The 111,659-nt window shown below is 72.9% G+C and carries 104 protein-coding genes, 4 tRNA genes and 1 riboswitch (2 of these 109 cut by a window edge); of the genes, 52 read left to right on the top strand and 56 right to left on the bottom strand.

The window, feature by feature from the left end:
• Positions 1–1,448, top strand: partial view of a CocE/NonD family hydrolase gene (locus tag AC27IY_RS39145; protein ID WP_487181087.1) — the 3' portion only. It extends 151 nt beyond the left edge of the window; only the last 1,448 of its 1,599 coding nucleotides appear in the window; its start codon lies off the left edge, out of view; its stop codon occupies positions 1,446–1,448.
• Here AC27IY_RS39145 and AC27IY_RS39140 read toward each other — a convergent pair.
• From AC27IY_RS39140 to AC27IY_RS39130, 3 genes are all read right to left on the bottom strand, one after another.
• A complete protein-coding gene (locus AC27IY_RS39140) occupies positions 1,423–2,235 on the bottom strand; it encodes a phosphotransferase (protein WP_449945683.1) in 813 nt (270 codons plus the stop codon). The two genes, AC27IY_RS39145 and AC27IY_RS39140, sit on opposite strands and share 26 nt — an antisense overlap.
• Positions 2,236–2,322: 87 nt before the next feature.
• Positions 2,323–2,517: a CsbD family protein gene (locus AC27IY_RS39135; protein ID WP_344218328.1), complete on the bottom strand. Its 195-nt coding sequence runs from the start codon at positions 2,515–2,517 to the stop codon at positions 2,323–2,325.
• An 84-nt stretch (positions 2,518–2,601) separates the two neighbouring features.
• The gene (locus tag AC27IY_RS39130; protein WP_423450572.1) at positions 2,602–3,063 is read right to left on the bottom strand and encodes a MarR family winged helix-turn-helix transcriptional regulator; all 462 of its coding nucleotides are present in this window, start codon (positions 3,061–3,063) and stop codon (positions 2,602–2,604) included.
• Between the two features lie 57 nt (positions 3,064–3,120).
• Between AC27IY_RS39130 and AC27IY_RS39125 the strand changes: the two genes are divergently transcribed.
• The gene (locus tag AC27IY_RS39125; protein ID WP_487181086.1) at positions 3,121–3,906 is read left to right on the top strand and encodes an alpha/beta fold hydrolase; all 786 of its coding nucleotides are present in this window, start codon (positions 3,121–3,123) and stop codon (positions 3,904–3,906) included.
• Here AC27IY_RS39125 and AC27IY_RS39120 read toward each other — a convergent pair.
• The 5 genes from AC27IY_RS39120 to AC27IY_RS39100 form a co-directional block, all read right to left on the bottom strand.
• Positions 3,861–6,170, bottom strand: coding sequence for a glycoside hydrolase family 95 protein (locus tag AC27IY_RS39120; protein ID WP_487181085.1), 2,310 nt, complete (start codon positions 6,168–6,170; stop codon positions 3,861–3,863). The two genes, AC27IY_RS39125 and AC27IY_RS39120, sit on opposite strands and share 46 nt — an antisense overlap.
• Before the next feature lie 90 nt (positions 6,171–6,260).
• Entirely contained in the window at positions 6,261–7,439 is a 1,179-nt protein-coding gene (locus AC27IY_RS39115; RefSeq protein WP_487181084.1) for a Cmx/CmrA family chloramphenicol efflux MFS transporter, read from the bottom strand.
• Positions 7,440–7,683: 244 nt separating this feature from the next.
• Positions 7,684–8,574, bottom strand: a complete 891-nt coding sequence (locus AC27IY_RS39110) for a hypothetical protein (protein ID WP_487181083.1) — start codon at positions 8,572–8,574, stop codon at positions 7,684–7,686.
• Between the two features lie 10 nt (positions 8,575–8,584).
• Positions 8,585–12,346: a protein kinase domain-containing protein gene (locus AC27IY_RS39105; protein ID WP_487181082.1), complete on the bottom strand. Its 3,762-nt coding sequence runs from the start codon at positions 12,344–12,346 to the stop codon at positions 8,585–8,587.
• Positions 12,347–12,394: 48 nt separating this feature from the next.
• Complete coding sequence (locus AC27IY_RS39100; protein ID WP_344218338.1) at positions 12,395–12,574, bottom strand: hypothetical protein; 180 nt, start codon at positions 12,572–12,574, stop codon at positions 12,395–12,397.
• 123 nt (positions 12,575–12,697) lie between these two features.
• Between AC27IY_RS39100 and AC27IY_RS39095 the strand changes: the two genes are divergently transcribed.
• The 5 genes from AC27IY_RS39095 to AC27IY_RS39075 all read left to right on the top strand — a co-directional run bounded on the left by AC27IY_RS39095 (position 12,698) and on the right by AC27IY_RS39075 (position 16,141).
• Positions 12,698–13,147, top strand: coding sequence for a MarR family winged helix-turn-helix transcriptional regulator (locus AC27IY_RS39095; RefSeq protein WP_344218340.1), 450 nt, complete (start codon positions 12,698–12,700; stop codon positions 13,145–13,147).
• On the top strand, positions 13,144–13,869 hold the full coding sequence (locus AC27IY_RS39090; protein ID WP_423450578.1) for a helix-turn-helix transcriptional regulator: 726 nt from the start codon (positions 13,144–13,146) through the stop codon (positions 13,867–13,869). The genes AC27IY_RS39095 and AC27IY_RS39090 overlap by 4 nt, the downstream gene beginning before the upstream one ends.
• 79 nt (positions 13,870–13,948) lie before the next feature.
• Positions 13,949–14,506 carry a hypothetical protein gene (locus AC27IY_RS39085; RefSeq protein WP_423450579.1) on the top strand — a complete coding sequence of 186 codons (558 nt, stop codon included), beginning with the start codon at positions 13,949–13,951 and terminating at the stop codon, positions 14,504–14,506.
• A gap of 81 nt (positions 14,507–14,587) precedes the next feature.
• Positions 14,588–15,067: a DUF4396 domain-containing protein gene (locus AC27IY_RS39080; protein WP_487181081.1), complete on the top strand. Its 480-nt coding sequence runs from the start codon at positions 14,588–14,590 to the stop codon at positions 15,065–15,067.
• A 90-nt stretch (positions 15,068–15,157) separates the two neighbouring features.
• Positions 15,158–16,141, top strand: a complete 984-nt coding sequence (locus tag AC27IY_RS39075; protein WP_487181080.1) for a C40 family peptidase — start codon at positions 15,158–15,160, stop codon at positions 16,139–16,141.
• A 40-nt stretch (positions 16,142–16,181) separates the two neighbouring features.
• Here the strand turns inward: AC27IY_RS39075 and AC27IY_RS39070 are convergent, their stop codons facing one another.
• The 3 genes from AC27IY_RS39070 to AC27IY_RS39060 all read right to left on the bottom strand — a co-directional run bounded on the left by AC27IY_RS39070 (position 16,182) and on the right by AC27IY_RS39060 (position 18,290).
• Complete coding sequence (locus tag AC27IY_RS39070; RefSeq protein ID WP_487181079.1) at positions 16,182–16,715, bottom strand: hypothetical protein; 534 nt, start codon at positions 16,713–16,715, stop codon at positions 16,182–16,184.
• 208 nt (positions 16,716–16,923) lie between these two features.
• Positions 16,924–17,502, bottom strand: a complete 579-nt coding sequence (locus AC27IY_RS39065; RefSeq protein WP_487181078.1) for a TetR/AcrR family transcriptional regulator — start codon at positions 17,500–17,502, stop codon at positions 16,924–16,926.
• Positions 17,499–18,290: an SDR family NAD(P)-dependent oxidoreductase gene (locus AC27IY_RS39060; RefSeq protein ID WP_487181077.1), complete on the bottom strand. Its 792-nt coding sequence runs from the start codon at positions 18,288–18,290 to the stop codon at positions 17,499–17,501. The genes AC27IY_RS39065 and AC27IY_RS39060 overlap by 4 nt, the downstream gene beginning before the upstream one ends.
• A 144-nt stretch (positions 18,291–18,434) precedes the next feature.
• On the opposite strand from AC27IY_RS39060, the gene AC27IY_RS39055 reads away from it, so the two are divergent.
• Positions 18,435–19,406 carry a glycosyltransferase family 2 protein gene (locus AC27IY_RS39055; protein WP_487181076.1) on the top strand — a complete coding sequence of 324 codons (972 nt, stop codon included), beginning with the start codon at positions 18,435–18,437 and terminating at the stop codon, positions 19,404–19,406.
• 10 nt (positions 19,407–19,416) lie between these two features.
• On the opposite strand, the gene AC27IY_RS39050 is transcribed toward AC27IY_RS39055, so the two are convergent.
• The 11 genes from AC27IY_RS39050 to AC27IY_RS39000 all read right to left on the bottom strand — a co-directional run bounded on the left by AC27IY_RS39050 (position 19,417) and on the right by AC27IY_RS39000 (position 30,365).
• A complete protein-coding gene (locus tag AC27IY_RS39050; protein ID WP_344218356.1) occupies positions 19,417–20,643 on the bottom strand; it encodes a glycosyltransferase family 4 protein in 1,227 nt (408 codons plus the stop codon).
• Between the two features lie 8 nt (positions 20,644–20,651).
• The gene (locus AC27IY_RS39045) at positions 20,652–21,908 is read right to left on the bottom strand and encodes a hypothetical protein (protein WP_423450587.1); all 1,257 of its coding nucleotides are present in this window, start codon (positions 21,906–21,908) and stop codon (positions 20,652–20,654) included.
• The gene (locus AC27IY_RS39040; RefSeq protein ID WP_487181075.1) at positions 21,896–22,654 is read right to left on the bottom strand and encodes an NTP transferase domain-containing protein; all 759 of its coding nucleotides are present in this window, start codon (positions 22,652–22,654) and stop codon (positions 21,896–21,898) included. Before AC27IY_RS39040 ends, AC27IY_RS39045 begins: the two co-directional genes overlap by 13 nt.
• Positions 22,647–23,303 (bottom strand): HAD family hydrolase, encoded by a 657-nt coding sequence (locus AC27IY_RS39035; RefSeq protein WP_487181074.1) that lies wholly within the window; start codon positions 23,301–23,303, stop codon positions 22,647–22,649. Before AC27IY_RS39035 ends, AC27IY_RS39040 begins: the two co-directional genes overlap by 8 nt.
• On the bottom strand, positions 23,300–24,445 hold the full coding sequence (locus AC27IY_RS39030; protein WP_487181073.1) for a 2-phospho-L-lactate transferase CofD family protein: 1,146 nt from the start codon (positions 24,443–24,445) through the stop codon (positions 23,300–23,302). Before AC27IY_RS39030 ends, AC27IY_RS39035 begins: the two co-directional genes overlap by 4 nt.
• Entirely contained in the window at positions 24,442–25,305 is an 864-nt protein-coding gene (locus AC27IY_RS39025; protein ID WP_487181072.1) for a glycosyltransferase family 2 protein, read from the bottom strand. The genes AC27IY_RS39030 and AC27IY_RS39025 overlap by 4 nt, the downstream gene beginning before the upstream one ends.
• A 3-nt stretch (positions 25,306–25,308) precedes the next feature.
• A complete protein-coding gene (locus tag AC27IY_RS39020; RefSeq protein WP_344218368.1) occupies positions 25,309–25,974 on the bottom strand; it encodes a hypothetical protein in 666 nt (221 codons plus the stop codon).
• A gap of 392 nt (positions 25,975–26,366) precedes the next feature.
• On the bottom strand, positions 26,367–27,635 hold the full coding sequence (locus AC27IY_RS39015) for an FAD-dependent monooxygenase (protein ID WP_487181071.1): 1,269 nt from the start codon (positions 27,633–27,635) through the stop codon (positions 26,367–26,369).
• A 29-nt stretch (positions 27,636–27,664) separates the two neighbouring features.
• Positions 27,665–28,381 (bottom strand): maleylpyruvate isomerase family mycothiol-dependent enzyme, encoded by a 717-nt coding sequence (locus AC27IY_RS39010; protein ID WP_487181070.1) that lies wholly within the window; start codon positions 28,379–28,381, stop codon positions 27,665–27,667.
• A complete protein-coding gene (locus AC27IY_RS39005; RefSeq protein WP_487181069.1) occupies positions 28,378–29,214 on the bottom strand; it encodes a fumarylacetoacetate hydrolase family protein in 837 nt (278 codons plus the stop codon). Before AC27IY_RS39005 ends, AC27IY_RS39010 begins: the two co-directional genes overlap by 4 nt.
• Positions 29,211–30,365, bottom strand: coding sequence for a cupin domain-containing protein (locus AC27IY_RS39000; protein ID WP_364444854.1), 1,155 nt, complete (start codon positions 30,363–30,365; stop codon positions 29,211–29,213). The genes AC27IY_RS39005 and AC27IY_RS39000 overlap by 4 nt, the downstream gene beginning before the upstream one ends.
• Before the next feature lie 101 nt (positions 30,366–30,466).
• On the opposite strand from AC27IY_RS39000, the gene AC27IY_RS38995 reads away from it, so the two are divergent.
• The gene (locus AC27IY_RS38995) at positions 30,467–31,240 is read left to right on the top strand and encodes an IclR family transcriptional regulator (RefSeq protein WP_487181068.1); all 774 of its coding nucleotides are present in this window, start codon (positions 30,467–30,469) and stop codon (positions 31,238–31,240) included.
• Positions 31,241–31,338: 98 nt separating this feature from the next.
• Complete coding sequence (locus AC27IY_RS38990) at positions 31,339–31,644, top strand: helix-turn-helix transcriptional regulator (RefSeq protein ID WP_487181067.1); 306 nt, start codon at positions 31,339–31,341, stop codon at positions 31,642–31,644.
• A gap of 18 nt (positions 31,645–31,662) precedes the next feature.
• Here AC27IY_RS38990 and AC27IY_RS38985 read toward each other — a convergent pair whose 3' ends face one another.
• Positions 31,663–32,307 (bottom strand): TetR/AcrR family transcriptional regulator, encoded by a 645-nt coding sequence (locus tag AC27IY_RS38985; RefSeq protein ID WP_423450596.1) that lies wholly within the window; start codon positions 32,305–32,307, stop codon positions 31,663–31,665.
• A 49-nt stretch (positions 32,308–32,356) separates the two neighbouring features.
• Here AC27IY_RS38985 and AC27IY_RS38980 point away from each other — a divergent pair, with 49 nt between their 5' ends.
• Positions 32,357–33,742, top strand: coding sequence for an SRPBCC family protein (locus tag AC27IY_RS38980; RefSeq protein WP_487181065.1), 1,386 nt, complete (start codon positions 32,357–32,359; stop codon positions 33,740–33,742).
• A gap of 441 nt (positions 33,743–34,183) precedes the next feature.
• Here the strand turns inward: AC27IY_RS38980 and AC27IY_RS38975 are convergent, their stop codons facing one another.
• The 5 genes from AC27IY_RS38975 to AC27IY_RS38955 all read right to left on the bottom strand — a co-directional run bounded on the left by AC27IY_RS38975 (position 34,184) and on the right by AC27IY_RS38955 (position 39,337).
• On the bottom strand, positions 34,184–35,140 hold the full coding sequence (locus tag AC27IY_RS38975) for a cyclase family protein (RefSeq protein ID WP_487181064.1): 957 nt from the start codon (positions 35,138–35,140) through the stop codon (positions 34,184–34,186).
• Between the two features lie 345 nt (positions 35,141–35,485).
• Positions 35,486–36,943, bottom strand: a complete 1,458-nt coding sequence (locus AC27IY_RS38970; protein ID WP_344211686.1) for an MDR family MFS transporter — start codon at positions 36,941–36,943, stop codon at positions 35,486–35,488.
• A 147-nt stretch (positions 36,944–37,090) separates the two neighbouring features.
• Positions 37,091–37,393 (bottom strand): hypothetical protein, encoded by a 303-nt coding sequence (locus AC27IY_RS38965; RefSeq protein WP_487181062.1) that lies wholly within the window; start codon positions 37,391–37,393, stop codon positions 37,091–37,093.
• Positions 37,394–37,442: 49 nt separating this feature from the next.
• Positions 37,443–38,618: a macrolide family glycosyltransferase gene (locus AC27IY_RS38960; protein ID WP_487181226.1), complete on the bottom strand. Its 1,176-nt coding sequence runs from the start codon at positions 38,616–38,618 to the stop codon at positions 37,443–37,445.
• A 62-nt stretch (positions 38,619–38,680) separates the two neighbouring features.
• Positions 38,681–39,337 carry a CatB-related O-acetyltransferase gene (locus AC27IY_RS38955; RefSeq protein ID WP_423450601.1) on the bottom strand — a complete coding sequence of 219 codons (657 nt, stop codon included), beginning with the start codon at positions 39,335–39,337 and terminating at the stop codon, positions 38,681–38,683.
• A 50-nt stretch (positions 39,338–39,387) separates the two neighbouring features.
• On the opposite strand from AC27IY_RS38955, the gene AC27IY_RS38950 reads away from it, so the two are divergent.
• Positions 39,388–40,044, top strand: coding sequence for a TetR/AcrR family transcriptional regulator (locus AC27IY_RS38950; protein WP_487181060.1), 657 nt, complete (start codon positions 39,388–39,390; stop codon positions 40,042–40,044).
• Here AC27IY_RS38950 and AC27IY_RS38945 read toward each other — a convergent pair.
• The gene (locus tag AC27IY_RS38945; protein ID WP_364444834.1) at positions 40,037–40,411 is read right to left on the bottom strand and encodes a DUF4267 domain-containing protein; all 375 of its coding nucleotides are present in this window, start codon (positions 40,409–40,411) and stop codon (positions 40,037–40,039) included. The two genes, AC27IY_RS38950 and AC27IY_RS38945, sit on opposite strands and share 8 nt — an antisense overlap.
• A gap of 91 nt (positions 40,412–40,502) precedes the next feature.
• Between AC27IY_RS38945 and AC27IY_RS38940 the strand changes: the two genes are divergently transcribed.
• Positions 40,503–41,084: a TetR/AcrR family transcriptional regulator gene (locus AC27IY_RS38940; RefSeq protein WP_423450603.1), complete on the top strand. Its 582-nt coding sequence runs from the start codon at positions 40,503–40,505 to the stop codon at positions 41,082–41,084.
• Here AC27IY_RS38940 and AC27IY_RS38935 read toward each other — a convergent pair.
• Entirely contained in the window at positions 41,065–41,427 is a 363-nt protein-coding gene (locus AC27IY_RS38935; RefSeq protein ID WP_487181059.1) for a helix-turn-helix domain-containing protein, read from the bottom strand. The genes AC27IY_RS38940 and AC27IY_RS38935 overlap by 20 nt on opposite strands.
• Before the next feature lie 453 nt (positions 41,428–41,880).
• Between AC27IY_RS38935 and AC27IY_RS38930 the strand changes: the two genes are divergently transcribed.
• From AC27IY_RS38930 to AC27IY_RS38920, 3 genes are all read left to right on the top strand, one after another.
• Complete coding sequence (locus AC27IY_RS38930) at positions 41,881–42,117, top strand: DUF3072 domain-containing protein (RefSeq protein WP_423450605.1); 237 nt, start codon at positions 41,881–41,883, stop codon at positions 42,115–42,117.
• Positions 42,118–42,242: 125 nt separating this feature from the next.
• Positions 42,243–43,634: an MFS transporter gene (locus AC27IY_RS38925; protein WP_423450606.1), complete on the top strand. Its 1,392-nt coding sequence runs from the start codon at positions 42,243–42,245 to the stop codon at positions 43,632–43,634.
• A complete protein-coding gene (locus tag AC27IY_RS38920; RefSeq protein ID WP_423450607.1) occupies positions 43,631–44,470 on the top strand; it encodes a carbohydrate deacetylase in 840 nt (279 codons plus the stop codon). The genes AC27IY_RS38925 and AC27IY_RS38920 overlap by 4 nt, the downstream gene beginning before the upstream one ends.
• A 13-nt stretch (positions 44,471–44,483) precedes the next feature.
• Here the strand turns inward: AC27IY_RS38920 and AC27IY_RS38915 are convergent, their stop codons facing one another.
• Positions 44,484–46,220, bottom strand: a complete 1,737-nt coding sequence (locus tag AC27IY_RS38915) for an NAD(P)H-binding protein (protein WP_487181057.1) — start codon at positions 46,218–46,220, stop codon at positions 44,484–44,486.
• Positions 46,221–46,303: 83 nt separating this feature from the next.
• Here AC27IY_RS38915 and AC27IY_RS38910 point away from each other — a divergent pair, with 83 nt between their 5' ends.
• Positions 46,304–47,260 carry an AraC family transcriptional regulator gene (locus AC27IY_RS38910; protein ID WP_487181055.1) on the top strand — a complete coding sequence of 319 codons (957 nt, stop codon included), beginning with the start codon at positions 46,304–46,306 and terminating at the stop codon, positions 47,258–47,260.
• A 10-nt stretch (positions 47,261–47,270) separates the two neighbouring features.
• Here AC27IY_RS38910 and AC27IY_RS38905 read toward each other — a convergent pair whose 3' ends face one another.
• Positions 47,271–48,296, bottom strand: a complete 1,026-nt coding sequence (locus AC27IY_RS38905; RefSeq protein WP_487181054.1) for an ornithine cyclodeaminase family protein — start codon at positions 48,294–48,296, stop codon at positions 47,271–47,273.
• Positions 48,297–48,317: 21 nt separating this feature from the next.
• Entirely contained in the window at positions 48,318–48,800 is a 483-nt protein-coding gene (locus AC27IY_RS38900) for a MarR family winged helix-turn-helix transcriptional regulator (RefSeq protein WP_423450611.1), read from the bottom strand.
• Positions 48,801–48,970: 170 nt separating this feature from the next.
• Between AC27IY_RS38900 and AC27IY_RS38895 the strand changes: the two genes are divergently transcribed.
• Positions 48,971–50,446, top strand: a complete 1,476-nt coding sequence (locus tag AC27IY_RS38895) for an FAD-dependent oxidoreductase (protein ID WP_487181053.1) — start codon at positions 48,971–48,973, stop codon at positions 50,444–50,446.
• A 1-nt stretch (position 50,447) separates the two neighbouring features.
• On the opposite strand, the gene AC27IY_RS38890 is transcribed toward AC27IY_RS38895, so the two are convergent.
• The 5 genes from AC27IY_RS38890 to AC27IY_RS38870 form a co-directional block, all read right to left on the bottom strand.
• Positions 50,448–51,644, bottom strand: a complete 1,197-nt coding sequence (locus tag AC27IY_RS38890) for a cytochrome P450 (protein WP_423450613.1) — start codon at positions 51,642–51,644, stop codon at positions 50,448–50,450.
• Between the two features lie 78 nt (positions 51,645–51,722).
• Positions 51,723–52,925: a cytochrome P450 gene (locus tag AC27IY_RS38885; RefSeq protein WP_487181052.1), complete on the bottom strand. Its 1,203-nt coding sequence runs from the start codon at positions 52,923–52,925 to the stop codon at positions 51,723–51,725.
• Complete coding sequence (locus AC27IY_RS38880; protein ID WP_487181051.1) at positions 52,922–53,602, bottom strand: TetR/AcrR family transcriptional regulator; 681 nt, start codon at positions 53,600–53,602, stop codon at positions 52,922–52,924. The genes AC27IY_RS38885 and AC27IY_RS38880 overlap by 4 nt, the downstream gene beginning before the upstream one ends.
• Before the next feature lie 95 nt (positions 53,603–53,697).
• The gene (locus AC27IY_RS38875) at positions 53,698–55,203 is read right to left on the bottom strand and encodes an FAD-dependent oxidoreductase (protein ID WP_487181225.1); all 1,506 of its coding nucleotides are present in this window, start codon (positions 55,201–55,203) and stop codon (positions 53,698–53,700) included.
• Positions 55,204–55,205: 2 nt separating this feature from the next.
• Positions 55,206–55,616 (bottom strand): hypothetical protein, encoded by a 411-nt coding sequence (locus AC27IY_RS38870; protein WP_344211724.1) that lies wholly within the window; start codon positions 55,614–55,616, stop codon positions 55,206–55,208.
• 117 nt (positions 55,617–55,733) lie between these two features.
• Here AC27IY_RS38870 and AC27IY_RS38865 point away from each other — a divergent pair, with 117 nt between their 5' ends.
• Complete coding sequence (locus AC27IY_RS38865) at positions 55,734–56,234, top strand: GNAT family N-acetyltransferase (protein WP_487181050.1); 501 nt, start codon at positions 55,734–55,736, stop codon at positions 56,232–56,234.
• A 9-nt stretch (positions 56,235–56,243) separates the two neighbouring features.
• On the opposite strand, the gene AC27IY_RS38860 is transcribed toward AC27IY_RS38865, so the two are convergent.
• A complete protein-coding gene (locus tag AC27IY_RS38860) occupies positions 56,244–57,251 on the bottom strand; it encodes a helix-turn-helix domain-containing protein (protein WP_487181049.1) in 1,008 nt (335 codons plus the stop codon).
• 46 nt (positions 57,252–57,297) lie between these two features.
• On the bottom strand, positions 57,298–58,272 hold the full coding sequence (locus AC27IY_RS38855; protein WP_487181048.1) for an alpha/beta hydrolase: 975 nt from the start codon (positions 58,270–58,272) through the stop codon (positions 57,298–57,300).
• Between the two features lie 197 nt (positions 58,273–58,469).
• Between AC27IY_RS38855 and AC27IY_RS38850 the strand changes: the two genes are divergently transcribed.
• From AC27IY_RS38850 to AC27IY_RS38815, 8 genes are all read left to right on the top strand, one after another.
• Complete coding sequence (locus AC27IY_RS38850; RefSeq protein ID WP_487181047.1) at positions 58,470–59,030, top strand: dihydrofolate reductase family protein; 561 nt, start codon at positions 58,470–58,472, stop codon at positions 59,028–59,030.
• Positions 59,031–59,353: 323 nt separating this feature from the next.
• Positions 59,354–61,030: an ABC transporter substrate-binding protein gene (locus AC27IY_RS38845; protein WP_487181046.1), complete on the top strand. Its 1,677-nt coding sequence runs from the start codon at positions 59,354–59,356 to the stop codon at positions 61,028–61,030.
• Positions 61,031–62,035: an ABC transporter permease gene (locus AC27IY_RS38840; protein WP_487181045.1), complete on the top strand. Its 1,005-nt coding sequence runs from the start codon at positions 61,031–61,033 to the stop codon at positions 62,033–62,035.
• Positions 62,032–62,877, top strand: coding sequence for an ABC transporter permease (locus tag AC27IY_RS38835; protein WP_423450622.1), 846 nt, complete (start codon positions 62,032–62,034; stop codon positions 62,875–62,877). Before AC27IY_RS38840 ends, AC27IY_RS38835 begins: the two co-directional genes overlap by 4 nt.
• Positions 62,874–63,845, top strand: coding sequence for an ABC transporter ATP-binding protein (locus tag AC27IY_RS38830; protein WP_423476530.1), 972 nt, complete (start codon positions 62,874–62,876; stop codon positions 63,843–63,845). Before AC27IY_RS38835 ends, AC27IY_RS38830 begins: the two co-directional genes overlap by 4 nt.
• Complete coding sequence (locus AC27IY_RS38825; RefSeq protein ID WP_364444801.1) at positions 63,838–64,824, top strand: ABC transporter ATP-binding protein; 987 nt, start codon at positions 63,838–63,840, stop codon at positions 64,822–64,824. The genes AC27IY_RS38830 and AC27IY_RS38825 overlap by 8 nt, the downstream gene beginning before the upstream one ends.
• Positions 64,821–66,701, top strand: coding sequence for a hypothetical protein (locus AC27IY_RS38820; RefSeq protein WP_487181044.1), 1,881 nt, complete (start codon positions 64,821–64,823; stop codon positions 66,699–66,701). The genes AC27IY_RS38825 and AC27IY_RS38820 overlap by 4 nt, the downstream gene beginning before the upstream one ends.
• The gene (locus tag AC27IY_RS38815) at positions 66,698–68,077 is read left to right on the top strand and encodes a family 20 glycosylhydrolase (protein ID WP_487181043.1); all 1,380 of its coding nucleotides are present in this window, start codon (positions 66,698–66,700) and stop codon (positions 68,075–68,077) included. The genes AC27IY_RS38820 and AC27IY_RS38815 overlap by 4 nt, the downstream gene beginning before the upstream one ends.
• 69 nt (positions 68,078–68,146) lie before the next feature.
• Here AC27IY_RS38815 and AC27IY_RS38810 read toward each other — a convergent pair whose 3' ends face one another.
• Together AC27IY_RS38810 and AC27IY_RS38805 are read right to left on the bottom strand one after the other, a co-directional pair.
• A complete protein-coding gene (locus AC27IY_RS38810) occupies positions 68,147–69,421 on the bottom strand; it encodes a phytase (protein ID WP_423450626.1) in 1,275 nt (424 codons plus the stop codon).
• A gap of 167 nt (positions 69,422–69,588) precedes the next feature.
• Positions 69,589–70,755, bottom strand: coding sequence for an ABC transporter substrate-binding protein (locus AC27IY_RS38805; RefSeq protein WP_423450627.1), 1,167 nt, complete (start codon positions 70,753–70,755; stop codon positions 69,589–69,591).
• A 196-nt stretch (positions 70,756–70,951) separates the two neighbouring features.
• Here AC27IY_RS38805 and AC27IY_RS38800 point away from each other — a divergent pair, with 196 nt between their 5' ends.
• The 14 genes from AC27IY_RS38800 to AC27IY_RS38735 all read left to right on the top strand — a co-directional run bounded on the left by AC27IY_RS38800 (position 70,952) and on the right by AC27IY_RS38735 (position 85,817).
• Positions 70,952–71,704 (top strand): GntR family transcriptional regulator, encoded by a 753-nt coding sequence (locus AC27IY_RS38800; RefSeq protein WP_423476532.1) that lies wholly within the window; start codon positions 70,952–70,954, stop codon positions 71,702–71,704.
• An 86-nt stretch (positions 71,705–71,790) separates the two neighbouring features.
• On the top strand, positions 71,791–72,762 hold the full coding sequence (locus tag AC27IY_RS38795) for a Gfo/Idh/MocA family protein (RefSeq protein WP_487181042.1): 972 nt from the start codon (positions 71,791–71,793) through the stop codon (positions 72,760–72,762).
• Complete coding sequence (locus AC27IY_RS38790; protein WP_423450630.1) at positions 72,759–73,601, top strand: TIM barrel protein; 843 nt, start codon at positions 72,759–72,761, stop codon at positions 73,599–73,601. The genes AC27IY_RS38795 and AC27IY_RS38790 overlap by 4 nt, the downstream gene beginning before the upstream one ends.
• 20 nt (positions 73,602–73,621) lie before the next feature.
• Positions 73,622–74,560: a 5-dehydro-2-deoxygluconokinase gene (gene iolC / locus AC27IY_RS38785; protein ID WP_487181224.1), complete on the top strand. Its 939-nt coding sequence runs from the start codon at positions 73,622–73,624 to the stop codon at positions 74,558–74,560.
• Positions 74,553–75,467 (top strand): Cgl0159 family (beta/alpha)8-fold protein, encoded by a 915-nt coding sequence (locus AC27IY_RS38780; protein WP_423476535.1) that lies wholly within the window; start codon positions 74,553–74,555, stop codon positions 75,465–75,467. Before iolC ends, AC27IY_RS38780 begins: the two co-directional genes overlap by 8 nt.
• Positions 75,464–77,302: a 3D-(3,5/4)-trihydroxycyclohexane-1,2-dione acylhydrolase (decyclizing) gene (gene iolD / locus AC27IY_RS38775; protein WP_487181041.1), complete on the top strand. Its 1,839-nt coding sequence runs from the start codon at positions 75,464–75,466 to the stop codon at positions 77,300–77,302. The genes AC27IY_RS38780 and iolD overlap by 4 nt, the downstream gene beginning before the upstream one ends.
• Positions 77,302–78,282, top strand: coding sequence for an inorganic phosphate transporter (locus AC27IY_RS38770; RefSeq protein WP_344211748.1), 981 nt, complete (start codon positions 77,302–77,304; stop codon positions 78,280–78,282). Before iolD ends, AC27IY_RS38770 begins: the two co-directional genes overlap by 1 nt.
• Positions 78,279–78,938 (top strand): DUF47 domain-containing protein, encoded by a 660-nt coding sequence (locus AC27IY_RS38765; RefSeq protein WP_364444785.1) that lies wholly within the window; start codon positions 78,279–78,281, stop codon positions 78,936–78,938. The genes AC27IY_RS38770 and AC27IY_RS38765 overlap by 4 nt, the downstream gene beginning before the upstream one ends.
• 25 nt (positions 78,939–78,963) lie before the next feature.
• Entirely contained in the window at positions 78,964–80,790 is a 1,827-nt protein-coding gene (locus tag AC27IY_RS38760; protein WP_344211752.1) for an ABC transporter permease, read from the top strand.
• A complete protein-coding gene (locus tag AC27IY_RS38755; protein ID WP_344211754.1) occupies positions 80,791–81,888 on the top strand; it encodes an ABC transporter ATP-binding protein in 1,098 nt (365 codons plus the stop codon).
• Positions 81,885–82,649 (top strand): HAD family hydrolase, encoded by a 765-nt coding sequence (locus tag AC27IY_RS38750; protein WP_487181040.1) that lies wholly within the window; start codon positions 81,885–81,887, stop codon positions 82,647–82,649. The genes AC27IY_RS38755 and AC27IY_RS38750 overlap by 4 nt, the downstream gene beginning before the upstream one ends.
• Positions 82,640–83,515 carry an inositol monophosphatase family protein gene (locus AC27IY_RS38745; protein ID WP_487181039.1) on the top strand — a complete coding sequence of 292 codons (876 nt, stop codon included), beginning with the start codon at positions 82,640–82,642 and terminating at the stop codon, positions 83,513–83,515. Before AC27IY_RS38750 ends, AC27IY_RS38745 begins: the two co-directional genes overlap by 10 nt.
• Positions 83,512–84,315 (top strand): HAD-IIB family hydrolase, encoded by an 804-nt coding sequence (locus tag AC27IY_RS38740; protein WP_487181038.1) that lies wholly within the window; start codon positions 83,512–83,514, stop codon positions 84,313–84,315. The genes AC27IY_RS38745 and AC27IY_RS38740 overlap by 4 nt, the downstream gene beginning before the upstream one ends.
• The gene (locus tag AC27IY_RS38735; protein ID WP_487181037.1) at positions 84,312–85,817 is read left to right on the top strand and encodes a CoA-acylating methylmalonate-semialdehyde dehydrogenase; all 1,506 of its coding nucleotides are present in this window, start codon (positions 84,312–84,314) and stop codon (positions 85,815–85,817) included. The genes AC27IY_RS38740 and AC27IY_RS38735 overlap by 4 nt, the downstream gene beginning before the upstream one ends.
• 206 nt (positions 85,818–86,023) lie before the next feature.
• Here the strand turns inward: AC27IY_RS38735 and AC27IY_RS38730 are convergent, their stop codons facing one another.
• The 7 genes from AC27IY_RS38730 to AC27IY_RS38700 form a co-directional block, all read right to left on the bottom strand.
• Complete coding sequence (locus AC27IY_RS38730; protein ID WP_487181036.1) at positions 86,024–87,073, bottom strand: mechanosensitive ion channel family protein; 1,050 nt, start codon at positions 87,071–87,073, stop codon at positions 86,024–86,026.
• 20 nt (positions 87,074–87,093) lie between these two features.
• On the bottom strand, positions 87,094–88,089 hold the full coding sequence (locus tag AC27IY_RS38725) for a ribonucleotide-diphosphate reductase subunit beta (RefSeq protein WP_364444774.1): 996 nt from the start codon (positions 88,087–88,089) through the stop codon (positions 87,094–87,096).
• A 34-nt stretch (positions 88,090–88,123) separates the two neighbouring features.
• A complete protein-coding gene (locus AC27IY_RS38720; RefSeq protein ID WP_487181035.1) occupies positions 88,124–90,316 on the bottom strand; it encodes a ribonucleoside-diphosphate reductase subunit alpha in 2,193 nt (730 codons plus the stop codon).
• A 90-nt stretch (positions 90,317–90,406) separates the two neighbouring features.
• Positions 90,407–90,601: riboswitch (cobalamin riboswitch) on the bottom strand.
• A gap of 4 nt (positions 90,602–90,605) precedes the next feature.
• Positions 90,606–91,577, bottom strand: a complete 972-nt coding sequence (locus tag AC27IY_RS38715) for a Bug family tripartite tricarboxylate transporter substrate binding protein (protein WP_487181034.1) — start codon at positions 91,575–91,577, stop codon at positions 90,606–90,608.
• Positions 91,578–91,694: 117 nt separating this feature from the next.
• On the bottom strand, positions 91,695–92,480 hold the full coding sequence (locus AC27IY_RS38710; protein WP_371249555.1) for an SAM-dependent methyltransferase: 786 nt from the start codon (positions 92,478–92,480) through the stop codon (positions 91,695–91,697).
• A 69-nt stretch (positions 92,481–92,549) separates the two neighbouring features.
• Complete coding sequence (gene glmS, locus AC27IY_RS38705) at positions 92,550–94,370, bottom strand: glutamine--fructose-6-phosphate transaminase (isomerizing) (protein ID WP_423450642.1); 1,821 nt, start codon at positions 94,368–94,370, stop codon at positions 92,550–92,552.
• Between the two features lie 23 nt (positions 94,371–94,393).
• Positions 94,394–94,669 (bottom strand): hypothetical protein, encoded by a 276-nt coding sequence (locus AC27IY_RS38700; protein ID WP_091082922.1) that lies wholly within the window; start codon positions 94,667–94,669, stop codon positions 94,394–94,396.
• Between the two features lie 172 nt (positions 94,670–94,841).
• On the opposite strand from AC27IY_RS38700, the gene AC27IY_RS38695 reads away from it, so the two are divergent.
• The 6 genes from AC27IY_RS38695 to AC27IY_RS38670 all read left to right on the top strand — a co-directional run bounded on the left by AC27IY_RS38695 (position 94,842) and on the right by AC27IY_RS38670 (position 98,404).
• Positions 94,842–96,842, top strand: coding sequence for an N-acetylmuramoyl-L-alanine amidase (locus tag AC27IY_RS38695; RefSeq protein ID WP_487181033.1), 2,001 nt, complete (start codon positions 94,842–94,844; stop codon positions 96,840–96,842).
• A gap of 92 nt (positions 96,843–96,934) precedes the next feature.
• Positions 96,935–97,006, top strand: a tRNA-Gly gene (locus AC27IY_RS38690).
• A 15-nt stretch (positions 97,007–97,021) separates the two neighbouring features.
• Positions 97,022–97,092, top strand: a tRNA-Cys gene (locus tag AC27IY_RS38685).
• Between the two features lie 49 nt (positions 97,093–97,141).
• Positions 97,142–97,213: transfer RNA gene (locus AC27IY_RS38680), tRNA-Gly, on the top strand.
• Between the two features lie 19 nt (positions 97,214–97,232).
• Positions 97,233–97,304 (top strand) — tRNA-Val (locus AC27IY_RS38675).
• 179 nt (positions 97,305–97,483) lie between these two features.
• The gene (locus tag AC27IY_RS38670; protein WP_423476810.1) at positions 97,484–98,404 is read left to right on the top strand and encodes a mechanosensitive ion channel family protein; all 921 of its coding nucleotides are present in this window, start codon (positions 97,484–97,486) and stop codon (positions 98,402–98,404) included.
• A gap of 124 nt (positions 98,405–98,528) precedes the next feature.
• On the opposite strand, the gene AC27IY_RS38665 is transcribed toward AC27IY_RS38670, so the two are convergent.
• Positions 98,529–98,795, bottom strand: coding sequence for a DUF6401 family natural product biosynthesis protein (locus tag AC27IY_RS38665; RefSeq protein WP_423450645.1), 267 nt, complete (start codon positions 98,793–98,795; stop codon positions 98,529–98,531).
• A 54-nt stretch (positions 98,796–98,849) separates the two neighbouring features.
• On the bottom strand, positions 98,850–100,037 hold the full coding sequence (gene pobA, locus AC27IY_RS38660; protein ID WP_423450646.1) for a 4-hydroxybenzoate 3-monooxygenase: 1,188 nt from the start codon (positions 100,035–100,037) through the stop codon (positions 98,850–98,852).
• 80 nt (positions 100,038–100,117) lie between these two features.
• Here pobA and AC27IY_RS38655 point away from each other — a divergent pair, with 80 nt between their 5' ends.
• The 3 genes from AC27IY_RS38655 to AC27IY_RS38645 all read left to right on the top strand — a co-directional run bounded on the left by AC27IY_RS38655 (position 100,118) and on the right by AC27IY_RS38645 (position 103,456).
• Positions 100,118–100,897, top strand: a complete 780-nt coding sequence (locus tag AC27IY_RS38655) for an IclR family transcriptional regulator (RefSeq protein WP_487181032.1) — start codon at positions 100,118–100,120, stop codon at positions 100,895–100,897.
• Positions 100,898–100,973: 76 nt separating this feature from the next.
• The gene (locus tag AC27IY_RS38650; RefSeq protein ID WP_487181031.1) at positions 100,974–101,903 is read left to right on the top strand and encodes an SDR family oxidoreductase; all 930 of its coding nucleotides are present in this window, start codon (positions 100,974–100,976) and stop codon (positions 101,901–101,903) included.
• 104 nt (positions 101,904–102,007) lie between these two features.
• The gene (locus AC27IY_RS38645) at positions 102,008–103,456 is read left to right on the top strand and encodes a cellulase family glycosylhydrolase (protein ID WP_487181030.1); all 1,449 of its coding nucleotides are present in this window, start codon (positions 102,008–102,010) and stop codon (positions 103,454–103,456) included.
• A 221-nt stretch (positions 103,457–103,677) separates the two neighbouring features.
• Here AC27IY_RS38645 and ligD read toward each other — a convergent pair whose 3' ends face one another.
• The gene (gene ligD, locus AC27IY_RS38640) at positions 103,678–104,877 is read right to left on the bottom strand and encodes a non-homologous end-joining DNA ligase (RefSeq protein WP_344211789.1); all 1,200 of its coding nucleotides are present in this window, start codon (positions 104,875–104,877) and stop codon (positions 103,678–103,680) included.
• An 80-nt stretch (positions 104,878–104,957) separates the two neighbouring features.
• The gene (locus tag AC27IY_RS38635; RefSeq protein ID WP_487181029.1) at positions 104,958–105,698 is read right to left on the bottom strand and encodes a crotonase/enoyl-CoA hydratase family protein; all 741 of its coding nucleotides are present in this window, start codon (positions 105,696–105,698) and stop codon (positions 104,958–104,960) included.
• Between the two features lie 92 nt (positions 105,699–105,790).
• Here AC27IY_RS38635 and AC27IY_RS38630 point away from each other — a divergent pair, with 92 nt between their 5' ends.
• Positions 105,791–106,675 (top strand): RpnC/YadD family protein, encoded by an 885-nt coding sequence (locus tag AC27IY_RS38630; RefSeq protein WP_487181028.1) that lies wholly within the window; start codon positions 105,791–105,793, stop codon positions 106,673–106,675.
• 92 nt (positions 106,676–106,767) lie between these two features.
• Here the strand turns inward: AC27IY_RS38630 and AC27IY_RS38625 are convergent, their stop codons facing one another.
• Positions 106,768–108,465 carry an acyl-CoA dehydrogenase family protein gene (locus AC27IY_RS38625; protein ID WP_487181027.1) on the bottom strand — a complete coding sequence of 566 codons (1,698 nt, stop codon included), beginning with the start codon at positions 108,463–108,465 and terminating at the stop codon, positions 106,768–106,770.
• 31 nt (positions 108,466–108,496) lie between these two features.
• Here AC27IY_RS38625 and AC27IY_RS38620 point away from each other — a divergent pair, with 31 nt between their 5' ends.
• Positions 108,497–109,216 carry a PaaX family transcriptional regulator C-terminal domain-containing protein gene (locus AC27IY_RS38620; RefSeq protein WP_423450654.1) on the top strand — a complete coding sequence of 240 codons (720 nt, stop codon included), beginning with the start codon at positions 108,497–108,499 and terminating at the stop codon, positions 109,214–109,216.
• Between the two features lie 18 nt (positions 109,217–109,234).
• On the opposite strand, the gene AC27IY_RS38615 is transcribed toward AC27IY_RS38620, so the two are convergent.
• Both AC27IY_RS38615 and AC27IY_RS38610 read right to left on the bottom strand, forming a co-directional pair.
• Entirely contained in the window at positions 109,235–110,248 is a 1,014-nt protein-coding gene (locus tag AC27IY_RS38615; RefSeq protein ID WP_487181026.1) for a hypothetical protein, read from the bottom strand.
• 78 nt (positions 110,249–110,326) lie between these two features.
• Positions 110,327–111,659, bottom strand: the 3' portion of a protein-coding gene (locus AC27IY_RS38610) for a glutamate-cysteine ligase family protein (protein ID WP_487181025.1). 65 nt of this gene lie beyond the right edge of the window; only the last 1,333 of its 1,398 coding nucleotides appear in the window; the start codon falls outside the window, past its right edge — the gene reads right to left on this strand; the stop codon is at positions 110,327–110,329.

Below are 111,659 nucleotides of genomic sequence, written 5' to 3'. Positions count from 1 at the left end.
AGCAGACGTTCCGGTCGGCGCCGGTGATCCCGGCGCTCCAGGCGGGCTTCGCGGTGGTGCTGCAGCACTGCCGGGGGCGGGGCAGCAGCGACGGCGAGTTCCGGCCGTGGCGGGACGAGGGCGCCGACGGCCACGACACGATCGCCTGGATCACCGGGCAGCCGTGGTCGAACGGCGAGGTGGTGATGAGCGGGATGTCCTACCTGGCGGGCTGCGCGCTCCAGGCCGCCGCCACCCGGCCGCCGGGGCTGAAGGCGGTCGTCGCGCAGATGACGCCGCACGACTTCCACGACGGGCTGAAGTACCACGGCGGCGCGTTCGCGCTCGGCTCGGCGCTGAACTGGGGGGCGCTGCAGGCGATGCTCGGGCTGCTCCATGCGATGGAGGCGGGCGAGGACGCGGGCCCCGCGTTCGGCGCGCTGCTCCCGGTGCTGGGTGACCTGGGGGCGGCGGCGCGCACGCTGCCGGTGCGCGACATCCCGGGCATCCCGTGGTGGCGGGACTGGACGGGGCATCCGGAGCGGGACGCGTACTGGGAGGAGCTGGCCGAGACCCTGCGGCACGACCGGATCGAGGTGCCGGTCATGCACGTGGCGGGCTGGTTCGACCTGTTCCTGGCCGGGACGCTGGAGAACCACCGCCGCCTCGGCGGGCCGCTGGTCATCGGGCCGTGGACGCACCTCGCGCCGGGCGCGTCGGGCGCCGGGCGGCTGGACTTCGGGTTCGGGGCGCAGGCCGGGACCATCCGGCTCGAACAGCGCCAGCTCGCCTTCCTCAAGGGCGAGGACACCGGGCCGGCCGTGCAGATCTTCGTCATGGGCGACGACGTGTGGCGGGAGGAGGAGTCCTGGCCGCTGGCCCGCGCCGTCGAGACCCGCTACCACCTGCACCCCGACGGCCTGCTGTCGCCCGCTCCCCCCGCGTCGGGCGAGCCGCGCACGTTCGTCTTCGACCCGCGCGACCCGGTGCCGACGACCGGCGGGCCGCTGCTGCTGGCCGACCCCACCAACGTCGGCCCGCAGGACCAGCGGGACGTGGAGCGCCGGCCCGACGTGCTCTGCTACACGAGCGAGGAGCTGGCGGCCGACGTCGAGGTGACCGGGCCGGTGACGGTGACCCTGCGCGCCGCGACCTCGGCGGCGTCCACCGACTGGACGGCGAAGCTGGTGGACGTGTATCCGGACGGGCGGGCGATGAGCGTCATCGACGGCATCACGCGCACCTCGACCTCGTCGGGGACGTACCTGATCGATCTGGTGGCGACCAGCCAGGTCTTCAAAACCGGGCACCGGATCCGGGTGGAGATCTCCAGCTCGAACTTCCCGCGCTTCGACCGCAACCCGGGCACCGGGCGGCCCGCGGCCGAGGCCGGGGACGGCGACCTGGTGGTGCAGCGCCAGCGGGTGTTCCCCGACTCCTACCTCACCCTTCCTGTCGTCCCCCGCTGAGCGGGAACCCCTCCAGCTCGGCGACGGCCTGGTCGAGGTCGTCGGCGACGCCCTGGCACAGCAGCCGGGCGTGCAGCGGCTCGCCGGCCGCGCCGAGGCGGCGGATGCGCGCCGCCCGCTCGGCCAGGCGGCCGCGGATGTCGGCGATGACCGCCGCCAGGTCGCCCGCCCATCCGTACGCGTCCAGGAACAGCCGCAGCCGGGCGGGCCGCGCGGCGAAGTCGGCGAAGCCCTCGGTGGCGGCGACGCGCCGGGCGTGCAGCGGCACCCAGGCCAGCGCGACCCAGGCCACGTCGGAGTCGCGGGTGACGGGACCGGCGAAGTCCCAGTCGAAGAAGCCGGCCAGCCGGCCGTCGTGCCAGGCGGCGTTGAACGGGCTCGCGTCGTTGTGCGCGATGATCAGGCCGGGCGCCCAGCGTCCGCCGGTGCGCCAGCGCGCGTCCGGCGACGGCGCGAAGTCGGCCACGGCCTCGTGGTAGGCGCGCAGCCAGCGGGCCACCTGGCGCAGGGTGTCCTCGGCCCGGGTCCACTCCGGCCAGACGCGGCGCCCGCCGATCGTGTCGCCCTCCAGGTAGGTGAGGATCTCCCTGCCGTCGGCGTCGACGCCGAGCACGCGCGGCGCGCCCTCGAACTCCTTGGTCTCCAGGTGCCGCAGCAGCTCGTGGACGGAGGCCGTCCACGCCCGTACGGGCCGCCTGACCGTACGGCCGATGCGGATTGCACCCGAGTCGTTGCCGCCTTCCATCGCCCACCGCCAGCACGCGTCGCCGTACCCCGCTACGGGCACTATCGCCCATCCGGGCGCGCTCGCCTATGCCCCCCGGGCAGCGGACGGGGCGGGCCCGTCACAGCGGGCCCGCCCCGACGGGCGTCACTACTTCTTGAACGCGTCCTTGACCTTCTTGCCGGCGTCCTTGACCTTCTCGCCCGCCTGCTTGAGGCCGCCCTCGGTCTGGTCGGCACGGCCCTCGGCGCGCAGCTCCTCGTCGCCGGTGGCGTCCCCCAGGTTCTCCTTGGCCCGGCCCTTGAGCTCCTGGGCCTTGTTCGAGATCTTGTCCTCGGTGCTCATATGTGCCTCCCTGGTCGTGCTGGGCTGTCGTTCTCAGCGAGCACTTCCTCTTTCCCGGCAGCGCGACGGGAAACCCCGCGCCGCTCAGTCCACGTCCACGTCGTCGAGGAGGCGGAGCAGGCGGGAGAGCACGCGGAGGCAGGCCGCGATGTCGGCGTCGGACAGGTCGCCGCCGATCCGGCCGAGCACCGCCCGTTCCCGGGCGAGGACGGCGTCGATGGCGGCCCGCCCCTCCTCGGTGAGCCGGACGAGGGACGACTTCCGGTGCGCCGGGTTGGGGACGAACGCCACCAGGCCGCGCGCCGCCGCGTCGTTGGCCGTGCGCTGCACGAACTGCCGGCTCAGCGCCTGCTCCCGCCCCATCTGCGGCACGGTCATGGGGCCGTGCTCGCGCAGCAGGTGGAGCACGGCGCGGACACCGACCGACAGGCCCTCGATGGGCGCGTCCTGCTCGACCTTGCGCTGGGCCCGCCGGTACAGCGGCCCGACCAGGTCGAAGACCTCGGTCAGCCGGTCGGTGGGCCGTACGGGATCTGTTCCGGTCACCACTCCATCATGACACCTAGGTTGTCATCCTGGCGAGAAAATGACACCTTGGTTGTCATGAACGACCTCTTCTGGCTCGACACCGGAGGCTCGGTCCCGCCGCTCGTCCTGCTGCACGGCGGCTTCCTCGACCACGGCATGTGGGCCGGCCAGATCCCGTACTTCGCCGGGCGGCACCGGGTGATCGCGGCCGACGCCCGCGGTCACGGCCGCTCGGCCGGCGCCACGGGCCCGTACCGGCTCGCCGACGACCTCGCCGGGCTGCTGCGCCACTTGGACACCGGTCCCGCGGTCCTGGCCGGCGTCTCGATGGGGGCGAGCGTCGCCGTGGACGCCGCCCTGGAGCACCCGGACCTGGTCCGGGCCGTGGTGGTCAGCGGCGCCGGCACCTCCGAGCCGTACTTCACCGACCCCTGGACCGTCCGGGCCATGTCCTCCTGGCACGCGGCGATGGCGGCCGGCGACCTGGAGGGCTCGATCGACGGGTTCATGGCCTTCGCGGCGGGCCCGCACCGCGCGGAGGCGGACCTCGATCCGCGGGTCACGGCCCGGCTGCGCGCCATGGCCAGGACCACCATGAGCAAGCACGCCCCGGGCGAGCCGGTGCACCTCGTCCCGGTCCGGGACACCTGGGAGCGCCTTCCCGAGATCGGCGTCCCGGTCCTCGCCGTGCACGGCGCGCTCGACTCCCCCGACCACCTCGCGATGGCCGCGCGCCTGGCCGCCGAGGTCCCCGACGGCCGGGAGGCCACGGTCGAGGGCGCCGCGCACTATCCCAACCTGGAACGCCCCGGCGTCTACAACGAGATCGTCGGCGCGTTCCTGGACGACGTGATCGTGTAGGCCGTGCCGGCGCGGGCGGTCCAGGTCAGCGTGTCGCCGTCGCGGCGCGCGCCGGCCTCGTGGCCCCGCTCGTCGTGGACGCGGCAGCCGCCGGCGACGAAGGAGGAGCGGACCGTGATCGGGCCGGTCCTCCCCTTGCGTACGGTCACGGAGCCGGCGGCGCCGTTCCGCCAGACGACGTCCACGGTGACGTCGCCCCGGGCGCGCAGGCCGCGTACCGAGCCGTCCTTCCAGGCCGAGGGCAGGGCGGGCAGCACGTGGACCACGTCGTGATGGCTCTGCACCAGCATCTCGGCGATGCCGGAGGCGGCGCCGAAGTTGCCGTCGATCTGGAACGGCGGGTGGGTGTCCCACAGGTTGTCCAGGGTGCTGCCCTTGAGCTGCTCGGCGAGCATCCTGTGGGCGTGGTCGCCGTCCAGCAGCCGCGCCCAGAAGTTGATCTTCCAGGCCTTGGACCAGCCGGTGCCGCCGTCGCCGCGCGCGGCCAGCGACACCTTGGCCGCCTCCGCCTCCGGCGTGCCGGGCCGGATCCGGTCGCCGGGGTGGAGGGCGTACAGGTGGGAGACGTGCCGGTGGGTGTCGTCCCGCGCGTCCCGGTCGCTCTTCCACTCCTGGAGCTGGCCCCACGAGCCGACGCGCAGGCCGTGGTCCAGCCGGGCCAGCGCCGCGCCCGCCTCGGCCTGGAGGTCGGCGTCCACGCCGAGCGTCCGCGCCGCGGCCACGGCGTTGGCCAGCACCTCCCTGACGATCTGCTGCGACATCGCCGCGCCCGCCGAGAAGTCGCCGTGCTCGGGCGAGTAGCTGGGGCTGACGACAAGCGTGCCGTCGCGCGGGTCGGTGTGCAGGAAGTCCAGCCAGAACTCCGCCGCGCCCTTGAGCACCGGGTACGCGGTCTCGCGCAGGTACGTCTCGTCGCCGGTGAAGCGGTAGGTGTCGTACAGGTGCTGGGTGAGCCAGGCGGCGGCCTCGGGGAACCAGAAGGCGGTGGGCCAGTCGTGCACGCCGGTGAAGCCGAACGGGGTGGTCTCGTCGCCCACGACCCAGCCGCGGGCGCCGTACATGTCCCTCGCGGTCCTGCGGCCCGGCTCGACCAGGGCCGCGACGTAGCGGATGTACGGCTTCGCGGTCTCGTGCAGGTTGGTCTGCTCGGCGAGCCAGTAGTTCATCTGCAGGTTGATGTTGACGTGGTAGTCGGCCGACCAGGGCGGTGCCGTGGAGGTGTTCCAGACGCCCTGGAGGTTGGCCGGGAGCAGGTCGTTCTCCCGGGAGGAGGCGATGAGCAGGTAGCGGCCGTAGGCGAAGAACAGCGACTCCAGCGCGCGGTCGGCGGCCGAGGCGCCGCCGGTGTAGCTCGCGCGCAGCCGGTCCGTGGGGACCCCGGCCGGGGCGGCGCCGCCGAGGTCGAGCGCCACCCGGTCGAAAAGCTCGCGGTGGTCGGCGACGTGCGCCCGCCTGAGCTCGTCGTAGGGCGTGGCCGCGGCGGCGTCCACGGCGGCGGTGACCCTCGCATGCGGATCCTCGCCCCGGTAGGCCGGGTAGGTGTCGGCGTAGTCGGTGCCGGCCGACAGCACGAGCACGGCGCTGTCGGCGCCGGTGACGGTGATCCGGTCCCCCGCGTCCGTACGGGTGCCGCCCTGCGCGATCACCTGCACCTGCGCCTCGAAGACCATCCCGTTGTCGCTCAGCCGGCCCCGGACGGTGAGCCGGCCGCCGGCGGCGGTGACCGTCTTGTCCTCGTGCGGCGAGGTGTGGCGCAGCGTGAAGGAGACCGTGCCGGGCCGGTCGGCGGACAGGCGGCCGACGATGACGCCGCCGGGGTTGCTGGCGAAGTACTCGCGCGAGTGGCGGACGCCGCCCGCGCTGTAGGCGACGCGGGCGACGGCCTCGCGCAGGCTCAGCTCGCGCCGGTAGCCCTCCGGCGTCGCGGGCGCGCCGGGGAGATCGAGGAACAGGTCCCCGAACGTCTGGTACGCGCCGTAGCCGGACCTGGCCTGGCCCAGCACGGCGGCCACCGCCTCGGGCGCCATGCTGCCGTCGCGGTCGATCTGCCGCCTGACCTCGGCGATCGCGCCGGGGCGCGGGCTGGTCCAGTTGCCGAAGTCGTAGCCGGGAGAGCCGGGGCCGCCGGTCCAGAGGGTCTTCTCGTTGAACTGGAGCCGCTCGCCGGCCACGCCGCCGAACACCGTCGCGCCCAGGGGGCCGTTGCCGATGGGCAGGGCCTGGGTCTCCCAGTCGGTGGCGGGCTCGTCGTACCACAGGGTCAAGTCATCGGGTGTATCGGCGGGCGGTAAACCGGCGGGAAGCATGAGAGCGATGATAAGCGGCCCCCCGCCGTGCGGGCGAGGGGCCTTCCGCTAGGCCCGGAGGTCGGATGACTGGTCGTGTGCGCTCGCGAAGAGGGTCCGGCGGGCCAGGATTCCGATGAGCAGGGCCGCCGCCACCAGGACGACGGCGGCCCACGCGGGCGAACGGTGGCCGAGGCCGGCGGCGAGGGCCAGGCCGCCCAGGGCGGGCCCCACGGCGGCGCCCACGTTGAGCGCGGCCGTGGCGAACGAGCCGCCGAGCGACGGCGCGCCGGACGCCGCGTACAACGCCCGCGCGATGAGGGCCGAGCCGACGGCGAACGCGAGCGCCCCCTGGACGAAGGCGAGCAGGACGGCGGCGACCGGGCTGCCGGCCGTGGCGGCGAGCAGCGCCCACCCGGCGAGCAGCGCGATCCCGCCCCCGGCGAGCAGCGGCGCCGGCCGCGTGTCCGACAGCCGGCCCGCGACGCTCACCCCCGCGAACGAGCCGAGCCCGAACAGCGCCAGGACCGCCGGCACCCATCCCGCCGCCAGCCCGGCGACCTCCGTCACCAGCGGGGCGAGGTAGGTGAAGACGCAGAAGGTGGCGGCGTTCACGAGCGCGGCCAGGACGAGCACCACGACCACGCGCGCCTCCCTCAACACCCGCACCTCCCCCCTGGCACTCCGCGGCGCGCCCTCTTCCGAGGTCGCGGGGATCCTGCGGAGGACGGCGTACAGGGCCGGGAGGCAGGCGAGGGCCACCGCCCAGAAGGCCGCGCGCCAGCCGAACGCCTGCCCGAGCACCGCCCCTCCCGGCACCCCCGCAACGCAGGCCAGCGTGACGCCGCCGAGCAGGACCGACGTGGCCCGTCCCTTGGCGTTCTGCGGCACCATGGCGACGGCCGCCGCCAGCCCCACCGCGAGGAACCCGGCGTTGGCGACCGCGGCCAGGACCCGCGTCACCAGCAGCACGCCGAAGTCGTCGGTGACCGCGCCGACGACGTGCACGAGCACGAACACCATCAGGAACGCGGTCAGCGCCCGCCGGCGCGGCCAGCGCAGGCCGGCGACCGCCATCAGCGGCGCCCCGACGATCATCCCGGCGGCGAAGGCCGACGTCAGCGCCCCAGCGGCGGAGACGGAGACGCCGAGGTCGCGGGCGAGGTCCGGGACGAGGCCGGACAACATGAATTCCGAGGTCCCCTGCGCGAACACGGCCAGCGCGAGGACATAAAGGGCCAAAGGCATGAGTTGCGACTCCACAGCCACGTCGAAGAACGACCCCGGCAGATGGGCACGGGGTTCCGGTCCGTACGACGGCGATCCGGTGGCTGGGGGAAGGCGCAGCCTGCTGACGGCCCGGGCGGCGAAGAGCGGACGCGGGCACGACGGCATGCTGCGGGGCGCCACCGGATGACCGGTGGCTAGAGTCTTGACGCCTCAGGGCCGGACGACATGATCCACACCCTACCGGCTTCGCCCGGCCCGGGACTCAGGGGTAGTCCTGGGTCGCGTGCGAGGAGCCGTAACCGCCGGAGGCGGCGAAGGACGCCCGCCACTGCCCGTTGCTGCGCGGCGTGATGACCGTGAACCTGCCGGAGGGGTTGCCGGTGCTGTGGTCGGTGACCGAGACGCCGCCCTTGGACACGGTCACGGCGAGGTCGTCGAGCCGGGTGCGGCCGTTCTTGGTGCGCAGGACGCCGGAGTGCTTGAGCCGGTCGTTCGGATAGGGGCGGATCGTGTACTTGACGATCTCGGTCGCGGGGAGCGAGCGCGTGAGGAACGTAGGGCTGCGCGACCCCATGAACGCCGGGCCGCCGTCCAGCTCGGCCCGCCAGTCGCCGTCCTCCTCCGGGGCCGTGGCGAGCGCGCCGAACGTGCCGTCGTCGCCCGTCAGGGTCTGGGTGACGAGGTGCCGGCCGCAGGTGTCCGCGCCGTGGAAGCCGATGGTGACGATCTGCCCGGCGAGCGGCGCCCAGTCGCCGCCGCTCTCGATCTCCACCCTCCCCCGGAGGACCAGCGGCTCCCCGGCCTCCGCCTCATGCGGCCGCAGCTCGAACGAGGCGAAGCGGGTGCGTGCCTTCGTACCCTCACGCTCGACCCGGAACTCCCTCACCACCGACGCGGTGTCGTCCGTGACCTGCACCCGCCAGAGGCCGGCCGGCGCGTCCGGTGGGAAGGCGTACGTGGCCCGCCAGTCGCACGGCGGCGGCGCGGCGGTCAGGTCGAGCTTCACCGGCGGCCCGTCCGGCGGGACGAGCAGCCCCCACGCCTCGGGCGCGGCGAAGGCGACGACGAACGTCACCTCCACGGGCTCGGCGCCCACCACGACGGGGTGGCGGGTGATCTCGATGGACCCACTGCGGACACACGGCATCGTCATGCTCCTCGGCTCAGCACACCTTCCGGTACGGCGTCCACGGGATCAGCCGCCGCCACGCGGCCGACGGGAGCGTGCCGCCGGCGCGGGCGCACACCTCCCGTACGAGGGCGCCGGGGTCGAGCGGGTGGACCGCCAGCCGGCCGTCGGCGCCCACGCTGTGCAGGGCCCGGCCGTCCCGGCTGACGGCCAGCGCCAGCACCGCGCCCTCGTGCCGGGGCACCGGCAGGCCCAGCGGGACGCCGTGCGCCAGGTCCCACAGCCACACCTTGCCGTACGCGCCGGCGGCGGCCAGCGTGCGGCCGTCCGGGGAGAAGGCGAGGGCGTCGATCTGCTCGCCCTCCTCCGCGCCGACCGGCAGCCGCCGTGGCTGGCCGGCTCCGTCCCACAAGATCACGCCCTCGGTGGTGGTGCCGGTCGCGAGGACCTTGCCGTCCGGGCTGTAGGCGATGGCCCGTACGCCGTCGGCGGCGGCGAACGGCGTTTCGGCGGTCCGGCCGGTGCGCAGGTCGAGCAGGGCGTTGTCCCGCCCGTTGACGGCCAGCGCGCCGCCGTCGGGGCGGAAGGCCATCCGGGAACCGCCGGTGTGCGGGAGTACGCCGGTCCTGCGGCCGGTCGCCACGTCCCGTTTCTCGGCGCGGGCGCGTCCGCGGGCGGCCGACTGCGGCGAGACCACCAGCGTGCGGCCGTCGGGGGCGAAGACCAGCCCCTCGACCTCGTCGGCGCCCGCGATCGGGACGGCGCGCGGCCTCGCCGGGCCGCCGGTGTCCCAGAGGGTGACCGTGGCGGGGTAGGACGTGCCCACCGCCAGCGTGCGGCCGTCCGGCGCGAAGGCGAGGGCGACCGGGGAGCCGCCGGCCGCCGGGACGAGGCGCGCGACGCGGCGGCGGGCGGCGACGTCCCAGAGCTCGGCCGCGCCCGCGCGCCAGACGGCCACGGTGGCGGCGCCGGGCGCGAACGTGGCCGCCCCGGCCGACGGCACCAGCGGCGGGGGCGCGGCGACGTCCAGCACGACGGCCCTTCCACCGGGGCCGAGGGCGACGAGCGTCCGGTCGCCGGGGCCGAAGACGAGCTCGGCGGGCGGCTGCGCGAGCGGCCACACGAGCAGCGGGTCGTCCCTGCCCGCCGCCCAGAGCGCGAGCGCGGCCCCGTCGTAGGTCGCCAGCCGCCGCCCGTCCCCACTGAAGACCAGAACCCGCGCCCGCACAGGCAACCCCCCGCGCCAAACGGGCCCGTCAGGGGCGGTTGTGGCGGTTGGGGCGGCGGGCACGGCGGAGATGGTGAGGGCGGAGGCGGTGGAGACGCCGGGGGCGCTGGGGGCGGTGGAGGCGGTGGGGGGCAGGGTGGTCAGGTGGATGGTGGTGTTGCCGGCCGCGGCCAGGGTGTTCTGGCTGAGGGCGACCGCGCGGCCCGGGGCAATGGCGAGGCGGCGTTCCCGGTCCCACAGCTCGTAGCGGCCTCGGGAGACGGGCACGGCCAGGTGCCGGCCGTCCGGGGCGAAGGCGACGCCCAGGGCCTCGGGGACGTCCAGTGGGAGCGGCCGGCCGCCGCCAGCCGCAAGCTCCCACACCCGTGCCCGTCCCTCGGGGGTGACGGCGGCGAGCAGGCGGCCGCCGGGGCCGAAGCCGAGCCATTCCGCGCCGCCCGCGATCTCACCCAGCAGCCGGGCGGTCGCGACGTCCCAGGTCCTGATGGAACGGGCGTCCGCGGCGGCCAGCAGGGCCCCGTCGCCGCTCAGGGCGAGGGCGTGCGCCGGCCCGCCGATCCCGCGTACGGTGACCGCCGCGACGCCGGACGAGGCCGGTGTCGTGACGGGCAGACGCCAGAGGGTGGCGGTGTCCCCGTCGGCCAGGGCCAGGGTGCGGCCGTCGGCGCTGAGGGCGTAGCGAGCCGCGCCGCTCACCCGCACCGGCGGCGTGAACGTCCGCAGCTCGCGCTGGGCGAGCGAGCTGTGCAGCGCCGCCACCGCCTGCGGGACCGCCGCCACCCGCCAGGCCGCCACGCTGAGCAGCATCGCCGTGGCCGGGTCGTCGCTTCGGCTCGACGCGGCGAGCTGGGCGATCCGGAGGGCGGCGGCCTCGTCCCGCTGCCTGGAGCCGGCCCGGTCCTGGGCGACGGCGACGGCGGTGACGGCGAGGACCAGCGCCACGAGCGCGGCCATGACGCCCGCCGTCCGCCTGCGCCGCCGCGCCCGGCTGCGGGTGCGGGCGGCCGACTCCTCCAGGAACGCGTGCTCCAGCGAGTTCGGCCGGAGCAGCCCGCCGCCGCTCTCGGCCCAGGCCAGGGCGTCGCGCAGGGCCGTACCCCGGTACAGGTCGTCGGACTCGCGGCCGTGGTCGTCCCACAGGCGGGCCGCCGCGCCGAGCGGGCCGTGCACCGCCAGGCCCGGCCGGTCGGCCTCGATCCAGCCGCGCAGCCGGGGCCAGGCGCGCAGCAGGCCGGCGGCGGCCAGGGTCACGGCGTCGTCGCGGCGTACCAGCAGGCCCTCGCCGGCGAAGCCGTCCAGCACGCGGGCCACCGCCTGCGGGTCGGTGGCGGGGTCGGACAGCTCGTGCACGTACGCGGTCCGCAGCGCGCCGTCGGCCCCGTCGGCCCCGTCGCCCGGGAGGACGAGGCGGAGCAGGACGCGCGGCACGACCTCCCTGTCCTCGGGGCCCAGCTCGTTGTAGACCCGCTCGGCCAGCTCGGCGGGCGAGGGCTCGACGGCCGCCGCCGGGCGGAGCAGCCCGGCGGCGGCCCTGCTCCCCTGCCGGAGCAGCCGGTCCGTGTCGTCCCGCCGATCACGCGGATCGGGCGGGGGTGGTCCGGAGGGCTGGGGCGTGAACTCCTGCGGGAGGCTCGCGTCGCCGTCCTGACTTCCGGGCGGTCCGGGGCGGGCGAGGAGTTCGGGGTGGGTGAGGACCTCCGGCTTGGCGAGGCCGTCCGGGGTCAGCAGGGTCTCCGGGAGCAGCCGTTTCGGGGCCCAGCCGCCCACCAGGCGGAGCAGCAGCGTCGCGGCGTCCGGCCGGGCGTCGGCGTACAGCGACATCGCCGCCTCCACCAGCTCCCGCAGTCCCGGCGGCGGCACGACGGAGAAGTCCGGCCGATGGTTCAGCACCCGGTAGCGCACCAGGGTCACGTCGCCGCCGCTGTCGCCGGCGAACGGTGAGCGCCCGCTGGCCGCGTACAGCAGCACCGCTCCCCATGCCCACACGTCCACGCCGGTCCCGCCGCGCTGGCCGGCCAGGCGTTCCGGGGCCATGTACGCGGGAGTCCCGGCGGCGGCGCGGCCCTCGTTCGTGAGTGTCATGCCTTCGGCGTGGGCGATGCCGAAGTCGATCAGTCGTGGGCCGTCGGGCCCGAGCAGCACGTTGTCCGGTTTGAGGTCGCGGTGCACGATGCCCGCCCGGTGGATGCCGGTGAGCGCGGTGGCCATGCCGACCGCCAGCCGGTGCAGCGAGTCGTCGTCGAGCGGCCCGCCGGTCTCGACCGCCCGCCGCAGGTCGGGGCCGTCGACGTACTCGCTGACGATGTACGGCGGCCGCGCGTCGAGGTCGGCCTCCAGGACGCGCGCCGTGCAGAACGACGCCGCCCGCCGCGCCGCCACGACCTCCTTGGCGAAGCGGGAGCGCATGTCCCCCTGGTCGAGGTACTCCTCACGGAGCGCCTTGATCGCGACCCGGCGCCCGGCGCGGTCGTACCCCTCGTAGACAACCCCCTGCCCGCCCGCTCCGAGACGTCTGACCAGCCAGTAGTCCCCGAGCTGTCGCGGGTCTCCCGGGAGAAGGAGCCCCATGTCCCCTGCAGAGACCGCGAGGGGCCCCGGTGATACCGGAGGGTGTCGTCACGAGTAGAAGTGCATGACGACCGCCAGGCCGACGAAGTGCATGAGCACCACGGACACGATGAGGGCGATGAAGACGAACTTGGCCGGGCCGTGCTCGAAGTGCTTGCCCTCCTTCAGCGGCGGCAGCTTGGCCTGGCGCTCGGCGATGCGCTCCTCAAGCGGCTTGCGGTGAAACACGGCGGTCCTTCCCGGCGGTTGGTTTGCGTACTCACGTTTGGCAGGCTAATAGTTGGTACACAAAGAAAGCTACCAGAGGCCGGCGGAGGTCCCCATATGGAGGACGCGACAGATGTGAAGGACGTGACAGAGATCACGGACCCGCTGGCGCTGGAACGGCAGGTGTGCTTCGCCCTCAGCATCGCCTCGCGCAGTGTGATCGGCCTCTACCGGCCGCTGCTGCAGCCCATGGGCCTCACCCACCCGCAGTATCTCGCGATGCTCGCCCTCTGGCAGCACGAGCCGCTGTCGGTGAAGGAGCTCGGCGAGCTGCTCCAGCTCGACCCGGGAACGATGTCGCCGCTGCTGAAGCGCCTGGAGGCCCTGGGCTACGTGCGCCGCGAGCGCAACAGCAGGGACGAGCGCGCCCTGTCGGTCACCCTCACGCCCGAGGGCAGGGCGCTTCGGGCGGAGGCGGAGAAGATCCCGCCCGCCATCGTCTCCCGCCTCGGCATGGGCCTCGACGAGCTGCAGGACCTGCACCAGGCGCTGACCCGCCTCACGGCCGCCGCCCGGCGCCACCCGCCGGCATGAACGACGGCGTCTCGCTGGAGCGGCTGACCCGCCGCCTGGAGGAGGTCGTGGGCGAGCTGCGCGGCCTCCCCGTGGACGTCGAGCGGGTGGACGACGACGCCGTCGTACGGGCCCGGATCCTCCAGGCCGCCCGCGCCGCCCGCGCGCTGCGCGCCATGCACCCGGTGGGCTCGAAGGACACGGGCCGGCAGGAGCAGCGCAGCCGGCGCGACGTGCTCGACGTCCTGGAGGGCGGCGTGTCGATGCGGACGATCGTGCACGCGAGCGTGCTCGACGACCCGCTCAAGGCGGCCCGGATCCGGCAGCTCCACGCGGCAGGCGACCTGCACCGGGTGGTGGACGAGCCGATCCAGCAGGTGCTGATCTTCGACCGGGCGGTGGCGTTCGTCCGGCTCACCCCCGTCGCGGAGGCCCCCGGCGCGCTGGTGATCCGGCAGCAGAGCCTCATCGCCGCGCTCGTCGACCTGTTCGAGCTGACCTGGGCCAAGGGGCGGGAGGTCACCGAGCCGGCGCACCGGCTGACCGCGCGCGAACGCGAGGTGCTGGCGCTGATCGCCGAAGGACGCTCCAACGGCGCGGTCGCGCGGGCGCTGTCGATCACCGAGGCGGCCGTCGGCAAGCACGTGGCCAGCCTGTTCGCCAAGCTGGAGATCCCGGCGGGCGCCGACGACAACCGGCGGGTGCTGGCGGTGCTCGCCTATCTCCGGGGCGCCGTTCAATAGGGGTGGCCCTACCTCGACCTCGCCCTGTCCCCCGTGTGGGCGGGGCGTGCGGGGCCGTTCAATGGGCGGCATGCAAAGGATGACTGGATTGCTCATCGGCGCCGTCTTCGGCGCCGTTTTCGTCGTCGTGAACGCGCACGAGCCGCTGAACGGCGTGGTGGCGACGTTCCTCAGAGTGGCGGCCTGCCTGGCCGCCGTCGCGGTCGCCGCGATGTGGTTCAGCGCCGCGCGTGGGCAGCGGACCGGCGAGGGTGGCAGCGGGGGGCCGATGTTCGGCCGCGGCTATCTGGCGGTGGTGGCGGCCGAGGCGCTGCTGCTGTTCGGCGGGCTGCGGGTGCTCGCCGCGTGGGAACGTCCCGTACAGGCCAACGTGGCGTGGATCGCCGTGGTGGTGGGCGTGCACTTCGTGGCGCTGGCGCCGATCTGGCGGACCTGGGACATCGCCGTTCCGGGGGCGCTGCTGACCGTGCTCGGGGTCGCGGGCCTGGTCATGACCGGGACGGCGGCGATCGCGTGGGTGCCGTTCGTCAGCGGCGTGCTGTCGGGGGTGACGCTGCTCGCGGGGGCGGTCACCGCCGGGTGGCGCACGCTGGCCTCGGCGGCCTCGGCGGCCTCGGCGGCCAGGACGGCCGCCTGACCGCCGCCCGCGACCTCCGCCGGAGACACCCGTATACCCCCTCCCCCTATAATTCCTGACGCCACCCCCTCAAGGAGCGTCATGGAACACGGCGATCATCATCACCCGGCCCCCGGGCCTCCCGCTGCCACCTGGGCCGCGGCGGCGCAGGCGACCCTGCACTGCCTGACCGGCTGCGCCATCGGCGAGGTGCTCGGCATGGTCATCGGCACCTGGCGCGGTCTGTCCGGCCTGGCCACGGTCGTGCTGTCCGTGGCGCTCGCCTTCCTCTTCGGCTACGCGCTCACCATGCGCGGCGTGCTGCGGGCCGGCGTCGACCTTCGCACCGCGCTGAAGGTCGCGCTGGCCGCCGACACCGTCTCCATCGCGGTGATGGAGGTCCTCGACAACGCGGTCATGCTGCTCGTGCCGGGCGCGATGAACGCGGGCCTGGACAGCGGCCTGTTCTGGGCGGCGCTGGCGGGCTCGCTGGTGACCGCCTTCGTGCTGACCACGCCCGTGAACAAGTGGCTGATCGGGCGCGGCAAGGGGCACGCGGTCGTCCACCAATACCACCACTGACTCCTCCGGCTCCTCGTTGAACGCGCCCGCCGCCGCGGGCGTACCTCCCTATGGGCCGCCCACCGGACAGGGAGACCACGAGGAGGCTGAGTGGCCGTGCCAACAAGGCTCGCGCGCGCGGCGGCGGTCGCGGCGGCGCTGGCCGTCGCCGGGGCGGCCGTCCACCCCGGCGCCGCGCTCGCCGAGCCGACCCCCGCCCAGGCCAGGGCGAAGCTGGTGAAGCTCAACGAGCAGGCGGACCAGCTCGTCGAGCAGTACAACCAGGCGAACGAGACCTACCGCAAGGCCCGCGCGAAGTACGCGGCGCTCGACGCCGAGATCGGCCGCAAGGACGCCGCTGCCGCCGCCCTGCGCCGCGACCTCATGGCGGCCGTGGTCAGCGACTACCAGATCGGCTCCGTGGACGGCTGGGCCAGGCTGGTGGGGCAGGGCAGCCCGGAGGCGCTGCTCGGCGGCGTGGCCTCGCTCGACGAGATCGCGCGGGCGCGGGCGGCGAAGCTGCGCGCGTACGAGGCCGCCGACGCGGACCTGCGCAGGCGGCACGCCCAGGCCAAGATTGTCCTGGCGGAGGCGGAGGAGGCCCGCGACCAGGTACGCGGCCGGCGCGACAAGGTGGACGAGATGGTCGATGAGCAGACCAAGCTGCTGCGCCGGCTGGGCACCTTCCGCACCGGCGACCCGGCGAGCCGCGGCATCCCGTACACGGGCCCGGCCTCCGGCAGCGCCCGCGCGGCGCTCCGCTTCGCCTTCGCCCAGGTCGGCAAGCCCTACCGGTACGGCGGCACGGGGCCGGGCTCCTACGACTGCTCCGGCCTCGTCCAGGCCGCGTGGCGGGCGGCCGGGGTCACGCTGCCGCGTACGACGTACACGCAGTGGAGCTGGGGCGCCTCCCGCCGTGTCCCCCTGACCGCCCTCCAGCCCGGCGACCTGCTGTTCAGCAAGGGCCTCGGCCACATGGGGATGTACGCGGGCAACGGCAAGATGGTGCACGCCCCGCAGACCGGCGACGTCGTCAAGGTGGTCGACCTCGACGCCTACTGGCGAGGCCGCCTCGCCGGCGCCGTCCGCCCCTGACCGGCGCCCGCCCTTCGCTGGAGCGCCGCCCGGCGGCCTCTCATTCCGGGAAGGTAACGCCAATGTGGGTCGATCGCATCCATTCATCGTCCACCGCAGCTTGCAGCAGCGCTTCGGCGGTCAAAAGTATGGCGCGGTCCCAGCGGGTGTCCCACATTTCCCTACCGCCTGGCGTAGCGGCGATCCATTCTTCGACGCCGGCGAGATCCGGATCCGGGTACCAGTCCCGAAAGCTCGCGTCGAACGCGACCACGCGGCCGCCTTGAGCGTAATAGGACACGATCGCCGGGGCGTCGTCGCACCATGCAGCGCTCAGACAGGGTCCATACTGCGCCAGGGCGGGAAGACATCCGCGCGACCAATAATCGACGTCGTAGTCCATGATGATCGTGCCGTTACCGAGACGCCCAATGAGCATATCGATATCGTCACTTTGAAAGCGCATCGGCTTCGTGTTCTCGGGAGAGATGCCGTAGGCCGCCAAGACGTCGGTCGTGGTGGCGGAGCACCAAACAAGGTGGAGGACGTCATTGGTGTGCAGACCGAACCACTTGGCATAACTCTCATCGATCATCGGTCTTCCTCCCTGATCGGCAGACAGGCGTGCCGTCCGGCCGCCAGAACGAACAGGTTAGCGGCGGAGCGAGGTCTTCCCCCTCCCCCCTGGCGGCTCGGTGCGGTCGCCTGGTTCGTGGCCGCGGTGACCCTGATCGTCGCGCTCTTCCGCGTGGCCCGTCTGCCCTGCCCGTCGCCGGCGTCCGCGGGGCCGCTGAGCCGGGCGGTCAGGGGCTCAGGGAGCGCCAGATGCGGTCGGGCAGGATGCGCGCCGCCTCGGCCAGGTCGATGTCCGGCGCCCCGGCCAGCCACCGCCTGGTCACCTCGGCGACCGGCCCGATGAGCAGCATCTCCACCTGCGCCGGCGGCAGCGGCGCGACCGTTCCCGCCGCCATGTGGCGGCCGATCCAGTCGTTCAGCCGCGCCAGCCGCTCCGCCTTGCCGGCCGCGATGCGCTCGGCGTGCGGCCCGAGGTCGATCGCGTACGGCCCCGCGTGGATGAAGCGCGCCTTGTCCGGATGGCTACCGGTGAAGTCCAGGTACGCCCGCACCGCCCGGCACACGCCGTCACGGGCGTCCGCGGCGCTCTCCACGGCGGCGATCAGCGCGTCGAGCAGCTCGGCCATGCACCGGCTGTACAGTGCGGCCGCCAGCGCCTCCAGGCTGCCGAAGTGGTGGTACAGGCTGCCCATGCTGACGCCGCTGCGCTCGGTCACGGCCCTCAGGGTGAAGTCGCCGGGGTGCACCTCCAGGGCCGTGTCGAGGAGCTTCGTGATCGTCTCGGCGCTGCGCCTGTGCGGGGTCACCGGGCCGCCGTCAGCTCCTCGGCCTCGTCCCAGATACGCCGGGCCAGGTCGCGGTCGGCGGCCGGTCCCTCCAGCGGGACCTCCCTGGCCTGGTCGAAGTAGCGGCCGGTGCCGGTGTCGCGGGCGAGGGCGGCGACGGGGGCGGCGCCCTCCTCGGGCGTGGCCCACTTGCGTTTGGCGGCCTTGAGCAGCCAGCCGAGCGGGCCGCCGCGGTCGCCCAGCCCGGTGCGGATCACGCCGGGGTGCACGGCGTCGATGGTGATCCCCCGGTCGCGCCAGCGTTCGGCGAACAGCGGCACGGTCAGCAGGTTGCACAGCTTGGTGTCGGCGTAGGTGCGGAGGGAGGAGAAGTCCGCGCCGACGGCGGTGCGTCCGGGCTCGGCCCGGCCTTTGACGTAGATTCCCGCGCTGACCTGCACCACCCGTTCGAGCCGGTCCTCCAGCAGGTGGTTGAGCAGGAACGGCGCCAGGTGGTTGACCGCGAACGACTCCTCCAGCTCGTCGCCGGTCAGGACGCGGCGGCTCGGCCAGAGCCCGGCGTTGTGCACGAGCACCTCGACGCTCGGGCACCGCGTACGCAGGTCCTCGGCCAGCCTGCGGACGGACGCCACGGTGGTGAGGTCTCCGGGCACGCACTCGACGTCGCCCGCGAGCGCCGCGGCGGCCCGCCGGCCCCGTACGGGATCGCGGGCGACCAGCAGCACCTTGTAGCCGTCGGCCGCCAGGCGGGCGCACACCGCGTACCCGATGCCGCGATTGCCGCCGGTCACCACCGCGAGAGAGGTCATGCCAGAGCATTTTTCTGGAGAAATGCTCTAATTTCAAGAGAGACGACCTCTACGGCTCCCGGACGGGCGCGATGCGGGATCATGGAGGGGTGGCCGGGGCGTCGCAGCCGGCCGTCAGGACGAGCCGTTGCCGAGGGGTCCCCCGTGACGAGAGTTTCCCTGATCGTGCCCTGCTACAACGCCGCACGGACCCTGCGCCTGTGCCTGGAGTCGGTGCTGGCGCAGACCCGCGTGCCCGACGAGATCGTGGTGGTGGACGACGCCAGCTCCGACGGCTCCCCCGCCTTGGCGGAGGAGCTGGGCTGCCGGGTCGTACGCCTGCCGGACAACCGCGGCGTCTCCGCGGCCAGGAACGCCGGCGTCGCGAGCACCACCGGCGAGGTGATCTTCTTCCTGGACAGCGATGTGGCGCTGCGCCCCGACGCCGTGGCGGGCGCCCTGGCGATCCTGGAGTCGGATCCGGGCGTGGGCTGCGTGCACGGCGTGTACGACACCGAGCCGCTCATCGACGACGGCCCGGTCGAGTGGTACCGCCTGCTGCACCAGGTGCACTGGCGCAGCCGGCACGTGGGCGAGGTCAACAGCGTGGTGTTCGCGCTGGCCGCGGTGCGGCGCGAGGTCCTGGCGGCGGCCGGCGCGCTGGACGAGAGCCTGCGCGACTGCGAGGACGTCGAGTACAGCAGCCGCCTCGCGGTCCGCACCAGGATCGTGCTGTCCGACGCCGTGGTGGGCCGGCACGACGAGGGGCACCGGCTGCTGCCGGTCCTCGGCGAGCAGTGGCGGCGGGCGCTGCCGCTGATCCCGCTGGCGCTGGCCACCGCCCGGCGCGGCGCGGCCAAGCCGGAGAACGCCAACAGCCGGGCCGGGATCCTCGCCTGCGCGCTCGCCCTGGCCTGCCTGCCGCTGGGGCTGCTGTCACCGGCGCTGCTGGCCGTGCCGGTGGCGCTGGTGGGATGGTTCGTGGTGGCGGATCCGGGGTTGCTGCGGTTCGTGCACCGGGAGCGGGGGGCGGGGTTCACCGCCTACTTCATGGCCGTGCACCTGGCCGTGCACGTGGTGCTCGTGGCCGGGCTGGCGGTGGGCTCCCTGCGCGTGCTCCGCCCGGCCAGAGCCTGAAAGCGGGTCTTCAGGGCTTGAGCGCCGCGTCGTACACGGCGAGCGTCTCGGCGGCGGCGCGTTCCCAGCTCAGCCCCTCCCTGACCAGCCGCTCCCCGCGCCCGGCCAGCGCCCGCCGCAGCGCCGCGTCCGACATGACCTCGACGACGCCGCGCGCGATGTCGGCGGGCTCGCTCGCCCGTACGAACCGGACCGCGGGCCGCGCCGGGTCCGGCCCGATGAAGATCCGCGAGAAGCCGTCGCCGAGCACCACGGCCCGCCCGAGCGCCATCGCCTCGGTCGCCACCAGCCCGAACGGCTCGAACAGCGACGGGAACACGCACACCTCGGCCAGCTCGTAGTACGCCATCAGCTCCCGAGCCGGTACGAACCGCCCGGAGCACACCACCTTCCCGCGCAGCCCGGTCGCCGCCACGATGCGCCGCACGCCCGTCTCGTCGCCCTCGCCGGCGATCACCAGCCGCACCCCCGGCACCGCCTTCACCACCTCCCGCATCGCCTCCAGGAGCTGGTAGACGCCCTTCTGCCGTTCGATCCTGCCGACGAACAGCAGCACCCGGTCCCGCTCGGCGAGCCCCAGCGACCGGCGCAGCTCGGCCGCCTCCTCCCGCAGCGCCTCCCGGTCGAAGGCGGGGCCGGCCAGCGCCGCCTCGTACGTGCCGCCGAGCGGCACCACGTCGATGGGCGTGCGCCGCCACCCGGCGGCGAGCAGCTGCTCGCGCACCTCGGGCGTGGCGACCACCACCCGCCGCGAGACGCGCGCCAGCCACCGCTCCAGCGCGGCGAACAGGTTGAGCGGGTCGGCGATGCTGCGCTGCGGCGCGACGCCGTACTCGGTGGTGTGGACGTGGAAGACGACCGGCAGCCGCAGCAGGTAGTGGCAGAGCAGGCCGGCCAGGAAGTTCGTGGAGTCGTGCACGGCGACCAGGTCCGGCCGGGGGCCGCGGCGCAGCCGCCGCACGTAGCGCCAGTTGCTGGCCACCACGCGCGCCGCGAGCAGCAGGAACTCCGCCCGCCTGGTGCGGTTCAGCCGCCTGCCGCCGCCGGGGAGGCGGACGCGCGGGCGGTGCACGGCGACCCCGTCCACCCGCTCGTCCACGGGCAGGGCGCCGTCGTTCGGCGTGTGGACGGTCAGGTCGTGGTCGCGGGCCAGGTGGGGGGTGATCAGCTCGACGTACCGGCCGAGTCCCGCGGTCACGTTGGGCGGGAACTGGTTGACGATGCAGGCGATTCTCATGACGTCCTTCACGAGCGGTATCTCCGGGCGGCCGTCGTCCCCACGACGGCCAGCAGGACCAGGTTGACCAGCGCGAAGCCCACCAGCCCGCCGGTGAGCCCGTCCCTGCGCACGCAGACGGCGAGCACGGCGAGCGCGGGCGGCGCGCTCACCAGCAGGCAGCCGGCCAGCACCTTCGCGCCGCGCACCCCGTCCATGGACAGCGCCACCGAGTACAGGTTGAAGGCGGTGTGCAGGCCGATGCCGAGCGCGGACAGCGCCATCAGCTCCGGCGCGTACGGGTAGGCGCCGCGCATCAGCAGGAAGAACACCAGGCTCGCGGCGAAGGAGAGCACCGCCGTCGCGACGGCCACGGCGGGCGCCAGCCGGGCGATCCGCCGCATCAGCAGGGGTTTGTCGGTGGTGGCCATGAGCGGCAGCAGCGCCAGCCCGATCCCGTCGGTGAACACCACGCCCATCAGCCGCTTGGGGAAGCCGTTGTAGACGGAGTAGACGCCCACGTCGGCCGCCGGCGCCCAGTGGTTGAGGAAGATCACGTCCACCCCGAACAGCACGCCGCTCAGCGCGGCGATCGCGGTCACCCAGCCGCCGTGCCGGTACAGCGTCCCGGCCAGCCGCGCCGACCAGGCCCCGAGCCGCGGCCGGGCCGCCGCCACCGCGACCACGGCGAACCCGGCGTTCGTGACGATCAGCGCCGCCAGGTACGGCTCCGCCTCCCGCACGCCCAGCACCAGCAGGCAGAAGCAGGCGGCCCCCAGGTAGCAGAGCGCGACGGCCAGCTTCAGCCACGCCACGAACGCGAAGCGCTTCAGCCCCCGCAGGAAGCTCTCCGCGAGCTGGTTGACCGTCATGGACGCGGCCAGCGCCAGCCCGGCGGCCAGCGTCCCGGTGTCCACGTTGAGCGCTGCGGTGAGCAGCGGAGCGGCCAGCAGGGCGAGCCCGGCGAGGGCCGCGCTCACGGCCAGGGTGGCGAGCAGCGCCGTCGTCAGCAGCGCCGGCCGCTCCTCCGGGGCGGCGCGCGGCAGCTCCTGCAGCATGACGTAGTGGAGGCTGGTCAGCATGCCGACGGTGACGATCAGCGCGATCGACAGCACCACCGTGAAGTCGCCGAACGCCGCCGCCCCCGCTCCGCGCGCGATCACCAGCGTGGTGGCCGCGGCGATCCCGCTGGCCAGCGTGCTGACCAGGGTCGGCCCGGCCGCCCACCGGTGCGCGGCCAGCCAGCCGCGCGTGCTGCGGCGCTCCGGGGCGCTCAGTCCGGGCACCGCAGGTACGTCCGGCGGGCGAACTCCAGGTCCTCGGGCGTGTTCACGCCGCGCGCCTCGGCCGGGTCGGCCACCGGCACGACGGTCACCGGCCGGCGCTCCACCCGGGACAGATGCGTCAGGAACGGCAGAAAGTTCACCTCTCCGGTGGCCGCGCCCCGCCCGGCCCCGGCCACGTAGCGCGCCCAGGCGGCCTCCAGCCCGTCCGTGGCCAGGCAGAACACGCCCACGTCGCTGAGCCCGCCGGGCCGGCACTCCTCGCCCTCCCTGGACTGCCGGACGCGGACCAGCTCGCCGCCGGCCAGCTCGTACTCCACGTACGGGTCGGCCATCGCGACCAGCGGCAGCGTGACGCCCTCGCCGGGGTGCGCGGCGAGCACCGCGCGCACGGTCTGCGCCGACAGGTTCGCCTGGTCGCCCCAGACCACCAGGATCGTCTCGTACGCCGCCCAGTGCCGGGCCGCCGCGCCGAAGATCGCGTCCCCCATGCCCGTGGGCCGCTCCTGGACGCTCACCGACACCCCGCCGCCGGCCAGGTCCCCGGCGGCCAGCGCGCGGAACGGGCCCTCCCCGTCGGGCGAGACGACGACGTGGACGTGCCCGGCGGCCGGCCGCAGCCGCCGGCGCAGCAGGTGCCAGAGCGTCACGCCGTCCGCGACCTCGATCATGATCTTGGGTACGCCGGAGCCCAGCCGGGTCCCCCGTCCCGCCGCCGGGACGACGGCGCACACCCCCCGCTCACTCACTGCCGTTCATCTCTTCTCCTACCAGGGACACCACGTCGTGCAGGTCGCCCGCCCCGATCGCGCCGGGCATCGGCTCGGCGGTGTGGACGTGCAGCGTCGCGAGGCCCGCGCCGAGCGCCGCCGCCACCCCGTGCGCGGAGTCCTCCAGCACGACCGCCTCCGCCGGGTCCACGTCCCAGCGGCGGCAGGCCAGGCGGTAGACCTCCGGGTCGGGCTTGCTGACCGGGACGTCGTCGGCGGTCAGCACGTCGCGGAAGGCGTCCGCCAGCCCGGCGCCGGCGAGCGCCCGCGCGACGGACGCGCGGCTGCCGCCGGTCACCGCGTACGCCGTCCGCCCGCCGGCGGCGAGCCGGTCGAGCAGGACGCGCGCGCCGGGGAAGGGCCGGACCCGCCCGGCGCGTACGTGCTCGCGGTAGAGCTCCTGCTTGCGCCGGGCCAGCCGATCGGCCACACCGGGGTCCCCGGTCAGGCGGGCGGCGACGGCGGCGGTGCTCGCCCCGGCGTGCTCGGCGTACCTGAATCCGGCCAGCCGGGACGGGACCAGCTCGCCGATCGCCTGGCGGAAGGCGGCCTCGTGCGCGGGGAAGGAGTCCAGAAGCGTCCCGTCGAGGTCGCACAGCCACACGCGCCAGGACCGCTCCCCGCTCATCCGGCCCGCGCCAGGGGCGTCTCGCCGAGCAGCGCGCGCAGCGCCGCCACGGTGCGGGGGCCGTGGTGCTTGCCGGGACGGCACGGGTCCTCCAGGTCGGCGGCGATCCAGCGGGCGCCGGCCCACGTCCCCCGCTCGGCGACGGCGCGCGGCACCGCCGGCCCGCCCGCCGGGCCGTCGTGGCTGAGGATGTGGGTGATCAGGCGGCGTTCGTTGCCCGGGTCGCCCAGGTACGCCAGCGCCCGGTCCACCAGGTCGGTCGCGCTCAGCCCCTGGACGTCGTGGTCGCTGCCCACGTTGACCACGAACACCCGCGCCGCCGACCGTCCTCCGGCGACGGCCTCGGCCACGCCCTGGGTGAGGTAGCTGGGCAGGAGGGAGGAGTGCGGGGTCCCGGGGCCGTACACGACGAGGTCGCTGTCGGCGAGCGCCCGCAGCGCCTCGGGGTCGGGCGCTGCGGGGACGGCGCGGCGGGCCAGCAGCTCGCGCACCCGCTCGGCGGGCAGCCCCGCGAGCCCGGCCAGCTCGGGCCCGGTGAGCGGCGCGGGCAGCAGGAACAGGTCGGTGATGGCGGCGGCGTCCTGCGGGCCGACGATGTCGGCCTCGTCAGCCAGCACCCGGCCGTCCTGCTTGAGCGCGACGAGGTAGGCGTTCGTGCCGTCGGTGACGTTCAGCAGCCGCGCCGGGGTGGCGAACGTGCGGGCGCAGGCCCGTACGGCGGCGTTGAAGTCCTCCCCGAGCCGCAGGTACGCCCCCGCGAACACCAGGTTGCCGAGCGCGCAGTCCGCCAGGTCGAACCCGCCGGGGCCGGCGGCCAGCCGCGCCGCGAAGATCCGCAGGTCGCGCGCCACCGGCTCGGGGGCGGCCCCGGCGATCCTGTGCAGGTCGGCGAGGGTGCTGCCGGGCGGCAGGCGGTGTTCGAGCAGCGCCCGGCGCGGGTCGTCGCGGCCCAGGTGGAGCAGGAGGTTCTTGCGGAAGTCGGACGGGCCGAGCATGCCGGGCAGGTAGCGGCGCAGCGCGCCGGTGGACAGGCCGTTGTCGTAGCCGTTGACGAGCAGGGCGAGGTCGAGGCCCGGCGTGCGCAGCAGGGCCCGCGCGATGCCGGCCGCGCCCCGGCCGCCGCTGAACATGGCCACCCTCATCGGGCCTCCCGTACGGGCACGCCGACGTGCTCGCCCGGCTGTGGCGGGCCAGGCTCGGGCGGGCCAGGCTCGGGCGGGCCCGGCTCGGGCAGGCGCGGCTCAGGCAGGCGCGGCTCAGGCAGACCCCGCTCAGGCACGCGCAGCACGCCGCGGCGCAGCAGCCAGTGCCGCAGCCCGAGGTAGCCCACGAACAGCGCCCGGTCGCGCGCGCCGCGCCAGAACCGCCAGCCGCGGCTGCCGCCGCCCCGCTCGCGGTGCTCGATGGGCAGCTCCGTCCAGGTGTGGCCGAGCTCGGTGACGCGGGCGGTGATCTCGGTGGAGCAGTTCATGCCCGCCGACTCCAGCGGCAGCGCCCGGAACAGCGGCCCGTGCACGACCTTGAAGATGGAGTTGAAGTCGCGGTAGCGGGTGCGGTGCAGCAGGTTGCTGACCGCGCCGCTGGCGGCCGACCCCCACCGGTACGGCAGGCTGTCGGCCTTCCTGATCCGCGCCCCTGACAGCGCGAGCACGCCGCCGGCCTGGATGCGCCCGATGAAGGCGTCCAAGTTGGCGATCGGGAACTGGCCGTCGGAGTCGAGCAGGACCACCCATTCCAGACGGGTGGCCGCGACGGCGGCGGCGATGGCCGCGCCCGCGCCCCGGTTGCGGGCGAAGGTGACGACCGTGAGCCGCGGGCAGCCGGCCTGGAGCTCGCGCAGGATCCGGCCGGTGCCGTCCGAGCTGCCGTCGTCGCAGACGACGATCTCCCACGCGGCGACCTCGGGGTGGCGCTCCAGGTAGTCGCGCCACTCGGTGACGGCCGCCGCGATGTTGGCCGCCTCGTTGTAGGCGGGGGCCGCGACCGAGATCTCGATGGGCATCGGTCACCTCCTCGGGGCGGCGCCGGTCAGGCGCTCGATCCAGCGGTCGAGGGGCAGCAGGTTGATCCCGGCGATGATCGGGACGTGCGCGAGCGTGAACCAGATCGCCGCGCCGAACGAGATCGGCCCGCCGGTGAACAGGTTGATGTGCGGGGCGTCGATGGTCTCGGGGATCGTGACCGGGTTGACCACCTGCCACATGACGTCGAGGAAGCCGGAGAAGACGATCAGCACGCCGGTGGCCATGATCTTCAGGCAGCGGCCCGGCGAGCCGCCGCCGATCCGGTAGGCGGCGGCGACGGAGAGCACGATGCCCGGATAGAGCAGCAGATAGAGGTGGGTGTAGAAGGAGTCGCCGTGGGCGCGGGCGCCGTCGCCGTAGTAGAACCAGCTGATGCGCGGGACGAGATAGCCGGTCAGGACGACGAACGGGACGTACAGCAGCCAGTGCAGCCGCGGCGACACCCACGGGAAGAACGCGATCGCGCAGCACAGGCAGGCGAAGGCGAGCAGTTTGGCGGCCAGTTGCCAGGCGGCCTCGATGTCGCGGGTGTGCGGGGTGGCCAGCCAGACGAAGGCGAAGCCGGCGGCGCCGGCGGCCAGGGCGATCCACCAGATGTGCGCGGCCCATGGGCGGCGGGTGTCGAGCGGGGGGTCGGGATGATTCACGTACCGGGCCCTCGGAGGTCGGGGACGGGTCGGCGGGAGCGCTCCCAGCGCAGTATGACATCCCTCCCCACGGAGCCGGTCTCAATATGAAATTAGGGACTCGCCGGAATTTGCATCGATACTGACTGCTTGTGAGACGACAGCAAAAGACCAGCTCAAAGCCTGCTGAGCGGTACGCCCAAAAGGGTGGTCAAAGTTTTGAGTAAATCGTCTGCCTGCGATGTCAAGACCCCGCGCGAAAAGGCCGTCGATGGGCGGCCGTCGCCTTCCAGACAGGCGTCCGGAGGACGAAGACTACATAAACGCAGGTGAAGCGGAGCCCAGAGGCTTTGGGAGCGCTCCCGAAATCTTCGGCCGATCGGACCCGAAACCACCGTTACGGCGGACCGCAATCACGCCAGGGCCGGCTCGCCGTCGTACCCGGGAAACATCGGCGGCAGCTCGCCGGGCGTGAGCGCCGTCGGCCCGAAGAGCCAGTCCACGTACGCGTAGTCGTGGACGTCGCGCTCGCGGAGCACCGCGTTGCGCCACTCCCGCCGCTCCCCGTCGTGGTGCCAGAGCCTGCCCCAGGCGCGGGCCGTGGTCAGCACCCGGCGGCAGTGCAGGGGACGGACGGCGTTGTAGGCCGCCAGCGCGCCGTCCCAGTCCACGCCCGCCGTGCCACCGGCCGTGCCACCGGCAGGGCCGGTCAGGCGGGCCACGTGCTCGGACAGCACCCACGCGTCCTCGATGGCCATGACCGCGCCCTGCGCGAGGTACTGCAGCGGCGGGTGCGCGGCGTCGCCGGTGAGGGCGACGCGGCCCCGTACCCAGTCGTCGATCGGTTCGCGGTCGAACATCCGCCACCAGCGGTCACGCCACATCAGCGGCAGCCCGGCCCGCACCTGCTCGCTGGTGGCCGTGAACGCCGCGTCCAGCTCGTCGGGCGTGCCCCAGTCCTCCTCGCCGGCCAGCGCCTTCGGCGACTCGAAGACCGCGACCTGGTTGAACATCTCGCCGTGGCGCAGCGCGTACTGGACGAAGTGGCAGCGCGGGCCGACGTGCACGACCACGTCCTTCGGCTGCACGTCGAGCCGGGCGACCTGCTCGAACGGCACCGCGCCCCGGTAGGCGACGTAGGCGGAGCTGACCGGCTCGTCGTCGCTCAGCAGGCGGCGGGCCACGGAGCGGAGCCCGTCGGCGGCGAGGACGACCGCGCCCCGCTCGCGCCCTCCCGCGTGCACGGCGACCGCTCCGTCCGCGGCCTGCTCGTACCCGGTGACCGTGACGTCGTTGACGAGGTCCACCCCGGCCCGGCGGCAGGCCCGCAGCAGCGTGCCGTGCAGGTCGCTGCGGTGGATCACCAGGTAGGGGAAGCCGTAGCGCCGCTCCACATCCCGCAGGTCGAGCCGGGTCAGGACCTCGCCGTCGATGGCGTCGCGCATGACGATGCTCTCGGGGAGCACGCCGAGCGACGTGACCTCGTCGAGCAGCCCCCACCGGTCGAGGATGCGCGTGCAGTTGGGCGCGATCTGCAGGCCCGCGCCGACCTCGCCGAACTCGTGGGCCTGTTCGAGCACCCGGACCCGCAGGCCCTTCCGCGTCAGCGCCAGGGCGTTGGCCAGGCCGCCGATGCCCCCGCCCACCACGACGACGTCGACCTCGCGGCCGTGTCCGACCATGTCCGTTCCTTTCCTCTTCAGGTTCGCGGCTAGAGCCAGCGCGGCAGTTCGGGTGGCGGGCCGCCCGCCTCACCGGTCACGCCGCCCGAGCCCCGGCCGGAGAGATAGGCGGCCAGGCCCGCGAGGGTCCCGGTGAGCGGAACGGCCGGCCCGAAGCCGGGGATCGACCACGTTCCGCCGCCGGTGGCCGTGAGCGTGAGCGCCGGGCCGGGGGCGGCGGCGCGCTTGGCGGCGATGTCGCCGACCAGCGCCGCGAGGAAGTCCGCGGGCAGGTCGTCGAACGTCACCCCCGCGCCGAGGTCCACGGCGTGCACCATGACCTCGCGGGCGCGCATCCAGGGGATCTCCTCGGCGGTGACCGTACGGCCCTGCGCGGTGCGGACGTGCTCCTTCCACTGCCGCTCGTCCAGCTCGGCGAGGCGCGCGCCGAGGTCGTCGGCGGCCCGTGCCGCCCACTCGCGCAGCTCGGCGACGGGCCTGGCCGCACCCGCCGCGATGTCGGCGTCACGCTGCTCCGGCGAGGAGTACATGGGGCGCTCCTCGCCGGTGCGCGCCCAGTGCACCAGGTTGGCCAGGGCGTCGGCGTTCGCGGCCACGTGCGCGAGCAGGTGCCTGCCGCTCCAGCCCGGCAGCGCGGTCGGCTCGTCCAGGTGCTCGTCCGGCAGCCCGGCCAGGGCGTCGAAGAAGATCGTGCTGCCCTCGGCCGTCCAGCGCAGGCTGTCGGCGCGGCCGCGGTCGCCGGTCATCGCGCGACCGCCTCGGCGACGGCCTTGACCTCGGAGCGGCCGAGGCCGGTGATCTCGGTGGCGAGGACGCTGCCGTCGGCGAGGTAGCGGGCGGGCTTGCGGGCGTGGCCGACGCCGCCCGGCGTGCCGGAGGCGATGACGTCGCCGGGGTTGAGCGTGAGGATCGTGGAGACGTAGCGGACCAGGTCCACCGGGTCGAACACGAGGTCGGCGGTGTCGGCCTGCTGCACCTGCTCGCCGTCCACCCAGCCGGTCAGCGTGAGCGAGGGCCGTACGCCGCCCTCCAGCTCGTCCGGCGTGACCAGATAAGGACCGAACGGCGTGCTGGCCTCCCAGGTCTTGCCCTGCAGCCACATCGGCGAGCGGTACTGCCAGTCGCGCATCGTGACGTCGTTGAGCACGGCGAACCCGGCGATGGCCGCGGCGGCCCCGGCCTCGTCCGCGCGCCGCACCCGCGCCCCGATGACGACCGCCAGCTCGGCCTCCCAGTCCACCTGGTCCGACTCCGGCGGGAGCCGGATCTCGTCGTACGCGCCGACCAGCGCCTCGGGATACTTGGCGAACAACGTCGGGTGCCGCGGCAGCTCCCGGCCCATCTCCAGGATGTGGTTGCGGTAGTTGAGCCCCACGCAGACGATCTTGCCGGGGTTCGGCACGACGGGCGCGAACCCGGACGCGGCCACCGGCTCGCCCGCGCGGGCGGCGCGCTCGGCCCAGTCGGACTGGGCCAGCAGCTCGCCGACGTCGGCGAGGCCCAGGTCGACCAGGGTCTCCCCCTCGACCCGCACGGCGCGGGTGTCCCCCTGGGAGGTACGGATGGTGGCGAGCCTCATGCCTGCGGCCTTTCCACGTCGGAGCGGTCGAGGCGCAGCGCCTCGAAGATCGGGCTGTCGCTGAACCGGAAGAGGTCGAGCGAGCCGGAGTCGGAGTCGGACGCCGACGCCTCGGAGCGCGCCGAGAACGGCGTCCAGGACGGCACGACGAACAGGTCGCCACGGGTCACCGACCACGACCGGTCGCCGACGGTGATCCGGCCGCTGCCGTCGAAGACCTGGTAGACCGAGGATCCGGTCTCCCGGCGGGGCGCGGTCTCTGCGCCGGCGCGCACGCGGTGCATCTCGACCCGGATGGTGGGCAGCACGTCGCCGCCGGTGGTGGGGTTGGTGTAACGGACGGCGGCGTGGCCGGGCTCGACCGTGCCGGCGTGCCCCTCGGCCTCCAGCGCGAGCTGGTCGGCGAGGGCGCGGTCGGTGTCGGCCCACCGGTAGGCCAGCAGCGGGGAGGAGGTCCGCGCGCCGGGCGCGGACACCGGCCGCAGGCCCGGGTGCCCCCACAGCCGCTCGGAACGGGACCGCTCGGGCGTGGTGCGCTCGGCGTCGCTGATCCGATCCCGGCCGAACTCGAAGAACTGGGACTCGGTGACGTACTGGAACGGGATGTCCAGGCCGTCGATCCAGGCCATGGGCCGGTCGGCGGCGTTGTGGTGGGCGTGCCAGTTCCAGCCGCCCTGGGGCAGGAAGTCGCCGCGGCGCATCGGCACCGGGTCGCCGCCGACGACCGTCCAGACGCCCTCGCCCTCGACCACGAAACGGAAGGCGTGCTGGGTGTGGCGGTGCTCGGGGGCGTCCTCGCCCGGCATCAGATACTGGATCGCCGCCCACAGCGTCGGCGTCGCGAACGGCCGGCCGCCGAGCGCCGGGTTGGCGAGCGCGATCGCCCGCCGCTCCCCTCCCCTGCCGACCGGCACCAGGTGCCCGGCCTCGCCGGCCAGCGCCACCAGGTTCTCCCACCGCCACAGGTGCGGGACCGCCTTGCTCCTCGGGTGCACCGGCATCAGGTCGCCGATCTCGGTCCACAGCGGGACCAGCAGCTCCTTCTCGAAGCCGCGGTACAGCTCCTCCAGGGCCGCCGACGGCGTCGGCTGATCCGGAGAGTCGACCGCGGTGAGGCGAACCGGGGAGTTCGCGATCTCGGTCATGTCCACTCCTAGCGTCCTCGGGCGCGGGACGACGCGACGGCACGCCGCCGCTCCCGCGGGTCTCCAGCTTGTATCGTAGGGAGCGGTAAAGAATAGGAGATTCTGCTGTGAAGAATCCTCCCAACTATCTGGTCCGCAGCGTCGATCACGCGCTGCAGCTCGCGGTCATGCTCCAGGTCGAGGGCCCGTTCGGGGTGGGCGAGGCGGCGCGGCGGCTCGGGGTGGCGCCCTCCACCGCGCACCGGCTGCTCGCCATGCTCGTCTACCGCGACTTCGCGGTCCGCCGCGAGGACCACCAGTACGCCGCCGGGCCGGTGCTCTCGCTGGGCGGCCGCTCCCAGTCGCACACCGCGCTGCTCCGCGCGGTCGCCATGCCGCACCTCGCCGCCCTGGTCGAAAGGGTCCAGGAGAGCGCGAACCTGCAGATACTCTCCGGCGACCACGTACGCTTCATCGGCTCCGTCGAGTGCACGCAGGCGCTGCGGGTCGGCAACCGCGAGGGCATGGTCTTCCCCGCCCACCTGGCCTCGGGCGGCAAGGTCCTGCTCGCCGACCTGCCGCAGGAGCGGCTCGACGGGCTCTACGACGAGGACAAGTGGGCCGACCGGCTCGACCAGCGGCCCAACCTGACGGCGCTCCGCCGCGAGCTGCGCAACGTCCGCGAGCGGGGCTTCGCCATCAACGCCGGCAAGACCGAGTCGGGCGTCACCGCCGTCGGCCGGGCCGTACGCGGCCCCGACGGCCACGCCCAGGCGGCCCTGTCGGTGTCGATGCCCACCAGCCGCTTCTCCCGCAACCGGCTGCCGGAGCTGGTGGGCGCCCTGTCGGTGACCGCCCGAGACATCGAACACGAGATGCGCACAAGCCACCCCACATCCTGACGCCCTTCGCGGCTCACGCCGGGGCAGCTCGCGCGGGGCGGGGGCGGCCCGGCGCAGGGGCAGACCGGCACGAGGGCAGCTCAAGCCGGGCGGCGCGCGTGCTCAGCGCGCTCGCCGCGGGCGCCCGCATCATGGCCGGGCTCGCCGAGTGGGCCGAACGGCTGCACATCAGCGTCAAGACGTTGCAGCGCGACTTCGAGCGGGAGTTCGGGATGCCGTACTCGAAGGTGCGGACCAAGCTGCGGCTCAGCACCTCTCGGGTGCTGCTGGAGACCCGGCCGGTCGCCGAGGTGGCGCACCGCGTGGACTACTCCAGCCCGTCGGCGTTCATCTCGGCCTTCACCAAGAAGTACGGCTGCACGCCGGGCCGCTACGCCGACCGCCGCCCGGCCATGGACGCCTGACCGCTTCAGTCCAGCAGTTCAGTCCAGCAAGGTGCGCTCCAGCACGTCGGTCACCCAGGAGGCCCACCGCTCCACGCCCCAGTCGCGGTCCACGACGAGCGCCCGGATCGCGGTGGTGGTGAACAGCGCCCAGACGACGTCCGCCGCCTCCGCCACGGTGACGCCGGGCCGCAGGCCGGGGGCCAGGGCCTCGGCGATGGCGGTCATGTCGGTCAGGCGGCGCTCCTCGTAGGTCGCGAACACCTCCGCGATCTCGGGGTCGGCGGCGGCCGCGGTCTGGAAGGCGTGCATGACCGGCAGCGCGTACGGGATGCCCGCGACGAGGATCTCCCGCAGCCGCCGCAGGACCTCGCGGGGGTCGGACGCCTCCAGGACGCCGCGCATGCCCGGCCGCTCCAGCACCGTCTCCGGTCCCTCGTCGCCCGCCAGCGCTCGGTCCACCACCTTGAGCAGCAGCGACGCCTTGTTGCCCTGGGCGTAGACCGTCTCCACCGAGACGCCGGCCCGCGCCGCGATGTCCTTCATCGTGGTCGCGACGTAGCCCGTCTCGACGAAGCACCCGGTGGCCGCGTCGATCACCGCCGTACGCGTCCGCCGGGCCTGCTCCTCCCTGAGCGGCGATCGGTACCTTCTTGACGGCTCACGGTTTTTGGCTACAGTCATCTTGTATCCAATCCAGCTCGGCTGGGATAAACACTACCAAGGAGCCGCGATGACCGCGACCTCGGCCGAACGCCGCCGCCCCTCCGACGCCGGCACCTCCCCCATGAGGGGGGAGGGAAGCGTGTCGCGGGTCATCGCCGCCGATCCCCTGCGGCTCTACCACTGGGTCTCCGACATCACGCGCACCCCCGAGTGGAGCCCCGAGACCCGGCGCTGCACGTGGGCCGGCGACGTACGCACGGCCCGCGCCGGCGCCCGCTTCGCCGGGGTCAACCGCTTCGCGCTGCTGCGCTGGACCCGGCAGTGCGAGGTCGTCGTGGCCGAACCCGGGCGCGAGTTCTCCTTCCGTACGCTGCCGGACGCCAAGGTGGCCGACTCGACGGTGTGGACCTTCCGCCTCGAACCGGCGCCGGGCGGGACGCGGGTGACGCACGCGTACGAGATGGTGGCCCACCTGACGCCCGGCCAGGAGCGGCTCGCGACGCTCCTCATCCCCCCGCACCGGGACCGGCGGCCGGACATGGCGCGCTCACTGGACCGCCTCGCCGACGCCGTCGAGGGACGCACCCACGCCCGGCAGGCCCGGCTCGGCCAGACGCACACGGCCGAGGGTCCCATCGACCTCACCGGCGTGTACGCCCTCCACTGCGCCCTCCGCCGGGACCTCGACCTGCTGGCGCGCGCCGTGCCCGCCACGCCGCCCGGGGACGCCGAGGCTTGGGCGGCGCTGGCCCGGCGCTGGCACGTCTGCGCGGCCGTCCTGAGCCACCGTACGGCCGGGGCCGACGCCGTCCTGCCGCTCCTGCTGGAACGTGCCGACGCCGCCGGCGACCCGGCGGCCCGCGAAGCGGCGGAACGCGCGCGGACCGAACGCGACCACCTGACCCCGATGATCGACGCCTGCACCGCGGCCTTCCGCGCCCTCACCTCCGAGCCGATCCCCGGGGCCGGGATCCGGGAGCGACTCGCCGCCGAGGTCGCCGGCCTTCGTGACGCGCTGGTGGAATTGCTGGCGTACGAGGAGAGCACCGTCCTGCCACTCGTCCAGCGACACCTGTCGGTGGCCTCGTGGCAGGAGGCCGAGCAGGCGGCATGGCAGGCACTCGGCCGACTCGGCCCCACCGTCACCCTCCCCCGACCCGCCCTGCCCTCGCTCGTCCTGCCCTGGCTCGCCCACGACACACCGCGCGACGAACTCGGCCACGTCCTCGCCCACACCGGCCCCATCGCCCGCGCCGCGCTCAACCGCAACGGCTCCGGTAGGGCAGTCCCCGCTCCTGGCGGCGGCCCCGGCCGGACGGCCCCCGCTCCTGGCGGCGGCTCGATGACGGGCGCGGCCCTTACCTGGGGCGGCGGCCCCATCGCCCGCGTTCTCCTCGCCCTCGCCCGGCGCCGCTTCGAGCGGGAGCACCAGGTCGCCTTCCGGTGGCTGTGACGGAGCGCCCCTCTCCAAATCCCTGTCAAACGACCGCGAAATCGCCCTATATGCGATATTTCGTCCCTATTTGCAAGCTAGCGTCGTGTTGAAGGGATCAGACCGTCAGAGGGAGGAACCATGGCCGGATATGGGTTCCGCGAAGGCGGAGGCTGCTGCCGCCGCCGCCGTTGGTGCGGTCGTCGCTGCCGCTACCGCAGACGGTGGTGGGGCGGCCCCTGGGGAGGGGACGACTGGGGTGGCTGGTGGTGGTGATCCATCCCCAGTGAGAGCAGCCGGCGAGAGCAGCCGGTGAAGACAGCGGGTCACGACGGCACGCGACAACCGCGCCCGTACCGGCATCGGTAGCGGCTGCGGTTCTCGCCCGACCTCCCGGCCGATTCCCGTCCACACTCGGCCGTGGTCCGGCCAAGCCGCCGTGATCCGCCCTGTTGAACCCGGTCAGAAGGTGGCGATCGGGTTGACCGGGCTGCCGGACGTGCCGGCGAAGCGGACCGGCGCGACCGCGAGCTGGAAGTCCCACTGGCCGAGCTCGGCGGCCGCGCTCGCACACGCCTCCAGGTCGCAGTTGTCGAGCATCCACAGCCCCATCGCGACGAGGCTCACGGCGTGAACCGGCATGAGCACGCCTTCGTACCCCGACGGCTGAACGTCCTGGGGCGTGTCGGCGCCGATCAGCGCGACCTCCCGTTCATGCAGCCACGGCAGGCAGGACGCGTGCCACCCGGCCTGCGTGAAACCGCCGGCCGGACCGCTCTCGTGCCGGTGGCGGCCGTAGCCGGTCCGCAGGAGCACCGCGTCGCCGGATCGCACCCGCACACCCTGACGACGCTCGGCCTCCTCGAGATCGTCGGGGAACACGCCCTCCCCCGGCTCCAGCCACGGCACGTCCCGCACGCTCGCGACGTCCAGCAGGACCCCGCGCGTGACGATCCCGTTCGCCGTCGCCGTGACGGACGCCCACGCCGATCCCGTCGCGGCGTCGACCAGCTCGTGCGACCGCCCGTTGTACATCGCGCCATCCCAGAAGATGTGGCACGGCGAGTCGAGGTGGGTGACGGTGTTGCCGTGGAAGGTGAGGCCGAGCCGCTCCGACGAGAAGCCCCAGTGCCGGTCGTTGCGGAACGTGGGCGATGGCATGTTCTCGGCGCCCGGCATGTCGGCGGCGCACGGGCACGCCGTCGTCGACCGCTCCATCTCTTCCGGTACGGCGACCTCCCAGGCACACGACACGCTCCTGCCGTGACGAACGGCCCGCGCCGCCGCCAGCCGGACGTCGTCGGTGATGTGGTTCAGAGTGCCGCGCTCGTCGTCGTCGCCCCACCGGCCCCAGTTCGACAGGGTGTCGAAGTATCCGAGCACGTCGTCCTGCGTAGGCATCGTTCGCTCTGCCGTCATCCCAGCATCGACTCCTTCAGTCACGCGGTTCGAAGCACGGCGGGCAGGTCATCCCGCCTCACCAACTGCGAGGGATCGGTCTGACCCGCGCGAGATGTGACCGTACGGCTGCGCCCGATCTCCGTGGCCCGCCATCGTGGAGGTCATGCACGACGACCCACTGCCCACCACCGACGCCCCACCCCCCGCACCCAAGCCACAGGATCCGCCCGAGCCAGCAGACCCACCCGACCCCGGACCCGAGCCCCACCCCGAGCCGCTGCACGTCCGTGACCTGTTCACCTGGTGCGAGTCGAACCCCCCAGGCCGCTGACCGGGCCTCCCGGCCTCCTCCTGGGTCACCCCTCACACCGCGTGCACCGGCCGGGCTTCCTCGGAGCCCTCCGCGTCGCCCGTCCGAGCGGGAAGCAGCAGGGCGGTGCCCACGACGGCCACCGACAGCACCGCGCCGATGACGAACGCCAGCCGCATGCCGTCGAGTTGGGCCAGCGCCTCGGGGACCCCCGCCTCCCGAAGCGAGCCGGCCCGCGCGCTCATGACGGTGATCACCAGCGCGGTGCCGAACGCCGCCGCGACCTGCTGCAGCGTGCTGAGGATCGAGCTGCCGTGGGAGTAGAGCCGCGGCGGCACCGCCCCGAGCGCGAGGGTGAACACGGGGGTGAAGGTGGCGGCCAGGCTGACCATGAGCAGCGCGTGCAGGCCGAGGATCTGCCAGTAGGGCGTGGTCATCGACACCTGGGTGAGCCCGGCGAGCGTGAGCATGATCCCGACCGCGCCCGGGACGACCAGCACCCGGCCGCCGAACCGGTCGAACAGCCGCCCGACGGTCGGCCCGAGCAGCCCCATCGCGAGCCCGCCCGGCATCACCAGCAGCCCGGTCTCCAGGGCGTTGAGCCCGCGCAGGCTCTGCAGATAGAGGGGCAGCAGGATCATGGAGCCGAGCATCGCCATGAAGGCGATCGACATCAGGATCAGCGCGACGGTGTAGGTGCGCTGGCGCAGGGTGCGCAGGTCCAGCAGCGGCACGCCGTGCTTCTGCAGCCACAGCTGGCGGAAGACGAAGACGGCGATGGTGACCAGGCCGGCCGCCACGATCGCTGCGGCGAAGGCGGGGTCGCCGCCCTCGAACCGGCTGAGGCCGTAGACCAGGCCGCCGAACCCGGCCGCCGCGGTGACGACGCTGAACCAGTCGATGCTGCTCACCTCGGTCTCCCCGACGTCCTGGAGCCGCTTCAGCCCGCCCCAGGTGATGACGGCGGCGATGGGGAGCACCACGGCGAACAGCAGCCGCCAGGAACCGAACTGCAGGATCACCCCGGAGACCGCCGGCCCCATGGCGGGCGCGACCGACATGGCGAGGCTGACGTTGCCCATCACCCGGCCCCGGTCCTCCTCGGGGACCACCCGCATCAGCGTGGTCATCAGCAGCGGCATCATCACGGCCGTCCCCGCCGCCTGGACGATGCGGGCGCCCAGCAGCACCTCGAACGTCGGCGCGACGGCGGCCAGCGCCGTGCCGGTCAGGAACAGGCCCATCGCGGTGGCGTAGGCGTGGCGGGTGGTGACCCGCTGCAGGAACCAGCCGGTGGCGGGGATGACCGCGGCCATGGTGAGCATGAAGGCGGTCGAGAGCCACTGCGCGGTCTGCTCGGTGATGGCGAGGGCGCTCATCAGCCGGGGGATCGCGTTGATCATGATGGTCTCGTTGAGCACGACCACGAACGTGGCGAGCACCAGGAGCCGGATCACGGCCGGCGTGCCGCCAGTGGACTTGGCTCGGGAGTGGGGCTGTCGGCCGGACACGGCACCTCGTTCAGGGTCGTCGGACGGAACGTGCTCACGGCCGGCGTCGCGGCCCTCGATCGCGCAAGCGGAATTCGTTGTCATGCACAGAATGACAGCCGCCACCGACAGAACTCATCGGTGACGGCCGGCCAAAACCGTGGGGTGTCAGTGGCGGCCGGTCAGCTCCCCGGACAGGGCTCCGTGCATGCGGGCGCTGGGCTGGTTGAGCCCGACGATCCGCACGCTCTTGCCGCGGGCGGCGTACTTGGCCTCGACGGCGTGGACGACGTGGACGACGTGCCCGCCGTCGGGGCCGACGACGGCGGTGACCTCGGCCAGGTGCGCCACCCTGCGGGCGAAGACGACCAGGGCGGCCGGCGAGCCGACGACGACGCCGACGGCCAGGTTGTGGGTGACGACCACGACGGCGACGGTGATGACCATGACGCCGATCCCGCCCGCGGGCATGCGCCTGAGCGGAACGTGGCCGCCCGCCGGCGCTGTTCCGGCGCGCCGGTCAAAAGGTCTCCGGGGACCCGCCGCGCGGGCTCAGCATGCCTTCGATGAGGTCGGCGGCCCGCGTGGTGCCGCCCTCGGCCCGCGCCTCGGCCTGGAGCCGCGCCGAGCGGCGGCCGACCTCGGGGTCGGAGACGAGCTCGCGCAGGGCGGCGCGAAGGGCCTCCGCCGTGGCGTCCTCGGTGTCGATCCGGCGGGCGACGCCGAGCTCCACGAGCCGGTCGGCGTTCTGGAACTGCTCGGCGGCCTGCGGCACGGCGATCATGGGCACGCCCGCCAGCAGCCCTTCGCCGCAGCCGCCCATCCCCGCGTGGGTGACGAACGCGTCCGCCTGCTCCAGGATGGCCCGCTGGGGGACCCACGGGTGGACCTCGACGTTGGCGGGGATGTCGCCCAGCTCGCCGGGGTCGGTGTGGCGGCCGATCTGCAGGACGACGTGCCAGCCCGGCAGGTCGCCGAAGGCGGCCAGGCACTGGCGGTAGAACTCCGGCCGGCGGGTGTAGGCAGAGCCGAGGGAGATCAGCAGGACGTTCGCGACGCCCGCGGGGCGGCTCCACGCGTCCTTGTCCGCGCTCAGGTCGAAGCAGGGGCCGACGAAGGTCACCCGGCGGCGATCGACCCGGTCGGCGTGCGGCTGCATGGCGTACGGGATGAGGGCGAGGGCCCGTTCGGGACGGCTGGAGAAGGCGTCCACGTCGGTGGTGGTCGCGCCGCAGCCGGCCAGCCAGCCTGCGAACCTCTCCCGGTAGGCGGCGGCGCCCGGCAGCTCCCAGAGGTGCGCGGCCACCTCCTGGTCGTAGCCGTCCCAGCCCACGATCGTCGGCGAGAGCTGCAGGAGAGGGCGGCCCTGCGCCTCGGCGAGCGCGCGGGCGGCATAGGCGCCGATGTCGTACAGGTAGAGGTCGGCGGGGTCGTCGTCGTAGACGGCCCGGAGCTGCGGCAGGGCCTGGACGGCGTCGTCCAGGAAGAGGCTCATCGCGGCGATGGGGTCGTCGGGCCAGAGGTTGTCGGCGACCGGCAGCGTGGACGAGCATGGCACCAGCTCCGCGCCGGCCCCGGTGACCAGGTCGCGGACCGCGGGGTCGTTGGCGTAGGTCACCCGGTGACCGCGGGCGGCCAGCTCGCGGATGATGTCCAGGCTCGGCAGGACGTGGCTGACGGCGGGAATGCCGATCATGGCGATGTGGGCGCGGGACACGTGGGAGTCCTTCGGTTCGGTTCTGGGTACGCGACGGGTGGTCAGGGGTGGCCGACGGCCGGCGCGACCGCTTCGAGCTCGGCGACGGTGCCCGACATGATCGTGCGCACGTGCCGGGTGATGTGCTCGACCGGCCAGTCCCACCAGGCGACGGCGAGCAGCCGGGCCACGTCCTCGTCGCTGTGGCGGACCCGGATGAGCCGGGCCGGGTTGCCGCCGACGATGCCGTAGTCGGGGACGTCCGAGGTGACCACGGAGCCCGCGCCGATGATCGCGCCGTGGCCGATGCGCACGCCGGGCAGCACCGTCGCGCCCCGGCCGAACCAGACGTCGTTGCCGACGACCGTGTCACCGCGGCCGGGCAGGCCGGTGAGCAGGTCGAAGTGCTCGGCCCACGAGCCGCCCATGGTGGGGAACGGGAACGTGGAGGGGCCGTCCATGCGGTGGTTGGCGCCGTTCATGATGAACCGCACCCCGGTGCCCAGCGCGCAGAACCTGCCGATGACCAGCTTCTCCGGCCCGTAGTGGTAGAGCACGTTGCGGGTCTCGAACGCGGTCGGGTCGTCCGGGTCGTCATAGTACGAGAACTCCCCCACCTCGATCAGCGGGGACGTCACCAGCGGCCGGAGCAGCACCACCCGCGGCTGCCCCGGCATGGGGTGCAGGACGTCGGGGTCGGCGGGGACGAGCGGTTGCATCGGCCATTCCTTCATCGTTAATGCGACAACTTATACATTAGGATCGTGTCATGACCTCGTCCGCAGGGCAAACGGATTCCGGGGAGACGCCCGCTCCCGCCCCTGAGGTGCGCCGCCGCCCGGGCGGCCGGACCAGCCGCACCCGCGCCCGGGTGCTCGACGCGGTGCGGGCCGAGCTGGGCGAACGCGGTTACGACGCACTCACCCTGGACGCCGTCGCGGCCCGCGCGGGCGTGCACCGCGCCACGGTGTACCGGCGCTGGCGGGACGTCGGCGGCCTGCTCGCCGATCTGCTCGCGGCCACCGGCGACGACGACTGGCAGCCCCGGGACACCGGCTCCCTGCTGGGCGACCTGACGGCGCTCAACGAGGAGAACCAGGAGGCGCTGACCGCACGGCCGTCGATCGCGGCCGCCCTGCTCGCCGCCTCGTTCCGCTCCGAGGAGGCCGAACGCGGCCTGCTGCGGCTCTGGGCGGACCGCTACACACGCTGCGAGGTCATCGTGGCCCGCGCCGTGGCGCGGGGCGAACTGCCACCGGACACCGACGCGCGGCGGCTGCTCGTCGCCGCCACCGCGCCGCTCTACCACCAGCTCATGCTGCTCCGCACGCCACCCGACCCCGAGCTGCCCGGCCAGGCGGCCAGGACCGCCGTCCTCGCCGCGTCCGCCGGCGCCTTCACCCGGGCCGGCGAGGCGGTCAGCTGACCGCGAAGAGCAGGGCCGCGCAGATCAGGACGACCACGGCGGTCGCGAAGTGGATGCCGAACGCCGCGGCCTTCGTCCCGCCGTTGCGCAGCACGATCAGGGTGTCGCCGAACGGCACCAGCGCCACGACCAGCATGAACCACGCCTCGGCGGTGGGCCCCGCGAAGGCCAGCAGCGCCAGGCCGATCAGGCCGCAGACCCCGTCTCGCACCCCCTTGACGGCCAGGTACGCCCGGTCGCCGTCGGTTTTGGCCGGCACGCCGTAGGCGGCCGCCGCGGCCTGCGGGACGAGCAGGAAACGGGCGCCGATGAACAGGATCATCAGGTTGAGCACGACGGCCAGGCCGTAAGCGAGGTAGGTGAGCATCTTCGTCTCCAGAGGGATCTAGCAGCGCTAGGAACAAGAATCACGCTAGCAGAGCATCGACAATTCGGCTAGCGATGCTAGATTCTGAAGCATGACAATCCAGTCGCGCCGGGAGCGTGAACGCGCGGAACGCGAGAAGCTGATCATCACGGCCGCCCGTGAGCTCGCCGAGACCGAGGGATGGGAAGCGGTGACCACCCGGCGGCTCGCCGACCGGGTGGAGTACAGCCAGCCGGTGCTCTACAGCCACTTCAAGGGCAAGGACGCCATCATGGCGGCCGTCGCGGTGGAGGGCTTCGCCGAGCTGGCCGGCGAGCTGCGTGCCGCGCGTACGGCGGCAAGCGACGAGACCGGCGCCCTGGAGGGGGTCGGGCAGGCGTACGTCGCCTTCGCCGAGCGGCGGCCCGCGCTCTACGACGCGATGTTCCGGCGCGGCGTGGACCTGCCGTTCGCCACCCCGCAGGTCCCGCCCGCGCTCGCGGCGAGCTTCCAGGAGCTCGTCGAGGCCGTCCGGCCGCACGCCGCCGACGACGACCTCGCCCTGCTGGCCGAGACGTACTGGGCCGCCCTGCACGGCCTGGTGACGCTCACGCTCGGCGGCCGGCTGCCCCGCGAGCCGCACGAGCGCAGGCTGGCGCTGCTGCTGGCCCGGTTCACCGCCGGGAGAGGCTGAGGCCGGGCCAGGCGAGGTGGTCCACGGCCAGGAACGGCTCCTCGGCCAGGGCCGACGGCGTCGGGCCGGTGAACGCCATGACCTCGCGGTGCAGGTGCGACTGGTCGGCGTAGCCGCCCTCCGCCGCCACCCGGGCCGCGCCCTCCCCCGCCACCAGGCGGTGGGCGGCGCGGTCGAAGCGGACCAGCTTCGCGGCGCGCTTGGGCGGCAGGCCGAGCTGCGCGCGGAACCGGGACCACAGGCGTTTGCGGCTCCACCCGACCTCGCCGGCCAGCCCCTCGACCCGGACCAGGCCGCCGCCTGCGACGATCCGCCGCCAGGCCCAGGCCACCTCCGGATCCACCGGCGACCCCGCCCGGTGCCGCCGGAGCCGAACCCCGGCCCGGCGCGACGTTCCCGACCGGCCGCGGCCCGGCGGCGTGGTCCAGGACGGGCGTCCCGTCGCCGAACCCGACGAGCAGCGTCACGGCGGGATGCGGCACCATCCGGATCGTCCGCAGGTCCGGGATGCGTAACCCGGCCATGGTGACGCCGGCGACCCCGCTGGGCCGGGACGGGCAGGCCACGCCCCACGCGGCGGCGCCGTGCACGAAAGTCCGCACGCTCCGATGCCAGGTCCCGATGCCGGCGCAAGAGGCCGGGAACATTCGCCCCCCGCTGCTGACCGGCCGCGACCACCTGGAGGAGCTCCGCAGCGCCGAGCTGCTGCTCTCCTTCACGTGAGGGTTTGCCCCGCGACGCTGAGGGCATGGTGGTGTGCTCGACCGAGGGAACGTACGTTCGAGGAGATGAGCACATGAGCCACGGACCGGTGGAGAAGGACCCGGAGGAGTGGACGACCGGCGACGAGCCCATGACCGGGCCGCAGGAGTCCTACCTGCGCACCCTCGCCCGTGAGGCGGGCAAGGAGGTGCCGGAAGGGCTCAGCAAGGCCGACGCGTCCCGGATGATCGACGAGCTCCAGCAGGACAGCGAGCGGCTGCGCGCGTCCGACGCGCCTTCCCGGGATCCGGAACCGCGTCGCACGACATGAGCGCCTCGCCGGGTGTCCGGCGAGGTCACGACTCCGCTTCACCCGCTGTTCTTCCGCGGACGCGAGAGTAACCTCGCGTCCAGCGCCGGCATCCGCGCCGGCGTCCGGCGAGGAAGGGTGATCGCGTGTCCCAGCCCGGCGGACCCCCGGCTCCGGGACGGACTCCCGCGTGGCGTTACGCCATCGGGATGTTCGGCACCTCGATCCCGATCAACATGATCAAGGGGTCGATGATCCTCTTCTACGTGGACATCCTCGGGCTGGACGTCCGCGCGTACGGGGTGGTCATGGTGGTCTACGCGGTCATCGACGCGCTCGACAACCCCGTGCTCGGCCACCTCTCCGACCGCACCAGGACCCGGTTCGGCCGGCGCCGGCCGTGGCTGCTCGTCGGCGCGCCGCTGCTGACCGCCTGCATGATCGCGTTCTTCTCCGCGCCGTCCTCGCTGGAGGGCATGGGCCTGCTGATCTGGTTCGCGGTGTTCGCGATCCTGTGCGAGGCGTTCGACTCGATGCTCAACGCCAACTACGGCGCGCTGCTGCCCGAGCTGTATCCGCGCGAGCGCGACCGCGCCGTGGCCAACGGCCTGCGGCAGGGCTTCCAGCTCGTGGCGCTGGTGATCTCGCTCGCGGTCACCCCCGTGCTGACGACCCAGGTGTTCGGCACCGAGGACTCCACCGAGGGCTTCCGGACCACGGCGGTCATCTACGGCGTGGTGGCGCTCGCCGTGATCGTGTTCATGGCGCTCGGCGCCCGCGAGAACCCCCGCTACTCCACCCGCGAGCAGCCGATGCTGCTGCGCAGCGTGTGGTCCATCGTGCGCAACCGGCTGTTCTGGACGGTCGGGCTCACCGGCGCCTGCTACGGCATCGCCATGGCGCTCGTCCTCGCGGGCATCCAGCTGTACGTCCGCTACTCGCTCGGCCTGCCGGTCGGCAACGCGCTCTACCTCCAGGGCGTCGTCATCCTCGTCACGGCGGCCGGCCTGGTCGCCTGGACGCGGGTCGTGGCCCGGCGCGGCGCGCTGTGGGCCTGGCGCGTGGCCTTCGTGGTCCTCGCGGCCGGGTTCGCGGCGCTGTTCTTCGCCGGCGACCTGGTCACCGCCATCGCGGCCGGCGTGGTCGTCGGCGCGGGCTGGTCGGGGATGCTCGCGACGAACGACCTCATCGTCGCGCGGGTCCTGGACGCCGACGCGGCGCGGAACGGCGAGCACCGCGAAGGGCTGTTCCTGTCCGCGTTCGGCTTCTTCGGGCGGCTCAACGGGGTCGTGACCGGGCTCGCGCTCACGTCGCTCGGCGTGTTCTTCGGCTACAACTCCGGCGACGACCCCGGCGGCGATCCCGGGCTGGCGTTCCGGGTCTATCTGTGCGTGTACCCGTTCGCGCTGACGGCGATCGGGGCGGTGGCCGCGCGGTTCGTCTCGGTGCCGGTCGAGACGCCGCCCGAGGCGGCCGTACCGGAGGACCCGCCGCCCGCGGACCCGGCCGGCGAGCCCGCCGTGGAGCGTCCCCGATGAGCCGCCGCCTGGTGATCACCGCCGACGACCTCGGCAGGGAGCCCGGCTCGACCGAGGTCATCCTGGGCCTGCTCGCCGAGGGCCACGTCAGCGCGACGACGCTCATCTGCCTCTCGCCGTCCGCGGCCCACGCCGCCGAACGGGTCCGCGCGCTCGGCGTCGTGCCGCGCGTGCACGTCACGCTGACGAGCGAGCGCGGGGTCCCGCCCTGGCGGCCGCTCACCGGCGGCGCGAGCCTCACCGGCCCGGACGGGACGCTGTTCGACGACCCGTTCGCGCTCGGCGCCCGCGGCGCGGCAGGGGACGTCGAGCGGGAGGCGGAGGCGCAGCTCGGCTGGCTGCGCGAACGCGGCCTCGCGCCGGAGGCGGCCGACTCCCACGCCGGCACCCTGTACGGCCTGCACGGCAGGTCGTGGCTGGCCGAGACCCTGCGCTGGTGCGCCCGGCACGGCCTCGCGTTCCGGCTGCCCCGTGACCCGGAGCCGTACATGGGCGGGCCGCTCCCGCCGGAGCTCGCGGCGGCGCACGGGCAGGCCGTCGCCCTCGCGGACGCGCTGGGCGTGGCCCTTCCCGAGACGATCGCCACGAACCGCAGCACGGCGGCCGAGCTGGGCGGCTACGAGCGGCTGCGCGAGGACTACCTGCGCCGGCTCGCCGCGCTGCCCGAGGGCACGAGCGAGCTGTTCCTGCATCCGTCCAGCGAGGACGCGGTCGCGGGCCCGGACGGCGTCGTACGGTCCTGGGAGGCCCGGCTGCTGCGCGACCCCGTCTGGCACGACGCGCTGAAGAGCGAGGACATCGAGGTCGTCGGCGGCTGGTGGCCGCCCCGCCCCTGACCGGCGCCAGGAATCAGGGCAGCAGGATGACCTTGCCGCCGGTGGCGGTGCCGGCCTCGGCGCGGTGGTGGACGGCGGCCAGTTCCGTCAGCGGGAGCCGTTCGGCGACGTCCACGGCGAGCCGGCCCTCCCCCGCCAGCTCGGCGAGAGCGGCCAGGTGGGCGGCGTCGTTGCGGGCCACGAAGCGGATCGCCGTGACGCCGGGCGGCGCCTCGACCGGCACGGTGGCCGAGACCAGCACGCCCCCGGGCCGCACCAGCCGGGCCAGACCGGCCCCGTCGGCGGGGTCGAGCGGGACCAGGTTGAGCAGCGCGTCGAGACCGCCGGGCAGCGGGTCCGTCCGGTGGTCCACGACCTCGTCCGCGCCGTACGCCCGCGCCCGCGCCGCGCTGCGCGCGCTTCCGGCCGTGGCGATCACGGTGGCCCCGGCCAGCTTGGCGAGCTGCACGGCGAACCCGCCCACCCCGCCGCCGGCCCCGTTGACCAGCACCCGCTGCCCCGGCCCGATCCCGGCGTGCTCGTGGACGGCCTGCCACGCCGTCAGCCCGGCCACCGGGATCGCGGCGGCGTCGGCGAGGGGCACGCCGCGCGGCGCGCGGACGAGCACGCGGGCGGGGGCGAGCGCGTACGAGGCCGCCGCGCCCCCGTCCAGCCGGCCGATCACCTCGTCGCCCGCGCGCGGCCGGCCGACCCCGGGACCGGTCTCGACGACGGTCCCTGCGACGTCCCAGCCGAGCACGTACGGCAGCGGCAGCCCGGCGAACTCCGGCACCGCCGCCGCGAGCAGCCCGGAGCGCAGCCCGACCTCGGACGGGTTGAACGAGGTGCCCGCCACCTTGACCAGCACCTCGCCCGGCCCCGGCGCGGGGATCGGGACCTCGTCGTGGCGGATGACGGAGGGGTCGCCGTAGGCGTGGAGGCGCGCGGCCCGCATGGTGGCACGGAAGCGGTGGGCGTGCTCGTCCGCCCAAACGCGGAAGGAGCGGGCGCCGGGGCGCGGGGTCACCGGCCACGGGGAGTTCACCAGCTCGGCGCGCGCCCGCAGCACGCCGTCCGCCACCTCGGCCGGCCACCCGGCCGCGACCAGACGGCGGCGGCCTTCCTCGGGAGGCCGTTCCTCCCAGCGGGCCGGGCGGCCGGCCGCCTCGCCGACGATGCGCACCTGCTCGGCCTGCGTCAGCGTCTCCGGCCCGGTCAGCTCGTGCACGACCCCTGCGGGGCCGCGCCCAGTGAGCGCGTCGGCGGCCACCTCGGCGAGGTCGCGCTCATGGACGGGGGGCGCGGCCGACTTCCCGTACGGCTCGGCGACCACGCCCTCGGCCAGGAACCGCGGATCGGGGGCCCAGCGCAGGGCGGCGCCGGCGAACTGGTGCGGGCGCAGGATCACCCACTCCAGCCCGGAGCGCCGGACCATCCGCTCGATCTCGCGCTCGGCCGGGCGGCGGGCGGCCGAGGAGAGGTACACGACGCGGCGGGCGTGCCGGGCGAGCACGTCGAGCACCGCGCCGAACCCGTCGGCGGCCCCGAACGGCCACAGCAGGAAGGCCGCGGTGACGCCCTCGACGGCGGCGGCGAACGAGGCGGGGTCGGTGAGGTCGCCGCGTACCGGCTCGACGCGCGGCGGGAGTACGGCGGCGGGGTCGCGGACCAGGGCGAGGACGCGCGGCCCCGCGAGGTCGGCGGCCAGCTCGGTCACGAGGGCGCGGCCGACCGTGCCCGTGGCCCCGGTGACGAGGATCTTGGTTGACATGACTGCCACGCTAGGGCGGCGGCGCGAGACGACCAATGTCCTGGAATCCGGGAAACATACGCGTTCGTCGGTAGGGTGACCGGATGGACGTGCTCAGCGACGTGATCGCCCTCATGCGCACCGGCCGGCCGAACACGGCGCGCATCGCCTGGCACGGCACCTGGGGGCGGCGTTTCCCGTCGGTGCCGGGGGCGGCCGGGTTCCAGGTGATTCTGCAGGGGGCGTGCTGGCTCATCCCGCCGGAGAGCGACCCCGACGCCGCGCCGCTGCCGCTGTCCGCCGGTGACGTCGTGTTCTTCCCGCACGGCGAGCCGTACGGGCTGGCTGACTCCCCCGGCACCCCGCTGGCCGTCACCGGCTGCGATCCCCTGGCCGAGCAGCCGGCCCTGTTCGCCACCGACACCGTCGGCAGCGGCCCCACGGGCGTGGTCACGCTGTGCGGCGGCTACCGGCTCGATCCCCGGCACGCGCACCCGCTCCTGCACGACCTGCCCGGCCTGATCCACATCCCCGGACCGCGGGGCGACGCCGCTCCGGCGGCGGCCGGGCTGCACGCCCTCGTCGAGGTGCTGGGGCGGGAGATGGACCAGCCGCGGCTCGGCACGGACACCGTCATCCCCGCGCTGCTCGACACGCTCCTGCTGTTCATCCTGCGGGCCTGGCTGGAGGAACGGCCCGCCGGGGACGACGCCACCGGCTGGGCGGTGGCGCTGACGGATCCGCCGGTCAGCGCCGCGCTGCGCGCCATGCACCGCGAGCCGGAGCGCCCGTGGACGGTCGAGTCGCTGGGGCGCGCGGCCGGGATGTCGCGGGCGGCGTTCTCGGCCCGGTTCACGGCGCTGGTGGGGCGGCCGCCGCTGACGTACCTGACCTGGTGGCGCATGACGACCGCGGCCCGGCAGCTGCGGGAGAGCGACCTCGGGCTGGCGCAGATCGCCGCCGGCGTCGGCTACAGCTCGGAGTTCGCCTTCGGCACGGCCTTCAAGCGCGCGTACGGCACCGCCCCCGGCCGCTACCGCCGGGCCGCGCAGGGCGACTGATTCTCCGGGCTCAGGCCAGGAAGTCGATCTCGGTGCCGACGCCCCGCCGCCTCGCCTCGCGCCAGGCGAGCAGGCTGAGGGCGAGGTCCTGCCACGGGAGGCCCACCGGCCCGTACACCGTGATCTGCTCGGGGCCGGTGCGGCCCGGGTGGTCGCCGCGCAGGATCTCGCCGAGGGTGGCGTGGGCGGCGCCGGCCGGCAGGCCGGTCGCGGCGAGCACGCCCATGGCGGCGGCGAGCGGGCGGTCGTCGACCGCGAGCACGCCGGCGGCCCGTACGAGGGCGGGCGAGAGCTCCTGCTTGCCCGGCTCGTCCACGCCCAGCGTCGTCAGGTGCTGTCCGGGGCGGACGTCGGCGAGGTCCAGGAGCGGGGTGCGGGACCAGGTGGCGAGCACCACGATCCCGGCGCGGGCGGCGACCTCGGCGGCCGAATCCACGACCGAGCCCGCGACCGAGCCCACGACCGAGCCCACGGCTGAGCCCGCATCCGAGCCCGCGACTGAGCCCACGGCTGAGCCCGCGACGCGGCCGCCGTGCCGGGCGGCGAAGGCGGCGGCCCGCTCCGGCGACAGGTCGTGGACCACCAGGTCGTTCACCGGCCGCAGCAGGCGCAGGCCGGTCACCACCAGGTCGGCCTGAGCGCCCGCGCCGACGACGCCGACGACGTCGCTCTCGCCGGCGAGGGCGTGCGTGCCGAGGGCCGCCGCGAGCCCGGTGCGCCAGGCCGTGATCGTGGCCGAGTCGAGCAGCGCCAGCAGCTCGCCGTCCGCGCCGTCGTGCAGGCAGATGACGCCGCGCAGCGCCGGTGAGGCCGCGGGGAACTTGGCGTTGACCTTCACCGTGTACGCCTCGGCGCCGGGCAGCAGGCCGGGGAGCAGCGCGGTGGCGGTGCCGGGGAACGGCAGGTCCGTACGGATCCGCTGCCCCGCGACCGCCGCCCCGCCGGCGTCCCCGACGAAGCCCTCGCGCAGGGCGTCGAGGCAGGCGCCGGGATCGAGCAGGGTGAGCAGGTCGCCGCGGGTGAGGATCGTGGTCATCCGATCATGATGGCAGGCCGCTCAGGTGTCCTCCTTGGCCACGGCGGAGAGCGAGATCAGGTCGTCCACGAAGCGGCGCATCAGGCGTTCGAGCTCCAGCAGGTCGCGGTCGCTCCAGTGCTCCAGCACCGGCGTGGCGATCCGCTGGCGGGCGGCGTCGAGCGCGTCGGTGACCTGGCGGCCGGCGTCGGTGATCAGCGCCTCCTTCACCCGCTTGTCCACCGCGCCCGGCCGCCGCTCGGCCAGGCCGAGCTCGGCGAGCTTGGCCACCTGCCTGCTCACGGTGGTGTGGTCGCGGCCCGTCCGCTCGGCGAGCTCGCCGACGCTGATGGGGCCGAACCGCTGGATGCCGATGAGCAGGGGGAACAGGGCCCGGTCGAGCTGGAGGCCGGCCTCGGCGAGAAGCGCCTCGTCGCGCTGCGGCAGGCTCATGAGCACGGTGAGGTCGACCATGGACTCGTGCAGGCGCCTGAACGCGGCCTGCCGGCGGTGCTTGGAGGTCATGCTCGTCGTGCTGCCTTACGTAGACGGGCGGGGCGGTGCTGACGTGAGGATACCGCTACGACAAATATGTTCTCCTTACACGGATATTCAAGCTGCCCACAGGCCCTATCTTGACCTAGTCTCCAAATTATGTGCAAAATACACGCACTTATCCAAGGAGGCTCACACTCATGACCGCACTCGGCGTGATCATCTGCGGCGCCGGTCCGACCGGCCTGACCCTGGCCATCGACCTCGCCCGCAGGAACGTCCCCTTCCGCCTGATCGACGCGGCGACGAGCCCGTTCCCCGGCTCGCGCGGCAAGGGCATTCAGCCCCGTACGCAGGAGGTGTTCGAGGACCTCGGCGTGCTGGACCGCGTCGTCGCCTCCGGCGGCGAGTACCCGTACCAGCGCCTCTACACCGACGCCGGGCCCGTCGACCGGCCCGCCGGGCAGCTGCCCGACCCGACGCCGGCCGAGCCGTACCACCTGGCGCTGCTCGTCCCCCAGTTCCGGACCGAGAGCAGACTGCGCGAGCGGCTGGCCGAGCTCGGCCACGCCCCCGAGTACGGCCACCGCCTCACCGGCTTCGAGCAGGACCCGGACGGCGTCACCGCCACGATCGAGACGCCCGGAGGCCGCGAGACCGTACGGGCGGCCTACCTGGTCGGCGCGGACGGCGGCGCCGGCTCCGTGCGCAAGGCCCTCGGCATCGGCTTCCCCGGCAAGACGCTCGGCGTGCGGGCGCTCGTGGCCGACGTGCGGCTGGACGGGCTCTCGTCCGGCTTCTGGCACCGCTGGAACCAGGGGACGCCGGAGGACGTGTCGCTGTGCCCTCTCTACGGCACCGATCTGTTCCAGCTCCAGGCCCCCGTCCCCTTCGGCGTGGACGTCGACCTGTCGGCCGAAGGGCTCACCGCGCTGGTCCGCGCCCGCGCCGCCCGCGACGACCTCACGGTCCGCGCCGTGACGTGGGCGTCGGCCTACGAGATGAACGCCCGCCTCGCCGACGCCTACCTGAACGGGCGGGTGCTGCTGGCCGGGGACGCCGCCCACTGCCATCCGCCGACCGGCGGACAGGGGCTGAACACCAGCGTCCAGGACGCCTACAACCTCGGCTGGAAGCTGGCGGCCGTGCTCGGCGGCGCCCCGGAATCGGTGCTGGCGTCGTACGAGCTGGAGCGCCGGCCGATCGCCGAGGCGGTGCTGGGCCTGTCGGAGCGGCTGCTGCACGCGGCCATGAACCGCGACACCCGGCGCGGCCGGGAGGTGACCCAGCTCGACCTCGGCTACCCGGACTCGCCGCTGACGGTCGCAGGGCCGGACCGCGACAAGGGCGTGCGGCCGGGCGACCGCGCCCCCGACGCCCCCGTGACGGGCGCGGCCGGGGTCGCGACCCGGCTGTTCAGGCTGTTCCAGGGGCCGCACTGGACCCTGCTCGGCCACGGGAGCGACCCGGACGCCTTCACCGGGCCGCGCCGTGGCCTGCGGGTCCACGTCGTCGGCTGGGATGTGCTCGACACCGGCGGCCACGTCCGCGACGCCTACGGGTTGTCGCGGGGCGAGTGGGCGCTGGTCCGCCCGGACGGATACGTGGCGGCGGTGGGCGGCCAGGACGAGCTCGGCGCCCTCGCGGCCTACCTCGACGGCGTCGGCGTCCGGTGAGCTACCAGGCGACCTCGAACGAGGTCAGCCCGTAGACGACGTTGAAGGAGCGGAAGCGCGGCGGGACGCCGCTCTCGCGCAGCCCGGGGAAACGCTCGAACAGCGCGGGGAAGGCGATGCGCATCTCCATCCTGGCGAGCGGCGCGCCGAGGCAGTGGTGCACGCCGTGGCCGAAGGCGACGTGGCCGAGGTCGCCGCGGGCGATGTCGAAGCGGTCGGGATCGGCGATGAACGCCGGATCGCGGTTGGCCGCGGGCAGCGCGACCATCACCAGCGCGCCGGCCGGGATGCGGACGCCGGACAGCTCGGTCTCGACCTTGGTGAGCTTGCCGGTGCCGGAGTGCACGATGCTGAGCCAGCGCAGCAGCTCCTCCACGGTGGCGCCGATCCGCTCGGGCTCCTTCTTCAGCAGGTCGAGCTGGTCGGGGTGGCGCAGCAGCGCCAGGGTGCCGAGCCCGAGCATGTTGGACGTCGTCTCGTGCCCGGCCAGCAGCAGCAGCCCGGCGACGCCCACCAGCTCGTCGGTGGACAGGTCGTCGCCGTGCTCGCGCACCAGCATGCCGAGCATGTCCTCGCCCGGCTCGGCCTGGGCGCGGGCGACGAGCTCGGCCATGTAGGCACGCTGTTCGAGGCTCGCGGCCTGCCGTTCGGCCACCGGGAGCGAGATGTCGAGCAACGCGCCGGTGCGCCGCTGGAAGTCGTCGCGGTCGTCGTACGGGACGCCCAGCAGCTCGCAGATCACGAGGGACGGGATCGGCAGGGCGAAGGCGGTGACCAGGTCGACCGGCGGCCCGGTGCGCTCCATCGCGTCCAGGTGATCCCGGACGATCTCGTGGATGCGCGGCTCCAGGCGGCGCATCCTGCGCATGGTGAACTCCGGCGTCAGGATGCGGCGCAGCCGGGTGTGCTCGGGCGGGTCGAAGGCGAGCAGGTTGCCCGCCCGCGCCTGCCGCAGCTCCTCCTCGCTGAGCCGGGTCCCTCCCGTGGGACGGAAAGCCGTGCCCACGTCGTTGCTGAAGCGCGTGGAGTCGCCGAGCACCTCGCGCACGTCGGCGTAGCGGCTCACCACCCACGCGTCCACGCCGAACGGGGTCGGCACCCGCCGGACGCCTTCCCCGTCGCGCAGAGCCGACAGCTCGGGGACGGGGTCGAAGCCGTCACGCCGCATGTGGAGCGGCACCACCGCAGGATCGCTCATGTCATCTCCACGGAGTTCCTGACAACGTTCACATCCCGACGGTAATGCCTGCGCCCGCCCGCCGCGCGGACCCGCGGGTCACCACGTGACGGGAAGTTCGTAGACCCCGTACACCTGGCCGTCGTGCTTGAACGGGATCCGCTCCAGGTCCGTCGCCAGGGCGAGGGTGGGGACGCGCCGGTAGAGGGTGGCGTAGGCGACCTGCAGCTCCATGCGGGCCAGCGGCTGGCCGAGGCACTGGTGCACGCCGAAGCCGAAGGCCACGTGGCGGCGGGCGTCGCGGCGCAGGTCGAGCGTGTCGGGGTCGGGGAAGACCTCGGGGTCGCGGTTGCCGAGGTCGTTGGCCATGATGAGCCCTTCGCCGGCGCGGATGACCTGGCCGGCGATCTCGATGTCGGCCAGCGCGACCCGGTGGCGTCCCCGGTGGGTGATGTTGAGGTAGCGCAGCAACTCCTCCACCGCGCCCGCGACCAGCGCGGGATCGTCGCTCTCACGCAGCAGGGCGAGCTGGTCGGGGTGCTGCAGCAGGGCGAGGGTGCCGAGGGCGATCATGTTGGCGGTGGTCTCGTGCCCCGCGACGAGCAGGAGCACGCCCATCCTGGCCGCCTCCTGCCTGCTCAGCTCGCCCGCCGTGACCTGGGCGGCCACCTTGGACAGCAGGTCGTCGCAGGGGCGCGCGAGCTTGTCGGCGACGAGCCCGTCCAGGTAGTCGGTGAGCCGGCCGCCGGCGGCGGACCGCTCCTCCGGCGTCACGTTCCGCTTGACGATGACCTGGCTGTTCTCCTGGAAGAAGCCGTGGTCGGCGTACGGGACGCCGAGCAGCTCGCAGATCACCAGCGACGGCACCGGCAGCGCGAACGCCTCCACCAGGTCCACCGGCTTCGGCCCCGCCAGCAGGTCGTCGATGAGGTCGTCCACGATGCGCTGCACGGCCGGGCGCATGCCCTCCACCTTGCGGACCGTGAACGACCCCTGCACCATGCGGCGCAGCCGGTGGTGCTCGGGGTCGTCCATGAGGATGAAGCTCACGGGGCTGTCCGGGCGCCTCAGCGCCTGGCTGGGCAGCGGGTAGCCGGGCCGGGTGATGTCCGAGCTGACCTGCGGGTGACTGAGCAGCGCCTTCTGCTCGGCGTACGCGGTGACCAGCCAGGCCGTGCTGCCGTCCCACAGCCGCACCCGGGTGAGCGGGGCGTCCTTCTGCAGGGCGCGCAGCGCGGGCGGCGGGTCGAACGGGCACGAGGCCGCCCTGACGCCCGGGAACTCGGGAAGTGTCTCGGTCATGCGGTGTTCCTTCCTGCTGCCGTGACGGGGACCGCGACAGGGGCCGTGACGGGGGCCGTCCAGATCCCGACCACCGCGTCGATCAGCCCGGTCGCGGCGCCGTGCCAGCTCGGCCGGAGGGTCGGGCGGCCTTCGGCGAGCGCGCGCTCGCGCTCGGCGCACATGTGGACGACGAGCTGGCCCGCCATGTCGGCGCGCTCGGCGTGCACCTCGGGGGGCAGCTCGGGCAGGCAGCGCCGCAGGCCGTCCACCACGCGGCGCAGGGTCGGCGAGTTCAGCGCCTCCTCGGCCATGATCAGACGGAGCGCGGGGTCGGTCATGACCTGGGCGGCGAAGCGGGCGTACCAGGTGGGCGGGCCGAGGTCGTCCAGGTGCCCGGTGAACGAGCGGACCAGGCAGCCCACCCAGTCGCGTACGTCGTCCGAGCCCTCGACCTCGGCCAGCAGCCGCCGGCGCAGCAGCTCGACCCGCTCGGTGTGGGCGCGCACGATGGCCCGCACGAGGTCGGCCTTGGTGCCGAAGTGGTAGCCGACGGCGGCGTTGTTGCCCTGGCCGGCCACCTGGCTGACCTGCCGGTTGGAGACGGCGTAGACCCCGCGCTCGGCGAACAGCCGCTCGGCGGCGGCGAGGATCTGCGCGCGGGTGGCGTTGACGCGCTCGGCGCGGACGGCGCTCACTGACAGCCGGCTTGACGCATGGTGTGCCCCCTATGTCGGTTTCACTCAACCTCACAGGCCCACGCAAGTCAAGCGGCTGCTTTACGTCCTGCCGGTCACTCCTCCTTCAGCTCCACCGGCTCCAGCGGGCTGACGGCCGGGCCCTGCAGGACGCGCCCGTCCAGGCCGAAGCGCGAGCCGTGACAGGGGCACTCCCAGGTCCGCTCGGCCTCGTTGAACCCGACCACGCACCCCAGATGCGTGCAGACCGCCGAGACGGCGTGCGCGCGGCCCTGCTCGTCGCGGTAGACCGCGCACCGATGGCCGCCCACCTTGACCACCGCGCCCTGGCCGGGCCGCAGCTCCGCGACGTCGGCGGCGTCACCCGCGGCGAGCCGGTCGGCCACGAAGTGGCGGGCGACCGTGGCCTGCATCTTCGCCATCGGGACCGCCTCCTGCCGCGGGTGCAGCCGGCGCGGGTCGTACAGGCCGCCCCACGGCTCGTCCTCGCCGGTGACCAGGGCGGACAGCAGCAGCCCGGCCAGCACGCCGTTGCTCATGCCCCACCCGCCGAACCCGGTCGCGACGTAGGCGTGCCCGGCACCCGGATGCAAGGGGCCGACGAACGGCAGCCGGTCGGTGGTGTGGTTGTCCTGCGCCGCCCAGCGGTGCGTGATCCGCGCCCGCGGGAAGTGCTCGCCCGTCCAGGCGGCCAGCCGCTCGAAGCGGTCGCCCACCCGCCCGGCCCCGGGCCGGTACGACTCGCCGGTCACGATGAGCAGCCGGCGGCCCCCGGGCAGGGGCGCGGTCCTGACCGAGCGGGTGTTCTCCTCCGAGGTGATGTACATCCCCTCCGGGTCGTCCTCCGGCGGCAGCGTGCCCGCGACGACCAGCTCCCGCGTCACCTCCATCCGGGCGAACAGCAGCGCGCGGTCGAAGATCGGGTAGTGGGTGGCCACCACGACGTCGGCGGCGCTCACCACGGCCCCGCTCTCGGTCGTCACCCGGCACGGCCTGCCCTCGCTCAGGCCGGTGACGCGGGTGCGTTCGAAGAGCCGGCAGCCGCGCGCCGTCATGGCGTCGGCCAGGCCGAGCAGGTACTTGCGCGGGTGGAACTGCGCCTGGCCGTCCACCTTGACGGCCCCGGCCACCGGGAACGGCAGCGCCGTGCCGGTGACGAAGGAGGCCGCGAGCCCCGCCTCGGCGGCCGCCCGCGCCTCGGCGCGCAACTGCTCCACCTGGTCGGCCGAGCGGGCGTAGGTGTAGGCGGGACGGCGTTCCAGCTCGCAGTCCACGCCGAGCTCGGCCGCCGTGCGCGCCACGTGCTCGACGGCCTCCTGCTGGGAGCGGGCGTAGCGGCGGGCCGTCTCGGGGTCGCGGCCGGCCAGCTCGGCGTAGATCAGCGTGTGCTGCGCCGACAGCTTGGCCGAGGTGTAACCGGTCACGCCGGCGGCCAGGCGGTCCGCCTCCAGCACGGCGACGGACCGGCCGGCGCGGGTCAGCTCCCAGGCGGCCGACAGCCCCGCGATGCCGCCGCCGATGACGGCCACGTCCACGGTGACGTCCTCGGCGAGCGGCGGGTGCTCGCGCGCGGGCGCGGAGTCCATCCAGTACGACAGCATGCTCACGCCTCCCCCGCCGCCTGCGAACGCTGCTTCATCTCCGCCTCGTACACGTGCCGGCGGCCGGCCATGAGCCGGTCGCGGACCTCGCGTTCCAGCTCGCGGAAGGCCGCGTAGTAGTCGTCGTCGTACTCCTCGACGATCTGGAACGTCCACCGGCCGGGCAGGACGTCGCGGCCGACCAGCTCGGCGGCCAGCCGGCGGGCCAGGTCGTCGTGGGCACCCCCTTTCAGCAGGTCCACGGCCTCGGCCACGGTGGCGTGGGCGGAGCCGGTGAGCTGGTGGAAGGAGTAGAGGTGGCCGCGGGCGCGCTCGACCGTCTCCAGCGCCTCCGACAGCATGCCAGCGGCCTTGACCGCCTGGTCGTCGGCGCCGTCGGGGCGGCGGTGGTCCTGATCGGGTGTGTATGCCATGGACCCGCGTTACCCTGCGGAGCACGAAGGATGCGCCCGGGACGCGCGCGGGTCGGCCTGCGGACTCTGCTAGTTTTACCTTTCCGGCCGGATTCGCTTCCGGCCGAAAGTGTTTTCATGACTCTTTCTCCGGTTCTCGTGCGGCCCGTGACCGCCGCCGACCGTCCCGCCGTCGAACGGCTCTGGCTGATGTTCCGCCACGACATGGCCGACTACCAGGGCGGCCTGCCGAGCCCCGACGGCACCTACCACAGCGACCGGCTGCGTCAGGCGTTCGAGGACGACGACTGGGTCGCCTACCTGTTCACCAGCGGCGACCGGCCGGTCGGGTTCTCGTTCGTGCGCGCCCTGTCCGGCCCCGCGCACGTGCTGAACAGCTTCTTCGTGGTCCGCGGCGCGCGCCGGTCCGGCGTCGGGTCGGCGGTCGTCCGCGACGTGATCGACCGGCACCCCGGCCCGTGGCGGATCGCCTTCCAGGACGCGAACACGGCGGCCGTCGCGTTCTGGCGGCGCGTCGCCACCGAGATCGCCGGCACGGCGTGGGCCGAGGAACGCCTCCCCGTCCCCGGCCGTCCCGACGTCCCCCCGGACGTGTGGATCTCCTTCACCACCGCCTGACGGCGACGCTCAGGTCAACTCGTTCCTGTGCAGCCGCCGGGCGATGAGGGCCAGGTGGAGGCGCAGGCGTCCGGGCGGCTCCGTCACGTCCCAGCCCAGCAGGCCGGACGCCTGGCCGAGGCGGGCCTGCAGCGTGGAGTGGTGGACGTGCAGGACCCCGGCGGCGGCCCGCAGGCTCGGGGCGGTGACGACGGCGTCCAGCGTGGCGAGCATCCAGGGCGCGGCGACGGCGGCGCGGCGCAGCGCGTCCACGTCGGCGGGCGGCGGCGTCCCCGGGTGGATGACGGCGGCCAGCGTCGTCAAGGTGCCGAGGTCGCCGGCGTGGACCAGGCGCGGCCCCGGGTCGTGCTCGCCGCCGGCGGCGGTGAAGCGCAGGGCCGTACGGGCGCTCTCCCAGGAGGCGGGCAGGTCCAGGACGGGCACCGTGACGCCGATCCCCGCCCGCCGCCCTGCCGGCACGCCGGGGTCGGCGGGCCCGCCGCCGGGCGGCATCGGCTGGACGCGGGCCGCCTCGCCGTGGACCGCGATCGCGCGGGCCGGCCCGGTCAGGCCGAGCCGGGCGGCGGCGGCCCGGCGCTCGTGCTCGGCGGCGTGCCCGTCGATCAGGACCTCGACCCAGGCGGGATCGTCCGGCGCGGCCCGGCCGCGGGTGCGCTCCAGCACCGTACGGGCCACGCCCGCCGCCCGTTCGAGTATCACGGCGTCGAGGACGGAGGCGGGCCGCTCGCGTTCGAGCAGCAGGCGGGCCCCGCCGCCGGGGGTGAGGTCCTGCGCCGGCCAGCACGCCAGCACCGGCTCCCGCGCGTCGAGCGGCACCCCGTCGGGGCCGATGCGGATGCGCAGGTGGCGGGCGTCGTCGACCAGACGGACCGGGCAGCCGGCCAGGAACGCCGCGCCGCGGACGACCGAGCCGAGACCGGCGGGGTGCCCGGCCAGCTCGTCGAAGTAGGCGATCACCCGGAGGGCGGCCCCCGCCTCGGGGTCCAGCGCGGCGACCCGCCCTGCCAGCTCTCTCATCGTCACATCATGCACTCGGGCGGCGGGAGCGTCGGCCGGGCCCCGGTCAGGAGGCCAGGATCCGCCGCAACCAGTTCGCGCGCGCCTGCTGGGAGCCGATCGAGATGGCCGCGTGCGGCGCGATCCCCTCGAAGGCGTGGCAGCCGCCGGGCCAGACGTGCAGCTCGGCGTCGCCGCCCGCCTGCCAGATGCGGGAGGCGTAGGCGACGTCCTCGTCGCGGAAGGTCTCGGCGGAGCCGGCGTCGATGTAGGCGGGCGGCAGCCCGGACAGGTCGGCGGCGCGGGCGGGGGCGGCGTAGCAGGACACGCCGGGCCCGCCGCGGTCCTCGCCGAGCAGCGCGGTCCAGCCGGTCTCGTTGGCGGCCCGGTCCCAGACGCCGAGCCCGGCCATCTGGACGGCCGACGGCGTGTCGTTGCGGTCGTCCAGCATCGGGCACAGCAGCATCTGCCCGATGAGCGCGGGGCCGCCGCGGTCGCGGGCGAGCAGCGCGGTGGCCGCGGCGAGGCCGCCGCCCGCGCTGCCGCCGGCGACGACGATCCTGCCGGGGTCGGCGCCGAGCTCGGCGGCGTGCCGGGCGGTCCACACCAAGCCGGCGTAGCAGTCCTCGACCGGCGCGGGATGGGGGTGCTCGGGCGCGAGCCGGTACTCCACGGAGACGACGGCCGCCGGGGTGCCGTCCAGCCAGTCCTGCACGTCGGCCACGCCGAGGCGGCGGTTGCCGGAGATCATGCCCCCGCCGTGGATGTGGTAGATCACCGGCACCGGGGTGGCCGCGCCGCTGGGCCGGCAGATCAGCAGCGTGAGGTCCGGCGCGCCGTCCGGGCCGGGCACCTGGCGCTCCTCGACCTCGTACGCCCCGTCGCGCCGCAGGTCCTCCAGGGTCACGTCCATGCCGGGCAGCGGCGCGCGGACCGCGTCCAGGTTGTCCAGGGTGACGCGGGGCATGAAGTCGCGCACGGTCGCGAGCGCCGCCGCCACGTCGGGGTCGAAGGGCACGGACGGGCCGGGCTTCACGCTCATGCGCACTCCTCGGGAGTCGGGATCCCACCATTCTGGCCGCCGCGCGGTGCGCGGTCCGCGCGCGGATGGCGGATGTCGCCCGCCGATCCGGCGGCGCAGGGAGACCTTAAGAAATGCGTAAGCGGGCTCCGCGAGGCTGTGACCAGACAACGACGGAGGGCCGCACACCCCGGCCCCCTTCCCCCTGGAGGACCATCATGAGGACCATCGCCGCCGGCTTGTTCATCTCCCTCGACGGTGTCGTGCAGGACCCGGCCGACTGGCACTTCCCGTACTTCGACGAGGCGATGGGCGCCGCCGTGGAGGCGCAGATGGCCGACACGATGCTGTTCGGGCGGGTGACGTACGACGGTTTCGCCGAGGCGTGGCCGGAGCGGGAGGCGGAGGGCGGCGAGGACGCCGGCTTCGCCAAGACGCTCGGCGACGCCCGCAAGATCGTCGCCACGCACCGGCCCCTGGAGTCCACCTGGCGCAACTCCGAGGTCATCCAGGGCGACCTGGTGGAGGCCGTGACCGCGCTGAAGCAGGAGGAGGGCGGCCGCATCGCGATCAGCGGCTCGATCTCGGTGATCCGCCAGCTCCTGGAGGCGGGCCTGCTGGACGAGCTGCACCTGCTGGTGCACCCGATCGCGGTCCGCAAGGGCGAGCGGCTGTTCGACGAGGGCAACCCGATCCCACTGGAGCTGGTCCGCTCCGAGACCTTCCCGACGGGCGTGCTGAACCTCGTCTACCGTCCCGCCGCGCGCAACGAGCCATAGAGAACGCCTGGTCAACCCCTCTCCCCCTGTCCCGGAGCGAACTCCGGGGCAGGGGGTTTCCGCGTGTCCGACGGCCCAATTAATCCAAGTTCCTTCCTTATTAGGGCGACCCGGAGTCCATCCGCCCGCCCGCATCTTCGCCGGAAACCGGCCCCACAGCCCCTTTTTCGAAACTGTCCTACATATTTTAGTCACGGCTTGCTCACAATCGCATCGCAGGGGAGCATCGTCTGCCAATACGTGCTCAGATAGCGCTACTTATTTGCATAAATCAGCGCTAGCCTCCTCACCACCTCCCCGACCCTGACGAAGGAGCATCCCCCGTGTCCAAGCTCAGATCCTCCGCAGCCGTGGGAACACTCGCTCTGGCACTGCTGATGACCGCGTGCTCACCCGGCACAGCCGGCGGGACCCGGGAGACCGGCGGCGCGGCGGACTCGATCAGCCTGCGGGTCAACAACGCGACGACGTACTCGCGCAACTTCAACATCTACTCCCCCTCCACCGACATCGCGCCGCAGATCAGCCTCATCTACGAGCCGTTGGTGCGCCGCAACGTCTTCAAGGGCGGCGCGCTGGAGCCGTGGCTGGCCGAGTCGTGGGAGTGGAGCGACGGCGACAAGACCGTCACGCTCAAGCTCCGCACCGACGTGAAGTTCTCTGATGGCACCCCGATGACCAGCAAGGACGTCGCCTTCACGCTGAACATCCCGCTGAAGCACCCCGAGCTGAACACCGGCGGCCAGACCTACGTCTCGGCCGAGGCGACCGACGAGCACACCGTGGTCGTCAAGTGGAAGAAGCCCGCCCAGCTCGACTTCTACCGCTTCGCCCTCGGCGTCACCGGCTTCGCGCCCAGGATCGTGCCCGAGCACATCTGGAAGGACCAGGACCTCAAGACCTGGACGAACCCCGACCCGGTCGGCACGGGCGTGGGCAGGCTCACCCAGTTCACCCCGCAGCAGTTCACCCTGGAGACGCGCCCGGACTACTGGGGCGGCCCGTTCCCCATGAAGACGATCAAGATCGTCGCCACCGGTTCCGACGACCAGACCAAGGCCCGCCTGCTCAAGGGCGACATCGACTTCGCCACCATCTCCTGGCCGAACGCCGAGCAGGAGTACATGGCCCGCAACCCGAAGACCAACGTCTACAAGACGTTCCACACGGGAGGCGAGGAGTCGCTGCTGTTCAACCTGGACAAGGCCCCCTTCGACGACGTCAACGTGCGCAGGGCGCTGGCGATGAGCCTGGATCGTTCCAGCCTGCTCAAACTCGCCCCCACTGGCCAGGAGCCGGCCAACGCGTGCGGCCTGGAGCCCGCCGTGTACGCCGACTTCATGGCCCCCGAGTGCGAGCCGCAGGCGCTCGACGCCGAGGGGGCCAAGAAGGCGCTGGCCGACGGCGGCTGGAGCGTCCAGGACGGGCAGCTCGCCAAGGACGGCAAGACCTACCCGCTGGGCCTCAAGGTCGTGCAGGAGTACGCCAACTGGATGGCGTACGGCAAGGGCATGCAGGACCAGTGGAAGACCAACCTGGGCCTGGACGTGAAGGTCACGGCCGTGCCCGAGGAGAACTACGACCCGCAGCTCAACGACGGCGACTTCGACATGGCCCTCTACTGGACCGGCGGCTCCAACGGCCTGTACTCCGTCTTCACCGACCAGCTCGACCCCGAGACGTACGTGCCGAGCGGCAAGGACGCCCAGTACCAGAACCAGGGCCGCTGGAAGGACGAGTCCACCGCGCCGCTCCTCGACAAGCTGCGCGAGAACGCCGGCGACCCGGAGGCGCAGAAGGAGACCGGCCACCAGCTCCAGAAGATCGTGCTGGACCAGGTGCCGTACTCCCCGATGTTCACCGCCGACTGGTTCGTCGAGATGAACCAGGCCCGCTGGACCGGCTGGCCGGAGGCGGGCAGCACCCAGCACGTCCCGCACAGCGGGATCGGCCCGGACATCGTGCTGACCCTCAAGGGCCTCAAGCCCGCGGGCGCGTAGATGAAGCAGGGCAAGTGGCGGTTCCTGACCAGGCGGGTGGGCTTCTACCTGGCCACCGCCTGGTCGGCGATCACGCTGAACTTCCTCATCCCCCGGCTCATGCCGGGGGACCCCGCGTCGGTGATCGTCAGGCAGTTGCAGCGGCAGTCGGGCGAGTCCGTCTCGCCCGAGACCGTGGCGGCGATCCAGAAGCTGTTCGGCGACCCCCGCGCCGGCCTGCTCCAGCAGTACGGCGACTACCTCGCCAGCATCGCGCGGCTCGACTTCGGCCTGTCCGTCAGCCGCTTCCCGACGCCCGTGGGCGAGCTGCTCGAGGCCGGGCTGCCGTGGACGCTGCTGCTGGTCGGCACCACCACGGTGGTCGCCTTCCTGCTCGGGACCGGCCTCGGGATCGCGGCCGGATGGAAGCCTGGCGGGCGGCTCGACGGGTTCCTGTCGCCCATGTCGACGTTCCTGAGCGCGCTGCCGTACTTCTGGGTGGCGCTCATCGCCCTGTACGTGTTCGGCCTGGTGCTCGGCTGGTTCCCGCTGGGCGGCGGCTTCGACCCCGACCTGTACGGCGGTCCCGGCTTCCTGGGCAGCGTCCTCACGTACCTGGTGATGCCCGCCGCGACGATCGTCTTCTCCGCCTTCGGCGGCTGGCTGCTCGGCATGCGCAACATGATGGTCACGGCCGTGAGCGAGGACTACGTCCTGCTCGGCCGGGCCAAGGGGCTCTCGGCCGGGCGGGTCATGTTCCGGTACGCCGCCCGCAACGCCCTGCTGCCCAGCGTCACCGGCTTCGCCATGGCGATCGGCGGCGTGCTCGGCGGCGCGCTGCTCACCGAGATCGTCTTCTCCTACCCCGGCATCGGCTACCTGCTGTACGACGCGGTCAGCAAGCGCGACTACCCGCTGATGCAGGGCGTCTTCCTGCTGACGACGCTCACCGTGCTGCTGGCCAACTTCGTGGCCGACTCCGTCTACGTGATGATCGACCCGCGCACGAGGGAGGCAGGCCGATGAAGGTCCGCGTCGGCATCGGCATCATCGCCTTCTTCGCGGTGGTCGCGATCGTCGGTCCGTGGCTCAACGACCTGATGGGCATCGGGCCCTGGAAGATCGACTACGACGCGATCGGCCGGCCGCCCGGCGGCGGTCATCTGCTCGGCACCACCAGCCAGGGCACCGACGTGCTCGCCCAGGTGATCGCCGGGACGCGCAACTCGATGGTGGTCGGCGCGGTGGCCGGCGTCATCGGCATCGTGCTCGCGGTCGTGGTCGGCGTCACCGCCGGCTTCTTCGGCGGCAAGGTCGACGCGCTGCTGTCCTTCCTCACCAACATGTTCCTGGTCCTGCCGGTGCTCCCGCTCACCCTCATCGTGGCGGGCTACGTGCAGGACACGGGGCCGATCACGATCGCGCTGATCATCGGGCTGTTCGGGTGGGCGCCCGGGGCCCGCACCCTGCGGGCGCAGACGCTCTCCCTGCGGGGACGGGACTTCGTCATGGCGATGCGCATGCTCGGCGAGACCAAGGCCCGGCTGATCTTCGTCGAGGTGCTGCCGCACCTGGCCGGCTGGATCTCCGCGATGTTCCTGCACCTGGTGCTGGGCGCGGTCCTGGCCGAGGCCGGGCTGGCCTTCCTCGGCATCTCCTCGGCCGACACCGTGAGCTGGGGCACCATCATCGACCAGGCCAGGCAGGTGGCCCTGCTCAACGGCATGTGGTGGTGGTTCGTCCCGCCGGGCCTGTGCATCGCGCTGCTCGGCACCGCGACCGGGCTGGTCAACTTCGGCATCGACGAGGTCATGAACCCTCGCCTGCGCACGGCCGACATCAAGGCGATGAGAAAGGCGCTCGCATGATCCTGGACGTCAAAGGGCTCAACGTCGACTACATCTCCGCCGAAGGAGCCGTACGGGCCGTCAACGACGTGAGCTTCCAGCTCCGGCGCGGCGAGATCCTCGGCGTGGCGGGCGAGTCGGGCTGCGGCAAGTCCACCCTCATCATGGCGATCATGCGGCTGCTGCGCCCGCCGGCGGCGCTCACCGGCGGCGAGGTGTGGCTGCACCCGCGCGACGGCGAGCCCGTGGACCTCGCCGCGAGGACCGACAGGGAGCTGCGCGCGCTCCGCTGGCGCAGGATCGCCGTGGTGCTGCAGAGCGCCATGGACGCGCTCAACCCCGTCGCCCGATTGAGCGCCCAGTTCGCCGACGTGCTGAAGGAGCACGGCTACCGCGACGTCGAGAAGCGCACCGCCGAGCTGCTGGAGATGGTGGGCATCTCCCCCGACCGGGCCCGGTCGTACCCGCACGAGATGTCCGGCGGCATGCGCCAGCGCGCGATGATCGCCCTGGCGCTGGCCTGCGACCCCGAGCTGGTCGTCATGGACGAGCCCACCACCGCCGTGGACGTCGTCATGCAGCGCCAGATCCTCTCCCAGATCCTCCGGCTCCGCGACCGGCTGGGCTTCTCGGTGGTGTTCGTCACGCACGACCTGTCGCTGCTGGTCGAGCTGGCCGACCGGATCGCCGTCATGTACGCGGGGCGGATCGTGGAGATCGGCGAGGCGGCCGGCATCTACGCCGACCCCAAGCACCCGTACACCAAGGGCCTGCGCGACTCCTTCCCGCCGCTGCGCGCGCCGGTCACCCGGCTGAGCGGCATCCCCGGCACGCCGCCCGCGCTGCGCGACCTGCCGCCCGGGTGCGCGTTCGAGCCGCGCTGCGCGCGGCGGTTCGGCGACTGCGCGGAGCGGCGGCCCGAGCTGCTGCCGGTGGGCGGCGGCCTCGCGGCCTGCCACCTGCACGACCGAGAGAGGGCGCATGTCTGACACCCCGATCCTCGCCGCCGAGGACGTGACCAAGCACTTCCAGTCGCGCGACGGCCTCGGCAGGCACGTGACGGTCCGCGCCGTGGAGAACGTCACGCTCCGCCTCCACCGGGGACGGATCGCCGCCCTGGTCGGCGAGAGCGGCAGCGGCAAGACGACGCTGGCCCGGCTGCTGGCCCAGTTCTACCCGGTGACCTCGGGGCGGATCCTGCTGCACGGCGAGCCGGTGACCGGGCCGGACAAGCGCTTCGCCGGCGAGGTGCAGCTCGTCTTCCAGGACCCGTTCGCCTCGCTCAACGCGCTGCGCAGGGTGGAGCACAACCTGCGCAGGGCGCTGAAGCTGCACGCGCACCCGGCCGGCGACGAGCACGTGCGCGAGCTGCTCGGCAAGGTCAACCTGACTCCGGAGGCGGAGTTCGCGCGCAAGCTGCCGCACGAGCTGTCGGGCGGCCAGCGGCAGCGGGTGGCGATCGCGCGGGCGCTCGCCGTGCGGCCGTCGGTGCTGCTCGGGGACGAGCCGATCTCGATGCTGGACGTGTCGATCCGGCTCGACGTGCTCAACCTGCTGGCCAGGCTCCGCGACGAGGAGGGGCTGGCGCTGCTCTACATCACGCACGACATCGCCAGCGCCCGCTACCTGTCGGACGACATCTTCGTCATGTACGCCGGCCAGATGATCGAGGGCGGCCCCGCGGAATCGGTCATCCAGGAGCCGAAGCACCCGTACACGCGGCTGCTCATCGACTCCTCGCCCGACCCGGAACGCGCCGCGGGCAGCTCGGCGTTCACCGCCGCCGAGAAGCTCGGCGAGCCGCCCAGCCTGGTGGACCCGCCGCCCGGCTGCCGCTTCCACCCGCGCTGCCCGTTCGCCAGGGACGAGTGCCGGACGGAGTTCCCGCCGCGCACCGAGTTCCCCGACGGCGGCTGGACCACCTGCTGGCTGCACGTCACCCGACCGGAGGACACCCCGACGCCATGACCTACCACCTTCGTTACCAGGTGCTGCCCGGACGGGACGCCACCGGCCTGGCCCGCTACTGCGTCGACCACGCCATCCCCGAGGTGGTGCTGTTCTACGGCGCGGAGGAGCTGCACTCCGGCCATCCGGCCGGCGTCGGCGAGGACCTGTGGTTCGAGCACATCGCGCAGGCCAAGGAGGTGCTGGACCGCTACGGGATCGGCGCGAGCCTCAACCCGTGGATCACGGCGGGGCACACCGACCGGGGCCGCGTCCAGGACCTCGGCTTCGCGCCCATGGTCTCGCCGCTCGGCGAGGTCGCCACCACCTGCGCGTCCTTCGCCTGCCCGGTCTGGCGGGAGTGGGTGGCCGGCCACTACGGGCGTTTCGCCGGGCTGGGCTTCCGCGTCCTGTGGGTCGAGGACGACTTCCGCTACCACAACCACGAGCCGCTGACCTGGGGCGGCGGGTTCGAGCCCGAGATGATGACCCGGTTCGCGGCGCTCGCCGGCGCGGAGCCGACCCGGGAGGAGCTGGTCGCCGCGATCACCGCGGGCGGGCCGCCGCACCCGTGGCGGGCGCTGCTCCAGCGGACCTGGCGGGAGGCCCAGCTGGAGGTCCTGGACGCGATCAGGGACGCGGTGGCCGGGCGGGCCGCGCTCGGGCTGATGAGCTCTCGGCTGGACGTGGCCTCGATCGAGGGACGCGACTGGGCGTCGGTCTTCGAACGGGCCGGGGTGCACCGGCCGCATTTCGCGCCCTACGCCGACGTGCCGGGGGCGCGGTTGTCGTACTCGCTCGCGATGCTCGAACTCCAGCGGGCGATCCGGCCCGCCGGCGCCGAGGTGGCGCCGGAGATCGAGAACTCGCCGCACACCGAGTGGACCAAGTCCGACACCCAGACGTGGTCGGAGATGGTCGCGGCCCGGCTGTCGGGCGCCGACGGCATGCTGCTCGACCTGCATCCCTTCGTGACCGGCGAACCCCAGCGTTATCCCAGGATCGGCGAGCTGCTCGACCGCTCGCGTCCCGCGCTCGACTTCACGGCGGGCCGCGACCTGGAGACGTACGGCGTCGGCGTCCCCTGGTGGCCGGACACGGCCGCGCGGGTGCAGGGAGACGGCACCATCGAGGGGCTGATCGCCGACCCGCTGCGGCCGGCCGACTACCTGCTGCCGTACGGGGTCCCGATCCGGGCCGGGATCGCGCCGGTCACCGCCCTGTTCGGCAAGGTCGCCTGGGGGCTGCCCGACGAGCGGGTGGAGGAGCTGTTCTCCGGCGGGGTGCTGCTCGACGGGCACGCGGCGCTGATCCTCACCGAACGCGGGTACGGCTCGCTGCTCGGCGTGCGGGTCGAGGAGGTGACCGACCGGTGGACGCCGTCGCGGCGGCCGTACAGCATGGAGCGGATCGCGGACGGCGGCGGGCTGCTGAGCGTGAACCTGCAGCCCGCGCTGGCGCGGCTCGCCGCCGACCCGGCGGCCGAGGTGTGGACGCGGGTGGTCACGCCGCGGGACGAGCCGTGGGGCGACGGGCGGGTCGCCTACGTCAACGCGCTCGGCGGCCGGGTGTTCACGCTGGCCGCCTGCGCACCCGAGCGGCTCGCGCGCTGCGACGACGGGCAGGCCCTGGCGCAGCAGGCGGTCCGGTGGCTGGGCGGCGACTTCCCCATGGTGACCGGCGGGCCGCACCTCATGCCGCACCTCGCCAGGGTCGGTGACCGGTGGCGGCTCGCGGTCGTCAACGGCTCGGCGGACCCGGCCAGGCCGGTGCTGTCCGGCGTGCCGGAGGACGCGGTGACGACGCTGCTCGCGCCGCTCGCCGAGCCCCGGCGCGCCGACGCCACGGACGTGGAGCTGCCGCACCGCGGCTACCTGGTGGCGGAGTGGCCGGCGTGAACGAGCGTCCTGTGGTGATCCCCGCCCTGCAGCAGTGGACGGGCGGGACCGGCGCGTTCCGGCTCGGCAGCGGCTCCCGCGTGGTGTCGCGGGACGCCCCGGAGCCGGCCCGGCGGTTCGCCGCCGAGCTGGGCGTCCCGTACGGGGACACGGGCGGGGACACGGGCGGGGACACGGGCGGGGACGTCGTGCTCGCTCTGGCGGAGACCGGGCGCGGTTCCGAGAGTTACCGGTTGGAGATCGCGCCCGAGCGGGTCCTCGTCGAGGCGCCGGGCCCGGCCGGGCTCTTCTACGGCACCCGCAGCCTGCTGCAGATCCTCGGCGCGGACGGCCGCGCGCCCGTGGGCGTCGCCGTGGACTGGCCGAACTATCCGGTCCGCGGCTACATGCTGGACGTCGGCCGCCGCTTCGTCACGCCGGCCATGATCCATCGGATCATCGGGCTGATGGGCACGTTCAAGCTCAACGAGCTGCAGCTGCATCTCAACGACAACGAGATCGAGCCGCCGGAGGGCGACTGGAGCCGGGCGGTGTCGGCGTTCCGGCTGCGGTCGGACGCCTTTCCCGGGCTGGCCGCCGTGGAGTCGTACACGCGGGCCGACTGGGACGGGTTCGAGGAGGCCGCGGCGGCGCACGCGGTCACCATCGTGCCGGAGATCGACGCGCCCGCGCACGCGCGGGCGTTCATCGCCTACGAGCCCTCCATCGGGCACGACGGGGGCGACTCCGACCATCTCGACCTGGCCAACCCGGCGGCGACGAAGCTGGTCAAGGAGGTGTTCGAGGAGTTCGTGCCGTGGTTCCGCGGGCCCGCGGCGCACTTCGGGGCGGACGAGTACTACCAGAGCAAGGAGCTGTGGAGACGTTTCTTCAACGAGATGGCCGCGCACCTGCGGTCGCTGGGCAAGCAGCCCCGCGCCTGGGGCGGCTTCACCCGCCTGTCCCCCACGGGTGACACCGCCGGGTTCGACCCGGACGTCGTGATCAACAGCTGGAACAACGGCTTCTACGGGCCCGAGGGGGCCGAGGGCGACGCGTATCCGCTGATCAACAGCAACGACGACCTGCTCTACATCGTCCCGGAGGCGGACTACTACCACGGCCAGGGCCTCGACGGCGCGTGGCTGCACGAGCACTGGGAGCCGCACGTGTTCGCCGGCGGGCAGAGCCTCGACCCGGACGACCCCCGCCTGCTCGGCGCCATGCCGGCGCTGTGGAACGACCTGGTGCACGCCACGTACGGCGAGGAGCGGATGTACGAGCTGATCGAGGACACCGTGGGGGTGCTCGCCCAGAAGATGTGGAGCGGGAGCACGTCGGGCCTGCCGTACGCGGAGTTCCGGGCGCGGGCCCGCGCCGTCGTCGCCGGTCCGTGATTCTCGCAGAGGGGGCGCCGCCCGGCCGGGCGGCGCCCCCTCAAGGCGCTTCAGAGCAGGTCAGGCGGCTCAGTCGCGCGGGTCCCAGCCGTCGGTGTCGACGTCCAGGTCGAGCTCGTCGGCGATGTCGTCCCACTTGGTGAACTTGAAGTTGGTGATCTCCCGGTCTCCTTCGGCCGGCGTGTTGACGCCGTCGTGGGCGATGAAGACGCCCTCGTCGAAGTCGCCCAGCGGCACGTTGAGCACGGTCGAGCCGTCGCTGACCTCGACACCGTCGATGCCGTTGCCCGCGCCCACCCTGAACTGGCCGAGGTAGGAGTTGGCGCCCTCCCTGCGGTAGACGGCGAAGGTGTTGTCGCCCTGGCTGGAGGCCAGCAGGTAGCCCTTGCCGTCCTCGCGGTAGTAGATCGTGAGGCCCTCGGCGTCCGCGGTCAGGTGGTGGCCGCCGAAGCCCGGGTCGGCGCCGGGCGTGCACTCCTCGGTCGCGGGGTCGTAGGTGCCGGGGACGCCGTACTCCTTGACCTTGTCCACCAGCACCGGCGTGCCGGTGAGGTCGGCCCGCATCCGCCAGATGCCGACGTCCTCCTGCGCGGCGTAGAGGACGTCCCGGTCCTGGTCCACGACCATGCCCTCGACCTGCGCCTGCTCGTCAGGCTCCAGGCACGGGGTCCACGACTGACCGTTGGGGAGGGTGAACGAGGCGGGCAGGTCCAGCGTCCTGACGAGCTGGTAGCCGACCTTGCCGCCGGGCTTGGCCAGCAGCTTGACCAGGCCGATCGAGGTCTTGTGCCGGCGGCTGACCAGCGCGTACGTGCCGGTGGAGTCCTTCCACGCGCCCAGGCCGTACGCCGTCTCGCCGTCGTTGACCTGCCCCTGGCTGGTGTTGAAGACGAACGGCGCGGCCGGGTCGGTCACGTCCGTGAGGCGGCCGTTGGAGATGGAGTAGATGCGCAGGGTGTCCCGGCCGCGGTCGGAGACGATCGCGAGGTCGCGTCCGCCGAAGCCGTAGGTGACGTCGACGTTGTTGAACCGGCCGGGCTCGTCGTCGGGCCCGGGCGCGGCGGGCGCCGCGAAGTGCTGGAGCTGGCGTCCGTCGAGGTCGTAGACGTTGAGCCCGCCCTCCTTGGCCGTGGTGACCACCACGCTCCTGCCGGAGTCGGACGGGTGCACCCAGATCGCCGGGTCGTCGCCGTTGGCGTTGCCGCCCGCTTCGTCGTCGTATAAGGCGGGGGTCTCGACGTCAGGGTGCACCGTCGGGACGGTGGAGCCGGACGCTGGGACCGCCGTGCCCGCCGCGAGGGTGAACATCAAGGCTGCCAGGGTGAGCCTGGGCAGGGGACGCATTGCGCCTCCTCGTTCTGGGGAGTGATGGTGCGAAGGTAACCACTAGGTGCCAGGATTTCAACCGGTCATCCTTATGTCAGGACATAAGGACTTACAGGAGATCCAGGGCATGCGAGGCCGGCCGCCCGGCCGAGGTCTCCGGCCGGGCGGCCGTTCCGGTGCGCCGGCTAGCTCTTGTTGACGCGCCAGAAGTCGGAGATGTTCTGGCGGTTCTGCAGGTCCCCGAGCAGGCCCTTGGGGTCGGTGTGGAAGAGCTGGCCCTGCCAGTCGGACAGCCCGGCCGGGGTGACCAGCGGCTTGACCGTGCTGTTGCCCGAGATGCCGCCCTCGCCGATCTCGTGCTTGACGCCCTCTTCGGTCATGATGAAGTGCACGTACAGCTTCGCCGCGTTGGGGTGCTTGCTCTTGCTGGCGATCGCCACGTACTTCGGGTAGCTGAAGCCGGTGAAGGGCGCCATGCCCTCGCACGTGGACTGGTTGTAGCCCTTGTCCTCGTTGTTGCGGAACTTCGAGATCGACATGAAGCCGATCTTCTTGTCGGTCGCGTTCGGCGCACCGACCGCGCCGGAGATGTCCTCGTCGGAGCCGGTCAGCACCGGCCGGTTGCCGGCCAGCCGCTTGACCCACTCATAGGCGGCGCTCTTCTCCTCCGTCTTCAGCGGCTTGCCGTACTTGGCCTGGAACGCCTGCTCCAGCGCCTGGTTGCCGTGCGCGTCCAGCTGGGTGAAGAACGACAGCACGGTCGGCTTGCCCAGCGGGTCCTGCATCACCAGCTTGCCGGCCCATTCCGGCTCGGTCAGGTCCCAGATGTTCTTGACCGGGCAGCCGCCGGGCGACAGCTTGGTGTTGTAGGCGAAGACGGTGGCCTTGGACAGGGCGAGCAGCGGGTTCTGGTTCTCGGCGGGGATCTGGTCCTTCAGGTCCGAGGGGATCCAGGTCTGCGTCACGCCCTGCGGCGCGAGCTGGCCGACCAGCACGCCGCCGTCCTCGTACATGGCCGCGTCGATGGTGACGTTGTCGGCGGCGTGCTCCCTGAGCATCTTCTCGGCGGTCTGCGGGGTGTCGGACTTCACGCCCTCCATGGCGATGCCGTACTTGGCGGTGAAGGCCTTCGCCACCTCCTCGATGTCGCCGCTGGAGTCGTAGACCAGCAGGCTGCCTTCCTTCTTCGCGGCGGCGACCAGCGCCTCCAGGTCGAAGTTCGCGTCGAGAGAGGGGCCGGGCAGCGCCTTGGCGGTCGCCGTGGACGGGGCGTTGCCGGCCGTGGAAGGCGCGCACGCCGCAGCGGCCGCCGCCAGCACCGCCACGGAGATGATCTTCGCGGTACGCCTCATGATGGCGTCACTCCTCTTACTCAGCAAGGGTGAAGCGTCGCACCAGCCCCGACGACGCCATGGTGAACTCAAGATGAACGTCGCGTGAACAGTTTGTCAAGACATTCTTACGTCATATTGCCACTCTCTTATAGGCAGAAATTAGGCCCTGTCCTCACATAGTCAGGACATACAGACATCACTTACGTTCGGCCTCGTGACTTCGAAACTGGACATCGACCTCGACAGGACGAGTCCCATCCCCCTCTACTTCCAGGTGGCCGAGCGCATCGCCCACGCCATCCGGACCGGCGAGCTGGCTCCCGGCTCCTGGCTGCTCAACGAGGTCGAGCTGGCAGGACAGCTGGGGCTCTCGCGCCCGACCGTGGGCAGGGCCATCCAGTACCTGGTGGACAGGGGCCTGGTCGTCCGCAAACGCGGCGTGGGCACCCAGGTAGCGCACAGCCAGGTCAAGCGGGCGGTCGAGCTCACCAGCCTGTACGACGACCTGCGCAGGTCGGGCCAGGAGCCGAGCACCAGGGTGCTGTCCATCGGGACCGTCGCGGCCGAGGACGACGTGGCGGTCGCGCTGGGGATCGCGCCGGGCGCCGACGTGGTCCGGCTGGAGCGGGTCAGGTACGCCCGCGGCGAGCCGCTGGCCCTGTTACGCAACTGGCTGCCGCTCAGGCCCCAGTCCCCGCCGGCCCGCGTGTCGGCCGAGGCTCTTGAGGAACACGGGCTCTACGAGCTGCTGCGCTCAGGCGGCGTACGACTGCGGGTGGCCAACCAGCGGATCAGCGCCCGCGCCGCCAGCCAGGAGGAGGCCACGCTGCTCGGCGAGCGGCCGTCCTGCCCCCTGCTCACCCTGGTCCGCACCGCCTACGACGACCAGGGCGGCGGCGTGGAGCACGGCTCGCACCTCTACCGCGCCTCCCACTACTCACTGGAGGTCACCCTCGTGGAGCGATGAGCAACTTTCTCCTTATGTCAGGACAAACTGTTGACTGTTCATCTCCCGTTCATCTACAACTGGAGACCCCTGGATGAGGAGCGATCATGCGTGTGGGTCTACTGGGCCTCGGGCGGATCGGCATGTTCCATGCCGCGACCCTGTCCGCTCTCGTCGACGAGCTCGTCGTCACCGACGTGGACGGGAGCAGAGCCGAGGAGGCGGCGCGACGGCTGGGAGCCCGGGTCGGCGACCCCTTCGACGCCGACGCGGTGGTGATCACGACACCGACGTCCGCCCACGCCGAGGCGCTGCTGCGGGCCTGCGAGCTGAAGGTGCCGGCGTTCTGCGAGAAGCCCGCCGCCCCGACCGTGGCCGAGACCCTGCGGGTCGCCGCGGCGGCCGAGCGCAGCGGCACCCCCGTACACATCGGCTTCCAGCGCCGCTTCGACGCCGGCTACGCGGCCGCGCGCGCCGCGCTGCGCGCCGGGGAGCTCGGCGAGCTGCACCGGGTCCACCTGCTGACCGGCGACCCCGCGCCCCCTCCCGCCGCGTACGTCGCCCAGTCGGGCGGCATCTTCCGCGACTGCCACATCCACGACTTCGACATCCTGCGCTGGGTCACCGGCCACGAGGCCGACAGCGTGTACGCGATCGGCGCCAACCGCGGCGCGGAGTTCTTCGCCGACTCCGACGACGTCGACAACAGCGCCGCGCTCATCACCATGGACGACGGCACCCTGGTCACGCTGCAGGGCTCGCGCTACAACGGCGCGGGTTACGACGTGCGCATGGAGCTCGCGGGCACCCGCGGCACCTGGACGGCCGGGCTGGGCGACCGGACCCCGCTGCGTTCCGCCGAAGGTCTCGATCCCGCCGGGCCGCCGTGGCCGGACTTCCAGAGCAGGTTCGAGGCCGCGTACGTCGAGGAGATGAACGCGTTCCTCGCGATGGCGCGGGGCGAGATCGAGAGCCCCTGCACCGTCCGGGACGCCCTGGCCGCGCTCCACCTCGCCGAGGCGGCCGACCTGTCGCGCCGCGAGGGCCGCGGCGTGCGCGTCACGGAGGTGGCCAAGTGAGGATCGCCGCCGCCCCCATCTCCTGGGGGGTCTGCGAGGTCCCCGGCTGGGGCCACCAGCTCTCCGCCGGACGGGTGCTCGCCGAGATGGCCGAGCTCGGCCTGACCGCCACCGAGCTGGGCCCCGAGGGCTTCCTGCCCGCCGACCAGGACCTGCTCGGCCGCCACGGGCTGCGGCCGGTGGGCGGATTCGTCCCCGTGGTCCTGCACGACCCCGGCCACGACCCGCTGCCGGGACTGCGGGCCACGTGGTCCGGGTTCGAGGAGGGCACCGTGGTGGTCCTGGCCGCCGCCACCGGCCAGGACGGCTACGACACCCGCCCCGAGCTGGACGAGACCGGCTGGCGCACCCTTCTCGGCAACCTGGACCGGATCGCCGCGGAGGCGGCGCGGGCGGGCCGCGTCGTCACCCTCCACCCGCACGTCGGCACCATGGTCGAGAGCCGCCGGGAGGTGGACCGGGTGCTCGAAGGCAGCTCCGTCGCGCTCTGCCTGGACACCGGTCACCTGCTCATCGGCGGCACCGACCCGCTGGACGTCGTCGGCCGCGCCCCCGGCCGCATCGCCCACGTCCACCTCAAGGACGTGGACGCGGCGCTCGCGGCGCGCGTGCGCTCCGGCGAGCTGTCCTACACCCAGGCCGTGCGCGCCGGGATCTACCGCCGGCTCGGGCTGGGCGACGTGGACGTCAAGGGCATCGTCGCGGGCCTGACGGCCGCCGGATACACCGGCTGGTACGTCATGGAGCAGGACGTGATCCTCGACGCCGAGCCCCCGGCGGGGGCGGGCCCGGCCGACGACGTCCGCGCGAGCGTGGCGTTCCTGCGGGGCCTCGCGTGAGGCCGCCGGAGGTGCTGACGATGGGCCGGGTCGGCGTGGACGTCTACCCGCTGCAGGTCGGCGTGCCGCTGCGGCAGGTGGAGACGTTCGGCAAGTACCTGGGCGGCAGCGCGACGAACGTGGCCGTGGCCGCCGCCCGCCTGGGCCGGGACAGCGCGGTGATCACCAGGACCGGGGACGACCCGTTCGGCGCGTTCGTCCACGACGCGCTGCGCGCGTACGGCGTGGACGACAGCCTCGTCACCGCGGTGCCGGGGCGGCCGACCCCGGTGACGTTCTGCGAGATCAGGCCCCCCGAGGACTTCCCGCTCTACTTCTACCGCGACCGGGCCCCCGACCTGGAGATCTCGCCCGGCGAGCTGGACCTGACCGCCGTCACACGGGCCGGGCTGTTCTGGGCCACCGTGACCGGGCTGTCGGCCGAGCCGTCGCTCAGCGCCCATCTGGCCGCGTGGCGGGCCCGGGGGCGGCAGCCGCACACGGTGCTCGACCTGGACTACCGGCCCATGTTCTGGCCCGACGCGGCGCTCGCCCGCGAGCGGGTGCGCGCCGCGCTCGGGCACGTCACCGTCGCGGTCGGCAACCTCGACGAGGCCGAGGTCGCCACCGGGACCCGCGACCCGGTCGCGGCCGGCGCGGCCCTGCTCGCGGCCGGCGTCGAGCTGGCGATCGTCAAACAGGGCTCGGCCGGCGTGCTGGGCATGACCGCGACGGAGACGGTACGGGTCCCGCCCGTCCCCGTCGAGGTCGTCAACGGCCTCGGCGCGGGCGACGCCTTCGGCGGCGCGCTCTGCCACGGCCTGCTCGCCGGCTGGCCGCTGGAGCGCACGCTGCGCTTCGCCAACGCGGCGGGCGCCATCGTCGCGGGACGCCTGGCCTGCGCGCCCGCGATGCCCACGGTGGACGAGATCGAGGCCGCCCTGTCCACCCACTCGGAAGGAGGTCTCACCCATGCGTGAGCAGGACTACCGCAGACTGCTCGACGAGCGGGCCTGGCAGCCGGAACTGGTCGCCGAGGCGGCCGCCGCGCGCAGGCGCAGACCGCTCAGGAACGGCAGGGAACACCTGCTCATCATCGCCGCCGACCACCCCGCGCGCGGCTCGCTCGGGGTCGCCGGTCATCCCATGGCCATGCGCAACCGCGTGGACCTGCTGGACCGGTTGATGACCGCCCTGGCCAGGCCGGGCGTGGACGGCCTGCTGGCCACCCCCGACATCGTCGAGGACCTGCTGCTGCTCGGCGCGCTCGACGACAAGCTCGTCATCGGGTCGATGAACCGCGGCGGTGTGCAGGGAGCGGTGTTCGAGTTCGACGACAGGTTCACGGCTTACGACGCCGACTCGATCGCGGCGATGGGGCTCGACGGCGGCAAGATGTTGTGCAGGATCGCCCCCGAGGACGCCGCCACCGCCGCCACCCTGGCCTACTGCGGCGAGGCCGTGACCCGGCTGGCCGGCCACGGCCTGATGGCGATGGTCGAGCCGTTCTGGTCCAGCCGCCACGAGGGCGTGGTCAGGCACGACCTGTCGCCCGAGGCGGTGATCCGCAGCGTCAGCGTCGGCCAGGCGCTCGGCGCGACCTCCGCGCGCACCTGGCTCAAGCTCCCGGTCGTGGCGGACATGGAGCGCGTCATGGAGGCGACGACCCTGCCCGTGCTGCTGCTGGGCGGCGACTCCGGCCAGGACTCCGACGAGATGTTCGGCTCGTGGAGCAGGGCGCTGCGCCTGCCCGGCGTACGCGGCCTGGTCGTCGGCAGGACGCTGCTCTACCCGCCGGGCGGCGACGTCGAGGGCGCGGTCGACACCGCGCTGAGCCTGCTGGAGGCGACCGGACCCCGGCCGGTGCCCGCGGGAGGTGCGTCATGAGGCTGACCACGGCGCAGGCGCTGGTGCGCTTCCTCGCCAACCAGTGGTCGGAGCGCGACGGCGTCGAACACCGGCTGATCGCCGGCGTCCTCGGCATCTTCGGCCACGGCAACGTGGCGGGGATCGGCCAGGCCCTGGCGGAGGAGGGCGCGGGCACGGGCGATCCGCTGCCTTATTACCTGGCGCGCAACGAGCAGGCCATGGTGCACACCGCCGTCGGCTACGCGCGCACCCGGCGCCGGTTGTCGACGTTCGCCTGCACGGCCTCCATCGGCCCCGGCGCCACCAACCTGGTCACCGGGGCGGCGCTGGCCACGATCAACCGCCTTCCCGTGCTGCTGCTGCCCGGCGACATCTTCGCCACGCGGGCCGCGGGGCCGGTCTTGCAGGAGCTGGAGGATCCGCGCTCCTACGACGTGTCGGTCAACGACTCGCTGCGCCCGCTGGCGCGCTTCTTCGACCGGATCAACCGGCCCGAGCAGCTGCCCTCCGCCCTGCTGGCCGCGATGCGGGTGCTGACCGATCCCGCCGAGACGGGCGCCGTCACGCTGGCGCTCCCGCAGGACGTGCAGGCCGAGGCCCACGACTGGCCGGAGGAGCTGTTCGCCAGGCGGGTGTGGCACGTGCCGCGCCCGGTGCCCGAGCCCGCCGCGCTGGCCAGGGCCGTCGAGCTGCTGCGGGAGTCGCGGCGGCCGCTGATCGTCGCCGGGGGCGGGGTCAGGTACAGCGAGGCGTGGACGGAGCTGGCCAGGTTCGCCGAGAACCACGGCGTCCCGGTCGGCGAGACGCAGGCGGGCAAGGGCGCGCTGCCGTACGACCACCCCTGCGCGGTCGGCGCGATCGGCCACACGGGCACGCGGGCCGCCGACACCCTGGCCCGCGAGGCGGACCTGGTCATCGGCGTCGGCACCCGCTACACCGACTTCACCACCGCCTCGCGCACGCTGTTCGGGCAGGCCAGGTTCCTCAACGTGAACGTCACCGCCTTCGACGCGGCCAAGAACTCCGGCCTGATGCTCGTCGCCGACGCCCGCGCGGCCCTGCGCGCGCTCGACGAGGTGGACTGGCGGGCCGACGCGGACTGGACCCGCCGGGCCACGACCCTGGCCACCGCCTGGCAGGCCGAGGTCGGCCGCGCCTACGCGGGGACGCAGCTCACGCAGCCCGTCGCGCTCGGCATCGTCAACGAGATCGCCGCGGGCGGCGTGGTGGTCAACGCCGCCGGTTCGATGCCCGGCGACCTGCACCGGCTCTGGCGGGCGAGCGACCCCGAGCAGTACCACGTGGAGTACGGCTACTCGTGCATGGGCTACGAGATCGCCGGCGGGCTCGGGGTGAAGCTCGGCGCGCCGGAGCGCGAGGTGATCGTGCTGGTCGGCGACGGCTCCTACCTGATGATGGCCCAGGAGATCGCCACGGCCGTGCAGGAAGGCGTCAAGCTCGTCATCGTCCTGGTGGACAACCAGGGCTTCGCCTCGATCGGCAGGCTCAGCGAGTCCGTGGGCGCGCGCAGGCTCGGCACCGCCTACCGGGCGCGCGGCGCGGGCGGCGAGCTCGACGGCGCGCCCCTGCCCCTGGACCTGGCCGTCAACGCCGCCAGCCTGGGCGCCGACGTGCTGCGCGCCGACACCCCCGAGTCCCTGCGGGCGGCCCTGGTCAAGGCCAAGGAGTCCGCCAGGACCACCGTCGTCCACGTGGAGCCCGTCCCCGGCGACGGTCCGGACGCTCATGCCTGGTGGGACGTGCCGGTCGCCGAGGTGTCCGCGCTGCCCGAGGCCCGGGCCGCGCGCGAACGCTACGACGAGGCCAAACGCGACCAACGGTCCTACCTCTGATGGGCTGGACGCTGGCCTTCGCCCTGGTGGCCGTCCTGTTCGTGCTGATCAGCGGGGCCAACGACGCGGCCACGCTGATCGGGCTCGGGCTGCGGTTCCCGCACATGCCCGGCTGGGTGGCCGTCACGCTGCTCGTGACGATCCTCTTCGCGGTGCCGTACGTGCTGGGCGTGGCGGTGGCGCGGACCTTCACCGAGGGGCTGGCGGGCCTCGGCACCAGCATCGGCGCGGCGGTGTTCCTGGTCGGCGTGGTGGTCGCGATCGTGGTGGTGGCGGTGCTGACCGGCAGAGGACTGCCGACCAGCCTCACGCTGGCCGTGATCGGCGGCATCTCCGGCGCGGGGCTCGGCGCCGGCGTGCCGGTGTCGTGGGGCAGCCTGGCCGGCGTGCTCGCGATCGGGCTCTGCGCTCCCGTGGTCGGCCTGGTCCTCGGCTACCTGCTGGGGACCGCCTCCCGCCGGGTGCCGTCCTACCGGCGGATGCCCAGGCTCGTGCTGGCCGCCCACCTGGTGGCGTACGCGGCCCAGTGCACCGCGTACGCCGTCAACGACGGCCAGAAGATGATCGCGGTCGTCAGCGTGGCGCTCGACGTGGGCCGCAACGGACTCGGCGGGGTCGGGCCCGTCGCCGTCTCCCCCGCGTGGATGGCCGTCCTCGTGGCGCTGTTCCTGGCCGGGTCCCTGACCAGTCTCGACCGGGTGGGCGAGCGGATCGGCCGCGGCCTGGTCATCGCCCGGCCGCTGCACGTGCTGTCGGCCGAGACGGCGGCCACCGGCGCCGTGCTCGGCAGCTCGGCCCTGGGGAGCCCGGTGAGCATGACCCAGTCGGTGACGGCCGGCGTCGTCGGCGTGGCCGCCAGTGAGGGAAGCAGGAGGGTGCGATGGCAGGGCGTGGTGAACATGGGCACGGCGTGGCTGGTCACCCTCCCGTCGTCCCTGGTGCTGGGCTGCCTGGCCGGACTCGGGCTGAGGCTGCTGTGAGCGGCGCGAAGGGCCGCGCCGGCCGGCTCGGCAGGGTCCTGGACGACCTGCGGGGCCGGACCGGACGGCGGGTGATCGACCTGCTCCGCCGCCAGGTCGCCAGCGCGCGGGAAGGCGCCGAGCTGGCGTGCACGGCCGCGTCGGGCACGGTCGAGAGCACGCGGGCCCGCGCCCGCATGTCCGTGGTCGAGCACGAGGGCGACGAGGCGCGGGCCGAGCTCGTCCGGGCGCTGTCGCGGACGCTGGCCACCCCCCTCGACAGGGAGGATCTGTTCCGACTCTCCCGCTCCATCGACGACGTGCTCGACCAGCTCCGGGACTTCGTCCGCGAGGCCGACCTGTTCGGGCTGTCCGACCTGAGCTTCGCCGTCGAGCCGCTGCAGGCCGTGATCGACGGGCTGGACGAGCTGGAACAGGCCCTCGTGAAGATCCTCGGCGATCCGGGCTCCGTCATGGCCGCACTGCTGGCCACCAGGAAGTCCCAGAGCCGGGTGCGCCAGCTCTACCAGGCGAGGCTCACCGCGCTGTTCGCGGGGCGCCTGGAGATGGACACCCTGCGCGAACGCGAGCTGCTGTCCCGCCTGGACGCGGTGGGCCGGCGGCTCGGAGAGTCGGCCGACGCCCTCGCCGACGCGATGCTCAAGAGAAGTCACTGATGCCCAACCCCCCGAAGGAAACGCCATGGCTGTTGTGACGAAGACGGAGCCGCCGCCTCGCCCCCCGAGACGGCGCAGACTGCTCTACCGCCTGCAGGTCATGCGGCACGACCCGACGGCCGCGCTCGGCCTGATCCTCGTCGTCCTGCTGGCCTACCTCGTCGTGGCCCCGCTGTTCGCGGTGCTGTCCGACGCCTTCCGCCTGCAGTACGGCGACGAGGTGCACGCCGGCCAGCAGCCCGGCGAGTGGACCGGCTACTACCTGTGGCGGGTCTTCCGCTCCCAGATCAGCGAGCTGCTGTTCTGGGAGCCGCTGGTCAACACGCTCGTCGTCGCCGTGGGCACCACCCTGTTCGCGCTGGTGCTCGGCGGCGGCATGGCGTGGCTGGTGACCCGGACGAACGTGCCGGGGCGCAAGTGGCTGGCCGGGGCGCTGGTGGTGCCGTACATGCTGCCGTCGTGGACGTTCTCGCTGGCCTGGCTGACGCTGTTCAAGAACGAGCGGGCCGCGGGGCAGGTGGGCTTCCTCCAGGCCCAAGGCATCCGCACGCCGGACTGGCTCGCCTACGGCCCGCTGCCGATCATCGTCACGCTCGGGCTGCATTACTACCCGTTCGTGCTGCTCCTGGTGGGCAACGCGTTGCGCCGCATCGACGTGCAGCTGGAGGACTCGGCACGGATCCTGGGCGCGCCGCGGCGCGTCGTCGTCCGGCGGATCGTGATCCCGCTCATGCTGCCCGCGTTGTCGTCGGCCGTGCTGCTCGTGGTCGGGCGGGTGCTCGGCACGTTCGGCACGCCGTACGTGCTGGGGCTGCCCACCGACTACCGGGTGCTGTCCACCGGGCTGTTCCAGTCGATCCGCGACCGCAGCACCGGCGTGGCCTCCGTGCTCGCCACCGTCATCGTGATCATCGGCATCGTGATCGTCTTCACCGACATGCGGCTGATGCGCGAGCAGCGCAGGTTCGTCACCGTGGGCGGCAAGGGCGCGATGGACCGGCTGAGCGACCTGCGCCACTGGCGCTGGCCCGCCTACGCGCTCGGCATGGCGGTCTTCGCGGTGAGCGTGCTCGTCCCCGTGCTCACCCTGCTGCTGTCCACGGTGACCAGGACCCCGCTGGACCTGTCGACCTTCACCCTCGACTTCTGGATCGCCGAGAAACTCCCTGGGGCGGTCGGCTTCCCGCACGGCGTGCTGCGCGGCTCGGAGCTGTGGGAGGCCGCGTGGAACTCGGTGCGCATCGTCGGACTGGCCTCGCTGATCTGCGCCGTCGCCGGTCTGCTCGTCGGATACGTGGTGGTGCGCGGGACGGCCCCGCGCATCGCGGCCTTCCTGCGGCAGGTCTCCTTCCTGCCCTACCTCATCCCCGGCATCGCCTTCGCCGCCGCCTCGCTGTCGCTGTTCGCCGTCGCCCGCGGGCCCGTCCCCGCGCTGTACGGGACGACGTTCCTGCTCATCCTGGTCATGGCCGTCACGCACCTGCCCTACAGCTCACGCTCGGGCATCGCGGCCATGATGCAGCTCGGCAGGGAGCCGGAGGAGGCCGCGCAGATCGCCGGGGCGTCCTGGTGGCAGCGGATGCGCCGGATCATCTTCCCCATCCAGAAGGGCGCGCTCGTCACCGGGATCGTGCTGCCCTTCATCTCGGGGCTCAAGGAGCTCAGCATCGTCATCATGCTGACCACCACCGGGACCCAGCTGCTCACGACACTGTCGATCGGCCTGGTCGACTACGGCTACACCCAGCTCGCCAACGGCGTCGTCCTCATGATCGCCTTGCTCTCCTTCACCATGACCTACCTGACCCAGCGCCTCACCAAGAGCAGCCTGGCTTCCGGACTAGGAGGATAGATGCCGGACATCACCCTCAGCGCGATCTCCAAGAGCTACGGCGGCGGAGAGTTCGCGGTGAAGAACCTCGACCTCGTGGTCCCCGACGGCGCTTTCATGTGCCTGCTCGGCCCCTCCGGCTGCGGCAAGACCACCACCCTGCGCATGATCGCCGGTCTCGAACAGCCCACCGCGGGCAGCATCGCCGTCGGCGACCGGGTCCTCGACTCCGTCGAGCAGGGGATCTACGTCCCTCCTGAGAAACGCGCCATGGGGCTGGTCTTCCAGAACTACGCCCTCTGGCCGCACCTGTCGCTGCGCGAGAACGTGGAGTTCGGCCTGCGCATGCGCAAGGTGCCCGGCCCGGAACGGCGGGCGCGGGCCGAGGCGGCGCTGAAGATGGTCCACGTCGACGCCGCCATGGACCGCTACCCCTCCCAGCTGTCCGGCGGCCAGCAGCAGCGCGTCGCCCTGGCCAGGATGCTCGCGGTCAACCCCACGGTGCTCCTGCTCGACGAGCCGCTGTCGAACCTCGACGCCCGGCTGCGCCTGGAGATGCGCGCCGAGCTCAAGCGCATCCACGAGGAGAGCGGCGCGACGATCGTCTTCGTCACCCACGACCAGCTCGAAGCGCTCACCATGGCCACCGACGTGGCCGTCATGAACGAGGGCGAGCTGCAGCAGCTCGCCGCCCCGATGGAGATGTACGCCAGGCCCGCCAACCGGTTCGTCGCCGAGTTCGTCGGCAGCCCGCCGATGGCGATCGTGGACGCGGGCGCCTCCCCCGGCGGGCTGGCCGCGTCCCTGCTGCGCTTCGTCGAGTCGCGCGGCGCGCAGAGCACCCCGGCCGCCGTCGGCATCCGGCCGGAGGCGCTGCGCTTCGGCACCCCGCCCGCCGCCGCCTGGAGCGAGGAGGCGGTGGTCGAGGCCGTGCTGCCGGCGGGCTCCTCCTGGACGGTACGGCTGCGCGTCCTCGACACCGAGCTGTACGCCGTGTCCTACCAGCCGGTCCAGGCCGGCCCGGGCGACGTGCTGACCTGCTGGACCGAGCAGCTGCACCTGTTCGGCGCCGACGGCGCGCGGATCACCTCCTGGGACCGGGCGGAGGTCAGCGCGTGAACCGTCCCGAGGCGCTGCTCCTCGACTTCGGCGGCGTGATCGTCGAGACCGTCAAACGCCCGTCCTGGGCCGCCGAGCTGGCCGCCGAGGTGCACGCGCTCCTCGCGCGGACCGGGTTCGACGGGCTCACGGCCGAGGAGGTCGAGAGCGACATCCGGGCCGCCGCGCGGGCCGACAAGTACTGGAAGGACTCCACCTCCCGGCAGTTCGCCCCGGAGGAGATGACGCACCGCAGGTTCTGGGCCGAGTTCGTGGCCACGGACTGGCCCGAGCGGGCCCGCACGCTGGTGACCGTCGAGGCGACGCCCCTGTGCAAGCGCATGGGCGAGCTGCGCAGCGACCGCAAGCTCCGCACCGGCATGACGGAGCTGCTGGCCGCCTGCTGGGAGCACGGCGTCGTCCCCGGGGTGGTCAGCAACTCCCTGTCCGGGGCCGTGCACCGCGACTACATGACCGCCGCCGGGCTCGACGACCAGGTGGCGGTGCAGGTGTACAGCGACGAGGTCGGCATCCGCAAGCCGAACCCCGAGATGATCCGGCTCGCCTGCCGGTCCCTCGGCGTGGAACCCGCCGACGTCTGGTACGTCGGGGACAACTACGACCGTGACGTCATCTGCGGCGCGCGGGCCGGGGTGGGCGCGACCGTCCTGATGGTCTCCGCGAGCACCGACAAGATCCCGTACGCGGTGCGGCAGAGCCCTCAGGCCACCGTCGAGGACCCCCGCGCCCTGCTGAGACTCCTGGAGCAGACATGGATGTGAACACCTCTCGCGAGCTGGCCGACATCGCGGTCGAGGCGGCGAGGGCGGTCGGCGACCGCCTGCGCGGCGCCTTCCGCTCCCGCCCCGAGATCCAGACCAAGCGTGACTTCCACGACCCGGTCACCGTGCACGACAAGGCGGCGGAGGAGGACATCCGCGCCGTTCTGGAACGGCGCTGCCCCGACAGCGTGGTGGTCGGCGAGGAAGGCGGCACCCGCGGCGAAGGCGCCATCCGCTGGTACGTCGACCCGATCGACGGCACCGCGAACTTCGCCGCCGGCCTGCCGTTCTTCTGCACCTCGATCGCGGCGGCGCTCGACGGCGAGGTGGTGGCCGGGGTGGTCTACGACCCCGTACGCGACGACGAGTTCACCGCCTGGCTCGGCGGCGCCGTCTGCAACGGCGAGCCGATCCGCAGCGCCGGCGCCGCCACCGAGCGCGAGGCGATGCTGCTGTCGAGCTATCCCACCCCCCGCGACCTGGCCGAGGACGAGGAGGGCGCGCTGCGCCGCTTCTCGCGGATGACCCAGGCGTTCGCCGCCATCCGCCGTCCCGGCAGCGCGGCGCTCAAGCTCGCGCACGTCGCCGCCGGCTGGTCCGACGTGGCCTACGGCACGCGCGTCAACGCCTGGGACGTGGCCGCGGGCTCCCTCCTGATCGAGCAGGCCGGCGGCGTCTACATCCCGCTGTCGGGCAGCGTCTTCGAGCCGGGCGGCTACCTCGCCACCGTGGGCGGCTTCGACCTCGCGGGCTCCGTGCTCGCCGACGTCGCGGAGTCCGCGCGGGGCGGCAGCGCGGTTTCCGCGCGGGCCGGCAGCGCGGAGTCCGCGCGGGGCGACGTCGCCGGGGCGGGGAGCTCCCGGTGATCCGCTGGATCGTGACGGACCTCGACGGCACCCTCGTCGGCCGCGACCTGGCCATGGTCCCGGCCAGCCGGGAGGCCCTGCGCCGCTTCCGCGCCGCGGGCGGCGAGGTGATCCTCGCCACCGGCCGCATGGAGTGCTCCGCCCGCCCCTACTACGACGAGCTGGGCCTGGACGGGCCCGCCATCCTCTACAACGGCGCCGCGACCGTGAACCCGGCGGCGGGCGCCGTGCTGCGCTCGCGCAACCTGCCGGCGAGCGCGTGGAAGACGCTGCTCGGCCTGTTCGGCGACCTGCCCGAGGGGGTCTACCCGGTCGCGTTCTCCGGCGGGGAGGCGCTGGCCGTGCACGACGTGCCCGAGCTGCGCGAGTACGCCAGGCGGGACGGGATCACGCTGCGCGACCCCGGCGACTGGGCGGCGCTGCCGCCCGACGAGATCGTCAAGTGCATGCTCATCGGCGGCCCGTTCCCCGAGCTGGACATCCCGGGAACGGTCACGGTCCGCTCCGAGGCGACCTACCTGGAGGTGCTGTCGGAGCAGGCGACCAAGGGCACCGCCTTGCGTGCGCTGGCCGCGGCCATGGGCGTGCCGATGGAGCAGGTCGCCGCCATCGGCGACAACCCGAACGACCTCGACATGATCGCGGCGGCCGGAGTGGGGTTCGCCGTCGGCGACGGCCACCCGGACGTCGTCGCCGCGGCCGACGTCGTGGCGAGGGCCTGCGCCGACGGCGCGCTCGTGGACGTCGTGGAGCTGGCGTTCCGGTCCAACGGTTGGGCCGGGGGGAAGGGAGAGCTGTGAGGTCGGTCAGGCATTGGATCAACGGCGCCCGCGCGGACGGCGACGCCCGTTCCGCCGAGCTGTTCGACCCGGCGACCGGGGAGGTGGGCGGGCACGTCGCGCTGGCCTCGCCCGCCGACGTGGACGCGGCCGTGGCGGCCGCCGCGGCCGCCTTCCCCGCCTGGCGTGACACCTCGCTGGTCAAGCGGGCCCGGGTGCTGTTCCGCTACCGCGAGCTGATGGAGGCCCACCGCGACGAGCTGGCCGCGCTGATCTCGGCCGAGCACGGCAAGGTGCACTCGGACGCGCTGGGCGAGGTGGCGCGCGGGCTGGAGGTGCTGGATTTCGCGTGCGGGATCCCGCACCTGCTCAAGGGCGCTTTCTCCGAGGGCGTCTCGACCCGGGTCGACTCCTATTCGATGCGTCAGCCGCTGGGCGTGGTGGCGGGGGTCACGCCGTTCAACTTCCCGGTCATGGTGCCGATGTGGATGTTCCCGATCGCGGTCGCGTGCGGGAACACGTTCGTACTGAAGCCGTCGGAACGCGATCCGTCGGCGTCGCTGCTCATGGCGCGGCTGTGGAAGGAGGCGGGGCTGCCCGACGGGGTGTTCAACGTCGTGCAGGGCGACAAGGTCGCCGTGGACCGGCTGCTCGAACACCCCGGCGTCCGGGCGGTGTCGTTCGTCGGCTCCACCCCGATCGCCAGGTACGTCTACGAGCGCGGCACCGCGCACGGCAAGCGGGTGCAGGCGCTCGGCGGGGCCAAGAACCACATGCTGGTGCTGCCCGACGCCGACCTCGACCTGGTCGCCGACGCCGCCGTGTCCGCGGGCTTCGGCTCGGCGGGCGAGCGGTGCATGGCGATCTCGGTGGTGCTCGCGGTGGAGCCGATCGGTGACGAGCTGGTACGGAAGATCGTCGAGCGGGTCGAGCGGCTGGTGGTCGGGCCGGGCGACGACCCGAAGTCGGAGATGGGGCCGCTGGTCACCCGGGCGCACAGGGACAAGGTGGCCTCCTACCTGGACCTGGGGGTTCAGGAGGGCGCCACGCTCGTGGTCGACGGCCGCGACGCCCCCGTGCTCGGCGGCGGCAGGGCCGCGGAGACGCCGGGCTTCTGGCTGGGCCCGACCCTGCTCGACCACGTGCCCGTCGGCTCGCGGACGCACGTGGACGAGATCTTCGGCCCGGTGCTGTCCGTCGTGCGGGTGTCGTCGTACGACGAGGGGCTGAAGGTCATCAACGACTGTGAGTACGGCAACGGCACGACGATCTTCACCAACGACGGCGGCGCGGCCCGGCGCTTCCAGAACGAGGTCGAGGTCGGCATGGTCGGTGTCAACGTGCCGATCCCGGTGCCGATGGCGTTCTACAGCTTCGGCGGCTGGAAGGCGTCGCTGTTCGGCGACACGCACGTGCACGGCACCGAGGGCGTGCACTTCTACACCAGGGGCAAGGTCGTCACGTCCCGCTGGCCCGACCCTTCGCACGGCGGCGTGAACCTGGGCTTCCCCACGAACGCGTAGCCCGCCCGCCGCGACGTGTGGACCCCGGGCTCGGCCGGCGTGAGCCGGCCCGGGGTGTGGGCGGGGTCCGGCCGGGGGGCGCCAATCCCGTCGGCCAGGCCGCGGCCCGCGGCCCTCTTCTTTCAGGGCCGCCGCGAAGGAAGTTCAAGAAGCTCGCTGCCGGACATTCACCACGGTAAGCGGATGATCCGCAGAGAGCCATCCATTTATCCGGGGAGCCCCGCGCCCTCGACGCGGAAGCGGGGCAGCGCCTCCGGATGGTTGTCGCGCACGTAGTCGACCAGGAACTCGCGCACGTCGCACTTGAGGTCCCACGCCGAGGGCGAGTCGGCGGCGCTCATCAGGCAGCGCAGCTCGACCAGCCCATTGGGCAGCACGTCGGTGACCTGCAGCGTCCAGTCCTTCTGGTCCCACAGCGGGTTGCCCTGGAGGAACTCGTACAGCGCCTCGCGCAGCCGTTTGACCGGCACCGACCAGTCCACCCGCAGCTGGACCGCGGCCAGGACGCGGCTGCCGTGCCGGGTCCAGTTCTCGAACGGGTTCTGGGTGAAGTAGCTGACCGGCAGCACGAGCCGCCGCTCGTCCCAGAGCCGCAGCACCACGTACGTGAGCGTCAGCTCCTCGATCCGCCCCCACTCCTCCTCGACCACGACCACGTCGTCCAGCCGGAGCGCGTCGCTGAAGGCGAGCTGCAGCCCGGCGAGCACGTTGCCGATCGTGGGCTGGGCGGCGATGCCGACGACGGCGCCCGCGATGCCGGCCGAGGCCAGCAGGCCGGCGCCGAGCGCGCGCACGCCGGGGAAGGAGAAGAGCATCGCGCCGAGCGCGATCACGATGATGACCGCGGCGGCGATGCGGCGGACCAGCGCGATCTGGGTCATGATGCGCCGGGCCCGCCGGTTGCGCTCGCCCTCGATCTGCACCAGCCGGTCGAGGACGACGTCGGTCAGCGCGTACGAGGCCTGCACGATCAGCCAGGTCACCGCGGCGATGGTGAGCAGCCCCAGCACCCGGTCCACGCCCTCGGCGAGCGCCCGCTGCCGGCCCGACTCGCCGAGGATGCCCACCCCGAACACCACGTTGGTGGCCACCACGGCGGCCACCGCGAACGCCGGCCACGTGCAGCGCTCCACGAGGTGCTGGGCGAGCGCCCATTTGCGCCCGATCCTGCCGAGCACCCGCCGGACCACTTCGACCAGGAGGATGGATCCGACCACCGAGAACACGAGGATCGGCCAGTCCGCCGGATGCTGCACGCTCTTGCCCCCCAAAAATCCTAGAACGTCTCGTCGAAGCTCACATTGCCCTCAACCGCCACCTGGTAAGCGGAGACACGCCTTTCGAAGAAGTTCGCCAGCTCCTGCACGTCCTGGAGCTCCATGAACGCGAAGGGGTTGGCCGAGCCGTACCTGCGGGGCAGGCCGAGCCGGGTCAGCCGCTGGTCGGCGACGTATTCGAGGTATTGGCGCATCTGGTCCACGCCCATGCCCGGCATGCCCTCGCCGCACAGGTCCTCGGCGAAGGCCAGCTCGGCGGCGACCGCCTCCTCCAGCATGGCGGTCACCTGCTTGCCCAGCTCGTCGTCGAAGAGCGACGGCTCCTCGGCGCGCACGGTGTCGACCACGCTGAAGGCGAACTCCATGTGCATGGACTCGTCGCGGAACACCCAGTTCGTCCCGGTGGCCAGGCCGCCGAGCAGGCCGCGGGAGCGGAACCAGTAGACGTAGGCGAACGCGCCGTAGAAGAACAGGCCCTCGATGCAGGCGGCGAAGCAGATGAGGTTGAGCAGGAACTGCCGGCGCTGACCGGCGTCCTCCAGCCGGTCGAGCCCGCCGATCGAGTCGATCCACTTGAAGCAGAACTCGGCCTTGTCCCTGATGGACGGGATGTGCTCGACCGCGGCGAACGCCTTGACCCGCTCGTCGGGATCCGGCAGGTACGTGTCCAGCAGCGTCAGGTAGAACTGCACGTGCACCGCCTCCTCGAAGAGCTGCCGGCTCAGGTAGAGCCGCGCCTCGGGCGCGTTGACGTGCTGGTAGAGGTTGAGCACGAGGTTGTTGGCCACGATCGAGTCGCCGGTCGCGAAGAAGGCGACCAGCCGGTTGATCAGGTGCCGCTCCTGCGGCGTCATCCGCGCCAGGTCGGCGACGTCGCTGTGCAGGTCCACCTCCTCGACGGTCCAGGTGTTGCGGATGGCGGCGCGGTAGCGCTCGTAGAAGTCCGGATAGCGCATGGGGCGCAGGGTGAGGTCCATTCCGGGGTCGAGCAGCATGACGTGGGACTCCTTGACGTCGGTGAGGGGGCTACTACTGGCAGGCTTCGCAGGTCTCGGGGTTCTCCAGCGAGCACGCGATCGCGTCCAGGGCGGCCGGGGCGGCCGGGGCGGCGGCCACGGTGGTCTGGGCGATGCGGGTCGCGGGGCGCGAGCGCAGGTAGTAGGTGGTCTTGAGGCCCTTCTTCCAGGCGTAGGCGTACATCGAGGAGAGCTTGCCGATGGTCGGCGCGGCCATGAAGAGGTTGAGCGACTGCGACTGGTCGATGTACGGCTGGCGGGCCGCGGCGAGGTCGATGAGCGCCTTCTGCGGCAGCTCCCAGGCGGTGCGGTAGAGCGTCTTCAGGTCGTCGGGGATGCCGGGCACGTCCTGGACCGAGCCGTCGGCGCGCTTGATCGCGTCGCGCATCTCCTGCGTCCACAGCCCGCGCTCCCGCAGGTCGGCCACCAGGTAGCGGTTGACCTGAAGGAACTCGCCGGACAGGGTCTCGCGCTTGAACACGTTGGACACCTGCGGCTCGATGCACTCGTAGCAGCCGGCGATGGAGGCGATGGTGGCGGTCGGCGCGATGGCGACCATGAGGGAGTTGCGCAGCCCGGTCCGCGCGATCTTGGCGCGCACCGCGTCCCAGCGGGGCGTGGCCGGCAGGTAGTGGTCGGGGTGCAGCACGCCGCCGGCCGCGCGGGTGTCGGCGTAGGAGGGGTGCCGGCCGCGCTCGGCGGCCAGGTCGGCCGAGGTGTCGTACGCGGTGAGCGCGATCTCCTCGGCGATCCTGGTGGACAGCTCCAGCGCCCGCGGCGAGTCGAACGGCAGCCGCAGCGCGAAGAACACGTCGGCGAGCCCCATGACGCCGAGCCCGATGGGCCGCCAGCGCCGGTTGGCCGCCTCGGCCTCGGGCGTCGGGTAGAAGCCGAGGTCGATGGTCCGGTCGAGGAAGCGCACGGCGGTGCGTACGGTGCCGCGCAGCCGTTCCCAGTCCAGGTCGTCCTCCACCAGGTGGGCGGCCAGGTTGACCGAGCCCAGGTTGCAGACGGCGGTCTCGCCGTCGCTGGTGACCTCCAGGATCTCGGTGCACAGGTTCGACAGGTGGATGACGTTGCCGGGGCGGGCGGTCTGGTTGGAGGTGCGGTTGGCGGCGTCCTTGAAGGTCATCCAGCCGTTGCCGGTCTGGGCGAGGGTGCGCATCATCCGGCCGTAGAGGGTGCGGGCGGGGATCTGCCGGACGAAGCGGCCGGCCGCCTCGTACGCGCGGTAGGCGGCGGTGAACTCCTCGCCGTACAGGTCGGTGAGGTCGGGTGTCTCCTTCGGGTCGAACAGCGACCAGACCTCGTCGGCCTCGACCCGGCGCATGAACTCGTCCGGCACCCAGTTGGCCAGGTTGAGGTTGTGGGTGCGGCGGGCGTCCTCGCCGGTGTTGTCGCGCAGCTCCAGGAACTCCTCGACGTCGGCGTGCCAGGTCTCCAGGTAGACGCAGGCCGCGCCCTTGCGCCGGCCGCCCTGGTTGACCGCCGCAACCGAGGAGTCGAGGGTGCGCAGCCACGGGACGATGCCGTTGGAGTGGCCGTTGGTGCCGCGGATCAGCGAACCGCGCGAGCGGACCCTGGTCCAGGAGATGCCGATGCCGCCGGCGTACTTGGACAGGCGGGCGACATGGCCGTAGCGCTCGTAGATGGCCTCCAGCTCGTCGCGCGGCGAGTCGAGCAGGAAGCACGACGACAGCTGCGGGCGCCGGCTGCCGGAGTTGAACAGCGTGGGCGAGCTGGGCAGGTACGACAGCGTCGACATCAGCCGGTACAGCTCGGCCGCCTCCGCCACGGTCTCGGCGAGCCCGCAGGCGACGCGCAGGAAGAAGTGCTGCGGCCGCTCCAGCACCGCCCGGGTCTCGGGGTGGCGCAGCAGGTAACGGTCGTGGACGGTGCGCAGGCCGAAATACTCGAAACGGTCGTCGGCCGCCGGGTCGACGAGGGCGTCCAGCTCGGCGGCGTGCCCGGCGACGAACGCGGCCAGCCGGTCCTGGAGCAGCCCGGCCGCGTGGCAGGCGGCCACCGACTCGGAGAAGGCGCGCACTCCCTGCCCGGCCGCCTCCTCGGCGATCTCCTCGGCCAGCAGCCGGGCGGCGACCCGTGAGTTCTCCGGGTCCGTGATCACCCGGGCGGCGGCCTCCTCGATGGCCAGCCGGCGACCGGCCGCGTCCAGGTGCCTGGCGGCCTCGACGGTCTGCGTCACGTGCTCTCCTCGCGAGCTCATTCCCGGGGAAGGGCACGCCAGAGCCACGCGGGCAGGCCGCGTCGCCCCGCCGGCCCTCCCTCGGGGCCATGGACGGTCACGTCGCGGGCAGGTCTTCGGGCTCGCGGGCACGCCTCATCGGCTCCTACTGGCCGTCGCTTCCCGGATCTCTCCAGTGCTCATGACGGCGGTCGTTCCCGCTCACCGCTGCGGGGCAGCCCCGGAATCGCACCGGGTTCCCTTTCACTCCGCCCCGAGGGGCGAACCAGCGACGACCTGGATCCTACATCTAGTGGCCGTTCCCGCAACTGCCCCTACAGGTTGTGGCTCGCGCCGAGTTGATCAGCCCCAGGTCATGGAGCACGGCCCGGGTGCGCTCGACCTCGGAGGCCAGCCAGAGCACGAAGTCGTCGCCGCCGAGCGGGATCGAGACCCAGCCGGCGGCCCGGCAGGCGGCCAGCCAGCCGGTGGAGGAGGTCGCCTCCTCGCACATGCGCACGGCCGCGTCGCGGCTCTCGTCCGGCATCTCTTCGGGACCGAAGGCGGCGGTCCAGTCGGTGAAGTCGACCCGTACGCCGGACTCCAGCAGCGTCGGCGCGTCCACCTCGGGCACCCGGTGGGCGCACGAGACCGCGAGCGCCCGGAGCCGGCCGCGGGCGAGGCCCTCCCGCCAGTCGGCGAGCGCCCCGGTGGCCGCCGCGGCCTTGCCGGACAGCAGGGCGGTCACGACCTCCTGGCTGCCGGGATAGCCGGTGTAGTCGACCTGACGGGCGTCGGCGCCGATGCCCTTGGCGATCAGGCCGAACAGCAGGTGGTCGGGCGCGCCCTGCGGGCCGCCGGCCAGCGGCGTGGCGCCGGGCCTGGCCAGCAGTTGGGCGGCGAAGCCCTCGAAGTCCTTGAAGCGGGAGTCGCCCGGCACGACCACGACCACGACGTCGCCGGCCAGCCGGGCGAGGGGGGTGGCCAGGTCGAGCAGGGTCTGGCCGTTGTTGAGCTCGGCGGCGGTCATCGCGGACAGGCCGCTCACGGTGACCTTGGTGCCGGTGCCGGTCTCGTAGCCGGCGGCGCGGGCCGCGCCGGCGAGCGCCCGCCCGACCTCGCTCCAGCGGCGGGCGGCCGGGTTGATGACGAACCGCGCCCGCAGCCTTGATCGGCCGGGGCCGCCGCCGCCCTGCCAGGCGCCGCAGCCGCTCAGCGCCGCACCGGTCAACGCCACGCCGGACGCGGCCAGCAGGCTTGCCAGGAACCGTCGACGGCGCATGTGTCTCTCCCCCGAAGCTCCACGAATCCCCCTTACCTACAGTTATTCACACATTACGCAGAGATACACATATAGGCGACAGATCCCACCAGCCGAAATTTGGTGAAATGTCGCTTTTTAGGCGGAAGTGGAATGATCGATTTTCCGGGCCACGCCCGCCATGAGCGACGACGGCAGCGCCCAATCGCCCACCAGTTTCGGCCGGTCCGGCCGCCAGTCGACGGCCTGCACCAGTCCGGGCGGATCAAGGGAGAACTCGCCGAAGAAGCGCCGGATCTCGGACGGCCGCCGGTCCGCTCCCCCGCTCCCGGACGAGCCCCGGTAGCCGCGGGGGACCTCCTCGTCCCCCAGCCGTCCCATCGTGGTGGCGTGGCTGATCACCAGGAAGCTGCCGGGGACGACCCGCTCGCGCAGCCGGGCCACGGCCCGGCCCGGCTGGGCGGAGTCGGGCAGGAAGTGCAGGATCGACACCAGCAGGACGGCGACCGGCCGGTCCAGGTCGAGGAAGTCACCGGCCTTGGCCAGCACGTCGTCGGCGTCGAGCAGGTCGGCCTCGACGCAGACGGCCCTGCCCACGTTCGTGAGCAGGGCCTTGGCGTGGGCGGCCACGACGGGGTCGTGGTCGACGTAGACGACCCGGGCGCCGGGCGCCACCTCGTGCGCGCTGCCCTGGGTGGGCAGCCCGCTGCCCAGGTCGATGAACTGGTCGATCCCGGCGGCGGCGACGTAGCGCACGGCACGCTGCAGGAAGGCCCGGTTCGCGCGGGCCAGCGGGACCGCCTCCGGGACCAGCTCGGCGAGCTGCTCGATGGCCAGGCGGTCGACCGCGAAGTTGTCCGTCCCGCCGAGCATGTAGTCGTACATGCGTGCGAGATTGGGCCGTTGCTGGTCGAACTGCCGCACGTATCGAATTTATGCTGTCCGGCCCCAGATAACACTACCCAGAGCGAAATGTGGCTTAATTGGAGTCAATTACTCAACAGTAACGCTCTTGGCTAGATTGCGCGGCTTGTCGACGTCCCGGTCCAGCGCGACCGCGGCGTGGTAGGCGAGGAGCTGGAGCGGGATGGTGAGCAGGATCGGGTCCAGCTCGACCTCGTTCTTCGGGATCACGATGACGTCGTCGGCCAGCTTGGTGTCCGGCTCCCGGTGGCCGACCATGAGCACCTGGCCGCCGCGGGTGCGGATCTCGCCGAGCGTGGTGAGGTTCTTGTCCAGCAGCTCGTCGTCGGGGACGATCGCGACCGTCGGCATCTCGGGGCCGATCAGCGCGAGCGGGCCGTGCTTGAGCTCGCTCGCCGGGTAGGCCTCGGCGTGCACGTACGAGATCTCCTTGAGCTTCTGCGCGCCCTCCCTGGCCACCGGGTAGCCGCGCACCCGCCCGACGAACATCATGCTCGGGTGGCCGGCGTACTTGCGGGCCAGCTCGGCGATCTTGTCGCCCTGGGTGAGGATCTCGGCGATCTGGCCGGGCAGCCGGCGCAGGCCCTCCACGATGCGCCGCCCGTCAGCCGGCGACAGGTCGCGCACCCGGCCGAGGTGCAGCGCGAGCAGCGCGAAGGCGACCGCCGTGGAGGTGAACGCCTTGGTCGAGGCGACCGAGACCTCGGGCCCGGCGTGCAGGTAGATGCCGCCGTCCACCTCGCGGGCGATGGCGCTGCCCACGGCGTTGACGATGCCGATGACCCGGCCGCCCTTGCGCTTGAGCTCCTGGACGGCGGCGAGCGTGTCGTAGGTCTCGCCGGACTGGCTGATCGCGACGTAGAGCGTGTCGGGGTCGACGACCGGGTTGCGGTAGCGGAACTCGCTGGCCGGCTCGGCGTCGGCGGGGATGCGCGCCAGCTCCTCGATGAGCTGCGCGCCGATCTGGCCCGAGTAGTACGCCGACCCGCAACCGATGATCTTCACCCGGCGGAACGAGCGGGTCTCGCGGGCGTCCATGTTGAGCCCGCCGAGATGCGCGACGTGGAAGCGCTCGTCGAGCCGGCCGGACATCGTCCTGGTGATCGTCTCGGGCTGCTCGGAGATCTCCTTGAGCAGGTAGTGCTCGTAGCCGCCGGTGTCGTAGTGGCCGGCGTCCCAGTCGACGGTCAGCGGCTCCTTGGCCGTCTCGCGGGCGTCGCTGGAGAAGGTATGGAAGCCGTCGGCCTTGATCACCGCCAGCTCGCCGTCCTCCAGGTGCACGACCTGGCGGGTGTAGCGGATCAGGGCGGCGACGTCGGAGGCGGCGAACATCTCCTTCTCGCCGATGCCGAGCACGATCGGGCTGCCGTTGCGGGCCACGACCACCTCGCCGGGGCGCTCGGCGTCGATGACCGCGATGCCGTACGTGCCGACGATGCTCTTCAGCGTCTTCCTGACCGCCTCCTCCAGGGTCTCGTTCTCGTCCACGGCAGCGGCGATCAGGTGGGCCAGCACCTCGGTGTCGGTCTCGGAGGCGAACTCGACGCCGTCGGCGATCAGCTTGGCGCGCAGCTCGGCGGCGTTCTCGATGATGCCGTTGTGCACGACCGCGATGCGCTGGTCGGCCGACAGGTGCGGGTGGGCGTTCTCGTCGCTCGGGACGCCGTGGGTGGCCCAGCGGGTGTGCCCGATGCCGAGCCCGCCCTTGAACCTGGCCGGCACGACCTTGGCCAGGTCGGCCACCCGGCCCTTGACCTTGCGGAGCTTCAGCCCCTTGTTGGACACCACGAGCCCGGCGGAGTCATAGCCTCGGTACTCGAGCCGCTGCAACCCCTCCAGCAGGATGGGCGCCGCGTCCTTGGGGCCGACATAGGCCACGATTCCGCACATCGAGGTCTCCTCTGCGTTTCTGGTTATCCGTAGACGATCCTGCGGAGCTGCCGCAGTGACAGCTCGGGCGCGGCCACCCGGCGGCCGCGTAATTCGGCGGCGATCCTGGGGAAGATCTCGTCGTTGGTGTGCCCGCGCGCCTTGAGCTCGCCGTGGCGGCGCCGGACGTACTCCTCGGCCGTCTCGGAGAAGTAGGCCAGCACGTCGGCGACGACGCGCGCCGCCTCTCCCGGGCCGAGCGCGCTCGTCCGGATGAGGTGGGCGATGAGGTCCTCGTAGGGATGCCGTGCCGTGGACACAGAGGAGGACACTACGCATCTGGAACGAGGCACGCCAACATCCTGCCCGAAATCGGGCAGGAATTAACTCCTTCTCACGCCCCATCAGTAACACTGGCCCCGTCTGACCCAGCACTTTCTGGGGAAAGCTACGGAGCGTAGTCACACCGTGACGCGCTTCAGGGGGATGGACATGCACTTCTGGCTGGCCTGGCCGCTCTCGCTGCTCGCCGCCCTCACGCCCGCGGCCGGGCCCCCACGGGAGGCGCCGGCCGGGCGGCAGGGCGAGTTCGCCGCGGCGGCACGCGAGTTCGGGGTGCCGCAGAGCGTGCTGCTGGGGGTGGCGTACCTGGGCTCGCGGTGGGACGCGCACGAGGGGCGGCCCAGCACCGCCGGCGGCTACGGGCCGATGCATCTCGTGGACGCCCTGCCCGCCGGCGCCCTCGCCGTCGGCGACGCGCTCGGGGACGCCCGCGGCGACGAGACCCGGCCGATGCCGCCCCGGCCCGTGCACATGCTGTCCCCGCTGAGCGCCGCCGCGAGGCCGGCGCACACGACGCTGCCCGAGGCCGGGCGGCTCATCGGCGTCACGCCCGCCCGGCTGCGCGACGACCCGGCCGACAACATCCGCGCCGGCGCCGCCCTGCTCGCCTCCTACCACGACACCCCGAGCACCGGCATGAGCACCGGTGTGGACGCCGGGCTCGCCGGCTGGTACGACGCCGTCGCCCGCTTCTCCGGCGCCGACGACCCGGCCGCGGCGCGGCAGTTCGCCGACGAGGTGTTCGCGGTGATGAGGGAGGGCATGGTGCGGCGCACCGACGACGGGCACGTGGTGCGCCTCGACCCGGTGCCCGGCCTGCGCGTGCGGTCCGACCCCCCGTACGACGAGGCCTACGCCGAGCTCTTCCCTGATCAGTACGACGACGCCGATCCCTCGCAGGATGATGATGTCGCCGAGCCGTACGACCCGGACGAGGTGACCGCGGCCTCGGGCCGCTCCTCCTCGGTGGAGTGCCCCGCGAGCCTGGCCTGCGAGTGGATGCCGGCCGCGCACAAACGCTTCGGCAAGAAGGGCGGCAAGGACTACGGCAACCACGACCGCCTGTTCAAGACCCGGCACGTCGACTACATCGTCATCCACGACACCGAGGGCGGCTACGGGGGCATCCCGACCATGGTCCGCGACCCCAAGTACGTGAGCTGGCACTACACGATCCGCTCCCGCGACGGCCACGTGGCCCAGCACGTCAGGACCAACGACCTGGCCTGGCACGCCGGCAACTGGGACGTCAACACCCGCTCGATCGGCATCGAGCACGAGGGCTACCTGGCCAAGGGCGGGGCGTGGTACACCGAGGCGATGTACCGGTCCTCGGCCAGGCTGGTGCGCTACCTCGGGAACAAGTACGGCGTGCCGCTCGACCGGGCGCACATCCTGGGCCACGACAACGTCCCCGGCACCACTCCCCAGACCGTCGCCGGCATGCACGACGACCCGGGACCCTACTGGGACTGGGCCCACTACTTCGAGCTGATGGGCCGGCCGCTGCGGGCCGCCAAGAACGGCGACTCGGTGCTGATCCGGCCGTCGTACGACGACAACCGCCCGCGCTTCACCGGCTGCGTCACCACGAAGGCGGGCAAGGACTGCCCGCCGCACGGCGCGTCCACGGTCTGGCTGCGCACGGCGCCGCGGGAGAACGCCTCCCTGGTCACCGACGTCGGCAAGCACGGCGGCAAGGCCAGCACGTACAGCGTGTACGACCACGCCGCCCGCGCCTCGACCGGCCAGCGCTACGCGGTCGCGGAGCGGCAGGGGGACTGGACGGCGATCTGGTACCTCGGGCAGAAGGCGTGGTTCCACAACCCGGCCGCGCGGCCGGTCGCCCTGCCCGCCAAGGGACCGCTGGTCACGCCGCTGCGGGCGGGCACCCGGGTGTACGGGCGGGCCTATCCGGAGCGGTCGGCGTACACGAGGGCGGCCGCGCAGCCGCTGACGCCGCTGCAGTACCGGATCGAGCCGGGGCAGACGTACACGGTGGGCGACACGATCACCGGCTCCCACTACTCGGCCGGGGCCTTCAGCCCGTCGCGGCACGTCACGACGACCGGCACCATCCGCTACCACCAGATCCAGCTCGGGCACCGGATCGCGTTCGTCATGGCGAAGGACGTGCGGTTGATCCCGTGAATTTTCGCCGCACGGGCCGCCGAGTGCGCACGGGCACTCCGCGGAGACGATATGGTTTTCCCGTGGCCCGGAGCACGTAGCCTGGGGTTCACGCGGAAGTGGCTCAGTGGTAGAGCATCACCTTGCCAAGGTGAGGGTCGCGGGTTCGAATCCCGTCTTCCGCTCGGAGTGTGACTCCTGGTGGAGTGGCCGAGAGGCGAGGCAGCGGCCTGCAAAGCCGTCTACACGGGTTCAAATCCCGTCTCCACCTCGCTGAACGGCGGACCCGCCAGGATCCGCTAAAGTAAAGGCAACGCCATGCGGAAGTGGCTCAGTGGTAGAGCATCACCTTGCCAAGGTGAGGGTCGCGGGTTCGAATCCCGTCTTCCGCTCTGAGTTCCAACTCAATACGGACGATTAGCTCAGCGGGAGAGCGCTTCCCTGACACGGAAGAGGTCACTGGTTCAATCCCAGTATCGTCCACCCTCATCGAAAGGCCCCGCCGACTGTAGGGCCTTTCGGCGTTCCACGCCTCAGTGCCGATTCTCGCCGCGCCATCTGGGCGATTTGTCGGGTGATGAGAAGTTTTGATGTCCCTTTGCGCATGCGCCGTCGCTCTCCGGGTAGCGCCGTGACACTCCCCGGAGGAGGAAAACGTGGACATCAACATAGGCCAGGGCCTCACCGACGCCTGGCGATCAATTGCGACGTTCGTGCCGAGGCTGGTCGCGTTCGTGGTCATCCTCATCATCGGATACCTCATCGCCAAAGCCTTGGAGAAAGTGGTCGACAAGATCCTGCAACGGGTCGGCTTCGACCGCGCGGTGGAGCGCAGCGGCGTGCGCCGCTGGCTGGAACGCAGCAAGTACGACGCCAGCAGCCTGCTGGGCAGGATCGTCTTCTACGCCATCGTGCTGGTCACCCTGCAGATAGCCTTCAGCGTCTTCGGGCCGAACCCGATCTCGGCGCTGCTCACCGGCGTGGTCGCGTGGCTGCCCAGGGCACTGGTCGCCATCGTGATCATCGTGGTGGCGGGCGCGATCGCCAAGGCCGTGCGGGACATACTCAACGGGGCGCTCGGCGGGCTGTCGTACGGCGGCTGGATCGCCACGGCGGCCGCCGTGTTCATCTGGGCGCTCGGCATCATCGCCGCGCTCAACCAGATCGGCGTGGCCACCACGGTCACCACGCCGGTGCTGATCACCGTGCTCGGGACGATCGGCGCCATTCTCGCCATCGGCATCGGCGGCGGCCTGATCCGGCCGATGCAGCAACGCTGGGAGCGCTGGCTGAGCCGGATGGAGTCCGAGGCTCCGCAGGCCAGGGCGCACGCCGAGGCCTACCAGCGCGGACGGCGGGACGCCGCCGCCATGAGCGGCGAGGAGACAGCGCCCATCGGTGCGGCACAGGGCGCGACGGCCGCCGGCCGGCCGGGCACGCCTCAGGGCGGGACGTCCGCGTCTCAGGGCGGGATGCCCCCGCCTCAGGCCGGGACGTCCGCGCCTCCGAGCGGGATGTCTCCGCCTCCGGGCGGCACGTCCCGGCCTCCGGGGCCGCACCGCTCCGACATGCCTCCGGACTGACCTCTCCGAGAACGGCCCGCCGCCCGGCACCGCCCACCCGCCCGGAGCGACGGGCGCATCCCGCCGGCCGGCCGCCGCCGTGGACCAGCACGCGGCCGGTCGGCGGGAACCCCGGACGGGACGTTCAGGCGGGAAGTTCGTCGCCCAGGAAGCCGTGCTCGCGGGCGAGCCAGCAGACCGCCGTCAGCCGGAGCGACGGCTCGTCCAGCTCTCCGGTGAACACCCAGCCGCGATGGCGCAGCTCGTCGACAAAGCCGAGCAGGTAGTCGCCCAGCGTCTCACGGTCGATGGGGATCGCCTCCCGCAGCTCGGCCGCGTGCTGGTCCACGGCGGCGACCAGTCCGGGCTCGGCGCCCAGGCGGGCGAGCTGGGAGTCGCCCAGCGCGTTCATCAGCCAACGAAGGGGCGAAGACGCCCAATTATCCCCAAAGACCACCAAAACACCTTAAAGCACGTTTAGGCGTGAGTCATCGGGGAACGGCAGCCCGACGTAGTTCTCCGCGAGCGTCGTCGCCGCCGCCTCGGACGAGGTGACGTAGTCCAGGTAGGAGAGCTGAAGCCGCCGCCCGTAGGCGTCCTCGTCCTCGAACGTGTGCAGCAGCGTGGTCATCCACCACGAGAAGTGCTGCGCCCGCCACACCCGCTTCAGGCACGCCTCCGAGTAGCCGTCCAGCAGGGCGGTCGAGCCGTCGGCGAAGTACGCGGCCAGCGCCTCGGTCAGCACCCGCACGTCGGCCACCGCCAGGTTGAGCCCCTTGGCCCCGGTGGGCGGCACGATGTGGGCGGCGTCCCCGGCCAGGTAGAGCCGGCCGTACTGCATGGGCTCGGTCACGAACGAGCGCATCGGCGTGACGCCCTTCTCCGTGATCCGGCCGGTGGTGAGCGTGAAGCCCGGCACGCTCTCCAGCCGGGCCCGCAGCTCGTCCCAGATCCGCTCGTCCGGCCAGTCCTCCACCCGCGTGTCGGCGGGGACCTGGAGGTAGAAGCGGCTGACCGTGGGCGAGCGCATGCTGTGCAGCGCGAAGCCGCGGTCGGTCCTGGCGTAGATCAGCTCCTCGGACGAGGGCGCGACGTCGGCCAGGATGCCCAGCCAGGCGAACGGATACTCCCGCTCGAAGACGGTCAGGACGCCCTCGGGGACCGACTGCCGGGACACGCCGTGGAAGCCGTCGCAGCCCGCGATGACGTCGCAGTCCAGCCGCTCCCCGTCGCCGAAGGTGATGTACGGCTCCGACTCCAGCGAGTGCGGCACCACGTTGTCGACCTCGAAGCGCACGTCTCCCCCGGCCGCCAGCCGCGCCGCGATGAGGTCCTTGACGACCTCCTGCTGCCCGTAGACGGTGATCGCGCGGCCGGGCACCAGCTTCTCGAAGGCGATGCGGTGGCCGGCGCCGCCGTACCGCAGCTCGATGCCGTGGTGCGGCAGGCCCTCGCGCTGCATCCGCTCCCCGACGCCGGCCTCGATGAGGGTGTCCACGGTGCCCTGCTCCAGGACGCCGGCCCGTACCCGCCGCTCCACGTAGTCGCGGCTGCGCCGCTCCAGCACCACGGAGGAGATGCCCCGCAGGTGGAGCAGATGAGACAGCAGCAGGCCCGCCGGGCCCGCGCCGATGATCCCGACCTGAGTTCGCATGACCGAAGCATGCTGCCTCGTCCCCCTTCGGGGGGAGGGTCGGCTTCCGTCCAGTGGAATCCTGATGCAGGATTTACCCCATGGCAGGAGGATCCAGGGAGCCGGGCCGGACCGTGACGTCCAAGGTGCTGGCCCTGCTCGGGGCGTTCGACGCCGCGCACCCCCAGCTCACGCTCACGGAGCTGGCCCGGCGCGCCGGCGTCCCGCTGAGCACCGCGCACCGGCTGGTCGCCGAGCTGGAGGAGTGGCAGGCGCTGACCCGCGACCCCGACGGGCGGCTGCGCGTGGGGCTGCGGCTGTGGGAGCTCGGCCAGCTCGCCCCCGGCCGGCTGGTGGCGCTCGCGCATCCGTGGTTGCAGGAGCTGTTCGGCACCACCGGCGAGAACGTGCACCTCGCCGTCCGCGACGGCATGGAGGTGCTGTACGTGGACAAGGTGTACGGCCGCCGCGCCGTCCCCATCGTCTCCAGGACCGGCGGCCGGCTGCCCATGCACCCGACCGGCGTCGGCCGGGCGCTGCTGGCCCACGAGCCCGACTGGTTCGTCACGTCGTACCTGGCCCGCACCCTCGAACGGCCGACCCCGCACACGATCACCGAGCCGGGCCGGCTGGCCAGGGAGCTCGCCGCAGTGCGGGCGCAGGGGTACGCGCTCACCTACGAGGAGATGACGCTCGGCTCCTGCTCGGCCGCCGCGCCCGTCCTGGTGGACGGGCGGGCCATGGCCGCGCTCGGCATCGTGCTGTCCTCGCGCCGCGCCCGCGAGCTGCCCCGGCTGGTCGAGCCGCTGCTGCGTGTCGCGGGACGGATCGGTCGCGCGTTCGCCGACCCTCCGGCCGCCGGCGAGCGGCCGGGCCACTGAACGCGGTGGCGATGTTTTCTACCCCTGACGTGCGAAGACATGTCAGACCAGGGCAATCGGGGGTAGTGGGGGCCGCATGCGGATTCTGGTCACGGGAGCGACGGGCATGCTGGGCAGGGCCCTGGTGCCCGCGCTGGTGAAGGCGGGTCATCAGGTGCGGGCGCTGAGCCGTACCAGGAGGGAGAGCCGCGGCAACGTCGAATGGGTGTGGGGCGACCTGTTCTCCGGGCACGGCGTCCCGGAGGCCCTGGCCGACGTGGACGCGGTCGCGCACCTGGCCACCAGCGGCCGCAGGGGCCGCGGCGCGGCCGACATCCCGGGCACCCGCCGGCTCGTCGTCGCCGCCCGCGAGGCCGGGGTCGGGCATCTGCTGCTCACCTCGATGGTCGGCGCCGATCGGGCTCCGGTCGGCTATCTCGGGTACAAGCTGGAGGCCGAACGCCTGGTCGCCGCCGGCGGCCTCGGCTGGACCGTGCTCCGCAGCACCCCGTTCCAGCAGTGGCTGCACCGGCGGTTGCGCGACTACGCCGCGCTGCCGGTGCTGCCCGTGGATCCGACCGTGCTCATGCAGCCGGTGCACACAGGCGAGGTCGCGGCGCGGGCGGCCGAGCTCATCGGCGGCGAACCGCTCGGGACGGCGGTCGAGTTCGGCGGGCCGGAAGTGCTCGACCATGCCCTGCTGGCCCGTACCTGGTGCCGTCTGCGCGGGCTGCGCCGGCTCTGCCTGCCGATGCGTTTCCCCGGCCGGCTGTACGCGGCCCAGCGCGCCGGCGAGCTGACCACGGACGCGACGCCCAGCGGCACGATCACCTGGGACGACTACCTGTCGCCGCCCGCGACGGCCCGCGCCGCCCGTTGGGGCGGCTCGGCCGCCTTCCCCGACTCCGACGACTTCGCCTCCGAGCACACCGCCTCCCCCACCAGCCCGGCCACTCAGCCGGAGCAGGACCCGGACGTGCACGTGTACGGCGGCGACGACGGCTACGAACGCCCCACCCGCGGCTGACGCGATCTTTTCTGACACTTTGGGTCTTGCGTCAGGGGCGGCGTCAACTTATGCTGCGCCGCAAATTAGGAAACTTTCCTAACCCTGAAGAATCGGAGGCGTACGTGAGGCGAAGTGCATGGGCGAGCATCCTGACCGTCGTGGCGGCGATGGCGTTACCGCTGGTCGCGCCGTCCGGCGCGGGCGCGGCCACGGCGCGGCAGGCGGCGGCCGACCCCCTGGTGTCGCAGGGCAAGGCCGTGACGGCCTCCTCGACCGAGGCCGCCGGCCTGGAGCCGGGCAAGGCGGTCGACGGCAACCCGGCCACCCGCTGGGCCAGCGCCGAAGGGGTGGATCCGCAGTGGATCCGGGTGGACCTCGGCTCCGCGCACAACCTCTCCCGGGTCCGGCTGACCTGGGAGGTCGCCCACGCCACCGCGTACCGGGTGCAGACCTCGCCCGACGGCTCCACCTGGAGTGACGTCTACTCCACCACGAGCGGCGACGGCGCGGTCGACGACCTCACGATCAGCGGCGCCGGCCGCTACGTCCGGGTGTACGGCACCCAGCGCGGCACCCCCTACGGCTACTCCCTGTGGGAGCTGGAGGTCTACGGAACCCCCGCGAGCAGCGGCGGCGGCACCCCCGTCCAGGCCAACGGCCAGCTCCGCGTGTGCGGCGTCAAGCTCTGCAACCAGAACGGCAAGCAGATCCAGCTCCGCGGCATGAGCAGCCACGGCATCCAGTGGTACAGCCAGTGCCTCAACACCGCCTCACTCGACGCGCTGGCCGGCGACTGGAAGGCCGACGTCCTGCGCATCTCGATGTACATCCAGGAGGACGGCTACGAGACCAACCCCCGGCTGTTCACCGACCGCGTCCACTCCCTGATCGAGATGGCGACCGCCCGCGGCATGTACGCCATCGTCGACTGGCACATGCTCGACCCCGGTGACCCGATGTACAACCTCGGCCGGGCCAAGACGTTCTTCACCGAGATCGCCCAGCGGCACGACAACAAGAAGAACATCCTGTACGAGATCGCCAACGAGCCGAACGGCGACGCCGTCACCTGGTCCGTCATCCGCGACTACGCGCACCAGCTCATCCCGGTGATCCGGCAGCACGACCCCGACGCCCCGATCCTGGTCGGCACCCGCGCGTGGTCGTCGCTCGGCGTCTCCGCCGGCGCCGACGAGACCGAGATCGTGAACAACCCGGTCAACGCCGCCAACATCATGTACACGTTCCACTTCTACGCGGCCTCGCACGGCACCGCCTACCTGAACACCCTGTCGAGGGCCGCCGACCGGCTGCCGATCTTCGTGACCGAGTTCGGCACCCAGAGCGCGTCCGGCGACGGGGCCAACAACTTCACCAGGTCCCAGCAGTATCTCGACCTGCTGGCCCAGAAGAAGATCAGCTGGGTGAACTGGAACTTCTCCGACGACTTCCGCACGGGCGCCGTCTTCACCCCCGGGACCTGCCCGAACGGCTCGTTCGCCGGGACGGGCCGACTGAAGGAGGCCGGCGTCTGGATCCGCGACCGGATCCGCACCCCCGACGACTTCTGACGCCCAGGAGTGCGCGGCTGAGGGCGTCCCGCACCCGCACGCGGGACGCCCTCAGCCACGCGAGGGACGCCCTCAGCCACACCCGGGACGCCCGCGACCGTACTCGGGACGCCTTCAGCCACGCGAGGAACGCCCCCGACCGTACTCGGGACGCCCTCAACCCCGCGTGAGGGACACCTGCGACCGCGGGAGCGACGTCCTCAGCCGCACGAGCGAGGCTCTCAACCGCCCCCGCTCGTGCGGCCCCAAGGGTCGTAGTCGACCTCCAGGGGCTCCTGCTCCGGCCGCTCCCCCTCGGGCACGTTGTGCAGGTTGACCCGGATCCGATACCAGACGCTGCTGCGCCCGCGCATGCCGTCGACCAGCACATCGGCGGGCTCCAGGCGGGCCGCCGCCTCCGGATGCCTGGCCTTCCAGCGTTCGAGACCGGCCAGGGCCTCGTCCTTGTGCTCGGCCCGCGCGATCTCGATGACCGGCTTCGTCTGCTGCCTGCGCCCCTCGCCCTTGGGCGGCTTGGGCGCGGGCCCCAGCTCCTCGGCCAGCTCCAGCAGCCCGTCGAGGGTGCCCGGGTGCAGGTCGAGGTCCTCCCAGGGGTCGCCGCGCTCGACCAGCCGCCGGGGCACGGTCTCGATCGTGAACAGCTCCGGCCGGCAGTCCGGCACCTCATCCCAGGTCAGGGGCGTGGACACGCGCGCGTCGGCCACGGCACGCACCGAGTAGGCGGAGGCCACGGTGCGGTCGTAGGCGTTCTGGTTGAAGTCGACGAACACGCCGTGCCGCTCCTCCTTCCACCAGCGGCTCGTGGCCAGGTCGGGGGCGCGCCGCTCGACCTCCCGGGCCACCGTCTCGGCCGCCTTGCGGACCTTCGCGAACGGCCAGCGCCGCTCGATCCTGGCGTAGACGTGGAAGCCACGCGATCCGGACGTCTTCGGCCAGGCCACGAGCCCGTGGTCGGCCAGCACCTCACGCGCCACCTCGGCGGTCCGCAGCACGTCCGACCACGGCACGCCGGGCACGGGGTCGAGGTCGATGCGCAGCTCGTCGGGGCGGGACAGGTCGTCGGCGCGTACGGGATGGGGGTTGAGATCGACGCAGCCGAGGTTGACCACCCACAGCACCTGCGCCAGGTCGGTGCAGACAACCTCCTCCGCGCTCAGCCCCGAGCGGTACTTCAGCGCGGCCACCTCGATCCAGTCGGGCCGCTTGGCCGGCGCCCGCTTCTGGAAGAACGCCTCCTCCTCGATGCCGTGCACGAACCGCTTGAGCACCATCGGCCGCCCGTGCACGCCCCGCAGCGCCGCCTCGCCGACGGCCTGGTAGTAGCGGATCAGGTCGAGCTTGGTGTGCCCGCTCCGCGGGAAGACCACCTTGTCGGGGCTGGTGATGCGCACTTCGCGGCCGGCAACCTCGATCTCAGGCATGACCTCACGATACGTTCCGCCTCCGACAATCAGCCGCCCCGCCTGCCGTGTCAGCAGCGCCCGTTTCAGAAGCGCCGTTCTCAGAAGTGGCCGTGCCGGCCCGCGCCCCCGGCGAAGCGCGCCGCACCGTCCCTGGCACCGGGCAGCGACCTCAGCCCATGCCGCAACTCGTTACGCATGGCCTCCGCCTCACCGAGCCCCTCCTGCTCCAGCACCGAAAGTCGGTCACCGCGCAGGCACGCCTGCGGAAAACGGGCGATCTCGCGAGCCAACTCCTCAGCGCACGACCGGCTCTCACCGCGCGGGACGACCCGGTTGGCCAGCCCCATCTCGTACGCCTCCCGCGCCCCCACCGGCCGCCCCGTGAGGATCATGTCCATGGCGCGGGACGTACCGACGAGCCTCGGCAGCCGCACCGTGCCACCGTCGACGAGCGGCACACCCCACCTGCGGCAGAACACCCCGAACACCGCGTCCTCCTCGGCCACCCGCAGATCGCACCACAGGGCCAGCTCAAGCCCGCCCGCCACCGCGTGACCGGCGACAGCGGCGATGACCGGCTTGCCCAGCCGCATCCTGGTCGGCCCCATGGGCCCGTCGCCCTCCTCACCGACGTGGTTGTCCAGCGCCTTGAGGTCCGCACCCGCGCAGAACGTCCCTCCCCCGCCCCACAACACCGCCACGTCGGCATCGGACTCCTCGAACCCGCGAAAGGCGTCCGCGAGCGCGCCGGCGGTCTCGCGATCGACGGCGTTACGCGCCTCCGGCCGACTGATCACCACCGTGGTGACCGACCCCTGGCGCTCCACACGTACGGTCATCAGACCCTCCTCAGATAGGTTGTGGTCACGCGTCGTGTTTGCCATGTCACAATGAGTCCATGCCATCCCCCCCACACGACGCACTCACCCAGATGTTCACCGAACAGCCAGAGTTGGCGGTGCGGATCCTGCGCGACCACATGGGCGTTCCCCTCCCCGACACGCCCTTGGTCCGCCAGGAGGAGCGCACCTTCAACACCCGGTCCTCGGACGACTTCGACGCCGATGTGGTCCTCAGTCTGGGGCCGCACACCTCTCCCCTGCACGCCGTCATCATCGAAGTCCAGCAGGACAAATCCAAGGAACCGAAACAGCTCTCCCGGTACGCCGCCGCACTGTGGTTGCTCATGAAGTGCGACGTGACGGTCCTGATCGTCTGCCCCGACCGCGCCGCGGCCAAGTACTACGCGCAGCCGATCGACAGCGGGCTGACCGGCTACCGACTCCAGGCCCAGGTTCTGGGACCTGACGACATTCCGGTCATCACCGACGCCACGCAGGCCGCCGCCAACATGGCACTGGCGGTCATGTCGGTGATGGTGCACGGCAAGCAGCGGAAGGTGGTGGAGGCGTTCACGACCGCGCTGAACGACACGGCCACTGATTACGCTACGAAGTACACTGAATACGCGTACAGCATGTCCTCGTTCGAGATCCGATGCCTGCTGGAGGAACTCATGGCGTCCACGTCCTGGCCGGTGTACAGCCCCTTCGCCCGTGAGCACTACGGCCGCGGCCTCGAAGAAGGCAAGGCGGAGGGCAAGGCAGAGGGCAAGGCGGAAGGCCAGGCCGAGGGGAAGGCTCGGGAGGCGGCGAAGCTGGTGCTGTTGTTCCTCTCCGCGCGGGGGCTCGACGTCACCGAGGACGTACGCGCCCGCATCACCGACTGCACCGACGTCGAGACGCTCGAAGCCTGGGCCGTGCGCGCCGCCACCGTGCAGACGGCCGACGAGTTGTTCGACGAGTCCGGCCAGTAGCTTCCTCCGTCAGAAGGGTCGGCTCGTCCTCGGGCCGGTCCAGAGGCGATGCGGTCCCGGAGTGTTTCAGCCGGGACCGGCACATTCGCCCGTCAGCCGGTGAAGGCTCCCGCGACCAGTGCGTCGAAGGGGTCCTCGGCAGGGGCGTCGAGGCCGCGTAGGGGGCCGTGGTCGGCCAGGTGGGCGGCGGCGTACAGGCGGGCGACCAGCGACTTGCGGCCGTCGTCCAGGCCCCAGCCGGCCTGTTCCTCCAGCAGGGCGGCGGCGTAGACGTCGGCCATGAACTGCGCCAGCGGATACAGCCGGGCCTCGGCCACCGCGGGCTCCAGGGCGGCCCAGGCGGTGATCGCCTTGGTGAGGTCGTCGATGCGGGTGTGCACCAGGTCGGAGGTGGCGGCGGCCCGCAGGCGGTCGAGGAAGGGCAGGTGGGCCTGTTCCTTGGCCATGGCGCGGCGTACGTCCAGGCAGAGGATGTGGTCGCCGCCCTCCCAGATCGGGTTGACCTGGGCGTCGCGCAGCAGGCGGGCGACCGGCCACTGCTCGATGTAGCCGTTGCCGCCGTGCACCTCGACGGCGTCGCTCGCGGCGGTGAGGCCGAGGCGGGCAGCGCGCAGCTTGATCAGGGCGGGGGCGAGCCGCAGGCGGGGTCCGAGGTGGCCGTCGAAGACGAGTGCCTGCGCGGCTTCCACCTCGACGACGAGTTCGGCCAGCTTGCGGCGCATCAGCGGCTGCTCGGCGAGCGGGCGGCCGAACGCCTCGCGGGCGCGGGCGTAGCAGATCGACTCGACCAGCGCCCGGCGGGCCACGCCGAGGCCCATCATGGCGACGCCGAGCCGTGAGCCGTTGGTGAGCTTCATCATGGTGCCGAGCCCGGAGCCCGAGCTGCCCGACGTGGCCGCGTCCTGTGCGCGGCCGTCGCCGTCCGGGCGGTCCATGAGCAGGAACGCCTCCGCGTCCGCGAACTCGACCTCGCCCGACGCCACCGACCGGGTGCCGAGCTTGTCCTTGAGCCGCCGGATGCGTACGCCGTTGCGGCTGCCGTCGCGCCGCTCCCACAGCACGAGGAACGGCGCCACCGTTCCTTCGGGCAACCGGGCGAGCACCACGAACGCCGAGCCGTTGGCGTTGGAGGCGAACCACTTGAAGCCGGTCAGCAGCCAGGCGTCGCCGGCGGGGACGGCCGCGGCCTCCAGGGCGGCGAGGTCGGAGCCGCCGGTCCGCTCGGTGAGCATCTGGGCGGCTTCGCCAGAGTAGTAGCCGTTGGCGAAGATCTCCCGTACGCGGTCGCGGACGTCCTCGGGGGCGTGCTTCTCGGCGAGCTGCACCACCATGTCGCCGCCCGTGCCGAGCGCGCAGCCCATCCCGATGTCGGCCTGGTCGAGCAGGTACGTCCAGGCGGCGGCGAGCGCGGACGGGTTCGCCCCGTTGGCCCTGGCCTGCTGGGCGAAGGCGGGCGAGGTGAAGTTGTCGGCCATGAGCGCCTGCCGGGCGGCGTGGAACGACGGCGGCATGACGACCTCGCTGACGTCCCTGCCCCACTTGTCGTACTTCTCCAGGCGCGGCGGGTTGCGGTCGGTCTCCTCCGCCCAGGCCGCGACAGGGCCGCCCATGAGCGCGCCGAGCCGGTCGAGGTGCGGCTCGGCCCAGGCGTAGCCGTCGCCCAGGTGGCGTCGCATGAGCAGGTGCAGCGTGGGATCGCAGGCCCACCAGTTGCGCCCGGCCGCGCCCTGGTAGCGCTCGGTCGCGTAACGGTCGCTGCGGTCGAAGGGTTCGATGAGATAGCGCCCCATATCTGCGAGTGTTACATATACTCGACACGCGATGGAAGAGCGTAATACGTTGAGCGCCCGCTCGGCCGTGCTGAGCGCGTTGCTGGGCAGCCATCCCCCGCGCCTGCCGGCCCGGCACCTCGTCCGCATCGGCGCGCTGTTCGGGGTCGCCGAGGGCACCGTACGGGTGGCGCTGTCCCGCATGGTGGCGGCGGGCGACCTCGTGCAGGAGAACGGCTTCTACACGCTCTCGCCGCGGCTGGTCGAGCGCCAGGCCCGCCAGGACGAGAGCCGCGACCCCCACATCAGGCCCTGGGACGGCACGTGGGAGGTGGCGGTGGTCACCGCCGAGCGGCGCGCCCCCGCCGACCGGGCCGCGCTGCGGCACGCGATGACCACGCTGCGCCTGGCCGAGCTGCGCGAGGGCACCTGGATGCGGCCGGCCAACCTGGTGCGTTCCGGCTGGCCGGAGGTCGTCACGGCCCAGTGCACGCTCATCGACGGACGTCCGCACGGCGATCCCACTCCCCTGCTGTGGGATCTCGACGGCTGGGCGGCCGAGGCCCGCCGTCTGGAGGGGGCGCTGGAGCGGGCGGACGGGCTGGCGGAGGGCTTCCTGGTGTCGGCCGCGGTGCTGCGCCACCTGCTGGCCGATCCGCTGCTGCCGCCGGAGCTGCTGCCGGCGGGCTGGCCGGGCGCGGAGCTGCGGGCCCGCTACGACGCCTTCGACGCCCGCTACCGCGAGGTCCTGCTCCGGCACCTCGCCGGCTGAGCCCGACTCACCGCGGAGTCACAGAGGGACGGCGAAGACGACGCGTTTGCCCTTGAACTCCGTGAGGCTCCACAGCCTGCCGTCCTGCACCGTGAGGTCCTCGGGGCCGATGGGGAACGGCCTGGTCTGGAGCTTGCCTGCGCGGTGCACCAGCAGCTTGCCGTTGCGGGCCGAGCCACCCGTCTGGCTGAGGTACCAGGTGTCGCCCTGGGAGAGCGCGCCCTGGATCTTGGGCTGGCCCATGACGTACGCCTCGGCGGGCTCGCCGCCCGAGAAGGGCAGGTTCCAGCGGACCACCCGGCCGCCGGGGTCGTTCTCGCGGTACTCGCCGGTGATCAGTTTGCCGGTGCCGCCGCTGCGGTCGAGCGCGACGAAGGAGAAGACCGGGCCGGGGGTCGCGAGCCGCCACATGTCGGTCTGCGGGATGACGTAGCGGTAGCCGAAGGCGTGGAACCTGCCGCCCTGCCGGCCGATGCGGTCGGCGTCGCCGAGGTCGTTCTGGGCGGTGCGCAGGTCGAGGATGCGGCGCAGGTCGAACACGCGCAGGCCGCGCGTCGTGTCGGCCACGTAGAGCAGGTCGCCGTCGACGGCGATGCCGCCCGCGTGGATGTTGATCGGCCCGTACGAGCCGTCCGGCTTGGCCAGCACGAGCAGCGCGTGCCGGTACTTCAGCGTCCGCGGGCTCAGGAACGACACCCGGATGCCGCGCTCGCCGGCCGTCGGCTTGAAGTACCAGCTGATGACGAGCGTGGGCACGCCGATCGCGCCGGAGTCCGTGCTGCCGGTGATCCCCTGCGGGTACCAGTCGACGGTGTCCTGGTCGCCGGCGTCGAAGGCGTACCATTCGGCCGGTCTCGGCTGCATCGGGCCGAGGGCGGCGGTCGCTCCCCTGCGTGCCGCCGCCCGGTTGGCCTGGGCCAGCACCGCCTCGACGGCGGTGGCGCCGATCTCCTCGGCCAGTTTGGCCGCTCCGTCCGCGAGGTCCCCCGTCGCCCTTTTCAGGACGAAAGGTGATTTATCGGTTACTACCATCCCCGTCACCGACATAACTTCCTTCCTTTTCCGTCCTTTTACCCAGTGTGACGGAAACGAAAGGGGGATGGTTGTGACTCAACGCCACATATGCACCGGCAGTCCCGACAGGGCCAGCTCACGATAACGGCGGACCAGCTCCTCGACGTCACCGCCGAGGCGCTCCAGCGTCTCGCGCTGCCACACCGCGCCCGTACGGCGCAGCCGCGTACGCTGCTCCATGATCTCCAGGGCGCGATCGGCGTCGCTGGGGGCCACCCCCGCGCCCAGCAGCCCTTCGCGCGCCTCGGGCAGCAGCCGGAGGATGAGGTCGGCGGCCTCGTGCTCGCCGTCCCAGCCCGGCCAGGACAGCTTGGCGTCCAGCCCGTGCATGGCGGCGCGGTAGAAGTTCTGGTACGCCTCGGCGAAGCGGTAGCCGGTCAGGTCCCGTTCGGCCTGCGAGAGCGTGAGCCCGATCAGGAACGCGGTGTTCGCCGCCATGTCCGCGCACGAGGGCCCGGCGGGCAGCGCCCGCATCTCGATGCGCAGGTGGCCGCCGTCGGCCGGGTCGTAGACGGGCCGGTTCCACTGCCAGATGGTGCCCTGGTGCAGCCGCAGCTCGGGCACGTCGTGGGGCCCGACGTCGTCGACGAGGTCGGGCACGATGGGCTCGTAGTCCGCGACGTACCGTTCGAACAGCTCGATCGCGCCCTCGCGCACCCAGTCGGAGCCGAACGTGACCCGCCCGTCCCGCCGTTCGAGCCGCGCCACGTCGCGGTCGTCGGCGGCCTCCTCCATCAGCGCGATGCGGGTCTCCTCCCACTTGCGGGGGCCGAGGAAGATCGGCGAGTTGCCGCAGGCCGCCAGCACCGGCCCGATGGCGAGCTGGGCGGCGTTGAACAGCCGGGCGAAGCGCTCCGGCGGGGTGCGGATGTGCACCTGCCAGGAGGTGTTGGCGCTCTCCAGGATGACGTCCTCGACCGACAGCTCCAGATCGTCGATCTTGACGAGGAACGGCTCCAGCCGCAGCCGCCGCAGGCCCCTGCTCATGGCCCGGTAGCGGTTCTGGTCGCTCATCGCGCCGACCGTGAAGTCCTCGGTCCGCAGCGTGGGCAGGATGCCGATGGGCAGCGCGCCACCGCCCTCGACCGCCGCGTCCACCTTGGTCACGGTGTCGTGGATCTCGGCGCCCAGCAGCTCGAAGGGCTTGCCCTCCAGCGTCGTGGGGGTCAGGTTCACCTCGAGGTTGTAGCGGCCGAGCTCCAGCACCACGCGGGGGTCGCCGAGGGTCTCACGCACGTCGCTGTTGCGCGGGAGGGGCCGGCCCCGGTCGTCGACGAGGAACAGCTCCAGCTCCGCGCCGATCGTCACCGGCCCCTGACCGAAGCCGGGGGTGTCGAGCAGCTCGCGCAACGTGCCGAGCTGCTCGCGG

The sequence above is a fragment of the Nonomuraea sp. B208 genome (assembly GCF_057536035.1).
Note: the sequence above shows the minus strand (reverse complement) of the source record. Positions and strands in the feature narration are given on the sequence as shown.

What these genes read in the sequence shown, in the direction of transcription:
- AC27IY_RS39135 (WP_344218328.1), bottom strand. Translation starts at nt 2,517, where the DNA reads ATGAGCACCGAGGACAAGATCTCGAACAAGGCCCAGGAGCTCAAGGGC.
- AC27IY_RS39125 (WP_487181086.1), top strand. Translation starts at nt 3,121, where the DNA reads ATGAACGACCTCTTCTGGCTCGACACCGGAGGCTCGGTCCCGCCGCTC.
- AC27IY_RS39115 (WP_487181084.1), bottom strand. Translation starts at nt 7,439, where the DNA reads ATGCCTTTGGCCCTTTATGTCCTCGCGCTGGCCGTGTTCGCGCAGGGG.
- AC27IY_RS39110 (WP_487181083.1), bottom strand. Translation starts at nt 8,574, where the DNA reads ATGACGATGCCGTGTGTCCGCAGTGGGTCCATCGAGATCACCCGCCAC.
- AC27IY_RS39105 (WP_487181082.1), bottom strand. Translation starts at nt 12,346, where the DNA reads ATGGGGCTCCTTCTCCCGGGAGACCCGCGACAGCTCGGGGACTACTGG.
- AC27IY_RS39090 (WP_423450578.1), top strand. Translation starts at nt 13,144, where the DNA reads ATGAACGACGGCGTCTCGCTGGAGCGGCTGACCCGCCGCCTGGAGGAG.
- AC27IY_RS39085 (WP_423450579.1), top strand. Translation starts at nt 13,949, where the DNA reads ATGACTGGATTGCTCATCGGCGCCGTCTTCGGCGCCGTTTTCGTCGTC.
- AC27IY_RS39080 (WP_487181081.1), top strand. Translation starts at nt 14,588, where the DNA reads ATGGAACACGGCGATCATCATCACCCGGCCCCCGGGCCTCCCGCTGCC.
- AC27IY_RS39070 (WP_487181079.1), bottom strand. Translation starts at nt 16,715, where the DNA reads ATGATCGATGAGAGTTATGCCAAGTGGTTCGGTCTGCACACCAATGAC.
- AC27IY_RS39060 (WP_487181077.1), bottom strand. Translation starts at nt 18,290, where the DNA reads ATGACCTCTCTCGCGGTGGTGACCGGCGGCAATCGCGGCATCGGGTAC.
- AC27IY_RS39050 (WP_344218356.1), bottom strand. Translation starts at nt 20,643, where the DNA reads ATGAGAATCGCCTGCATCGTCAACCAGTTCCCGCCCAACGTGACCGCG.
- AC27IY_RS39035 (WP_487181074.1), bottom strand. Translation starts at nt 23,303, where the DNA reads ATGAGCGGGGAGCGGTCCTGGCGCGTGTGGCTGTGCGACCTCGACGGG.
- AC27IY_RS39030 (WP_487181073.1), bottom strand. Translation starts at nt 24,445, where the DNA reads ATGAGGGTGGCCATGTTCAGCGGCGGCCGGGGCGCGGCCGGCATCGCG.
- AC27IY_RS39025 (WP_487181072.1), bottom strand. Translation starts at nt 25,305, where the DNA reads ATGCCCATCGAGATCTCGGTCGCGGCCCCCGCCTACAACGAGGCGGCC.
- AC27IY_RS39015 (WP_487181071.1), bottom strand. Translation starts at nt 27,635, where the DNA reads ATGGTCGGACACGGCCGCGAGGTCGACGTCGTCGTGGTGGGCGGGGGC.
- AC27IY_RS39010 (WP_487181070.1), bottom strand. Translation starts at nt 28,381, where the DNA reads ATGACCGGCGACCGCGGCCGCGCCGACAGCCTGCGCTGGACGGCCGAG.
- AC27IY_RS39005 (WP_487181069.1), bottom strand. Translation starts at nt 29,214, where the DNA reads ATGAGGCTCGCCACCATCCGTACCTCCCAGGGGGACACCCGCGCCGTG.
- AC27IY_RS38985 (WP_423450596.1), bottom strand. Translation starts at nt 32,307, where the DNA reads ATGACTGTAGCCAAAAACCGTGAGCCGTCAAGAAGGTACCGATCGCCG.
- AC27IY_RS38980 (WP_487181065.1), top strand. Translation starts at nt 32,357, where the DNA reads ATGACCGCGACCTCGGCCGAACGCCGCCGCCCCTCCGACGCCGGCACC.
- AC27IY_RS38975 (WP_487181064.1), bottom strand. Translation starts at nt 35,140, where the DNA reads ATGACGGCAGAGCGAACGATGCCTACGCAGGACGACGTGCTCGGATAC.
- AC27IY_RS38965 (WP_487181062.1), bottom strand. Translation starts at nt 37,393, where the DNA reads ATGCCCGCGGGCGGGATCGGCGTCATGGTCATCACCGTCGCCGTCGTG.
- AC27IY_RS38960 (WP_487181226.1), bottom strand. Translation starts at nt 38,618, where the DNA reads ATGATCGGCATTCCCGCCGTCAGCCACGTCCTGCCGAGCCTGGACATC.
- AC27IY_RS38955 (WP_423450601.1), bottom strand. Translation starts at nt 39,337, where the DNA reads ATGCAACCGCTCGTCCCCGCCGACCCCGACGTCCTGCACCCCATGCCG.
- AC27IY_RS38950 (WP_487181060.1), top strand. Translation starts at nt 39,388, where the DNA reads ATGACCTCGTCCGCAGGGCAAACGGATTCCGGGGAGACGCCCGCTCCC.
- AC27IY_RS38945 (WP_364444834.1), bottom strand. Translation starts at nt 40,411, where the DNA reads ATGCTCACCTACCTCGCTTACGGCCTGGCCGTCGTGCTCAACCTGATG.
- AC27IY_RS38940 (WP_423450603.1), top strand. Translation starts at nt 40,503, where the DNA reads ATGACAATCCAGTCGCGCCGGGAGCGTGAACGCGCGGAACGCGAGAAG.
- AC27IY_RS38930 (WP_423450605.1), top strand. Translation starts at nt 41,881, where the DNA reads ATGAGCCACGGACCGGTGGAGAAGGACCCGGAGGAGTGGACGACCGGC.
- AC27IY_RS38920 (WP_423450607.1), top strand. Translation starts at nt 43,631, where the DNA reads ATGAGCCGCCGCCTGGTGATCACCGCCGACGACCTCGGCAGGGAGCCC.
- AC27IY_RS38915 (WP_487181057.1), bottom strand. Translation starts at nt 46,220, where the DNA reads ATGTCAACCAAGATCCTCGTCACCGGGGCCACGGGCACGGTCGGCCGC.
- AC27IY_RS38910 (WP_487181055.1), top strand. Translation starts at nt 46,304, where the DNA reads ATGGACGTGCTCAGCGACGTGATCGCCCTCATGCGCACCGGCCGGCCG.
- AC27IY_RS38905 (WP_487181054.1), bottom strand. Translation starts at nt 48,296, where the DNA reads ATGACCACGATCCTCACCCGCGGCGACCTGCTCACCCTGCTCGATCCC.
- AC27IY_RS38900 (WP_423450611.1), bottom strand. Translation starts at nt 48,800, where the DNA reads ATGACCTCCAAGCACCGCCGGCAGGCCGCGTTCAGGCGCCTGCACGAG.
- AC27IY_RS38895 (WP_487181053.1), top strand. Translation starts at nt 48,971, where the DNA reads ATGACCGCACTCGGCGTGATCATCTGCGGCGCCGGTCCGACCGGCCTG.
- AC27IY_RS38890 (WP_423450613.1), bottom strand. Translation starts at nt 51,644, where the DNA reads ATGAGCGATCCTGCGGTGGTGCCGCTCCACATGCGGCGTGACGGCTTC.
- AC27IY_RS38885 (WP_487181052.1), bottom strand. Translation starts at nt 52,925, where the DNA reads ATGACCGAGACACTTCCCGAGTTCCCGGGCGTCAGGGCGGCCTCGTGC.
- AC27IY_RS38875 (WP_487181225.1), bottom strand. Translation starts at nt 55,203, where the DNA reads ATGCTGTCGTACTGGATGGACTCCGCGCCCGCGCGCGAGCACCCGCCG.
- AC27IY_RS38870 (WP_344211724.1), bottom strand. Translation starts at nt 55,616, where the DNA reads ATGGCATACACACCCGATCAGGACCACCGCCGCCCCGACGGCGCCGAC.
- AC27IY_RS38865 (WP_487181050.1), top strand. Translation starts at nt 55,734, where the DNA reads ATGACTCTTTCTCCGGTTCTCGTGCGGCCCGTGACCGCCGCCGACCGT.
- AC27IY_RS38860 (WP_487181049.1), bottom strand. Translation starts at nt 57,251, where the DNA reads ATGAGAGAGCTGGCAGGGCGGGTCGCCGCGCTGGACCCCGAGGCGGGG.
- AC27IY_RS38855 (WP_487181048.1), bottom strand. Translation starts at nt 58,272, where the DNA reads ATGAGCGTGAAGCCCGGCCCGTCCGTGCCCTTCGACCCCGACGTGGCG.
- AC27IY_RS38850 (WP_487181047.1), top strand. Translation starts at nt 58,470, where the DNA reads ATGAGGACCATCGCCGCCGGCTTGTTCATCTCCCTCGACGGTGTCGTG.
- AC27IY_RS38840 (WP_487181045.1), top strand. Translation starts at nt 61,031, where the DNA reads ATGAAGCAGGGCAAGTGGCGGTTCCTGACCAGGCGGGTGGGCTTCTAC.
- AC27IY_RS38835 (WP_423450622.1), top strand. Translation starts at nt 62,032, where the DNA reads ATGAAGGTCCGCGTCGGCATCGGCATCATCGCCTTCTTCGCGGTGGTC.
- AC27IY_RS38830 (WP_423476530.1), top strand. Translation starts at nt 62,874, where the DNA reads ATGATCCTGGACGTCAAAGGGCTCAACGTCGACTACATCTCCGCCGAA.
- AC27IY_RS38825 (WP_364444801.1), top strand. Translation starts at nt 63,838, where the DNA reads ATGTCTGACACCCCGATCCTCGCCGCCGAGGACGTGACCAAGCACTTC.
- AC27IY_RS38820 (WP_487181044.1), top strand. Translation starts at nt 64,821, where the DNA reads ATGACCTACCACCTTCGTTACCAGGTGCTGCCCGGACGGGACGCCACC.
- AC27IY_RS38810 (WP_423450626.1), bottom strand. Translation starts at nt 69,421, where the DNA reads ATGCGTCCCCTGCCCAGGCTCACCCTGGCAGCCTTGATGTTCACCCTC.
- AC27IY_RS38805 (WP_423450627.1), bottom strand. Translation starts at nt 70,755, where the DNA reads ATGAGGCGTACCGCGAAGATCATCTCCGTGGCGGTGCTGGCGGCGGCC.
- AC27IY_RS38795 (WP_487181042.1), top strand. Translation starts at nt 71,791, where the DNA reads ATGCGTGTGGGTCTACTGGGCCTCGGGCGGATCGGCATGTTCCATGCC.
- iolC (WP_487181224.1), top strand. Translation starts at nt 73,622, where the DNA reads ATGGGCCGGGTCGGCGTGGACGTCTACCCGCTGCAGGTCGGCGTGCCG.
- AC27IY_RS38780 (WP_423476535.1), top strand. Translation starts at nt 74,553, where the DNA reads ATGCGTGAGCAGGACTACCGCAGACTGCTCGACGAGCGGGCCTGGCAG.
- iolD (WP_487181041.1), top strand. Translation starts at nt 75,464, where the DNA reads ATGAGGCTGACCACGGCGCAGGCGCTGGTGCGCTTCCTCGCCAACCAG.
- AC27IY_RS38770 (WP_344211748.1), top strand. Translation starts at nt 77,302, where the DNA reads ATGGGCTGGACGCTGGCCTTCGCCCTGGTGGCCGTCCTGTTCGTGCTG.
- AC27IY_RS38760 (WP_344211752.1), top strand. Translation starts at nt 78,964, where the DNA reads ATGGCTGTTGTGACGAAGACGGAGCCGCCGCCTCGCCCCCCGAGACGG.
- AC27IY_RS38755 (WP_344211754.1), top strand. Translation starts at nt 80,791, where the DNA reads ATGCCGGACATCACCCTCAGCGCGATCTCCAAGAGCTACGGCGGCGGA.
- AC27IY_RS38745 (WP_487181039.1), top strand. Translation starts at nt 82,640, where the DNA reads ATGGATGTGAACACCTCTCGCGAGCTGGCCGACATCGCGGTCGAGGCG.
- AC27IY_RS38725 (WP_364444774.1), bottom strand. Translation starts at nt 88,089, where the DNA reads ATGCTGCTCGACCCCGGAATGGACCTCACCCTGCGCCCCATGCGCTAT.
- AC27IY_RS38715 (WP_487181034.1), bottom strand. Translation starts at nt 91,577, where the DNA reads ATGCGCCGTCGACGGTTCCTGGCAAGCCTGCTGGCCGCGTCCGGCGTG.
- glmS (WP_423450642.1), bottom strand. Translation starts at nt 94,370, where the DNA reads ATGTGCGGAATCGTGGCCTATGTCGGCCCCAAGGACGCGGCGCCCATC.
- AC27IY_RS38695 (WP_487181033.1), top strand. Translation starts at nt 94,842, where the DNA reads ATGCACTTCTGGCTGGCCTGGCCGCTCTCGCTGCTCGCCGCCCTCACG.
- AC27IY_RS38665 (WP_423450645.1), bottom strand. Translation starts at nt 98,795, where the DNA reads ATGAACGCGCTGGGCGACTCCCAGCTCGCCCGCCTGGGCGCCGAGCCC.
- pobA (WP_423450646.1), bottom strand. Translation starts at nt 100,037, where the DNA reads ATGCGAACTCAGGTCGGGATCATCGGCGCGGGCCCGGCGGGCCTGCTG.
- AC27IY_RS38655 (WP_487181032.1), top strand. Translation starts at nt 100,118, where the DNA reads ATGGCAGGAGGATCCAGGGAGCCGGGCCGGACCGTGACGTCCAAGGTG.
- AC27IY_RS38650 (WP_487181031.1), top strand. Translation starts at nt 100,974, where the DNA reads ATGCGGATTCTGGTCACGGGAGCGACGGGCATGCTGGGCAGGGCCCTG.
- ligD (WP_344211789.1), bottom strand. Translation starts at nt 104,877, where the DNA reads ATGCCTGAGATCGAGGTTGCCGGCCGCGAAGTGCGCATCACCAGCCCC.
- AC27IY_RS38635 (WP_487181029.1), bottom strand. Translation starts at nt 105,698, where the DNA reads ATGACCGTACGTGTGGAGCGCCAGGGGTCGGTCACCACGGTGGTGATC.
- AC27IY_RS38630 (WP_487181028.1), top strand. Translation starts at nt 105,791, where the DNA reads ATGTTCACCGAACAGCCAGAGTTGGCGGTGCGGATCCTGCGCGACCAC.
- AC27IY_RS38625 (WP_487181027.1), bottom strand. Translation starts at nt 108,465, where the DNA reads ATGGGGCGCTATCTCATCGAACCCTTCGACCGCAGCGACCGTTACGCG.
- AC27IY_RS38620 (WP_423450654.1), top strand. Translation starts at nt 108,497, where the DNA reads ATGGAAGAGCGTAATACGTTGAGCGCCCGCTCGGCCGTGCTGAGCGCG.
- AC27IY_RS38615 (WP_487181026.1), bottom strand. Translation starts at nt 110,248, where the DNA reads ATGGTAGTAACCGATAAATCACCTTTCGTCCTGAAAAGGGCGACGGGG.